Annotated in this window: 106 protein-coding genes, 1 tRNA gene and 1 other RNA gene (2 of these 108 cut by a window edge); 71 read left to right on the top strand and 37 right to left on the bottom strand. The window is 56.3% G+C overall.

All coding sequences use genetic code 11. From position 1 onward, the window contains the following. The 6 genes from SERS4_RS0121055 to SERS4_RS0121030 all read left to right on the top strand — a co-directional run. Positions 1–438 carry the 3' end of a DUF1996 domain-containing protein gene (locus SERS4_RS0121055; protein WP_017893926.1) on the top strand. 957 nt of this gene lie to the left of the window's left edge, so only the last 438 of its 1,395 coding nucleotides appear in the window; its start codon lies off the left edge, out of view; it ends in the stop codon at positions 436–438. 222 nt (positions 439–660) lie between these two features. Then, a complete protein-coding gene (gene fhuA, locus SERS4_RS0121050; protein ID WP_012146681.1) occupies positions 661–2,850 on the top strand; it encodes a ferrichrome porin FhuA in 2,190 nt (729 codons plus the stop codon). Between the two features lie 47 nt (positions 2,851–2,897). Then, positions 2,898–3,695: a Fe3+-hydroxamate ABC transporter ATP-binding protein FhuC gene (gene fhuC / locus SERS4_RS0121045; protein ID WP_017893924.1), complete on the top strand. Its 798-nt coding sequence runs from the start codon at positions 2,898–2,900 to the stop codon at positions 3,693–3,695. Then, the gene (gene fhuD, locus SERS4_RS0121040; RefSeq protein WP_017893923.1) at positions 3,695–4,603 is read left to right on the top strand and encodes a Fe(3+)-hydroxamate ABC transporter substrate-binding protein FhuD; all 909 of its coding nucleotides are present in this window, start codon (positions 3,695–3,697) and stop codon (positions 4,601–4,603) included. Before fhuC ends, fhuD begins: the two co-directional genes overlap by 1 nt. Further along, complete coding sequence (gene fhuB / locus SERS4_RS0121035; protein ID WP_012146678.1) at positions 4,600–6,588, top strand: Fe(3+)-hydroxamate ABC transporter permease FhuB; 1,989 nt, start codon at positions 4,600–4,602, stop codon at positions 6,586–6,588. Before fhuD ends, fhuB begins: the two co-directional genes overlap by 4 nt. A gap of 315 nt (positions 6,589–6,903) precedes the next feature. Next, a complete protein-coding gene (locus SERS4_RS0121030) occupies positions 6,904–7,056 on the top strand; it encodes a Hok/Gef family protein (protein WP_026142518.1) in 153 nt (50 codons plus the stop codon). A gap of 127 nt (positions 7,057–7,183) precedes the next feature. Here SERS4_RS0121030 and metK read toward each other — a convergent pair whose 3' ends face one another. Next, positions 7,184–8,338, bottom strand: a complete 1,155-nt coding sequence (gene metK / locus SERS4_RS0121025; protein WP_017893922.1) for a methionine adenosyltransferase — start codon at positions 8,336–8,338, stop codon at positions 7,184–7,186. A 758-nt stretch (positions 8,339–9,096) separates the two neighbouring features. Here metK and SERS4_RS27470 point away from each other — a divergent pair. The 4 genes from SERS4_RS27470 to rluF all read left to right on the top strand — a co-directional run bounded on the left by SERS4_RS27470 (position 9,097) and on the right by rluF (position 13,814). Next, positions 9,097–9,240 (top strand): virulence promoting factor, encoded by a 144-nt coding sequence (locus SERS4_RS27470; protein ID WP_112347340.1) that lies wholly within the window; start codon positions 9,097–9,099, stop codon positions 9,238–9,240. After that, positions 9,233–11,209 (top strand): biosynthetic arginine decarboxylase, encoded by a 1,977-nt coding sequence (speA, locus tag SERS4_RS0121015; RefSeq protein WP_012146675.1) that lies wholly within the window; start codon positions 9,233–9,235, stop codon positions 11,207–11,209. Before SERS4_RS27470 ends, speA begins: the two co-directional genes overlap by 8 nt. 770 nt (positions 11,210–11,979) lie before the next feature. After that, a complete protein-coding gene (gene speB / locus SERS4_RS0121005) occupies positions 11,980–12,900 on the top strand; it encodes an agmatinase (RefSeq protein ID WP_017893918.1) in 921 nt (306 codons plus the stop codon). A 53-nt stretch (positions 12,901–12,953) separates the two neighbouring features. Then, positions 12,954–13,814 (top strand): 23S rRNA pseudouridine(2604) synthase RluF, encoded by an 861-nt coding sequence (rluF, locus tag SERS4_RS0121000; protein WP_017893917.1) that lies wholly within the window; start codon positions 12,954–12,956, stop codon positions 13,812–13,814. 50 nt (positions 13,815–13,864) lie between these two features. On the opposite strand, the gene SERS4_RS0120995 is transcribed toward rluF, so the two are convergent. Continuing rightward, positions 13,865–15,112, bottom strand: coding sequence for an MFS transporter (locus SERS4_RS0120995; protein WP_017893916.1), 1,248 nt, complete (start codon positions 15,110–15,112; stop codon positions 13,865–13,867). A gap of 394 nt (positions 15,113–15,506) precedes the next feature. On the opposite strand from SERS4_RS0120995, the gene SERS4_RS0120990 reads away from it, so the two are divergent. The 14 genes from SERS4_RS0120990 (at position 15,507) to SERS4_RS0120925 (ending at position 28,473) form a co-directional block, all read left to right on the top strand. Continuing rightward, positions 15,507–15,824, top strand: a complete 318-nt coding sequence (locus SERS4_RS0120990; protein WP_012146671.1) for a non-heme iron oxygenase ferredoxin subunit — start codon at positions 15,507–15,509, stop codon at positions 15,822–15,824. A gap of 2 nt (positions 15,825–15,826) precedes the next feature. Beyond that, positions 15,827–16,135: a recombinase-like helix-turn-helix domain-containing protein gene (locus SERS4_RS0120985; protein ID WP_012146670.1), complete on the top strand. Its 309-nt coding sequence runs from the start codon at positions 15,827–15,829 to the stop codon at positions 16,133–16,135. 20 nt (positions 16,136–16,155) lie between these two features. After that, entirely contained in the window at positions 16,156–17,199 is a 1,044-nt protein-coding gene (locus tag SERS4_RS0120980; RefSeq protein WP_012146669.1) for an aromatic ring-hydroxylating dioxygenase subunit alpha, read from the top strand. Next, positions 17,196–17,951, top strand: coding sequence for an SDR family oxidoreductase (locus SERS4_RS0120975; RefSeq protein ID WP_017893914.1), 756 nt, complete (start codon positions 17,196–17,198; stop codon positions 17,949–17,951). Before SERS4_RS0120980 ends, SERS4_RS0120975 begins: the two co-directional genes overlap by 4 nt. 28 nt (positions 17,952–17,979) lie before the next feature. Beyond that, positions 17,980–18,774, top strand: coding sequence for an IclR family transcriptional regulator (locus SERS4_RS0120970; RefSeq protein ID WP_012146667.1), 795 nt, complete (start codon positions 17,980–17,982; stop codon positions 18,772–18,774). Between the two features lie 110 nt (positions 18,775–18,884). Continuing rightward, entirely contained in the window at positions 18,885–19,826 is a 942-nt protein-coding gene (locus SERS4_RS0120965) for a VOC family protein (RefSeq protein ID WP_026142517.1), read from the top strand. Beyond that, complete coding sequence (locus tag SERS4_RS0120960) at positions 19,823–21,034, top strand: NAD(P)/FAD-dependent oxidoreductase (protein ID WP_017893912.1); 1,212 nt, start codon at positions 19,823–19,825, stop codon at positions 21,032–21,034. Before SERS4_RS0120965 ends, SERS4_RS0120960 begins: the two co-directional genes overlap by 4 nt. A 24-nt stretch (positions 21,035–21,058) precedes the next feature. Beyond that, positions 21,059–22,321 carry an MFS transporter gene (locus SERS4_RS0120955; RefSeq protein WP_017893911.1) on the top strand — a complete coding sequence of 421 codons (1,263 nt, stop codon included), beginning with the start codon at positions 21,059–21,061 and terminating at the stop codon, positions 22,319–22,321. Between the two features lie 31 nt (positions 22,322–22,352). Next, the gene (locus SERS4_RS0120950) at positions 22,353–22,877 is read left to right on the top strand and encodes a cupin domain-containing protein (RefSeq protein ID WP_017893910.1); all 525 of its coding nucleotides are present in this window, start codon (positions 22,353–22,355) and stop codon (positions 22,875–22,877) included. Further along, positions 22,877–23,695 carry an alpha/beta fold hydrolase gene (locus SERS4_RS0120945; protein ID WP_017893909.1) on the top strand — a complete coding sequence of 273 codons (819 nt, stop codon included), beginning with the start codon at positions 22,877–22,879 and terminating at the stop codon, positions 23,693–23,695. The genes SERS4_RS0120950 and SERS4_RS0120945 overlap by 1 nt, the downstream gene beginning before the upstream one ends. Next, positions 23,692–24,486, top strand: a complete 795-nt coding sequence (locus tag SERS4_RS0120940; RefSeq protein ID WP_017893908.1) for an SDR family oxidoreductase — start codon at positions 23,692–23,694, stop codon at positions 24,484–24,486. Before SERS4_RS0120945 ends, SERS4_RS0120940 begins: the two co-directional genes overlap by 4 nt. 17 nt (positions 24,487–24,503) lie before the next feature. Further along, a complete protein-coding gene (locus tag SERS4_RS0120935) occupies positions 24,504–25,298 on the top strand; it encodes an aspartate dehydrogenase (RefSeq protein WP_017893907.1) in 795 nt (264 codons plus the stop codon). 15 nt (positions 25,299–25,313) lie between these two features. Then, positions 25,314–26,783 (top strand): aldehyde dehydrogenase, encoded by a 1,470-nt coding sequence (locus SERS4_RS0120930; RefSeq protein WP_017893906.1) that lies wholly within the window; start codon positions 25,314–25,316, stop codon positions 26,781–26,783. Positions 26,784–26,832: 49 nt separating this feature from the next. Next, positions 26,833–28,473 carry a thiamine pyrophosphate-binding protein gene (locus tag SERS4_RS0120925; protein ID WP_017893905.1) on the top strand — a complete coding sequence of 547 codons (1,641 nt, stop codon included), beginning with the start codon at positions 26,833–26,835 and terminating at the stop codon, positions 28,471–28,473. A gap of 681 nt (positions 28,474–29,154) precedes the next feature. On the opposite strand, the gene SERS4_RS0120915 is transcribed toward SERS4_RS0120925, so the two are convergent. Beyond that, complete coding sequence (locus SERS4_RS0120915; protein ID WP_017893903.1) at positions 29,155–29,907, bottom strand: M48 family metallopeptidase; 753 nt, start codon at positions 29,905–29,907, stop codon at positions 29,155–29,157. Positions 29,908–30,145: 238 nt separating this feature from the next. Here SERS4_RS0120915 and tkt point away from each other — a divergent pair, with 238 nt between their 5' ends. Next, a complete protein-coding gene (gene tkt, locus SERS4_RS0120910) occupies positions 30,146–32,140 on the top strand; it encodes a transketolase (protein ID WP_017893902.1) in 1,995 nt (664 codons plus the stop codon). 53 nt (positions 32,141–32,193) lie between these two features. On the opposite strand, the gene brnQ is transcribed toward tkt, so the two are convergent. Both brnQ and SERS4_RS0120900 read right to left on the bottom strand, forming a co-directional pair. Next, entirely contained in the window at positions 32,194–33,513 is a 1,320-nt protein-coding gene (brnQ, locus tag SERS4_RS0120905; RefSeq protein ID WP_017893901.1) for a branched-chain amino acid transport system II carrier protein, read from the bottom strand. 149 nt (positions 33,514–33,662) lie between these two features. Continuing rightward, positions 33,663–33,920 carry a 2OG-Fe dioxygenase family protein gene (locus SERS4_RS0120900; protein WP_017893900.1) on the bottom strand — a complete coding sequence of 86 codons (258 nt, stop codon included), beginning with the start codon at positions 33,918–33,920 and terminating at the stop codon, positions 33,663–33,665. 292 nt (positions 33,921–34,212) lie between these two features. Here SERS4_RS0120900 and SERS4_RS0120895 point away from each other — a divergent pair, with 292 nt between their 5' ends. The 7 genes from SERS4_RS0120895 to fbaA all read left to right on the top strand — a co-directional run bounded on the left by SERS4_RS0120895 (position 34,213) and on the right by fbaA (position 43,117). Then, on the top strand, positions 34,213–35,130 hold the full coding sequence (locus tag SERS4_RS0120895; protein ID WP_017893899.1) for a DMT family transporter: 918 nt from the start codon (positions 34,213–34,215) through the stop codon (positions 35,128–35,130). Between the two features lie 169 nt (positions 35,131–35,299). Then, positions 35,300–36,388: an ABC transporter substrate-binding protein gene (locus SERS4_RS0120890; protein ID WP_017893898.1), complete on the top strand. Its 1,089-nt coding sequence runs from the start codon at positions 35,300–35,302 to the stop codon at positions 36,386–36,388. 78 nt (positions 36,389–36,466) lie between these two features. Then, on the top strand, positions 36,467–38,236 hold the full coding sequence (locus tag SERS4_RS0120885; protein ID WP_017893897.1) for an iron ABC transporter permease: 1,770 nt from the start codon (positions 36,467–36,469) through the stop codon (positions 38,234–38,236). Continuing rightward, the gene (locus SERS4_RS0120880; protein ID WP_017893896.1) at positions 38,229–39,299 is read left to right on the top strand and encodes an ABC transporter ATP-binding protein; all 1,071 of its coding nucleotides are present in this window, start codon (positions 38,229–38,231) and stop codon (positions 39,297–39,299) included. The genes SERS4_RS0120885 and SERS4_RS0120880 overlap by 8 nt, the downstream gene beginning before the upstream one ends. Positions 39,300–39,667: 368 nt before the next feature. After that, entirely contained in the window at positions 39,668–40,684 is a 1,017-nt protein-coding gene (gene epd, locus SERS4_RS0120875; RefSeq protein WP_017893895.1) for an erythrose-4-phosphate dehydrogenase, read from the top strand. A 77-nt stretch (positions 40,685–40,761) separates the two neighbouring features. Continuing rightward, a complete protein-coding gene (gene pgk, locus SERS4_RS0120870; protein ID WP_017893894.1) occupies positions 40,762–41,922 on the top strand; it encodes a phosphoglycerate kinase in 1,161 nt (386 codons plus the stop codon). 115 nt (positions 41,923–42,037) lie between these two features. Next, positions 42,038–43,117 carry a class II fructose-bisphosphate aldolase gene (gene fbaA / locus SERS4_RS0120865; protein ID WP_017893893.1) on the top strand — a complete coding sequence of 360 codons (1,080 nt, stop codon included), beginning with the start codon at positions 42,038–42,040 and terminating at the stop codon, positions 43,115–43,117. 56 nt (positions 43,118–43,173) lie between these two features. Here fbaA and SERS4_RS0120860 read toward each other — a convergent pair whose 3' ends face one another. Continuing rightward, a complete protein-coding gene (locus SERS4_RS0120860) occupies positions 43,174–43,842 on the bottom strand; it encodes a DUF1345 domain-containing protein (protein WP_012146645.1) in 669 nt (222 codons plus the stop codon). Positions 43,843–44,035: 193 nt separating this feature from the next. Here SERS4_RS0120860 and mscS point away from each other — a divergent pair, with 193 nt between their 5' ends. Beyond that, entirely contained in the window at positions 44,036–44,902 is an 867-nt protein-coding gene (gene mscS / locus SERS4_RS0120855; protein ID WP_017893892.1) for a small-conductance mechanosensitive channel MscS, read from the top strand. A gap of 32 nt (positions 44,903–44,934) precedes the next feature. On the opposite strand, the gene SERS4_RS0120850 is transcribed toward mscS, so the two are convergent. From SERS4_RS0120850 to SERS4_RS0120790, 13 genes are all read right to left on the bottom strand, one after another. Continuing rightward, a complete protein-coding gene (locus SERS4_RS0120850) occupies positions 44,935–46,272 on the bottom strand; it encodes an MFS transporter (RefSeq protein WP_017893891.1) in 1,338 nt (445 codons plus the stop codon). 227 nt (positions 46,273–46,499) lie between these two features. Beyond that, on the bottom strand, positions 46,500–47,198 hold the full coding sequence (locus SERS4_RS0120845; protein WP_017893890.1) for an RluA family pseudouridine synthase: 699 nt from the start codon (positions 47,196–47,198) through the stop codon (positions 46,500–46,502). Between the two features lie 194 nt (positions 47,199–47,392). Beyond that, on the bottom strand, positions 47,393–48,094 hold the full coding sequence (gene araD / locus SERS4_RS0120840) for an L-ribulose-5-phosphate 4-epimerase (protein WP_017893889.1): 702 nt from the start codon (positions 48,092–48,094) through the stop codon (positions 47,393–47,395). Further along, a complete protein-coding gene (locus tag SERS4_RS0120835) occupies positions 48,088–48,948 on the bottom strand; it encodes an L-ribulose-5-phosphate 3-epimerase (RefSeq protein WP_017893888.1) in 861 nt (286 codons plus the stop codon). The genes araD and SERS4_RS0120835 overlap by 7 nt, the downstream gene beginning before the upstream one ends. 1 nt (position 48,949) lies before the next feature. Next, the gene (ulaD, locus tag SERS4_RS0120830; protein ID WP_012146639.1) at positions 48,950–49,606 is read right to left on the bottom strand and encodes a 3-keto-L-gulonate-6-phosphate decarboxylase UlaD; all 657 of its coding nucleotides are present in this window, start codon (positions 49,604–49,606) and stop codon (positions 48,950–48,952) included. Next, positions 49,603–51,084 (bottom strand): FGGY-family carbohydrate kinase, encoded by a 1,482-nt coding sequence (locus SERS4_RS0120825; protein ID WP_017893887.1) that lies wholly within the window; start codon positions 51,082–51,084, stop codon positions 49,603–49,605. The genes ulaD and SERS4_RS0120825 overlap by 4 nt, the downstream gene beginning before the upstream one ends. Continuing rightward, the gene (locus SERS4_RS0120820; protein ID WP_012146637.1) at positions 51,084–52,379 is read right to left on the bottom strand and encodes an MFS transporter; all 1,296 of its coding nucleotides are present in this window, start codon (positions 52,377–52,379) and stop codon (positions 51,084–51,086) included. The genes SERS4_RS0120825 and SERS4_RS0120820 overlap by 1 nt, the downstream gene beginning before the upstream one ends. A 108-nt stretch (positions 52,380–52,487) precedes the next feature. Continuing rightward, complete coding sequence (locus SERS4_RS0120815; RefSeq protein ID WP_017893886.1) at positions 52,488–52,958, bottom strand: YhcH/YjgK/YiaL family protein; 471 nt, start codon at positions 52,956–52,958, stop codon at positions 52,488–52,490. Positions 52,959–52,971: 13 nt separating this feature from the next. After that, a complete protein-coding gene (gene yiaK / locus SERS4_RS0120810; protein WP_012146635.1) occupies positions 52,972–53,970 on the bottom strand; it encodes a 3-dehydro-L-gulonate 2-dehydrogenase in 999 nt (332 codons plus the stop codon). A gap of 256 nt (positions 53,971–54,226) precedes the next feature. Then, positions 54,227–55,087 (bottom strand): SMP-30/gluconolactonase/LRE family protein, encoded by an 861-nt coding sequence (locus tag SERS4_RS0120805; protein WP_017893884.1) that lies wholly within the window; start codon positions 55,085–55,087, stop codon positions 54,227–54,229. 11 nt (positions 55,088–55,098) lie between these two features. After that, a complete protein-coding gene (locus tag SERS4_RS0120800) occupies positions 55,099–56,199 on the bottom strand; it encodes a substrate-binding domain-containing protein (RefSeq protein ID WP_017893883.1) in 1,101 nt (366 codons plus the stop codon). Positions 56,200–56,214: 15 nt separating this feature from the next. Then, complete coding sequence (locus SERS4_RS0120795) at positions 56,215–57,297, bottom strand: ABC transporter permease (RefSeq protein ID WP_017893882.1); 1,083 nt, start codon at positions 57,295–57,297, stop codon at positions 56,215–56,217. Next, positions 57,290–58,843 carry a sugar ABC transporter ATP-binding protein gene (locus SERS4_RS0120790; RefSeq protein ID WP_017893881.1) on the bottom strand — a complete coding sequence of 518 codons (1,554 nt, stop codon included), beginning with the start codon at positions 58,841–58,843 and terminating at the stop codon, positions 57,290–57,292. The genes SERS4_RS0120795 and SERS4_RS0120790 overlap by 8 nt, the downstream gene beginning before the upstream one ends. A 362-nt stretch (positions 58,844–59,205) precedes the next feature. Here SERS4_RS0120790 and SERS4_RS0120785 point away from each other — a divergent pair, with 362 nt between their 5' ends. The 3 genes from SERS4_RS0120785 (at position 59,206) to SERS4_RS0120775 (ending at position 61,608) form a co-directional block, all read left to right on the top strand. Further along, positions 59,206–60,024 (top strand): IclR family transcriptional regulator, encoded by an 819-nt coding sequence (locus SERS4_RS0120785; protein WP_012146630.1) that lies wholly within the window; start codon positions 59,206–59,208, stop codon positions 60,022–60,024. Between the two features lie 123 nt (positions 60,025–60,147). Next, positions 60,148–60,765 (top strand): arginine exporter ArgO, encoded by a 618-nt coding sequence (argO, locus tag SERS4_RS0120780; RefSeq protein WP_012146629.1) that lies wholly within the window; start codon positions 60,148–60,150, stop codon positions 60,763–60,765. Positions 60,766–60,876: 111 nt separating this feature from the next. Next, positions 60,877–61,608 carry an oxidative stress defense protein gene (locus tag SERS4_RS0120775; protein ID WP_012146628.1) on the top strand — a complete coding sequence of 244 codons (732 nt, stop codon included), beginning with the start codon at positions 60,877–60,879 and terminating at the stop codon, positions 61,606–61,608. A gap of 372 nt (positions 61,609–61,980) precedes the next feature. Here SERS4_RS0120775 and SERS4_RS0120770 read toward each other — a convergent pair whose 3' ends face one another. Further along, positions 61,981–62,874: a LysR family transcriptional regulator ArgP gene (locus SERS4_RS0120770; RefSeq protein ID WP_012146627.1), complete on the bottom strand. Its 894-nt coding sequence runs from the start codon at positions 62,872–62,874 to the stop codon at positions 61,981–61,983. Positions 62,875–63,077: 203 nt separating this feature from the next. On the opposite strand from SERS4_RS0120770, the gene rpiA reads away from it, so the two are divergent. Then, positions 63,078–63,734: a ribose-5-phosphate isomerase RpiA gene (rpiA, locus tag SERS4_RS0120765; RefSeq protein WP_017893879.1), complete on the top strand. Its 657-nt coding sequence runs from the start codon at positions 63,078–63,080 to the stop codon at positions 63,732–63,734. Positions 63,735–64,035: 301 nt separating this feature from the next. Next, positions 64,036–65,274, top strand: coding sequence for a phosphoglycerate dehydrogenase (serA, locus tag SERS4_RS0120760; protein ID WP_012146625.1), 1,239 nt, complete (start codon positions 64,036–64,038; stop codon positions 65,272–65,274). A 43-nt stretch (positions 65,275–65,317) separates the two neighbouring features. Here serA and SERS4_RS0120755 read toward each other — a convergent pair whose 3' ends face one another. From SERS4_RS0120755 to zapA, 3 genes are all read right to left on the bottom strand, one after another. Beyond that, entirely contained in the window at positions 65,318–65,926 is a 609-nt protein-coding gene (locus SERS4_RS0120755) for a 5-formyltetrahydrofolate cyclo-ligase (RefSeq protein WP_017893878.1), read from the bottom strand. 28 nt (positions 65,927–65,954) lie between these two features. Then, positions 65,955–66,137, bottom strand: a non-coding RNA gene (ssrS, locus tag SERS4_RS26575) — 6S RNA. Between the two features lie 41 nt (positions 66,138–66,178). Beyond that, positions 66,179–66,508, bottom strand: coding sequence for a cell division protein ZapA (gene zapA, locus SERS4_RS0120750; RefSeq protein ID WP_012146623.1), 330 nt, complete (start codon positions 66,506–66,508; stop codon positions 66,179–66,181). A 321-nt stretch (positions 66,509–66,829) separates the two neighbouring features. Between zapA and SERS4_RS0120745 the strand changes: the two genes are divergently transcribed. From SERS4_RS0120745 to SERS4_RS0120705, 9 genes are all read left to right on the top strand, one after another. Further along, entirely contained in the window at positions 66,830–67,408 is a 579-nt protein-coding gene (locus SERS4_RS0120745; protein WP_012146622.1) for a YecA family protein, read from the top strand. Between the two features lie 60 nt (positions 67,409–67,468). Next, positions 67,469–68,782 (top strand): Xaa-Pro aminopeptidase, encoded by a 1,314-nt coding sequence (gene pepP, locus SERS4_RS0120740; RefSeq protein ID WP_017893876.1) that lies wholly within the window; start codon positions 67,469–67,471, stop codon positions 68,780–68,782. 4 nt (positions 68,783–68,786) lie between these two features. Further along, positions 68,787–69,965: a 2-octaprenyl-6-methoxyphenyl hydroxylase gene (ubiH, locus tag SERS4_RS0120735; protein WP_017893875.1), complete on the top strand. Its 1,179-nt coding sequence runs from the start codon at positions 68,787–68,789 to the stop codon at positions 69,963–69,965. A gap of 83 nt (positions 69,966–70,048) precedes the next feature. Further along, the gene (ubiI, locus tag SERS4_RS0120730) at positions 70,049–71,251 is read left to right on the top strand and encodes an FAD-dependent 2-octaprenylphenol hydroxylase (RefSeq protein ID WP_017893874.1); all 1,203 of its coding nucleotides are present in this window, start codon (positions 70,049–70,051) and stop codon (positions 71,249–71,251) included. A 545-nt stretch (positions 71,252–71,796) separates the two neighbouring features. Further along, positions 71,797–72,894: a glycine cleavage system aminomethyltransferase GcvT gene (gene gcvT / locus SERS4_RS0120725; protein WP_012146618.1), complete on the top strand. Its 1,098-nt coding sequence runs from the start codon at positions 71,797–71,799 to the stop codon at positions 72,892–72,894. A gap of 45 nt (positions 72,895–72,939) precedes the next feature. Next, the gene (gene gcvH, locus SERS4_RS0120720) at positions 72,940–73,326 is read left to right on the top strand and encodes a glycine cleavage system protein GcvH (protein ID WP_017893873.1); all 387 of its coding nucleotides are present in this window, start codon (positions 72,940–72,942) and stop codon (positions 73,324–73,326) included. A gap of 92 nt (positions 73,327–73,418) precedes the next feature. After that, complete coding sequence (gene gcvP / locus SERS4_RS0120715; RefSeq protein ID WP_017893872.1) at positions 73,419–76,298, top strand: aminomethyl-transferring glycine dehydrogenase; 2,880 nt, start codon at positions 73,419–73,421, stop codon at positions 76,296–76,298. Positions 76,299–76,548: 250 nt separating this feature from the next. Continuing rightward, positions 76,549–79,821 carry an autotransporter domain-containing protein gene (locus tag SERS4_RS0120710; RefSeq protein ID WP_017893871.1) on the top strand — a complete coding sequence of 1,091 codons (3,273 nt, stop codon included), beginning with the start codon at positions 76,549–76,551 and terminating at the stop codon, positions 79,819–79,821. A gap of 118 nt (positions 79,822–79,939) precedes the next feature. Beyond that, positions 79,940–80,905 (top strand): zinc-binding alcohol dehydrogenase family protein, encoded by a 966-nt coding sequence (locus tag SERS4_RS0120705; RefSeq protein ID WP_017893870.1) that lies wholly within the window; start codon positions 79,940–79,942, stop codon positions 80,903–80,905. 99 nt (positions 80,906–81,004) lie between these two features. Here SERS4_RS0120705 and SERS4_RS0120700 read toward each other — a convergent pair whose 3' ends face one another. Both SERS4_RS0120700 and SERS4_RS0120695 read right to left on the bottom strand, forming a co-directional pair. Next, on the bottom strand, positions 81,005–82,411 hold the full coding sequence (locus SERS4_RS0120700; RefSeq protein WP_017893869.1) for a HAMP domain-containing sensor histidine kinase: 1,407 nt from the start codon (positions 82,409–82,411) through the stop codon (positions 81,005–81,007). Next, on the bottom strand, positions 82,408–83,076 hold the full coding sequence (locus tag SERS4_RS0120695; protein ID WP_017893868.1) for a response regulator: 669 nt from the start codon (positions 83,074–83,076) through the stop codon (positions 82,408–82,410). The genes SERS4_RS0120700 and SERS4_RS0120695 overlap by 4 nt, the downstream gene beginning before the upstream one ends. Before the next feature lie 187 nt (positions 83,077–83,263). Between SERS4_RS0120695 and SERS4_RS0120690 the strand changes: the two genes are divergently transcribed. The 4 genes from SERS4_RS0120690 to SERS4_RS0120675 all read left to right on the top strand — a co-directional run bounded on the left by SERS4_RS0120690 (position 83,264) and on the right by SERS4_RS0120675 (position 85,077). Then, complete coding sequence (locus tag SERS4_RS0120690; RefSeq protein WP_017893867.1) at positions 83,264–83,482, top strand: hypothetical protein; 219 nt, start codon at positions 83,264–83,266, stop codon at positions 83,480–83,482. Positions 83,483–83,630: 148 nt separating this feature from the next. After that, positions 83,631–84,377 carry an SDR family oxidoreductase gene (locus SERS4_RS0120685; RefSeq protein WP_017893866.1) on the top strand — a complete coding sequence of 249 codons (747 nt, stop codon included), beginning with the start codon at positions 83,631–83,633 and terminating at the stop codon, positions 84,375–84,377. Between the two features lie 96 nt (positions 84,378–84,473). Further along, positions 84,474–84,782 (top strand): BrnT family toxin, encoded by a 309-nt coding sequence (locus SERS4_RS0120680; RefSeq protein ID WP_017893865.1) that lies wholly within the window; start codon positions 84,474–84,476, stop codon positions 84,780–84,782. Further along, entirely contained in the window at positions 84,760–85,077 is a 318-nt protein-coding gene (locus SERS4_RS0120675) for a BrnA antitoxin family protein (protein ID WP_017893864.1), read from the top strand. Before SERS4_RS0120680 ends, SERS4_RS0120675 begins: the two co-directional genes overlap by 23 nt. Positions 85,078–85,167: 90 nt before the next feature. Here the strand turns inward: SERS4_RS0120675 and SERS4_RS0120670 are convergent, their stop codons facing one another. Then, the gene (locus SERS4_RS0120670) at positions 85,168–85,845 is read right to left on the bottom strand and encodes a GntR family transcriptional regulator (protein WP_026142516.1); all 678 of its coding nucleotides are present in this window, start codon (positions 85,843–85,845) and stop codon (positions 85,168–85,170) included. Positions 85,846–85,974: 129 nt separating this feature from the next. Between SERS4_RS0120670 and SERS4_RS0120665 the strand changes: the two genes are divergently transcribed. The 4 genes from SERS4_RS0120665 to SERS4_RS0120650 are packed head-to-tail and all read left to right on the top strand — an operon-like array spanning position 85,975 to position 90,064. Continuing rightward, the gene (locus SERS4_RS0120665; RefSeq protein ID WP_012146607.1) at positions 85,975–86,688 is read left to right on the top strand and encodes a DUF2848 domain-containing protein; all 714 of its coding nucleotides are present in this window, start codon (positions 85,975–85,977) and stop codon (positions 86,686–86,688) included. After that, a complete protein-coding gene (locus SERS4_RS0120660; RefSeq protein ID WP_017893862.1) occupies positions 86,688–88,037 on the top strand; it encodes an amidase in 1,350 nt (449 codons plus the stop codon). Before SERS4_RS0120665 ends, SERS4_RS0120660 begins: the two co-directional genes overlap by 1 nt. Before the next feature lie 51 nt (positions 88,038–88,088). Then, a complete protein-coding gene (locus SERS4_RS0120655) occupies positions 88,089–88,742 on the top strand; it encodes a DUF4286 family protein (protein ID WP_017893861.1) in 654 nt (217 codons plus the stop codon). Beyond that, the gene (locus tag SERS4_RS0120650; protein ID WP_017893860.1) at positions 88,739–90,064 is read left to right on the top strand and encodes an MFS transporter; all 1,326 of its coding nucleotides are present in this window, start codon (positions 88,739–88,741) and stop codon (positions 90,062–90,064) included. Before SERS4_RS0120655 ends, SERS4_RS0120650 begins: the two co-directional genes overlap by 4 nt. Before the next feature lie 50 nt (positions 90,065–90,114). Here the strand turns inward: SERS4_RS0120650 and SERS4_RS0120645 are convergent, their stop codons facing one another. Beyond that, entirely contained in the window at positions 90,115–90,723 is a 609-nt protein-coding gene (locus SERS4_RS0120645; protein ID WP_012146603.1) for an HD family hydrolase, read from the bottom strand. A gap of 183 nt (positions 90,724–90,906) precedes the next feature. On the opposite strand from SERS4_RS0120645, the gene SERS4_RS0120640 reads away from it, so the two are divergent. Next, on the top strand, positions 90,907–91,581 hold the full coding sequence (locus SERS4_RS0120640) for a hemolysin III family protein (RefSeq protein ID WP_017893859.1): 675 nt from the start codon (positions 90,907–90,909) through the stop codon (positions 91,579–91,581). Between the two features lie 90 nt (positions 91,582–91,671). Here the strand turns inward: SERS4_RS0120640 and ygfZ are convergent, their stop codons facing one another. Then, on the bottom strand, positions 91,672–92,664 hold the full coding sequence (gene ygfZ / locus SERS4_RS0120635; protein ID WP_017893858.1) for a tRNA-modifying protein YgfZ: 993 nt from the start codon (positions 92,662–92,664) through the stop codon (positions 91,672–91,674). Between the two features lie 323 nt (positions 92,665–92,987). Here ygfZ and sdhE point away from each other — a divergent pair, with 323 nt between their 5' ends. The 5 genes from sdhE (at position 92,988) to creD (ending at position 97,214) form a co-directional block, all read left to right on the top strand. Then, positions 92,988–93,254, top strand: coding sequence for an FAD assembly factor SdhE (gene sdhE, locus SERS4_RS0120630; protein ID WP_012146600.1), 267 nt, complete (start codon positions 92,988–92,990; stop codon positions 93,252–93,254). Then, complete coding sequence (locus tag SERS4_RS0120625) at positions 93,235–93,657, top strand: protein YgfX (protein ID WP_012146599.1); 423 nt, start codon at positions 93,235–93,237, stop codon at positions 93,655–93,657. Before sdhE ends, SERS4_RS0120625 begins: the two co-directional genes overlap by 20 nt. Next, positions 93,657–94,352: a two-component system response regulator CreB gene (gene creB, locus SERS4_RS0120620; RefSeq protein ID WP_012146598.1), complete on the top strand. Its 696-nt coding sequence runs from the start codon at positions 93,657–93,659 to the stop codon at positions 94,350–94,352. Before SERS4_RS0120625 ends, creB begins: the two co-directional genes overlap by 1 nt. Then, positions 94,349–95,767, top strand: coding sequence for a two-component system sensor histidine kinase CreC (gene creC, locus SERS4_RS0120615; RefSeq protein ID WP_017893857.1), 1,419 nt, complete (start codon positions 94,349–94,351; stop codon positions 95,765–95,767). The genes creB and creC overlap by 4 nt, the downstream gene beginning before the upstream one ends. 82 nt (positions 95,768–95,849) lie before the next feature. Then, positions 95,850–97,214: a cell envelope integrity protein CreD gene (creD, locus tag SERS4_RS0120610; protein ID WP_017893856.1), complete on the top strand. Its 1,365-nt coding sequence runs from the start codon at positions 95,850–95,852 to the stop codon at positions 97,212–97,214. A 36-nt stretch (positions 97,215–97,250) separates the two neighbouring features. Here creD and fldB read toward each other — a convergent pair whose 3' ends face one another. Then, complete coding sequence (gene fldB, locus SERS4_RS0120605; protein ID WP_017893855.1) at positions 97,251–97,769, bottom strand: flavodoxin FldB; 519 nt, start codon at positions 97,767–97,769, stop codon at positions 97,251–97,253. Between the two features lie 107 nt (positions 97,770–97,876). Here fldB and xerD point away from each other — a divergent pair, with 107 nt between their 5' ends. The 6 genes from xerD to SERS4_RS0120575 all read left to right on the top strand — a co-directional run bounded on the left by xerD (position 97,877) and on the right by SERS4_RS0120575 (position 104,294). Further along, entirely contained in the window at positions 97,877–98,776 is a 900-nt protein-coding gene (gene xerD, locus SERS4_RS0120600; RefSeq protein WP_012146594.1) for a site-specific tyrosine recombinase XerD, read from the top strand. Between the two features lie 27 nt (positions 98,777–98,803). Beyond that, positions 98,804–99,520, top strand: coding sequence for a bifunctional protein-disulfide isomerase/oxidoreductase DsbC (gene dsbC / locus SERS4_RS0120595; RefSeq protein WP_012146593.1), 717 nt, complete (start codon positions 98,804–98,806; stop codon positions 99,518–99,520). A gap of 6 nt (positions 99,521–99,526) precedes the next feature. Then, positions 99,527–101,260, top strand: a complete 1,734-nt coding sequence (gene recJ, locus SERS4_RS0120590) for a single-stranded-DNA-specific exonuclease RecJ (protein ID WP_017893854.1) — start codon at positions 99,527–99,529, stop codon at positions 101,258–101,260. A gap of 166 nt (positions 101,261–101,426) precedes the next feature. Then, positions 101,427–102,525 (top strand): peptide chain release factor 2 gene (gene prfB / locus SERS4_RS0120585; protein ID WP_112363199.1). Its coding sequence is split into 2 segments (ribosomal slippage): positions 101,427–101,501 and positions 101,503–102,525, totalling 1,098 coding nucleotides; the frame shifts between segments, so codons are not numbered across the junction. Positions 102,526–102,534: 9 nt separating this feature from the next. Beyond that, positions 102,535–104,052, top strand: coding sequence for a lysine--tRNA ligase (gene lysS, locus SERS4_RS0120580; RefSeq protein WP_012146591.1), 1,518 nt, complete (start codon positions 102,535–102,537; stop codon positions 104,050–104,052). 168 nt (positions 104,053–104,220) lie between these two features. After that, positions 104,221–104,294 (top strand) — tRNA-Gly (locus SERS4_RS0120575). Between the two features lie 65 nt (positions 104,295–104,359). Here SERS4_RS0120575 and SERS4_RS0120570 read toward each other — a convergent pair. The 3 genes from SERS4_RS0120570 to SERS4_RS0120560 all read right to left on the bottom strand — a co-directional run bounded on the left by SERS4_RS0120570 (position 104,360) and on the right by SERS4_RS0120560 (position 107,247). Beyond that, a complete protein-coding gene (locus SERS4_RS0120570) occupies positions 104,360–105,625 on the bottom strand; it encodes a cysteine desulfurase-like protein (protein WP_017893851.1) in 1,266 nt (421 codons plus the stop codon). After that, positions 105,622–106,236 (bottom strand): 2OG-Fe dioxygenase family protein, encoded by a 615-nt coding sequence (locus SERS4_RS0120565; RefSeq protein ID WP_223272826.1) that lies wholly within the window; start codon positions 106,234–106,236, stop codon positions 105,622–105,624. Before SERS4_RS0120565 ends, SERS4_RS0120570 begins: the two co-directional genes overlap by 4 nt. 177 nt (positions 106,237–106,413) lie before the next feature. Then, entirely contained in the window at positions 106,414–107,247 is an 834-nt protein-coding gene (locus tag SERS4_RS0120560; protein WP_017893849.1) for an oxidoreductase, read from the bottom strand. Between the two features lie 161 nt (positions 107,248–107,408). Here SERS4_RS0120560 and SERS4_RS0120555 point away from each other — a divergent pair, with 161 nt between their 5' ends. Next, positions 107,409–108,350 (top strand): AraC family transcriptional regulator, encoded by a 942-nt coding sequence (locus SERS4_RS0120555; RefSeq protein WP_017893848.1) that lies wholly within the window; start codon positions 107,409–107,411, stop codon positions 108,348–108,350. A 97-nt stretch (positions 108,351–108,447) separates the two neighbouring features. On the opposite strand, the gene SERS4_RS0120550 is transcribed toward SERS4_RS0120555, so the two are convergent. Continuing rightward, positions 108,448–108,885 carry a helix-turn-helix domain-containing protein gene (locus SERS4_RS0120550; protein ID WP_017893847.1) on the bottom strand — a complete coding sequence of 146 codons (438 nt, stop codon included), beginning with the start codon at positions 108,883–108,885 and terminating at the stop codon, positions 108,448–108,450. A gap of 87 nt (positions 108,886–108,972) precedes the next feature. Here SERS4_RS0120550 and SERS4_RS0120545 point away from each other — a divergent pair, with 87 nt between their 5' ends. Together SERS4_RS0120545 and SERS4_RS0120540 are read left to right on the top strand one after the other, a co-directional pair. Next, on the top strand, positions 108,973–109,914 hold the full coding sequence (locus SERS4_RS0120545) for an aromatic alcohol reductase (protein ID WP_017893846.1): 942 nt from the start codon (positions 108,973–108,975) through the stop codon (positions 109,912–109,914). 254 nt (positions 109,915–110,168) lie between these two features. Beyond that, complete coding sequence (locus tag SERS4_RS0120540) at positions 110,169–111,509, top strand: anaerobic C4-dicarboxylate transporter (protein ID WP_017893845.1); 1,341 nt, start codon at positions 110,169–110,171, stop codon at positions 111,507–111,509. 164 nt (positions 111,510–111,673) lie between these two features. Here the strand turns inward: SERS4_RS0120540 and cspA are convergent, their stop codons facing one another. From cspA to SERS4_RS0120520, 4 genes are all read right to left on the bottom strand, one after another. Beyond that, positions 111,674–111,886 carry an RNA chaperone/antiterminator CspA gene (gene cspA / locus SERS4_RS0120535; protein WP_012146565.1) on the bottom strand — a complete coding sequence of 71 codons (213 nt, stop codon included), beginning with the start codon at positions 111,884–111,886 and terminating at the stop codon, positions 111,674–111,676. A 1,161-nt stretch (positions 111,887–113,047) separates the two neighbouring features. Next, positions 113,048–113,353, bottom strand: a complete 306-nt coding sequence (gene cbpM / locus SERS4_RS0120530; RefSeq protein WP_012146564.1) for a chaperone modulator CbpM — start codon at positions 113,351–113,353, stop codon at positions 113,048–113,050. Further along, on the bottom strand, positions 113,346–114,275 hold the full coding sequence (cbpA, locus tag SERS4_RS0120525; RefSeq protein ID WP_012146563.1) for a curved DNA-binding protein: 930 nt from the start codon (positions 114,273–114,275) through the stop codon (positions 113,346–113,348). The genes cbpM and cbpA overlap by 8 nt, the downstream gene beginning before the upstream one ends. Before the next feature lie 155 nt (positions 114,276–114,430). Beyond that, positions 114,431–115,000 carry an HdeD family acid-resistance protein gene (locus SERS4_RS0120520; protein ID WP_017893844.1) on the bottom strand — a complete coding sequence of 190 codons (570 nt, stop codon included), beginning with the start codon at positions 114,998–115,000 and terminating at the stop codon, positions 114,431–114,433. 212 nt (positions 115,001–115,212) lie between these two features. On the opposite strand from SERS4_RS0120520, the gene SERS4_RS0120515 reads away from it, so the two are divergent. After that, positions 115,213–115,343 carry the 5' portion of an ABC transporter ATP-binding protein/permease gene (locus tag SERS4_RS0120515; protein ID WP_026142513.1) on the top strand. It continues 1,636 nt past the right edge of the window, so only the first 131 of its 1,767 coding nucleotides appear in the window; it begins with the start codon at positions 115,213–115,215; its stop codon lies beyond the right edge, outside the window.

Genomic DNA, 115,343 nt, shown 5'->3' with positions numbered 1-115,343 from the left:
GTGCGGGGAGACAGCAAAAAACCTGGCCTCAGGAAAATTGCCTATCTCAAATTTGCGGTACCTGAGTGGCCGGCAGACAAAGATATTGATACCGATAAAGATCTGGTTTATCGCCTGCGTACGGTTGCAGGTAACGTGACGGATGCTACTGCCGGCATGATCTATTTTTATCAATGCAACAATGACTGGCAGCCGGAAAACCTGAGCTGGGGCGCCCGCCCGGCATGTTCTACCGACACCAAAACGGCGCTGTATCTGGACCACAATCGCGAATACCGTTATAGCAACGTGGATGCGTGGTTGCGGCAGGCAGTGAAAAATCAGCAAACCGAGATCACTATTGCGGTGGAAGGTAATGACAGCGGTCGTCTGTTCAGTATTGATTCAGCCGAGAGCAAAACACCGCCGTTGTTGATGTTAACGGGATATAGGAAATAAGCGCATTGTGTTGTCCGGCCCGCACTATTGTGTTGCGGGCTTTTTGTTCTTATCCGCTCAGTCTATTCCCACTCTGTTAATCCGTGTATCAACCCCGTCCCCTCTGGCTTCTGCTGCTGAAATGAGCTTGCAGTTTAATTTGGCTTCTGCATAAAATGCGGCGCTTATAATAATTATTATCGTTTACATTCGTCATCAAATAATTTACCAGAGAAACCATCTATGTCGACCAAGCGTCTTTCATCTTCCGGGGCCAAGCAGGGCCGCACTCATGTCAGTGGGTTAGCGATAACTATCGCTGCCGCACTTGGCACGCTGGCAATGCCGGCATTTTCCGCCGACACCAAGGAAGAGACCCTTACCGTGGTGGGCAGCAGCCAACCGCAGCAGGAAAGCGCCTGGGGGCCGGTCGGCACCTATGTGGCCAAGCACAGCGCCACCGGTACCAAAACCGATACGCCGATCGAAAAGACCCCGCAGTCGATTTCCGTGGTAACGCGTGAAGAGATGGATATGCGCCAGCCGGAGACGGTGAAAGGTGCGCTGGCTTATTCGCCGGGGGTGATGGTGGGCAACCGTGGTGCTTCCACCGCCTACGATGCCGTGAACATTCGCGGATTCAGTTCGGTAGGTACCAATATGTACCTCGACGGCCTGAAACTGCAGGACGACAACTACTCCATTTACCAGATCGATCCTTACTTCCTTGAGCGTGCCGAAGTGCTGCGTGGTCCTTCTTCGGTACTCTATGGCAAGAGCAATCCGGGTGGAGTCGTCGCTCTGGTCAGCAAACGCCCGACCACCGAAAGCCTGCGTGAAGTTCAGTTCAAGATGGGTACCGATAACCTGTTCCAGACCGGTTTCGATTTTGGCGGCGCAGTGGATGATGATGGTGTTTACTCTTACCGTTTGACAGGTCTGGCGCGTGATGAAGATCAGCAGCAGGTGGGCGAAAAGAGTAAGCGCTATGCTATCGCGCCTTCTTTCAGTTGGCGGCCGGATGATCGTACTTCTTTGACTTTCCTCAGCAGTTTCCAGGATGATCCTGACCTGGGCTTCTATGGTTGGCTGCCGAAAGAGGGCACGGTGCAAAATGGCATCAACGGCAAGTTGCCAACCAGTTTCAACGACGGTGAGCCGGGTTATAACAACATCTCGCGCAAGCAACAGATGGTCGGTTATGCCTTCGAGCACGGTTTTGACGACGTGTGGACAGTGCGCCAAAACCTGCGTTACTCAAAAATGGATCTTGATTACCGTTCCATTTATGGTCAGGGCATCAGCCCGACTAACCCGGCAGAGCTGACGCGTGGCGTGATGAACTCGAAAGAGCATTTGTCGAGCTTTGCGGTGGACACCCAGGCCCAGGCAAAATTTGCCACCGGCGTGGTTGATCATACCTTGCTGATGGGGGTGGACTACATGCGCATGCGTAACGACGTCGTCTATCAGTACGGTACCGCTTCCCCGCTGAATGTCGTGGCTCCACAGTACGGCAACCAAAATTACACCATTACCGGTGGTGCAAGTCAGGTCAATCGTCAGGAGCAAACCGGGCTTTACGTACAGGATCAGGCCGAGTGGAATCAATGGGTGCTGACCATGGGGGGGCGCTATGACTGGAGCGATACCAACAGCACCAACCGTTTGAATCAGAACTCGGTATCCAAGCAAAAAGACAACGAATTCACCGGCCGGGCTGGCTTGAATTATGTCTTTGAAAACGGTATTGCGCCTTATGTCAGCTACAGTGAATCCTTTGAGCCGACTTCCGGCACGGACTTCAGTGGTAACACCTTCGCCGCCTCCAAGGGCAAGCAGTATGAAGCCGGTGTGAAGTTTGCGCCGAAAGATCGTCCTATTACTGCCAGCATGGCGATCTATCAGCTGACCAAGACCAACAACAAGGTGGCTGACCCTAATCCAGATCATCCATTCGCCAGCGTGCAGGGCGGTGAGATCCGTTCCCGCGGGGTCGAACTGGAAGCTAAAGCCGCGCTGTCGGCCAACCTTAATCTGCTGGGTTCTTATACCTACACGGATGCCGAGTATTCCAAAGACACTACGCTGCAGGGCAATACCCCTGCCGCGATCCCAAAACATATGGCTTCACTGTGGGCGGATTACACCTTCCATGAAACCGCCATCAGTGGCCTGACCCTGGGGTCTGGTGTTCGCTATGTCGGCTCCAGCTATGGTGATGAAGCCAATACCTTTAAAGTGAAAGACTACACGGTGGTTGATGCTGCGATAAAATACGATCTGGCGCGTTTCAATCTGCCGGGTTCCTCGATTGGCATCAATGTGAATAACCTGTTTGATAAAGAATACGTCTCTAGCTGCTTTGCCACCTACGGCTGCTATTGGGGCGCAGAACGCCAGGTGGTCGCCACCGCAACCTTCCGCTTCTAACCGGATCACCGGGGCGGCATCATGTCGCCCCGGAAAAAGTAGGACCTATGCAGGATAAACACCCCAATCACGACGCCACTTTTACGTTAGACAGCGCCAGCTTTGCCGTTCCCGACCGCGTGCTGTTGCAGCCTTTATCGCTGACCTTTCCCGTGGGAAAAGTCTGTGGGCTGATCGGCCATAACGGCTCCGGTAAATCCACGCTGCTAAAAATCCTTGGTCGCCATCAAAGCCCCACCACCGGCAACGCGCTGCTTAACCAGCAGCTACTGGGCCAGTGGGACAGCAAGGCCTTTGCGCGTCAGGTTGCCTATCTGCCCCAGCAACTGCCCGCTGCAGAAGGCATGACGGTGCGTGAACTGGTGGCGATTGGCCGCTATCCGTGGCATGGCGCGCTGGGCCGTTTTGGCGCTAACGATCGTCAGCAGGTGGAGGAGGCGATTGCGCTGGTGGGTTTGAAGCCATTTGCCAACCGCCTGGTGGACAGCCTGTCCGGCGGGGAGCGTCAACGCGCCTGGCTGGCGATGATGGTGGCGCAAGACAGCCGCTGTCTGCTGCTGGATGAACCTACCTCGGCCCTGGATATCGCTCATCAGGTTGAGGTGCTGGCGCTGATCCAGCAACTGAGCCGGCAACGTGGCCTGACGGTGATTGCGGTACTGCACGATATCAATATGGCGGCGCGCTACTGCGACCATCTGGTGGCCTTGCGCGGCGGTGAGATGATTGCCCAGGGTAGCCCGCTAGATCTGATGCAGGGCGAGGTGCTGGAACAAATTTACGGTATTCCTATGGGAACGCTGCCACATCCAAGCGGCGGTGCGCCGGTGAGTTTTGTCTACTGATGCCTGATTCCTCCGATTTTCACCATGACGCCGTTCGCCGACGCCTGTTGACGGCAATGGCGCTGTCGCCCTTGTTGTTTTCTTTGCCGGCACAAGCCGCAGCCACGCCGCCTGACCTTACGCGTATTGTGGCGCTGGAATGGCTGCCGATTGAGCTGCTGTTGGCGCTGGGGGTTACCCCGCTGGCGGTCGCTGATATCCATAACTACAACCTGTGGGTGGAAGAGCCAAAGTTGCCCGCCTCGGTGATTGATGTCGGCCAGCGCACCGAACCTAACCTCGAGCTGTTACAGCAGCTTCAGCCATCGCTGATGTTGCTGTCGAAAGGCTATGGCCCCACGCCGCAAAAGCTGGAGCCTATCGCGCCCTCAATGAGCTTTAGCTTCAACGACGGCAGCGGCAAGCCGCTGACGGTGGCCAGGCAGTCACTGCAGGCTTTGGCGCAGCGGTTGGGGCTGGAAACCCGGGCGGTGCAGCATTTGGCTCAGTTTGACCGCTTTCTTCAGGATGCGCGTCAGCGTCTGCATTCATACACCACACAGCCATTGCTGATGTTTTCACTGATCGACACTCGCCATGCGCTGGTCATTGGCCAGAAAAGCCTGTTCCAGGAAGTGATGGATCAGCTTGGAATAATCAATGCCTGGGAAGGGGAAACCAACTTTTGGGGCACGGCAGTGGTGGGGATTGAACGTCTGGCGGTGGTGAAAAGTGCGCGGGCGATTTATCTCGACCACGGTAATCAGGAAATGTTGAAGAAAGTCAGTTCCACCCCGCTGTGGCAGGCATTACCGTTCGTGCGGCAGAATCAATTGCGCCAGGTGCCGGCGGTGTGGTTCTACGGGGCAACGCTGTCGGCGATGCGCTTCTGCCATCTGCTGGAGCAGGCGCAGGAGAGTTATTCATGAGCGCGCGCATCCGGGCATTCCCGCTGACGCTGGTACTGCTGTTGTTGGCTGCGGCGGGCGGCCTGACTCTCTACAACCTGTTGCAACAACTGCCCTGGGCATTATGGGGGCAGGCGCTGATGGCACCGAACATCGACGATGTGCAGCAAATGCTGTTCCACTATAGCCTGTTGCCGCGGCTGTCGGTCTCTCTGTTGGCCGGTGCCGGGCTGGGATTGGTCGGCGTGCTGTTCCAGCAGGTTTTGCGCAATCCGCTGGCGGAGCCGGCAACGCTTGGCGTTTCCGCCGGGGCCCAGCTTGGGTTGACTGTCGCTACGCTGTGGATGTTGCCCGGCGGCGAGTTGACTCGCCAGTTGGCCGCCATGGCGGGGGCGGTCGTGGTCGGTGGGCTGGTGTTCGGCGTGGCCTGGGGCAAACGCATGTCGCCGGTGACGCTGATCCTGGCCGGGCTGGTGCTGGGCTTGTACTGCGGTGCAGTCAACAGCCTGCTGGCGTTGTTCAATTATGATCAGCTGCAGGGGGTGTTCCTGTGGAGTACCGGAGCGCTGAATCAGCAAGACTGGAGCAACGTACAGTTTATTCTGCCGCGCCTGCTGGTGGCCGGGCTGTTGGCGGTGCTGCTGCTGCGCCCACTGACGCTGCTGGGCCTGGACGATGGCGTGGCACGCAATCTTGGGCTCGGGCTGTCGATGGCGCGTTTCTGCGCGCTGGCAGTGGCAATTATCTTCAGCGCCATGTTGGTGAATGCCGTTGGGGTGATTGGTTTTATCGGCCTGTTTGCTCCGCTGATGGCGAAAATGCTGGGGGCGCGTCGGTTGGCGCACCGCATGATGTTGGCACCGCTGCTGGGTGCTCTGCTGTTGTGGTTAACCGATCAGGTGATGATCTGGCTGACGCAGGTATGGCGAGAAGTGCCGACCGGTGCGGCTACCGCGCTGTTTGGTGCACCACTGTTGTTATGGTTGCTACCGCGCCTGCGCAGTGCTTCGACACCGCCGCCGATGAATCTGGGCGATAAGGTACCGGCCGAACGTGGCCACTTGGTGGTGTGGGTTACGCTGGCAGGGGCGGTGCTGTTGGCCGGTATTGCCGTTGCGCTGATGTTTGGCCAAAACGCTGCCGGCTGGCACTGGAGCCAGGGTGCCCAGCTGGAGTCATTGCTGCCGTGGCGCTGGCCTCGGGTGTTGTCGGCACTGGCCGCGGGCATGATGTTGGCGGTGGCGGGGACCCTAATCCAAAAACTGACCGGTAACCCAATGGCCAGCCCGGAAGTCCTGGGTATCAGCTCGGGAGCCGCCTTTGGCGTGGTGATGATGCTGCTGATAGTACCGGGTGATGCCTTTGTCTGGTTGTTGCCGGCAGGCAGCCTGGGGGCCGCGGGAACTCTGCTGGTGATCATGATTGCCGCCGGGCGCGGAGGCTTCTCCACCGAGCGTATGCTGCTGGCCGGTATCGCGCTCAGTACGGCGTTTACCACCACCATTTTCCTGTTGCTGGCCAGTGGCGATCCACGCACCGGTGGGCTGCTGACCTGGATTTCCGGCTCCACCTATTCGGTGACGCCGGAGCAGGCGGTGCGTACGGCGGTCATTGCACTTGCGTTGATTGCGTTGGCGCCGCTGTGTCGTCGTTGGCTCAGCATCCTGCCGCTCGGCAGTGCCACTGCCCGTTCGGTGGGCATTGCCCTGACGCCGGTGCGCTTGAGCATTCTGCTGCTGGCCGCCACGCTGACTGCCATGGCAACGCTGACCGTAGGGCCATTGAGCTTTATCGGCCTGATGGCGCCGCATATGGCGCGGATGTTGGGTTTCCGCCGTGCGTTACCGCAGATGGTGATTGCCGGGCTGTTGGGTGGGCTGCTGATGGTGTTTGCCGACTGGTGCGGACGCATGGTGATGTTCCCGTACCAAATTCCCGCCGGGCTGCTGGCGACCTTTATCGGCGCGCCGTATTTCGTTTACCTGTTGCGCAAGCAAACCTCGTAAACGACCCGGCGACTCCGGTTTTTGCTCTCAAAGGCTCAGCATTGCTGGGCCTTGTTTTTTTGTATTTTCAGGCTGTTGCAGAGCTTTGCGCAACGCTGCGCAGAAATGGAATTTAGTGCGGAAAGGGACGCCGAAACCAAGGTATGGGTGAATATACTGCGTGCGGGTGCTCTGGATCTTTCGTCCTGAGCATACGCAAGGGATAGAAAGAGAAAAGCCCCGTGTCGATATACATCAACCCGAGGCCAACTCTAACGCCAGAGAACGTTAGGTTAGCTTCTTACCTGCCGAGAGGCAAGGAAAAGGAGGTCAAAAATTCAGCAGGGACGGATAGTTCCAAGGCTGATGGTTATCTGCATGACGCTGATTGCGCTTATGTGGATCACCCGCGGTTCGCTGTGCGAATTGCGCATCAAGCTGGGCGACACGGAAGTTGCAGCCATTCTGGCTTACGAATCCAAAGGGTAAGGCAACCCAACGGCGGGGGCATTGCTCCCGCCTGTTGGTTGTTTGTGCGTTGATCCATGAGCACCCATCCGATAAAAACAAAAACGGCGAGCACCAGGCTCGCCGTCTTCACTTCCGATACCCGGGCTTATTTCAGGCCGGCGGCATCGCGCAGCAGGGCTGCCTTGTCGGTGGCTTCCCAAGGGAAGTGCTCACGGCCGAAGTGGCCATAGGCAGCAGTTTCGCGGTAGATCGGCTGCAGCAGATCCATCATCTGGATCAGGCCGTATGGGCGCAGATCGAAGAACTCGCGCACCAACAGAGTCAGCTGCTCGGTAGGGATCTTCTCGGTACCGAAGGTTTCCACCATGATTGAAGTTGGTTCTGCTACGCCGATAGCGTAGGAAACCTGGATCTCACAGCGGTCAGCCAGGCCGGCAGCAACGATGTTTTTCGCTACGTAGCGCGCTGCGTAGGCTGCTGAACGGTCAACCTTGGATGGATCCTTACCGGAGAATGCACCGCCGCCGTGACGAGCCATGCCGCCGTAGGTATCAACGATGATTTTACGTCCGGTCAGACCGCAGTCGCCCATTGGGCCACCGATAACGAAACGGCCGGTTGGGTTGATGTGGTATTTGGTGCCGGTGCTCAACCATTCGGTAGGCAGAACCGGTTTGATGATTTCTTCCATCACCGCTTCTTGCAGGTCTTTGAGAGAAATATCTTCGGAATGTTGAGTGGACAGCACGACCGCGTCGATACCAACGATTTTACCGTCGTCGTACTGGAAGGTGACCTGGCTTTTTGCATCCGGACGCAACCATGGCAGAGTGCCGTTCTTGCGCACTTCGGCCTGGCGCTGCACCAGACGGTGTGCGTAGGTCACCGGTGCAGGCATCAGCACTTCGGTTTCGTTGGTGGCATAGCCAAACATCAGGCCCTGATCGCCGGCACCCTGTTCCAGCGGATCGGTACGGTCAACACCCTGATTGATATCCGGGGATTGCTTACCGATGGCGCTCAGTACGGCACAAGAGTTGGCGTCGAAACCCATATCTGAATGAACATAACCGATTTCACGCACGGTTTTACGGGTGATCTCTTCGATATCTACCCAGGCGCTGGTGGTGATTTCACCGCCGACCAGCACCATGCCGGTTTTCACGTAGGTTTCGCAGGCTACGCGTGCCTTAGGATCCTGTTCCAGGATGGCGTCGAGAACGGCATCGGAGATCTGGTCGGCGATTTTGTCAGGATGTCCTTCAGAGACGGATTCAGACGTGAAAAGGTGTTTAGCCATTGTGTTCGTTACCTTGCATAAGACGGGTTAGAAATTACTGCACAGCGCTGGAGATCCGGCATCAAAGCGAAGGGTCTTCCGCTGATGGCGCGAGATGCATCCTGCAACGCCCCTCAGGCAAAGCCGTTAAGCAGTTTCTTCGTTAATCAGTATAGATGGATTAACATCTGGACGTCTATTTTAGGTCAGGCCTTGGCCGGATTGCCAGTATTTTTTTGCCATTTCGCTCTTTTGCGCAAAGCCGGCGACGCCATTTTCATCGCTTGAAACAGTTTCCGGCAAATTTTCATTTTGCATTTTCCCCGTGTTATCGGTATAAACTGCGCGCGCGGCTCATTTGATGCACAGCGTGGGGCAAGAAGTTGTAAATTTCTGTGACGCTCCCGTTAGTCGCCTGATGGTCAGCCGCAGACGCCGCTTTTGGCGTCGCCGCTTCATAGAACGGTCACGTTCTTACACTATTAATAGAGGCTCGGTCGTTCATTGTGGGCGGCGTGCGTGGAGGTGGTTGGATTAATGATCCGTTGTCTACCGGTTGTTGGTTCTCAGCAACAGTGCCGTTCTGGCGCACATTCTTTTGCTATCTCCCGTCTTGTCTCTACACCACCTTTCAGGTGTGATAAACACCTGGGCGCTACTCAGGATTCTCGGGCCGGTTAACGGTCGTCTGAAGAACTGAACAAGGGTAGCCTGCAGCCTTCCTGTGGGATGTTTCTTGACCCGATTCACGAGGTTTGAACAGGGTGTCTTACAATTATATGAGTAATAAACCGATCGCTGACCGCGAACGGCAGTTTTATTCGCTGCCGCAAGGGCGGTTTGTTGGGTTGTTCTCGCGGGTTGTAGCTGCGATAGTGGCTGACTGTATCGTCAGTACGGGATGTGAGGCGAGTAATGTCTGATGATCTATTGATTCACCGTCCGTCAGCAACGGGCGAATCTATATCTTTGCGCTCCATGCAGGAGGTTGCTATGAATGACCGTGATGCCAGCAAGATGCTGCGCACTTATAACGTCGCCTACTGGGGCAACAACTATTATGACGTCAATGAACTGGGCCACATCAGCGTGTGCCCGGATCCCGACGTCCCGCAGGCACGTGTCGACCTGGCCGATTTGGTAAAACAACGCCAAAAAGATGGCCTGCGTTTACCGGCGCTGTTCTGTTTCCCGCAGATCCTGCAGCATCGCCTGCGTTCGATCAATGCCGCGTTCAAACGCGCGCGTGAATCGTTCGGCTATGAAGGCGGTTATTTCCTGGTTTACCCGATCAAAGTGAATCAGCACCGTCGCGTGATTGAGTCCCTGGTCAACTCCGGCGAACCGCTGGGGCTGGAAGCCGGCTCCAAAGCCGAGCTGATGGCCGTGCTGGCGCATGCCGGCATGACCCGTTCGGTGATCGTCTGTAATGGTTATAAAGACCGTGAATACATCCGTCTGGCGCTGATCGGCGAAAAACTGGGGCACAAGGTGTACCTGGTGATCGAGAAGATGTCCGAGATCAACATGGTGCTGGAAGAAGCTGAACGTCTGAACGTGGTACCGCGTCTGGGTGTGCGTGCGCGTCTGGCTTCACAAGGTTCGGGTAAATGGCAGTCGAGCGGTGGCGAAAAATCCAAGTTCGGTCTGGCAGCCATTCAGGTGCTGAAGCTGGTGGAAACCCTGCGCGAAGCGGGTCGTCTCGACAGCCTGCAACTGCTGCATTTCCACCTGGGATCGCAACTGGCCAACATTCGCGATATCGCTACCGGCGTGCGCGAGTCTGCACGTTTCTACGTTGAACTGCACAAGCTGGGCGTTAACATCCAGTGCTTCGACGTGGGCGGCGGTCTGGGCGTGGATTATGAAGGCACCCGTTCGCAGTCCGACTGCTCGGTGAACTATGGCCTGAACGAATACGCCAACAACGTAATCTGGGGTATCGGCGACGCCTGTAATGAACACGGTTTACCGCACCCGACGGTGATCACCGAATCCGGCCGTGCGGTCACCGCGCACCATACGGTGCTGGTATCTAACGTGATCGGCGTTGAACGCAACGAATTCAGCGAGCCATTGCCGCCGGCAGAAGACGCGCCGCGCGCGTTGGAAAGCATGTGGGAAACCTGGCAGGAATTGAACGAGCCGGAAAACCGTCGCTCGCTGCGCGAATGGCTGCACGACAGCCAGATGGACCTGCATGATGTTCACACTCAGTACGCTCACGGCATGCTGGATCTGACCAAGCGTGCCTGGGCCGAGCAGCTGTACCTGAACATCTGCAACAAAATCCAGCAGCAGTTGGATCCAAGCAACCGCGCTCACCGTCCTATTATCGACGAACTGCAAGAGCGTATGGCGGACAAGTTCTACGTCAACTTCTCGCTGTTCCAGTCAATGCCGGACGCCTGGGGTATCGATCAACTGTTCCCGGTGCTGCCGCTGGAAGGGTTGGACAAGCCGCCGGAAGGCCGCGCGGTGCTGCTGGACATCACCTGTGACTCTGACGGCACTATCGATCACTACATCGACGGTGACGGCGTGGCGACCACCATGCCAATGCCGCCGTACGATCCGGAAAACCCGCCGGCGCTGGGCTTCTTTATGGTCGGTGCCTATCAGGAAATTCTGGGCAACATGCACAACCTGTTCGGTGATACCGCCTCGGTTGACGTGTTTGTCTTCCCTGACGGCACGGTAGAAAGCGAAGTATCCGATGAAGGCGATACCGTTGCCGACATGCTGGAGTACGTGCAGCTCGATCCTACCGCGCTGCTGGCCAAATTCCGCGATCAGGTGAAAGAAACCGATCTGGACAGCGAACTGCAGGCGCAGTTCCTGGAAGAGTTTGAGGCCGGTTTATACGGTTATACTTATTTAGAAGATGAATAAGTAGAGCCGAACTGAAAGGCCGGGCATCTCAAGGATGCTTGGCCTTTTTTAATTTTTTTCTTCTATTATTTTCAGTTTTATGAGTTTTTATAATCACCATTAACCTGGTTTATGGTGAAGCCTCCGATCTATAATTATTTTTAATGCTTATTCTGACTCAACAAATTGGTAAAAATAATTCATTGATATCATTGAGATAGGGATATAGATAAGTACTATTTCTATGGAGATTTCATTCAGTGCATCAAATTTAGAGCACAGATAACCCAATGGAATACTTGATAAGAAAGCGATAACTTCTAGCGTTATATAAAGTTTTTTATTTTTAATGCTTCGTTTGTAGCTCATTGGCATGATGTTAAACATGGCTTTGATTAATTCCGTTTCATATATCAGTTTGATTTTTTATTTATTAATGGGATGAATGTTCTATTTTGTATTATTAATAAAGTTGGTCGATGTAATGAACTTAAATGATTTATCCTCCAGGTAAAGGGATCAAAATCACAAAGCTCGAAGTGTCGGCGAGCGGCGACGGTCACATGCCTGAAGGATGCAGGGTCTATACTGGGTGACGACGAGCTGCCGGGATGATGATGCGCGCTCTTGAAGCGCGAACCAAATACGGCGATAATCTGCCGTATCAGCAGTACTAAACAGATTTCGAATGGATCCCTTTCTCGTCGGGCTAACGACGCGGGAGGGATTTTTTTTTGCCAGCGCCTGTGTGATTTTTCAACAGGTGAAACGTTGAAATATGAGGGTTTACTATGAGTACCTTAGGCCATAAGTCCGATAATTCTTTAGTGTCCAACGCCTTTGGTTTCCTGCGCTTTCCGCTGAACTTTATGCCTTACGACAGCGATGCAGAGTGGGTCATCACCGGCATTCCATTTGACATGGCAACCTCCGGCCGCGCCGGTGGCCGTCATGGCCCTGCGGCGATCCGTCAGGTTTCCACCAACCTGGCCTGGGAAGGCAACCGTTGGCCGTGGAACTTTGACCTGCGCGATCGTCTGAACGTCGTCGATTGTGGCGACATCGTGTTCAACTTTGGTGATGCTCAGAGCATGAGCGACAACCTGCAGGCGCACGCGGAAAAACTGCTGGCGGCCGGTAAACGCATGCTCTCATTCGGTGGCGACCACTTCGTCACGTTGCCACTGCTGCGCGCGCACGCCAAACATTTCGGCAAACTGGCGCTGGTGCACTTCGATGCTCATACCGACACCTACGCCAACGGCAGCCAATACGACCACGGCACCATGTTCTTCCATGCGCCGAACGAAGGCCTGATCGATCCAACACACTCGGTGCAGATCGGCATTCGTACCGAATACGATCACGACAACGGCTTTACCGTATTGGATGCCGCGCAGGTTAACGATCGCAGTGCGGACGACCTGTTGGCCCAGATTAAACAGATCGTCGGCGATATGCCGGTATACCTGACCTTCGATATCGACTGTCTGGATCCGGCGTTCGCACCGGGCACCGGCACGCCGGTGATCGGCGGCCTGACCTCCGATCGCGCGTTGAAACTGGTTCGCGGCATGCAGTCACTGAACATCGTGGGTATGGACGTAGTGGAAGTGGCACCGGCCTACGATCAGTCCGAGATCACCGCGCTGGCCGCGGCGACCCTGGGCCTGGAAATGCTGTATCTGCAGGCTGCCAAAAAGCAATCTTAAACAGTAACAGCTAAAACTCTGGCCTTTCAGAGGCCAGAGTCCATGGAGAAAGCATGCTGACCAAACCTTCCACACGTCTCAACAAATATATAAGCGAGAGCGGTATTTGCTCGCGCCGCGATGCCGATCGTTATATCGAACAAGGCAATGTTTTTATCAATGGCAAGCGCGTGACGCTTGGCGATCAGGTGTTCCCAGGCGACGTCGTCAAGGTCAACGGTCAGCTGATTGAACCGCGTAATGAAGACAATCTGATCTTTATCGCGCTGAACAAGCCAGTCGGTATTGTCAGCACCACGGAAGAAGGCGAGAAAGACAATATTGTCGATTTCGTCAATCACAGCACCCGTATCTTCCCGATCGGGCGATTGGATAAAGATTCACAGGGCCTGATCTTCCTCACCAACCACGGCGATCTGGTGAACAAGATCCTGCGGGCGGGCAACGACCACGAGAAAGAGTATCTGGTCACGGTCAACAAACCGGTAACCGATGACTTCATTCGTGGCCTGGGAGCCGGCGTGCCGATGCTGGGTACGGTGACCAAAAAGTGCAAGGTGAAGAAAGAAGCGCCATTTGTGTTTCGCATCGTGCTTGTGCAGGGGCTGAACCGCCAGATCCGCCGCATGTGTGAGCATTTCGGCTATGAGGTGACCAAGCTGGAGCGTACCCGCATTATGAATGTGGGCATGGCCGGGTTGCCTCCGGGTGAATGGCGCGACTTAACTGACGATGAGCTGGTCGAGCTGTTCAAATCGATCGAAGGCTCTTCCTCGGAAGCCAAGCCGGCGAAGAAAGCCAAACCGGCGGTGAAAAAGCCCGCCAGTGCGCCGAAAAGCGCCGAAAAGCCAGCCGGAGGTGCCCCTGCGCGTAAGCGCTTCGCTCAGCCTGGCCGTAAAAAGAAAGGGCGTTAAGCCGCAGTAACATGAATATGAGTCGGGGCGCGTTATCTGCCCCGACCCTTTTACGCCCGCCTTGCCTCACGCGTCATCAGCATCCGGCTGAACAGCACGCCGCCCGCCAACAGTGTTACTACCTGCGACACAATCAGCACCGCAAACCCCGAAGACACCTTGCCCTGGCTGGCCATCACCATGCCCATAATCATTGGTACAAACGCTGAGAACATATTGCCGATGCCGTTAATCAGCCCATAGGCGCTGCCGACGGCCTGCGGCTGCGCATAATGCTGCAACAGCGTCGGGATCGCGGCTCCCTGAGCACCCCAACAGGCATTGGCCGCCAGCAGGAAGAAGGCTATCCAGCCGAGCTGTTCGCTATGCATCACGCCATAGATGCACAGTGCCGTCGCCGCACCGCCAAAGGCGAAAATCAGCGGTGCCTGATAAGGGCGGATGCGATCAAGCAGTACGCCGCCGAGATATTTAGAGGCAATGCTGACGATAAACGGCAAGGAGGCCATCCAGCCCATCTGTTTGATGGAAAAGCCTTTCTCGTCGGTCAGGTAGGCCGGGAGCCAGGAGCTGGATCCCCACAGATAGCTGAGGGTGGCGATCTCGATAAGCATGATCCAGCCGAGCATCGGGGTGCGCCAGGCGAGGGTAAAAGTATCCCAGACGCGTTGCAGGATCGGTCTTGGGTCAACGGCGCGCGGCGGCAATGCGGCGGGATGGATAAACAGCCGTACCAACGCCAGCCCCAGCAACAGGTTGATCAGCGCCAGCAGATAGAAAGAAACCGCCCAGCCGAAGTGCGCCATCAGGAAGCTCACCAGTGGAAAGCCAATCACCAGCCCCAGCGAGACGCCCAGAGTGCTGACCGCATTGGGCTTGCCGCGCTCATCGGCAGCGAAGTGATCGCCGATATACATGGTTTTCAGCGAGAACAACGGGCCCTCACTGACACCCAACAATGCGCGCACCGCAAATAACAGCAGCAGCGACCCTGCCAGCGGCGAGGCGGCGGTGAGCAACGCCCATAGCACAATGCTCAGCGTCAGCGCACGGCGATAACCCATCAGGGTTTCCAGAAACGGCGTCAGCAGCATGGCGGAAAGCCCGTAACCGAGCAAAAACACCGTCATCAGCATGCCCTGATGCGCACGGTTTCCCCCGAGCTGAAAGTGCTGCAGAAAGTCGGGGTTAACCAGCATCACGGCGATATTCACCCGATCGGCATAGGCGATGACGATCAAAAACAGCAGGGCCACGACCCCGAACCAGCGTTGACGTTGTTGCACAATGCGCTCCATCTGCGCTCCTTTGGCGGGTGGTTAAAGAATTCAGGCAGCAGAGAACTAACCCGCTGATTTCACAGTGCTGAAAAGCAGGGTTGAGTCATCTAAATGTAAATTTATTGTTACTTAAAAGGATGATTAGTCAGTGAGAGAGAACTTTTACTCTCATTGCCTCAGCCAGATCAACCTGTTTTTTGCCATGAATTTGTGATGAAAAGCACAGTGTTCATCAGTTTTTCATATCGGTGCATTTTTTCGTGATCCTCTCCGCATTTGTCATGTTTAAACAACTTTCCATTAACAATTGCCGCTTTGCTCTCTTGACGAAAGTTTCACCAGACTTATAGTGAGCGTATTAAATAAGAAACTGAGTTTCATATATGAAACAATCAGATAGAGGACAGAAGCAATGAGCTGGAAGAAAGTGTGTGAAGTGTCTCAGGTGAAAGAAGATTTTCCTTTCTCCGCCAACGTGGAAGGGAAAGAAGTCGGGGTGTATCTGATCGACGGCAACTATTACGCGCTGGAAGACGTTTGCCCACATGCCTATGCCTTGCTCAGCCAGGGGTTTGTTGATGACGGTAAGGTCGAGTGTCCGTTGCACGAAGCATTGTTCGACGTGCGTACCGGCCAGTGTCTGCGTGAGCCAGGCGGCCGCGATCTGCAAACCTATGCCACCCGGGTGATCGACAATCAAATCCAAATCACCTTTATTGCGGAGGAGTAATCATGCAGCACATCACCGATTTCAATCCCTGGCTGCCGGACACCCAACAGGTGATCCCGGCGCGCGAAGGCGGCAACGGTCAAATTCACCAACCAGGCCAATTCCAAAACGTCATCTGGCAGAACCGTGCCCGGGTGCCGGACGGTTTTGAAACTGCGCTGGTGACGGCGTTGGAAGAGATCTTCGATCAGGGTGCGGAAGAGTTGGAGCAGATCGTCAGTGCGCTTAATCAGCGTCGCCTGTTTGATCGCAACGGCCAACCGTGGAATGAGACGGCGTTCCGCGAATTCCTGCACGTTAACGGTTTCTGATCCACACCCGGGAGAAGACAATGACAGCAAACACAACATCCTCCGCACAAGCCTTGCAGGACTATCTCGATCAGGGGCTGCGCGGCATGTGGTATCCGGTGCTGGCCAGTTGGGAAATTGGCAATAACCCGGTCGGCATTACGCGTCTGGAGCAGCAAATCGTGGTGTGGCGTGACGGTGAAGGCGCGATCCACGCGCTGGAAGATCGCTGTCCGCATCGCGGAGCGCGGCTTTCCATGGGCTGGAACCTGGGCGATCGCATCGCCTGCTGGTATCACGGCGTGGAAGTCGGCGGTGACGGTACGGTTAAAGACGTGCCGGCGGTCGATCGTTGCCCGCTGGTGGGACAAAAATGCCTGCGTTCTTATCCGGCGAAAGAGGCCTACGGCGCGGTGTTCCTCTATTTCGGCGTGACCGCAGATGAAGAACCGGCCGAACTGACCTTCCCGCCGGAGCTGGCGGACGAAGCGGCCTACAGCAACTTCCTGTGCACCGCCAGTTGGGACTGTAATTACCAGTACGCATTGGAAAACGTGATGGATCCGATGCACGGCACCTACCTGCATTCCTCGTCGCACTCAATGGCGGAAGGGGATCGCAAGGCGGATATGGCGCTGGAGCCGACCGACAGCGGTTTCATCTTTAAGAAGAATGGCCAGATCGGCGTGAACTTTGACTGGGTAGAGTTTGGCAGCAGCGGAGCTTACTGGATGCGCCTGTCGATCCCGTACAAAAAACGCTTTGGACCGGGCGGCCACTTCTGGATCATCGGCATGGTGGTACCGGAAGACAAGGATCACTGCCGGGTGTTCTTCTGGCGGATCCGCAAGGTGAAAGACTGGCAGCGTGACATGTGGCGCTTTATGTACCGCAACCGCCTGGAATCCTTGCACTGGGACGTCCTGGAGCAGGATCGCATCGTGCTGGAAAACATGGCACCGAACGCGCGTGGCCGTGAATATCTGTATCAGCATGACGTCGGGCTATCTCGCCTGCGCCGCATGATGCAAAAAGAAGCGCAGAAACAGCTGGCGCGGCTCAGTGAACTGGAGGCGGCGCAGTGAACGGCCTGCTGACGGGGAAACGTATTGTGGTGACTGGCGCGGCACGCGGGCTGGGGCGTAGTTTCGCCGCCGCTATTGCCGCCGCCGGTGCCAAGGTGGTGATGTGCGATATTCTGGCGGATGAATTGGCAGACGCTGCCGTCAGCCTGCGTGAGCAAGGGGCACAGGTCGAAAGCCAGGTTATCGATCTGGCCGATCCTGCCTCGATCAGCGCCGCGTTTAACTTCATCGCCGAAGGCGGAGCGATCGACGGGTTGGTGAACAATGCGGCCCTGGCCACCGGCGTCGGTGGCAAAACCATGATGGAATACGACATCGATCTGTGGGATCGGGTGATGCAGGTTAACGTACGCGGCACCTGGCTGGTGAGCCAGGCGGCGGTGCCGCTGCTGGCTCAAACCCCGCATGCCAAGATTGTTAACGTGGCTTCGGATACCGCGCTGTGGGGCGCACCGCGCTTAATGGCCTATGTGGCCAGCAAAGGGGCGATTATCTCGATGACCCGCTCGATGGCGCGTGAGCTGGGCCCGCAGGGCATTTGCGTCAATGCCATCGCACCGGGCCTGACGCGGGTGGAGGCCACGGAATACGTGCCTGCCGAGCGTCACCAATTGTACGAGCAGGGCCGGGCCTTGGCCGGGGCGCAGCATCCTGACGACGTCAACGGCACGGTGCTCTATCTGCTGTCACCGTTGGCAAACTTCGTGACCGGTCAGCTGTTGCCGGTTAACGGCGGATTCGTCTTTAACTAATCAATATTCAATTAGCCAGGAGCAACACATGGCAGACGACCAAGGGTGTAAATATCTGATCCCAGGACTGGATCGCGGATTGCAACTGTTGCTGGCGTTTGGCGAGCAACATAAGGAAATGACCTTTGCCCAATTGCATCGCCTGGTCGATATGCCAAAAGCTACCGCCTATCGCGTGGTGCAAACGCTGGAGCATCTGGGCTTTCTGGAGCGCAATCCACGCACCAACACTTTCTCGCTGGGCATCAAGGTACTGCGCCTGGGCTTTGAATATATTGCCTCACTGGATGTGGCGCAGGCCGGTCAGCCGGTAATAGAACAACTGCGCGATCGCAGCCAGTGCAGTAGTCATCTGGCGATCCGTGATGGACGCGATGTGATCTACATCGCCCGCGTCAGCGCCGCCGGTTCGCAAATCAACCAGGTCAGTGTCGGCACCCGCTTGCCGGTACACCAAACTTCGCTTGGCCGAATGTTGCTGACCAGCGCCACTCGCGAAGAGTTCGAACTGCTGTATCCGCAGGAACAGCTGCCGGGCAGCGGACCGGGCACCCCGGCGGATCGCGAAACGCTGTGGCAAATGGTGCAGCAGGACAAGGCGCGCGGCTATGTGATCGGCGAGTCGTTTTTCCGCCACGGTATTTCCTCTATCGTCTACCCGATCTTCAATCGCGAGCAGCGGGTTGAGGCCGTGATCAGCATTATGGTGCCGTCCGATGAGATCCCAAAAGCGGATCGCGAGCGGTTACGCATGGAGGTGCGGGACGCCGCAGTGAAAATCTCCGGCTTCCTGGGCGCACCGCCACAGGCTAACGCCGGTTAACTGACGACACCGACTCTTTTACTCAGGCAGGGATAAGGCCCATGGCAAACAGGGGCCTGGGTTCGATCATGCCTGAAAACAGCATTCAACGAGAACGTGAGGCACACTTAATGAGCGTAATCGGAATCGAAAAACTGGAATTTGGCGTCGAAGATCTGCCAACCTGCGAAAAGTTCATGCAGGACTTTGGCCTGTTGGCGGCTCAACAGCACTGGGGCGAAACCCAGCGCGAATTCACTACCCTGAGCGGGGCGCGCGTGGTGCTGCATCCGCTGCTGAGCGAAGCTTTACCCGTGGCATTTGAGGGCGGTTCGACCCTGCGCCGCATGACTTGGGGCGTTGGCAGCCCGGCCGAATTGGCGGCGTTGCAGCCATTGCTGGCGCAGATGCCGGGTTTCCGCCTGGTCGGGGAAGAACTTGAGTGCCTTGATCCGAACGGTATGACGGTGCGCTTTTGCGTGAGCCGGCAGCGGGAAGTTGATTTGCCGGTATCGCCGATCAACCAGTGGGGCGACGTGCGCCGCATCGATCAGCCCAGCCCGGTGTATGCCCAGGCGCAGCCGATCAATATCGGCCACGTGGTGTTTTTCGTCGAGGATCTGGCGGCGACCGAGCGCTTCTACTGTGAAGTGCTGGGGTTCCAGGTGTCGGATCGTTATATCGACCGCGCAGTATTCCTGCGAACTCAGGCGCGCGGCGGCCATCACAACCTGTTCCTGCTGAAATTGCCTAATCGTCCACGCGGCCTGAATCACGTGGCCTTCACCGTACGCGACATCCACGAGGTGATCGGCGGCGGCATTGCCATGAATAAAGAGAACTGGAGCACCTTTATCGGCCCCGGCCGTCACCCGATCTCCTCGGCCTATTTCTGGTACGTCAACAGCCCGACCGGCGGGGCGTTTGAGTACTACACCAACGACGATTATCTGACCGAAAACTGGCAGCCACGCGAGCTGGAGCACTCACTGGTGTCGTTCACCGAGTGGGCAGTGGAAGGCGGTATCGACCACGATACACGTCGCCAGCATAAAAAGCCGGAGGCGTTATGAGCCAGCCAGAATCGGCGGGCATCCTGATCATTGGCGGCGGGCAGGCCGGGGGTTGGGCCGCGAAAACGCTGCGTGACCGCGGCTACACCGGCAAGCTGACGGTGGTCAGTGACGAACCCTATGACTTTTATGAACGTCCACCGCTTTCCAAGGCGGCGTTGCTGGACGGCAATGCGCCGCTCAGCCGGCTGTTCAGTGAGCAGGTGGTGGCCGGGTTAAACATCAACTGGTGTCGCCCGTTGCGTGCCGAAGCCATTGATGCACAGCAACAAATTGTCACTCTCAGCGACGGCCGACGGCTGCAGTTTGATCAACTGCTGATCGCTACCGGTGGGCGACCGCGTCTGCCGGACGCCCGTTGGGCCAGTCATCCGCGCGTTATGACGCTGCGCTCCTGGGACGATGCGAGCCGCCTGCGCCAGGCGCTGCAGGGTTGCCGCCGGCTTGCCATCGTCGGCGGCGGTTGGATTGGCCTGGAGATCGCCGCTTCGGCACGGCGTCTCGGGGCTGAGGTAACGGTGTTTGAGCGTCAACCGGCTTTATGTATGCGCAGCGTGGGTGCGGACGTCTCCCAGGCGTTGCTCGAACTGCATCAGCAGCAGGGCGTAACGGTGCATTGCGGCTGCGGTGACATTCAACTCGAAGATCGTGGCGGCAGCGCCTGGATCGGCAGTGACAGCAGCGATCCTCAGGAGTTTGATCTGGTAGTGGTGGGGATCGGCGTGGAGTTGAATCTGGAACTGGCGCATAGCGCCGGGCTGAAGGTTGACGCCGGCATCGTGGTTGACGGCCAGGGACGCACCAGTCACCCGGCGATCTTCGCCGCCGGAGACGTAGCCCGCCACCCGACGCTGGGTCTGTGCCTGCAATCCTGGGCCTATGCGCAGAATCAGGCGATCAGCACCGCCTGCGCGATGCTGGATGCCTTTGCCTCACCTTACGATGACGTGGCCTGGCTTTGGTCGGATCAATACGACGCCAATATCCAGATCCTCGGTATCCCGACCGGCGGCGTGCATCACGTAGTGCGACGCACGCCGCAGTCACAGGTGTTCTTCACGCTGAATGCCGACCGGCAGTTGGTGCAGATGGTGGCGTTTAACGATGCACGCACCATCAAGCTGGGCAAACGCTGGCTGGCCAGTGGGCGAGTGTTGGAGCCACAGCAGTTGGCGGACGCGGAGTTTTCTTTGATGGCGTTGAAATAACGCCCGTAACCTCGGGAGCGTTTCATGACTACGCAAGATATTGACGCCCGCGCTGGACGGGTGGGGGAAGCCGTTGCCGAAAATCCGCAGCAGCGGGTGCGCTGGTCGGTGCCAATTGCGCTGTTTGCCTGCGTGCTGTTGGCATTTTTCGACAAGATCAGCATCGCGGCACTGTTTTCCGATAGCGAATTCCAGCAGGCGCTGGGCATCAGTTTTGACCCGGCGCGACTGGGCTTGCTGATGAGCGCATTTTTGTTCTCGTACGGTATTTCTTCGATGCTGCTCAGCGGCATTGGCGACCGGCTGAACCCGGTAAAAGTGTTGATCGGCATGATGGTAGTGTGGGGCGTATTGATGGTGCTGATGGGCCTGGCCCGTTCGTATCACACCATGATGACGCTGCGCATTTTGCTCGGCATTGCCGAAGGCCCACTGTTACCGATGGCCTACGCCATTATCCGCCAGGCCTTCCCGCAGCGGCTGCAGGCGCGTGCCACCATGCTGTGGCTACTCGGCACCCCGCTGGGGGCGGCGCTCGGCTTCCCGGTCACGCTGTATATCCTCAACACTTTTGACTGGCAGACCACCTTCTTCTTTATGGCGTTCCTGACGCTGCCGGTAATGCTGTTGGTGCTGTTCGGTATGCGTCATCTGAATGTGTCACGCCCGGCCGCCGCTACCGTTTCAAAACCGGCCATCGCCGAACGCAAACAGCATCGCCTTGAGCTGCTGCGCAACCCGCATTTCTGGATGATTTGCCTGTTTAACATCGCCTTCCTGACCTACCTGTGGGGCATGAACGGCTGGCTGCCCAGCTACCTGATCAAGGGCAAAGGTATTCACCTGGAACACGCCGGGTACCTGTCATCGCTGCCGTTTATCGCCATGCTGCTGGGTGAAGTGCTCGGGGCCTGGCTGTCGGACAAACTGGATCGTCGTGCGCTGGCCTGCTTTATCTCGCTGTGCGGTGCCGGGCTGGGGTTGGCCGCGGTGCTGCATATGCAGGGGACCTACAGCGTGATTGCCGCCATGGCCTTCAGCACCTTTATGTGGGGGGCCGGTGCGCCGAACATCTTTGCCCTGCTGGCGAAAGCCACCAGTAGCAAGGTTAGCGCCACCGCCGGCGGTATTTTTAACGGATTGGGTAATTTTGCCGGTGCGCTGGCGCCGGTGCTTATGGGGGCGCTGATCGCCGCCACCGGCAACATGGATAACGGCTTGCTGTTCCTGGTGGTAATGGCCTTTATCGGCTGCATCATTCTGCTGCCGTTGCTGAAGAAATATTGATATCCCATTGATTGAAAAGAGGAGTACCAACATGTCACAGGTTGAGAAACAAGCCGGCGTCAAGCCGCAGGATCAGTCGATAGAAAATTGGGTGGAATCCCGTATCGCCCGTTTTGAAGGCCGTAAGTATGACTGGAATGCGTTGAAGTTCCAGGCTGACTACGACCCGAAATACCGCCGTGCGCAGATGCGCTACATCGGTACCGGTGCCACCGGGGTGGTTAACGACACCAATACCATTCCGGCGGGCAACTTTACCTTCTCCACCATGGTGCTGCCGTCGAAATGCGAAGGCCCGCTGCATCTGCACGACGATGTGGAAGAGGTGTTCTTTATGCTGAAGGGCAGTATCACGCTGATGATCCAGGACGGCACGGAGTACTACGAAACCAAGCTAAAAGAGCGCGATTTGATCTCGGTGCCGGCCGGTGTTTATCGTGGTTTGTTCAACCACGGCGAGGAAGAGGCGCTGATGTGCGTGATGCTCGGCACGGCCAAACCGGAAACGCCGACCTACCCGGCAGATCACCCCTTGTCCAAAGTGAAGCGTAACTGATGAACGGCCTGGTTCAACGTCAGCAGGCGCGCTGCGGGAGTTACACCCTGAGCTGGCGTGAAGCGGGGCACGGCCGCCCGGTGGTGTTGCTGCACGGCATCAGCTCCGGTTCTGCCTCGTGGATCAAGCAGTTTAACGATCGCGGCCTGGCCGATGGTCACCGCCTGCTGGCCTGGGATGCCCCGGGCTACGGCGGCAGCCTGCCGCTGACGGTGAACCAGCCGGATGCTACCGCTTACGCCGCCGCGCTGGCGGCGCTGGTGGCCGAATTGCAATTGGATCAGCCGCTGATCGTCGGCCATTCGCTCGGGGCGTTGATCGGCAGCGCCTATGCTGCCGCTCATCCCGACGGCCTATGCGGACTGATATTGGCCGATCCGGCTCAGGGTTATGCCACTGCGCCGGAAGAAAAACGCCAACAGGTTTACGGCCAGCGCAAACAGATGATTGAAAAGCTGGGGCCGCAGGGCTACGGCGAACAACGGGCGGCTGCGCTGCTGCGTGATGGCGCGGATCCACAGGATATCGCTTGGGTGCGCAACGGCATGCAACAGCTGGATCCGGAAGGTTTTCTCAGCGCCGCCTGGATGCTGGCCAACGACGATATCGGCCGCCATCTGGCGCGTTATCGTGGCCCGCTACAGGTGTGGTGTGGCGACTGCGACCGGATCACACCACCGGAAGCGGCGGTAATACTGGCGCAGCAGCAAGACGCGCCTCTGCGGTTGATTGAGGGCGCAGGGCACGCCAGCTATCTCGATGCACCGGAGCAATTTAACCGTTATCTGCAGGACTTTACGGGAGCAATCCAACCATGAATTTTCAGCTTGAGCAACGGGTCGCAGTGGTCACCGGCGGTTCGTCGGGCATCGGTTTTGAGACCCTGCGCCTGCTGTTGGCGGAAGGGGCGAAGGTGGCCTTTTGCGGCCGCAACCCGGACAAACTGGCCGGGGCCGAAGCCAGCCTGCGTAATGAGTTTCCACAGGCTGAGATCCTGGCGCTGTGCTGCGACGTCTTGGACGAGGCGCAGGTGACGCAGTTTGCCGCTCAGGTGACGGCGCACTTCGGCGGGGTGGATCTGTTGATCAACAACGCCGGCCAGGGATTCGTCGCGCATTTTGACCAGACGCCACGTAGCGCCTGGCTGCATGAGGCGGAGCTAAAACTGTTCGGCGTGATTAACCCGGTGCAGGCGTTTTTGCCGGCGCTGGAGCGTTCGGATATCGCTTCAATTACCTGCGTGAACTCACTGCTGGCTTTGCAGCCGGAAGAACACATGATCGCCACTTCGGCGGCGCGTGCCGCACTGCTCAACATGACGCTGACGCTGTCGAAAGAGCTGGTGGACAAGGGCATTCGCGTCAACTCGATCCTGCTGGGCATGGTGGAATCCGGCCAATGGCGACGCCGCTTCGACGAGCGCAGCGATAAGGATCAAAGCTGGGAGCAGTGGACGGCGGCGATTGCCGAACGTCGCGGCATCCCGATGAAACGCCTCGGCAAACCGCAGGAGCCGGCGCAGGCGCTGTTGTTCCTGGCTTCGCCTTTGGCGTCTTTCACTACCGGTGCGGCGTTTGACGTCTCCGGTGGCTTTAACCGCCATCTTTAACCGCAGGGGCTGAAAAGATGAAGAAGATCATGATGATTGGCTACGGCGCAATGGCCAGAGAAGTGCTTTCCCGCTTGCCGGACGGGGTGAGCGTGGGCTGGATCCTGGCGCGTGCGGCTCATCATGCGGCAATCGACAGTGCCTTCGGTGGCCAGGTGCAGGCGTTAACCCACCCGGATCAGTGTACTGAACAGCCGGATCTGGTGCTGGAATGTGCCAGCCAGCAGGCGGTGGCGGAATTTGGTGAAGCGGTGGTGACGCGCGGCTGGCCGTTGGCGGTGATTTCCACCGGGGCTCTGGCGGATACGGCGCTGCAGCAGCGGTTGCAGCAGGCCTGTCGGCAGCACCAGGGCCAGTTGATCGTCCTGTCCGGAGCGGTGGCGGGGATGGATGGGCTGGCGTCGGCGCGTGAAGGCGGGCTGGACAGCGTCACCTATCAGGCCTGTAAAAGCCCGGCGAGCTGGCGCGGCAGCATGGCGGAGCAATTGATTGATCTTGATGCCGTGAGCGAGGCGCAGGTGTTTTTTGAAGGTTCAGCGCGTGAGGCGGCGCGGCTGTTCCCGGCCAATGCCAACGTGGCCGCGACCATTGCGCTTAACGGATTGGGGATGGACGCCACCCGGGTGCGGCTACTGGTCGATCCCGCCACCCGACGCAATACCCACCGGCTACAGGTGTGCGGCAATTTCGGTGAGTTTCAGATTGAGCTGAGCGGCAACCCGCTGGCGAGCAATCCCAAAACATCAACCCTGGCGGCGCTGAGCGCGGTACAAGCCTGCCGCCGTCTGGTTGACGGTGGCTTTATTGCCTGAACGGCAGGAGCGAGCATGGAAAAGTTAAAGATTTTTGTAGCTGGGCGCTGGTGTGAAGGGCGTGGCGACGAGATGACCTCGGTGTTTCCGGCCGATGGCAGCGTCAATGCGCAGCTGCGTGCCGCCAGCGTTGAAGACGTCAATGATGCGGTAGCCGCGGCGGAACGCGCCTGGCGTGCGCCCGAGTGGCGTGGGCTGGTGCCGCATCAGCGCGCCAATATTCTGTACCGCGTCAGTAATCTGATTATGGCGCAGCAGGAAGAGTTGGCGCAGTTGCAGACCCGCGACAACGGTAAACCGCTGGCGGAAACCCGTGGGCTGGTGGCCAGTGCGGCGGCAACGGCTCGCTACTTTGCTGCCGCCTGCGAGGTGCTGGAGGGCGAACTGCCGACCCAGCGCAGCGCCGAGGTGATGACGCTGAGCCAGTATCAACCGCTGGGGGTGATCGCGGCGATTACGCCGTGGAACTCGCCGATTGCCAGTGAAATGCAAAAGGTGGCCCCGGCACTGGCGGCGGGCAACGCGGTGATCCTTAAACCGGCCGAAGCCACGCCGCTGATGGCGCTAAAACTGGCGGAGCTGTTTGAACAGGCAGGGCTGCCTGCCGGGCTGCTCAGCGTGCTGCCGGGCAAAGGTTCGGTGATTGGCGAAGCGCTGGCCCGCCACCCGTTAGTGAAAAAGATTTCCTTTACCGGTGGCACCAATACCGGTCGCCATTTGGCGCATATCGCCGCCGAGAAACTGATCCCCACCTCGCTGGAACTGGGCGGTAAGTCGCCGACCATCGTGCTGGAAGATGCGGATTTAGAACAGGCGGCGCGCGGCATCTGCTATGGCATTTTCAGCTCCGCCGGTCAGGCCTGCATCGCCGGTTCGCGGCTGTTTGTGCACCGTTCTTTGTACCAGCCACTGCTGGCGCGCCTGAGTGAGCTGGCGGCCGGGTTGCGGGTGGGCAATCCACTGACGCCGGGTGTGCATCTCGGCCCGCTGATTAACCAAAAGCATCGCCAAAGCGTGGCGGATTACGTAGCGCTGGCGCAGCAGGAAGGCGGGCGGATAGTGATTGGCGGTGAAGCCCCGGCCGATCCGCAACTGGCCGTCGGCAGCTATTACCTGCCGACGATCATCGAAGGGCTGAGTAATAGCGCCCGCGCCTGTCAGGAAGAGATTTTTGGCCCGGTGCTGGTGGTGTTGCCGTTTGACGACGAGCAGCAGTTGATTGAACAGGCCAATGATTCGGTCTACGGGCTGGCAGCGGGTATCTGGAGCCGTGATTTCCCTCGGGCTATGGCGCTGGCGGAGCAATTGGAAACCGGCACGGTATGGATCAATACCTACAAAACATTCTCCATTTCTACGCCTTTTGGCGGTTTTAAAGAGAGCGGTCTGGGCCGCGAAAAGGGCCTGCACGGCATCAAAGCCTATATGCAGCAAAAAAGCCTGTACCTGGCGCTTAGCCATCAGGTGAATCGCTGGAGCGATTAGTTTTGAGCGACGGTGCGTACCCTACAACGAACATATAAGAAGGCTGATGATGAGCGAGAAAATAACGGTTGGCGAGGCGATAGCCCGGACTCTGGAACAGTACGAGGTGTCGGCGATGTACGGCATCATTTCGATTCATAATCTGCCGATTGCCGATGCGGTGGGGCAGCGCGGCAACATTCGCTTTGTGCCGGCACGCGGTGAGGCGGGGGCCGTGACCATGGCCGATGCCCACGGCCGTTTCTCCGGTCTGGGCGTGGCCTTGACCAGTACCGGTGCCGGTGCCGGCAATGCGGTCGGTGCGATGATCGAGGCGATGAACGCTAATACGCCGTTGCTGCACATTACCGGTCAGGTGGAAAAAGCCTGGCTGGATGCCGACGCCGGGTTCATTCATGAAACCCGCGATCAATTGGGTTTCCTGCGCGCCTGCTCCAAACGCGCGTATCGGGTTAACTCTGCGGAACAGGCGGTGGCAGTGATCCAACGGGCCATTCTCGACGCGCAGACGGTGCCTTGCGGCCCGGTGGCGGTAGAGATCCCAATCGATATTCAAAGCAGCCTGGTTTCCAGCGCGGTGCTGAGCCAGCCGGTGATGCCTGCGCCACTGCCGCCAGCCAGTGACGACGCGGTTGAACGGTTGTATCAGCGGCTGAAACAGGCCAAACGCCCGCTGTTATGGCTGGGCGGCGGTGCGCTGGCCTGCGCTGAGGCGGTGCGTAAACTGGCGGATGCCGGTGTGGCAGTGATCTCCAGCACCCACGGGCGCGGCATTCTGCCGGATAGCCACCCGCGCAGCCTGCGTGCGTTCCATAATTCGCCGAGCATTGAGGCGATCCTGACGCAGTGCGATCTGACGCTGGTGGCCGGTTCACGCCTGCGCAGCAATGAAACCCGTACCTGGACGCTGCCGCTGCCGCGCCCATTGGTGCAGATTGATATTGATCCGGCGGCGGCCAATCGCAACTATCTGGCCGACGAACAAATCAACGGCGACTGTGGTGCCTTGCTTAAAGCACTGGCTGCCCGAGTTAGCCCAGGTGAAAAGGTCAATGCCGAGTGGGATAGCGAAATCGCCCACGCGGTGCAGCAGGCGGAAAGCGCGCTGCGCCAACAGTCGGGGGAATATGCCAAATTAAACGACGCCATTGCCGCCGCGCTGCCGCAGGATGGGCTGCTGGTGCGTGATATTACCGTCTCCGGCAGCGTTTGGGGCAGCCGTTTGTTCCGCGCGATTTCGCCGCTGTGTAACATTCACTCGCTGGCCGGGGCGATTGGCATGGGCTTGCCGATGGCGATTGGTACCGCGATCGCTAACCCGCAGCGCAAGGTGGTCGGGCTGGTGGGCGACGGCGGGTTGGCGTTAGGCCTGGGCGAGCTGGCGACCATGGCACAGGAGCAGGCCAATATCACTTTGCTGATTATGAACGACGGTGGCTACGGCGTGATGCGCGGCATTCAGGATAAATACTTTGCCGGTCGTCAGTACTATAACGAACTGCACACACCGGCCTTTACGTTGGTGGCCGAAGCTATGGGGCTGAAAGCCTGGAAGGTCGACAGCGCGGCGCAGTTCAGCGGCGTCTTGGCAGAGGCGATTAACTATCCGGGGCCGTCGGTGGTGGAAGTGGACATGAACAGCATTGGGCCGTTGACCTTCGCTGGACCACCGCAGAAAACCCTGTACTGAGTTGTGACAGATTGAACGACACCTTGATCAGTAAGGTGTCGTTCAAATGAAGTTAATTTTTATTAAATATTCCCAGGGCGTCGACTATCAGTGAAATGGATACTCGTAGCCCAATAATAGCAAGAACCAGCGTGACCAAGTCCATATAGCTGGTCGCCGGTTGTAATATTTTCAATGACGACTTAATGCCAATAAAGTAACAGCCTGGCATCCAGATAATGGAAATTAACGAGTATCTTGCTTTATTCATAAGTTGACGCCTTAATCTCCGTCATTACTGAGTGAAAGCGATTTTTTTGTATGTATAAAATGCGACAGATGACGGCCAGGCTGCTTACTATCCACGACCACCGGCGATTTGATCGAGTAAAGATGAGTCAATAGTTTTCATAAATAACTCCATTCCATAGTGTTGTTTTATGTCCATGAGGAAACTTAGTATTATATTGTTTCCAGACAACGTTCAATGCCACGTAGGTGAATTTTCGTTAAAGATCACAAAAAATAAATGGTTATCATGTGTTGTTGTAAGTTGTTTTGTTTATTTGATTCTATAAGTGGGGTTGAGTGGCTTTTTTAAAATGGATTTAATAGGAGTGCGCTTTTTATTTTTTTGAAAACGGCACCTTAATCAGTGGGAAACCCACTTTTGGGTGCCGTTGCTCTGTAGGATAATGAAGGTTACTTGCCTGCTGCGATGCGGTCGCGAATGTGCTGCGCGCGCGCTTCCGAGGCCGGGTGGTCGTCGAACATGCTGCTTTGACGGCCGGCTTCCATTTTCGCCAGTTTTTCAAAGCTGGTGACCAGACCGTTCGGATCGATACCGCGTTGTTTCAGCAGGTCGAACGAGTAGTCATCCGCTTCGCTTTCCTGTTTCTGCGAGAACTGGGCATTCACCAGTTTCTCGCCCATGTCCGCCAGTTGTGACTGTGACAACGAGCCGATGATGCCGCCGGTTGAGGCCGCTGCGGTACGCAACGCCACGGTGCCGTAAGCCACCTGCATCGCCTTGCGAGTATGGCCCAGCGCCACGTGGCCCATTTCATGGCCCAGTACGCCTTCCACTTCATTATCGGTCATCATGTCCATCAAGCCGCTGTAAACGCGGATACAGCCGTTGGCCATCGCCCAAGCATTCACGTCTTTAGTGACGTAAACCTTGTAGTTGGCCGGTGTGCCGTTGATATTATCACCCAGCGCCGCGGCGATTTTGTTCAGACGCTTGGCATAGGTACTGTCAGCCGGCGCGATTTGTGCCTTGCTGTCCATCTCCGCGCAGGATTTATCACTCAGGGTTTTTACGTCGTTATTGCTCAACGTCGCCGCCTGAAACGCCTGTGCGCCAGACTGCATCAGGGTATCGGTATTCAGGTTTTGACAGCCGCTTGCCAAAGTGGCAATGCTTAATGCAATCAAAGAGGTACGGATCTTCATAAAGCCATCTTCCTGTGAAAGTAACAAGGGGGGAGTGCCATTTTAGTTTAGGGAAATCTTGCCGTCTGAGACTAGTGTACGCTGACAATCAGGAAAATAGTGTTATTCCGAAAAACCGACCAATTGTGCTAATAAGTTGTGAACTCGCTCTCATTTGGCATTAGGGATTGCCGTTTTAATGCTGAGTCTGAGAAAATAGAAAACTTGACTGATTTTTTAATCCGACCTGGAGTAAAACATGTCCTCTCGTAAAGAGCTTGCCAACGCCATCCGCGCACTCAGCATGGACGCCGTACAAAAAGCAAATTCCGGCCACCCGGGTGCACCTATGGGCATGGCGGACATCGCCGAAGTCCTGTGGCGTGACTACCTGAACCACAACCCGACCAACCCGCACTGGGCTGACCGTGACCGCTTCGTCCTCTCCAACGGCCATGGCTCCATGCTGATTTACAGCCTGTTGCACCTCACCGGCTACGACCTGCCGATGAGCGAGCTGGAAAACTTCCGCCAGCTGCACTCCAAAACCCCGGGCCACCCGGAATACGGCTACACCCCGGGCGTGGAAACCACCACCGGCCCACTGGGTCAGGGCATCGCCAACGCCGTCGGCTTCGCCATTGCCGAACGCACCCTGGGCGCGCAGTTCAACCGCCCGGGTCATGACATCGTCGACCACCACACCTACGCCTTTATGGGCGACGGCTGCATGATGGAAGGCATCTCCCACGAAGTCTGTTCGCTGGCCGGTACCCTCAAGCTTGGCAAACTGACCGCGTTCTACGATGACAACGGCATCTCCATCGACGGTCACGTCGAAGGCTGGTTCACCGACAACACCGCCGAGCGCTTTGAAGCCTACGGCTGGCACGTGGTGCGTCACGTTGACGGCCACAACCCGGACGCCATCAGGGCCGCCATTGAAGAAGCCCGCAAGGTCACCGACAAGCCGTCGCTGCTGATGTGCAAAACCGTGATTGGTTTCGGCTCCCCGAACAAGGCCGGCACCCACGACGTGCACGGCGCTGCGCTGGGCGCCGCCGAAGTGGCCGCCACCCGCGAAGCACTGGGCTGGAAATACGCCGCCTTCGAAATCCCGCAGGACATCTATGCCCAGTGGGATGCCAAGGAAGCCGGCAAGGCCAAAGAAGCGGCCTGGAACGACAAGTTCGCCGCTTACGCTAAAGCCTTCCCTGAACTGGCTGCCGAGTTCAAACGCCGTGTGAACGGTGAACTGCCGGCCAACTGGAAAGCCGAAGCCAAAGCCTTCGTGGAAAAACTGCAGGCCAACCCGGCCAATATCGCCAGCCGCAAGGCCTCGCAGAACGCACTGGAAACCTTCGGCAAGGTGCTGCCGGAATTCCTCGGCGGCTCCGCTGACCTGGCACCAAGCAACCTGACCATGTGGTCCGGCTCCAAACCGCTCAACGAAGACCTGGCGGGTAACTACATCCACTACGGCGTGCGCGAGTTCGGCATGACCGCCATCACCAACGGCATCGCGCTGCACGGCGGCTTCCTGCCGTACTCGGCGACCTTCCTGATGTTCGTGGAATACGCCCGTAATGCGGTGCGTATGGCGGCGCTGATGAAAATCCGCAACGTGTTCGTCTACACCCATGACTCCATCGGTCTGGGCGAAGACGGCCCGACGCACCAGCCGGTTGAGCAGATGGCCAGCCTGCGCGTGACCCCGAACATGAGCACCTGGCGTCCGTGTGACCAGGTAGAGTCGGCGGTCGCCTGGCAGTACGGCATCGAGCGCAACGACGGCCCGACCACGCTGATTTTCTCACGTCAGAACCTGACCCAGCAGCCGCGTAGCGCAGAGCAACTGGCCAACGTTTACCGTGGCGGTTATGTGCTGAAGGACTGCGCCGGGACACCGGACGTCATTCTGATTGCCACCGGTTCGGAAGTGGGTATCACCGTGGAAGCGGCAGACCAGCTGACTGCGGCGGGCCGCAAGGTGCGCGTGGTCTCCATGCCGTCTACCGATGCGTTCGACAAGCAGGATGCGGCCTACCGTGAATCCGTGCTGCCGGCGGCGGTGAGCGCACGCGTGGCAGTGGAAGCGGGTATCGCGGACTACTGGTACAAGTATGTGGGCCTGAACGGCGCCATCGTGGGCATGACCAGCTTCGGTGAGTCAGCCCCGGCAGAGCAGCTGTTCAAAGAGTTTGGTTTCACCGTGGACAACGTGGTGGCCAAGGCGCAGGCACTGCTGAAATAAGCGGTCCTTCGCAAGCTGATAAAAAAACCGGTCATTGACCGGTTTTTTTTATTTTAGGCCATCGTCCCGGCGCGGCGCGGTGCGCGCAACCGATCGTAAACCGCCGCCAGCGACAGCACTAACAGCGTCGGCTGCAACCAGACCAATCCCTGATCCGCCAACGGCAGTTGATCGAACCAGTCCGGCAGCAGGCCGCTGAAGCTGGAGGCCTTTATTCCGTCGGCGAGGCCAAGCAGCAGACTGGTGGCGATCACCGGTGCGAACACGCGGTTGGCGCTGCGCCAACGGCTCTGGCTAAAGCTGAGCAATACCAGGGCGATGCACGGAGGATAGATGGCCGTCAGCACCGGAATCGATACGCGGATCAGATTGGCCAGCCCGAGATTGGACACCAGCATGGCGAACGCAGCGAGGAGGACCACCAGTGAACGGTAAGACAGCGGCAGATAGCGGGAGAAGAAATCGGCGCAGGCGCAGGTCATGCCCACCGCAGTCACCAGACAGGCGATGAGCATCAGGATGGCCATAAAGACGCTGCCCAAATCGCCGAAGGTGTGCTGTACATAGGCATGCAGGATTGCCGCGCCGTCTTGCCCGTCGGCAACCAGGCCACCGCTGCCGGCACCCAGCTTGAACATGCAGATATAAACCAGTGTCAGGCCGATGCCGGCAATCAGGCTGGCCCACAGAGTGTAGCGCATCAATAACCCCCGATCGTTGACGCCGCGCGACCGTGCGGCGGTAACGATAATCGAGCCGAACATCAGCGCCGACAGCGTGTCCATCGTCAGATATCCCTGCACAAAACCGGTGGAAAACGCCGCGTCCTGATAGCTGCCGCTGGCGAGGATGGGCGCGCCGGCGGGCCAAATCAACGCGGCGACGCCCAGTGCGGCCAGTGCGAGGATCTTCAGCGGTGCCAGAATATGGCCGACGTTATCCAGCAGCCGCCCGGGGTACAGCGAGATAATCATTGCCAGCGTGAAGAACAGCAGGCTGTAGATAAACTGCTGCAGGGCGCCGTCGCCGGTAAAGGGCGCGATGCCCAAAGCGAAAGAAACGTTGGCGGTGCGCGGTGTGGCGAACAGCGGGCCGAGCGCCAGATAGCAGAGGGTAGCCAGCAGCAGGCCGGCCCTGCGGCCGATTGGTGCGGTCAACAGGCTGATGCTGCCGCCGACACGCGCCAGCGCAATCACCGCGATCACCGGCAGGACGACGGCGGTGACGATAAAGCCTGCGGCGGCCAGCCACAGATGTTCACCGGACTGCAGGCCCACCATTGGCGGGAAAATGATATTGCCGGCGCCGACAAACAGGGCGAAGGTCATAAAGCCGAGGGCGATGATGTCTTTGGGAGATAAGCGTGTTGTCATAACGGTATTGCTTTGCCTGTGTACGATAAAAACAACCTGGCGCCGATAAACTCAAGGGCAGGCGCGATGGGCAAACGGGCACCCATAAAAATTTCGGCATGCAGGATATGATATTTTGCCGAGAAAAGCCTGAGTTACGCTGCGATGAATCAGTTCAAAGCTGGAAATAAACCGGTTGCCGGGCAGCAGGGAATAAACGGCAACCGGTTGAAAACGGTACAGACAAATTTATTGATGTCCTGATTCAGCCTGGCGCGCGGGGCTACGCTGACGCCATCGATAATGTAGGCCTTAAAGCGCATTATCGCCTGGAATACGGTGTTTAACTGCAGGTCGTCGTTGATGCCGCGGAAGTGGCGAATTTGCCCCGAATCATGGCGGATAAAGTCTTCCTCGACCGACAGCACAAAAGGCTGGAATTCCAGTCTCTCTATTTATACGCCGGCTTTAATGCCTTCTCGTTATATTCCACGGAGATGATTTCGCCGATGCGTATATCCAGCCTTAAGTATGAAGGGTATAAATAAAAATGAATTATAAGACAGGTTAATTATATGGCTTTCGATTTAATTATTAGCGTATCGGGTATGTTTTGTTTTTATCGAGGTCAATATTCGTGAGGTAAAATCTATTAAGCTAATGTTAAATTAGTTAGTATGCTTTGTAGTGAACCACCAACAGCATTATTTAGGTATTTTTATGGTAATTACCGGCAAGGAAAGCTTCTATCGGCGCAAATCCATTATTGCGCCGTTTTTCCTGATACTGATCTGGTCGACCGGGTTTATAGCCGCTCGCGCGGTGGCGGATCATGCCGATCCCAATCTTTTTCTGACCTTTCGTTTCCTGATCGCCGCCGCAGTTTTTGCCCTGCTGGCCGCCAACTGCGCCTGGCCTAAAGGGCGACAGTTCATCATGCACCTGCTTACCGGCATGCTGATGAACGGCGTTTATCTCGCCGCCAGTTGGTGGGCGGTGGCGAACGGCCTGGCAGCCGGCGTAATGTCATTGATCGGCGGCCTGCAGCCGCTGTTCACGGCGCTGATTTTTGCTTTGGTGCTGCGCAAGCCGATAGGTCTGCGTTCCTGGACGGGGCTGGCGATCGGTTTTATCGGCGTGGCGTTGGTGCTGTCACCGCGACTGACCGGCATCGACGTCGGTAACATGGCGCTGCTGCCCATCCTGCTGGGTTTTGGCAGCATCGTTGCGCTGACGATTGGCATCATGGTGCAGAAGTCTTCGCTGGCGGCGGCGGATCTCCGGGCCGCGGGGGCTATCCAGCATCTTGGCGCGGCATTGGTCACCGGCGTTTTGGCGGCGGTGATGGGATCAGGAGAATGGGATAATTCGCCAACGCTGTGGTTCTCGCTGCTGTGGTCGGCCGGGATATTGTCGCTGGGCGGTACCGCGTTGTTTATCTGGATGGTGCGGCATGGCGATCTGACGCGCATTACCGCGCTGATGCTGCTGGTGCCGCCGGCTGCCGCGTTGCAGGCTTATTTCCTGTTTGGCGAAGCGCTGTCGTTGGTGCAACTGGCGGGGTTTTGCCTGACATTGCTCGGCGTGGCGATCGTACAGAAGATCCGCCTGCTGCGGCGTTCCAAACTGATGCAATAACACCGGTTATTTCGTCCTTGGTTTAAAAACGGGGGTGACCATGGATTTTTTTGACTGAAAAACGTCCAACCTCACAAAACCAAAAGATAAAAAATCAACGGCGTTGCTTAAGAACACTTATTAACTATATGTTAATTTTTAGTTTCTTAAATGTAACCAGGAGTTGATTATGTTGACAAGAATCGGCGCGTCGGTAGTGGCGATCGCTGTACTGGGTGCAGTGCCTGCTTACGCTGAATTCCCGGCAGGCTATCCAGCCGACTATCAAAAAATTGTGGATGGCGCGAAGAAAGAGGGCAAGGTGGTGGTGTACTCCACCACGGATACCAAGGCCGCCGGGCCGCTGATCCAGGGGTTCGAAGCGTTGTATCCTGGCGTTAAGGTCGAATACAACGACATGAACAGCACCGAGCTGTACAACCGCTATATCAGCGAACAGGCGGCGGGGGGCACCAGCGGTGACGTGGTTTGGAGCTCGTCGATGGATACCGCGCTGAAACTGGCGACCGACTATGCACAGGAATACGCTTCGCCGGAACAGGGCCAACTGCCCAAGTGGGCGGTCTGGAAAGATAAAGCCTACGGTACCACCTACGAACCGGTGGTCTTCATCTATAACAAACGGTTGATCCCGCAGGGCGATGTACCGGATTCTCACGCCGCGCTGGCCAAGCTGATTGCCAGTCAGACCGACAAGTTCAAAAAGAAAGTCACCACCTATGACATTGAAAAGTCAGGGTTGGGCTTCATGCTGTCGGTGCAGGACTTCAAGGCCGACCCGAACTATTTCGCCACCCTGGCTGACGTCGCCAAAGGGGGGCTGGCGGTGCAATCTTCTACCGGCACCATGATGGAAAGGGTGTCATCCGGTGAAAACCTGATTGGTTTCAACATCCTGGGTTCCTACGCCGAAGCACGAGCCAAAACCGACCCTTCCCTCGGCATCTCTTATCCGAAGGATTACACCCTGGTGCTGTCGCGCGTGTCCTTTATCAGCAAAGAGGCTGCCAACGGCAATGCGGCAAAACTGTGGCTTAACTACGTGCTGTCGGAAAAGGGCCAGAGCATTCTCGCCAACCAGGCCGATATTCCGTCTATTCGTAACGACATTGAAGGCAAAAACGACATCGACGGCATGACCAAAATGCTCGGCAAAGCGCTCAAACCGATCCCGGTGGATGAAAGCCTGCTGGAGTACCTGCAGCCGGCCAAACGCCTGGATTACATCAAACAGTGGCGTACCGCCGCCGCGAAATAACACAGGATCCGGACGCGCGTCTGCCATTGTGGCGCGCGCCCTTTGGTCGTCGTCGTTTACAACCATCGGGATATATTTATGGAAGCATGGCGCAGAAAGTGGCAAAGCCTGCCGCGCGGCTTGGTGGTATTGATAACCGCACTGGTTATCTACGTGCCGCTGTCGTTTATCGTGATTCAAAGTTTCCTCTCCGCTCCCTTTTTCTCCCCCTCCAAGGTGTTCAGCCTGGAGGCGTTCCAGTTTATTTTTACCGATCCGGACTTCTACAAGGCGCTGAAAAGCGGGTTTATTCTGGCTTTCGGGCTGGTGGTGATCGCCATTCCGCTGGGGGGCATTCTGGCCTTTTTGATGGTCAGAACCGACTTGCCCGGTCGGCGCTTTATTGAACCGCTGATCCTGGTGCCGATCTTTGTCTCGCCGATGGTCTTGGGTTTTGGCTACGTGGTGGCCGCCGGGCCGGTGGGCTTCTTCTCGCTGTGGGCGGAGTCGCTGCTGGGGTTCGTACCCTGGAATATCTATTCGATGGCCAGCATCGTGGTGATTGCCGGGCTGACGCACGTGCCACACGCCTATCTTTATATTTCCTCGGCCTTGCGCAGCGTCGGTTCCGACGTGGAAGAGGCCGCACGAACGGCGGGGGCCTCGCCTTTGCAGGTGATGACTGCCGTTAGCTTGCCGATGGTGCGACCGTCCATTTTGTACGCTGGAGTGCTGCTGTTTTTCCTTGGGCTGGAAGTGTTCGGCCTGATGCTGGTGCTGGGCGATCCGGAAGGCAACCTGGTGCTGGCGACTTACCTGTATCAACTGACCAATAAGCTGGGCACGCCGTCTTACCATCTGATGGCGGCGGTGGCGGTGGTGCTGATCTGCATCACCATTCCGTTGGTGATGTTGCAGCGCCGACTGATGCGCACCGCTAACCGCTTCGTTACCGTCAAGGGCAAGGCGTCGCAGGCGCGGGCGTTGCCGCTGGGGAAATGGCGTTGGGTCGCCGGTGCGGTGGTGGTGTTCTGGCTGACGGTGACCATCGGCGTACCGCTGGTGGGGGTGGTGTTGCGCGCCTTTATCTCCAACTGGGGCGTGGGCGTTTCAATCTGGGACGAACTGTCGCTCAACACTTTCCGCACCATCTGGCAGCAACCCAACCTGCTGCGGGCGATCGTCAACTCGATGGCGATTGGGGTATTCGGCGGTGCGCTGGCGGTGGTTTGTTACCTGTTTATCGGCATCGCCATGCACCGCAAACCCGACGGGGCTACCCGTTTCCTCGATTACAGCGTGCTGGTACCGCGTGCGGTGCCGGGCCTGCTGGCGGGGCTGGCGTTCCTGTGGGTGTTCCTGTTCCTGCCGATGTGGCTGGACAAGTCATTGAAAGAGGGCTGGCTGTCGGCGCTGCCGGTGGCCGAGTGGCTGCGGGAGAACCTGATCGTCTGGCTGCGCTCCTTGCGCAGCACCATCTTTAGCGTTTGGCTGGCGTACACCGTGGTGTGGATGGCCTATGGCCTGCGGCTGATCTCTTCGACGCTGCTGCAGGTCGGCCCAGAGCTGGAGGAGGCGGCGCGCAGTGCCGGCGCGACCCGGGGGCAGATCACCCGTCACGTCACCATTCCGCTGTCGCGCTACGGCCTGATTGGTTCGTGGCTGCTGATGTTCCTGATTTTCGAACGTGAGTATTCCACCGGGGTGTATCTGTTGTCTCCGGGTACCGAAACCATAGGTTCGATGCTGGTTTCTCTATGGGCGGCGGGCGCCATCGATATCGTTGCGGCACTCTCGTTCATTAACATCCTGCTGGTGGTGTTGGGGCTGGGTATTGCCCTGCGCTTTGGAGTGAAATTACATGATTGAACTTTCGGTAGAAAACCTGCATTTAACCTACGGCGACAACCCGGTGTTGAAGGGCGTCTCGATGGATTTAAAGCGTGGCGAGGTGGTTTCGCTGTTGGGGCCGTCGGGCAGCGGTAAAACCACGCTGCTACGGGCGGTTGCCGGGCTGGAGAAACCGACCCAGGGCCGCATTATCATTGGCAGCAATACCGTGTACAACGGCAGCGCGCGCAGCGAAATTCCGGCGGAGGAGCGCAACCTGGGGTTGGTGTTTCAGTCCTATGCCCTGTGGCCGCATAAAACGGTATTTGAAAACGTCGCCTACCCGCTGAAATTACGCAAAATCGCTTCGGCGGAGATCAAGCAGCGGGTGCAGGGCGTGCTCGACCAGCTTGGTCTGGGGCATTTGGGCCAGCGTCATCCGCATCAGTTGTCCGGTGGTCAGCAACAGCGGGTGGCGATTGGACGGGCGCTGGTGTACAACCCGCCGGTTATCCTGCTCGATGAACCGTTATCTAACCTCGACGCCAAGCTGCGCGAAGAGGCGCGGGTGTTCCTGCGTGAGCTGATCATCAAACTGGGGCTTTCGGCGCTGATGGTGACTCACGATCAGAACGAGGCAATGGCCATCTCCGATCGCATCCTGTTGCTCAACAACGGAAAAATCGAGCAGCAGGGTACGCCGCAGGAAATGTACGGTTCGCCGTCGACCCTGTTTACCGCCGAGTTTATGGGCAGCAATAACCGCCTGCACGGCAAGGTTACCGAGGTGAGTGAAGGGAAAGCGCGCATTGAAGGCAAAGACTGGGCGCTGTGGGGCATGGCGGGGGCAGGGGTAAAAGCCGGCGAAGAGGCCACGGCGGTGATCCGCGTGGAGCGCGTGCGGCTGGGAGATGATCCGCAGGGCAATCAGCTTGAGCTGCCGTTGCTGACCAGCATGTACCTCGGCGACCGTTGGGAATACCTGTTCCGCACCGTTGCCGAGGATTTCGTGGTGCGCGCTTATGGCACCGAAGTACGAGGCCAGACACTGTGCCGGCTCTCCCTGCCGCCCGAGCACCTGTGGATTTTTCCTAAAGTTTAAGGCGGAAAACGTCGTTTTTGTTAAAAAATCTGGCGCAAGGCCAAGGATTGGCCAGGAAAAAGTGTGCGCTAGATCATCTTATTCCCGCAAAGTGTCGTTCGGTTGTCAGGCAGACTGTTGCACCTGTTCCTTTTGGTAAAACTTTGGTTTATGCTCGGCTGAAGCGTTTCAGTTGTGGCTGTTTTCAACTGAAATGCCGGAGTGACGCCGGTGAAACCACTGCCGGGTCGAAGGAATAATGCAATGCGACGATTCACAGCGGGTGGTGCGCTAACGTACTCTATGCGGGTTATCCAGATAACCCAGTCAGCGCCCTCTCGACAACGGTGAGTACGCCCGGTGAGGGAAGGCCCTTTTTCAGGAGCAGCATGACAATCCGCATAGCGATAAACGGCTTTGGCCGCATTGGCCGCAGCGTTTTACGCGCACTGTATGAATCGGGACGAAGAGCGGAGATTTCCGTGGTGGCGATCAACGAATTGGCAAACGCCGAGGGGATGGCCCACCTGCTGAAATACGACTCCAGCCATGGCCGCTTTGCCTGGGATGTTCGCCAGGAATGCGACATGCTGACCGTCGGGGACGATACCATTCGCTTGCTGCATCAGCCGGCGGTGGAACAGCTTCCCTGGGGAGAGTTGGGTGTCGACGTGGTACTGGACTGCAGCGGTGTGTACGGCAGCCGGGCAGATGGCGAAGCCCATCTGGCGGCGGGGGCGAAAAAAGTGTTGTTCGCCCACCCAGGCGGTAACGATCTGGACGCCACCATCGTGTTCGGCGTCAACCATCAGACGCTGCTGGCAGAACACCGCATTGTTTCCAATGCGTCATGCACCACCAACTGCATTATTCCGGTGATCAAGCTGCTGGACGATGCCTACAGCATCGAATCGGGCACCCTGACCACCATTCACTCTTCGATGAACGATCAGCCGGTGATAGATGCCTATCATCAGGATTTGCGGCGTACCCGTGCGGCGAGCCAGTCGATTATTCCGGTCGACACCAAGCTGGCCGCGGGCATCACCCGTATTTTTCCGCAGTTTTGCGATCGTTTCGAAGCGATTTCGGTGCGCGTGCCGACCATCAACGTGACGGCCATCGATCTCAGCGTCAGCGTCAGTTCGGCGGTGAAGGTGGCAGAGGTCAACCAGCTGCTGCAAATGGCCGCACGGGGATCATTTCGTGGTATAGTTGACTATACGGAACTACCATTAGTCTCGATCGATTTTAACCATGACCCGCATAGCGCTATCGTCGACGGTACGCAGACCCGGGTCAGCGGTCAGCACCTGATCAAGACCTTGGTCTGGTGTGATAATGAATGGGGCTTTGCCAACCGGATGTTGGATACAACACGGGCAATGGCCGCAAGCGGTTTCTAGTACGGCGGCATCGGCACGACCGATGCGCCGCTCAGGCAACTTTATAGTTTCTAGAGAATCAACCAAGAGGGTTCACCATGTCTGTAATTAACATGTCCGATCTGGATCTGGCCGGTAAACGCGTTCTGATCCGCTCCGATCTGAACGTTCCAGTGAAAGACGGTAAAGTGACTTCCGATGCACGTATCCGTGCCTCCCTGCCGACTATTGAAGCTGCGCTGAAACAAGGCGCCCGCGTGATGGTAACTTCCCACCTGGGTCGTCCTACCGAAGGCGAGTACAACGAAGAATTCTCCCTGCTGCCTGTGGTCAACTATCTGAAAGAACACCTGAAAAATCCGGTTCGTCTGGCTAAAGACTACCTGGAAGGTGTTGACGTTGCAGCAGGTGAACTGGTAGTGCTGGAAAACGTCCGTTTCAACAAGGGCGAGAAAAAAGACGACGAAACCCTGTCCAAAAAATATGCGGCGCTGTGCGACGTGTATGTGATGGACGCCTTCGGTACGGCACACCGTGCGCAGGCTTCCACCCACGGCGTGGGCAAGTTTGCACCTGTCGCCTGTGCTGGCCCGTTGCTGTCTGCAGAACTGGAAGCCCTGGGCAAAGCGCTGAAAAGCCCGGCTCGCCCGATGGTTGCCGTGGTTGGCGGTTCTAAGGTTTCGACTAAATTCGATGTGCTGAACTCGCTGGTGAAAATCGCCGATACGGTGATCGTGGGCGGCGGTATCGCCAACACCTTCGTGGCTATCGATAACAACGTCGGTAAATCTCTGTACGAACCTGACTTCGTCGATGCAGCGAGAAAACTGCGTGACGAGTTTAAAATTCCGGTTCCTACCGATTCTCGCGTAGGTACGGAGTTCTCTGAAACTGCACCTGCCACCTTGAAAAAAGTCAGTGAAGTCAACGATGATGAAGAGATCATGGACTTCGGTGACGAAACCGCGCTGGCTATGGCCAAGTTGCTCAAAGAAGCCAAAACCATTCTGTGGAATGGTCCGGTTGGCGTATTCGAGTTCCCTAACTTCCGTAAGGGTACCGAAATTGTCGCGCGCGCTATCGCAGACAGCGAGGCATTCTCTATCGCTGGTGGTGGTGATACGCTGGCGGCTATCGATCTGTTCGGTATCGAGGATAAGATTTCCTACATCTCTACCGGCGGCGGCGCCTTCCTGGAATTCGTGGAAGGCAAAGCGTTACCGGCAGTTGTGATGCTGGAAGAGCGCGCTAAGCAGTAATTCAGACAACGGGAGGCGAAAGTCGCCCGTTTATTTTATACCGCGCGGCATAGGCGGCGCGGCATGAAAAATCGATTTACATCCATCTACGGCCGACGAAACAGGACAAAGTAACATGTCTAAAATTTTTGATTTCGTAAAACCGGGTGTCATCACTGGTGATGACGTTCAGAAAGTATTCGCAGTAGCTAAAGAGAACAACTTTGCTCTGCCAGCAGTTAACTGTGTAGGTACCGACTCTATCAACGCCGTGCTGGAAACAGCCGCGAAGGTACGCGCTCCGGTTATCGTTCAGTTCTCCAACGGCGGTGCCGCGTTTATCGCCGGCAAAGGCGTGAAGACTGACGTTCCACAGGGTGCAGCAATTCTGGGCGCGATTTCTGGTGCACACCACGTTCATCAGATGGCTGAGCATTACGGCGTGCCGGTTATTCTGCACACCGACCACTGCGCGAAGAAACTGCTGCCATGGCTGGACGGCCTGTTGGACGCTGGCGAGAAGCATTTCGCCGCTACCGGCAAACCATTGTTCTCTTCCCACATGATCGACCTGTCTGAAGAGTCCCTGGAAGAAAACATCGAAATTTGCAGCAAATACCTGACTCGCATGGCGAAAATCGGTATGACCCTGGAAATTGAACTGGGCTGCACCGGCGGTGAAGAAGATGGCGTGGACAACAGCCATATGGACGCATCCTCCCTGTACACTCAGCCAGAAGACGTGGCTTACGCATACGAAAAACTCAATGCGATCAGCCCGCGCTTCACTATCGCGGCGTCCTTCGGTAACGTGCACGGCGTTTATAAGCCAGGCAACGTGAAACTGACCCCGACCATTCTGCGTGATTCTCAGGACTATGTTTCCAAGAAATATAACCTGCCGCACAACAGCCTGAACTTCGTGTTCCACGGCGGTTCCGGTTCTACCGATGCAGAGATCAAAGAGTCCGTAGGTTACGGCGTGATCAAAATGAACATCGATACCGATACCCAATGGGCAACCTGGGACGGCATCCTGCAGTACTACAAAAAGAACGAAGGCTATCTGCAAGGCCAACTGGGTAACCCAGAAGGTGCTGACAAGCCGAACAAGAAATACTACGACCCACGCGTATGGCTGCGTTCAGCCCAGACTTCGATGATTACTCGTCTGGAACAGGCTTTCAAAGATCTGAACGCAGTAGACGTTCTGTAATCTCGGTTAGCTGTTAGCTCTACATGAAGGCTCCCCTCGGGGAGCCTTTTCTATTTCTAGCTCAGCAGGCTGGCGCCGACGTTGATCGACAACCCGAGGATGATCAGGTTGAAGACAAAGGAAATCACCGATTGCAGCAGGGCGATTTTGCGTACCTCGGCCGCGCCGACCGCCACGTCGGCGGTTTGCGACGCCACGGCAATGGTGAAAGAGAAATAGGCGAAGTCCCAATAGGTCGGTTCTTTGAGGTCACCGGGAAACAACAGTGGCAGAGGATCTTGCTGCGCGCCCTGACGATAAAATTGATGGGCATAGTGCATGGTGAACGCGGTGGGCAGCAGCAGCCAGGACACCACCAGCGTGGCGCCGGTCAGCGCCAGATGCAGTGTTTTCAGCGAGTCGCTGACCTGCCTGGTGGTACTGAGCTCAAACAGAATCGACAGAATGCTCACCATGCAGCCAATGCTGACCAGCGCCAGCACTTTACTGGCGCTTTCATCCTGCGTGCGCGCGAGTTGGCGGATATGCTTCGGCGTGCTGACCAGCATCAACCGCCACAGAAACAGCAGGTAGCACCAGGCCAGCAGGTTCCAGCCGAGCATCAGGCGTTGCAATTGACCGAGCCTGTCCGGCAGCAGCAGGTAGCACAGGATGCCCGCAGCGACGGAAAGCAGCAGCCTGGGGCGGACCCGCCAATAGTGTTGAATCGACGATGGCATCTGCATGACGAGCGAAGTTCCTTATCGTTAAAAAGGCGATAGCGCTATGTTCAGCATAGAGGAAGTTCGGCGATTTTTACCGCTTACGGTTGGCATGCTGCGGAAATGTTAGTTAACCTAGGGCGGTGGTTTCCGACTGACGCCAGATGTCAGTTTTTTTGCGAGTTTATCCCCTTAGGGAAAAGTTAGGACGACACGAATGAAAGATCTGAATGTAGTAGACGGCATTAATGGTGCCGGTAACTGGCTGGTGCAGAACCAGGATTTATTGATTCAGTATGCGGTGAACATCGTCGCGGCGATTGTTATTTTCATCATTGGTTCGATCATTGCCCGGGTAGTCAGCAATGCGGTAAACCGAGTGATGAAGCTGCGCGGCATCGATGCCACGGTAGCCGATTTCCTGTCGGCCATGGCGCGTTACGGCATTTTGGCCTTCACCTTTATTGCAGTGCTGGGGCGCGTAGGCGTACAGACTACCTCGGTGATCGCCGTGCTGGGTGCCGCCGGTTTGGCCGTCGGCCTGGCGCTGCAGGGCTCGCTGTCCAACTTCGCCGCAGGCGTATTGCTGGTAGCCTTCCGTCCACTGCGTGCCGGTGAGTATGTCGATCTGGGCGGCGTAGCTGGTACCGTCGACCAGGTGCAGATTTTCTCCACCACGTTGCGCACCGCAGACAACAAAACCATCGTGGTACCGAACGGTAAAATCATCGCCGGCAACATCATCAACTATTCCCGCGAGCCGAACCGCCGTGTGGATATCGTGGTTGGCGTGGCTTATAACGCCGACATCGATGTGGTGAAAAAGGTACTGGGCGATGTGATCGCCGCTGACAAGCGCATCATGCACGCCAAAGGCGTGACCGTGCGTCTGAACGAGATGGCACCTTCTTCACTGAACTTCGTGACCCGCTCCTGGACCACCAATGCCGAGTATTGGAACGTGTACTTCGATCTGATGGAGAACTTCAAGCGCGCGCTGGATGCCAACAACATCGGTATTCCGTTCCCGCAGATGGACGTTCATCTGTATCGCAACGATGCGACCACCGCGAAAGCGGAATAACGGAAAGGGGCCTTGGCCCCTTTTTTATTTGTTCAGTTGGGCAACGCAGGGTTATGCGCAGATGCCCGGCGACTCAAACTGAGCCGGTAGAGCAGGAAGATGGCGGCAGAACCCACCAACACCGGTAGCGCCAGCCAGATAAAGAACGTCTCCGGGGAACCGGCAGCGGCAATCATCCAGGCACCGAGCATGGAGCCGAAGCGGCCACTCGCCATCGCCCAGCTTACCCCGGTGACGCGAGCCGCAGTGGGGTAGATAGTGGCAGAGACCAGATTCAAGCCGTTCTGTGCGCCCGCCACGCCGAAGCCGACAAGGAACACGGTGGCGGCCAGCGTGTAGACATCCCCCATCAGATAACCGGTAGCGCCGACCACCAGCGCGGCACCCAGGTAGGACAGGGCCAGCACCGGGTAAGGCCCAACGCGGTCCATCAGCAGCGCCATCAAGATAGCCCCGAGAGTCCCGCCCAGTGGCACCATCGCGCCAATGCGTGATGCGTGAACGATATCGTAACCGGCGTCCTTGAGAATGCTCGGCAGCCAACTGGTGAGCTGGTAAAACACGAACAGCGAGCAGAAGAACGCGGCCCACAGCAGCAGGGTCCGCACTGCGCGGCCTTCGGTGAACAGATGGGTCATCGGCGACCGCGCCTGCGTTGGGCGCTCGTCATCGAGGATCGCTACGCCAGCCCAGCTTTTGCCAGTGATACGCTCAACCACCTGGCGCAGGCCCGCGGCATGTTTCGGGCTGGAGGCCATAAAGCGTACTGACTCGGGCATCTGCCAGGCCAGCAACGGCAGCAGCAATAACGGCGCTATGCCACCCAACATCAGCACGCCACGCCAGCCGAACACCGGAATAATCTGCCCGGCCAGCAGGCCGCCCAGGGCCAGACCGGCGGTGAAACCGCTCCAACTCAGGGTGACCATGATCATCCGCCGACGTGCCGGGGAGTACTCTGAACTGAGGGTGATGCAGGTGGGCATCGCGCCACCCAAACCAATGCCGGTAATTAACCGCAGCAGGGTCAGCGACTCAATGGAATGGGTATAGGCCGAGGCCAAAGTCCCCCCGCCAAAAATCAGTATCGAAACCAGCAGCACCCGTTTGCGGCCAATGGCATCGGCGACCGGACCGAAGATCAGACTGCCGAGCAGCAGACCGAACAACCCGGCACCAAAGGCGGGGGATAACTGCGCAGGCAACAGATCCCACTCTTCGCGCAGGGCGGGGGCGATATAGCCAATGATGGCGGTATCAAAACCGTCCAGCAGGACGATCAGAAAACACAGGCTGAGGATCAGGATCTGGTAAGGCGAGACCTTGGCGTTGTCGATAATCTCACTGATACGAGCGGTGTTTTGGCTCATGGTAGTTCCACTAAATTGGGCTGGTGTGGAGCTGGCTGGAGGGCAGAATAGGCGTCAGGTTCCGGCTGAAACGGGCCTGAGCCAAAGCCGCTTTGGCTGGCATGGCGTAGAAACCCGAGTATACACCAGAGCCAAGGGCTTGCAGCGATGTTACGGGGGAAGCCGATGATCTTTTGCGGGTTTCACGCAGGGGAAGCAGAGGGCGCTAATAATAGATACTTTCGCTTTCAGAACGGGCTGGCGTGATGGGCTTTGATTGGCTCTTCGGTCATGGGATGAACAAAATGCAGCTCACTGGCGTGCAGCATCAGCCGCGGGGTCCGTTCGGTGCCGGGCAGTAGGAGACCGCCATACAGGTCACAGCCCAAAATAGGGTGGCCCAATTGCTGACAGTGGATGCGCAGTTGATGAGTACGCCCGGTTTCCGGGGTTAGCTGCACCCGCGTCAATGGCAGTGACGTTCCGTCTGCCAACTCATGATAAAAGCGCTCAATGACCTGATAGCCGGAGCGAGCGGGCTTGCCGTGGATGGCGCAAATCGACATCAGCGGGAACAACGCCGGATCTTTGGCAATCGCTGCGTCTATCACCCCTTCGTTATCGGCCAGATGCCCGCACAGCAGTGCGCTGTACACTTTGGTCACGGTACGCTGGCTGAACTGCTGGCAGAGGGCGGCATTGATAGCCTTATTGCGGGCAATCACCATCAGCCCGGAAGTACCGAAATCCAGGCGGTGGATCAACGTGCAGCCGGGGAATTGCTGTACCAGCCGATGATGCACTGAATCGAGATTTTGCGGATTTTTCCCCGACAGGCTGAGCAGCCCGGTGGGCTTATTGATCAGCACCAGACTTTCGTCCTGATAGAGGATCTCGATCTGCTCATGGCACGGCGGGGCAATAAAGGTATCGATAATCTTGGACATCAGGCAACCCGGAGGGAGAGTGGGTGCGGATGATAACGAATTTTAAACCGGCTGACGAATTACGATCGCCTGGCAACAGGGCGGGGAAAAACCGAGAAGGCTGATTTCCATGCCAGCTAACTTTGTCTTCACCAGATGCCTCAAAGCATCCGGTGAAAACTTTTGATACTGGAACTGAGGCCCGCCAAGCCAATTTATTGCCCGTAATACGCATTCTTGCCGTGTTTGCGCAGGTAGTGTTTATCCAGCAGTGCGGGCTGCATGCTGCTGATGCCCGGCGTCAGTTGGCGCGAGAAAATCCCCATATAGGCAATTTCTTCCAGCACCACCGCGTTGTGTACCGCGCTGTGCGCGTCCTTGCCCCAGGCAAAGGGACCGTGTGAGTTGACCAGCACCGCCGGAATGGCGTTCGGGCTGATACCGCGTCGTTGGAAGGTGTCGATAATCACCTTGCCGGTCTCCAGTTCGTAATCCTGCGCAATTTCGTCCTCGGTCATCAGCCGGGTGCAGGGAATGGCACCGTAGAAATAGTCGGCGTGGGTAGTGCCCCAGGCGGGGATGTCCAGCCCGGCCTGCGCCCAGATGGTGGCGTGGCGCGAATGGGTGTGTACGATGCCGCCGATATCGGCAAATTCACGGTACAGCGCCAGATGGGTGGCGGTGTCCGAGGAGGGCTTTTTGCTGCCCTCGACGGTTTGGCCACTGGCGAGGCTGACCACCACCATGTCCTCGGCCACCATGTGTTCATATTCCACGCCGGAAGGCTTGATCACCACCAGCCCGCGTTCGCGATCCACCGCGCTGACGTTGCCCCAGGTGAAAGTCACCAGGTTATGGCGCGGCAGGTCGAGGTTGGCTTCCAGTACCTGTTGTTTCAGCTGCGACAGCGTTAGCATGTCATACCCCCTTGTTGCATTTTTTGTTCGATCCAGCGGCGTGCCTGTACGATTTCTGCCACTGGCTCTTCGGCTTTCTCGGTCCACATCTCGATCAGGAAAGCGCCGCGATAGTTAAGCTGTTTCAGCGTGCGGAATAGCGCGACGAAGTCGACGCAGCCTTCGCCAAAGGGCACGTCGCGGAACTGCCCTGGCGAGCTTTCGGTGACCGGATAGGTGTCTTTCAGATGGATGGCGGCGATGCGGTCAATGCCCAGCGCCAGTTCCTGCGCCACGTCATTGCCCCAGGCGCTGAGATTACCGACGTCCGGATAGACCGTGAACCACGGCGATGCCAGGCAGGTATCCCAGACCTTCCACTTGCTGATTGAGTTCATAAAAGCGGTGTCCATGATTTCCACCGCCAGCATCACCTGGGCGGCGGCGGCGCGTTCGACCGCCCATTGCATGCCCTCGGTGAAGCGGGCGAGGGTGCTTTCGTCCTGCTGTTCGTAATAGACGTCATAACCGGCGAGCTGGATGGTACGGATACCTACGTCCTTCGCCAGTTGGATCGCCTGTTCCATCACCTCGAAGGCGCGTTGGCGCAGCGCATCGTCATGGCTGCCGAACGGAAAGCGGCGGTGGCCGGACAGACACATTGATGGGATGCTGATGCCGGTTTCCAGCATGGCGCTGACTAGCGACAGCCGCTGTTCTTTGCTCCAGCTCAGGCGTGCCAGCCGTTCGTCACTTTCATCCACCGACATTTCGACAAAATCAAAACCGCAGGCCTTGGCCAGCGCCAGACGCTCGGGCCAGGTCAGGTGTTTCGGCAGGGCTTTTTCATAAATTCCCAATGGGTGCTGGCGCATATCAACTTCTCCAGATGTCATCAATGGCGGTGCGGAACTGACCGGCGGCGGTCAGCGGATCGGCAGCTTCTGCCAACGCCCGGCCGACGATAAAAGCGGTAACGGCGATGTCCTTAAACAGCGGTAAATCGGTCGGGGTGATGCCGCCAGTGACCGACAGCTCAATGCCCAGATCCGACAACGCTTTCATCAGATCCAAATCCTGCCGGCCCCAGGTTTGTCCGCTGGCCTGGGCGTCGCGGCCACGGTGGTAGATCGCCTGGCGGATGCCAAGCTCGCGCCACTGCCGGGCATCGTCCAGCGTCCAGCGGCCGAACAGCTCAATCTGGATCTCGCCCTGGTGCTGTTGCGCCACCTCCAGCGCGCTGGCCATGGTGGCTAACGGCGCGGCGCAGATCACCGTCATCCAGTTGGCACCGTGGCTGAAGGCCTGCTGTGCCAGCGTGCCACCGGCATCGGCCACTTTCAGGTCGGCCACCAGCGTATGTTGTGGGCAGCGTTCACGCAGCGCGCTCACCGCCTGGATACCGGCGCTGATGCATAAAATGGTGCCGGCCTCGATAATGTCGACGTGCGGCTGCAGGCGTTCTGCCGTTTGCAGGGCGGCGTCCAGCCGGGTGTGATCGAGCGCCAGTTGCAGACGCGGTTTGTTGCTCATAGGGCCTCCTTCTGGATGGATTGCAGCGTGGCTACCAGCGCTTGATAACATTGATATTTTTTACCGTAAGCCTCTGCTGCTGCTGCGTCCGGCAGCACCCGTTCGATGCGCGGTGCCAGCGCTCGCTGGGCGGCAGTGAAATCGCTGAATACGCCGCTGCCGACCATTGCCGCCATGGCTGCACCCAGGCAGCCGGTTTCTTCCACCTGCGGCAGTTCCACCGGTAGGTCGCTGACGTCGGCGAACATTTGCATCCAGGGGGCGGATTTGGCAGGACCGCCGGTGACGCGCAGCGCAGTAGCCGCAGGGAAGCGTTGCCGCATGCGGTTGAGGTGGGTCATATGGCAGAACACCACGCCTTCATAAATCGCCTGTACCAAGTGCTCGCGCTGGTGGAAGGCCTGCATGCCGTGAAAGCTGGCGCTCAGGCCCAACCCGGCGTTGGAGCCGTACAGGAAGGGAACAAACAGCAGGCTGCTGTCGGCCTTCGGCAGCGTTGCCACCCAGTCGTTGAGCTGGGCGTAGTCCTGCAGCCCCCATTGTCGGCAGAACCACTCCAGGTTGGCGGCAGAGGTTGGGCTGGCTTCGTGCACAATGTATTTGCCGGCTTCGGCGTGGCGACCATAAACAAACGGGTGGTCGAAACCGTCGGTGATTTTGTCGGTAATGCCGCTGGTAACCGACCAGGTGCCCATCACTGCGTTGAGCCGCGTTTCGTCGTGTAACCCGGCGCACAGCGCGGTGGACACCACATCGAACAGCCCGCCGACCACTGGCGTACCTGCCAATAGCCCGGTTGCCTTTGCAGCGGCGGCGTTGATCCGTCCGGCGATTTCGGCCGAACCGACAATCGGCGGCAGGGTGGGCATGATGTCGCCAATGCCCAGCAGCTGTGCCAGCGCCGGGTCATAGCGACCCTCGGCCATTTGGTAAAGATTGGATTCGGAGATATTGGTTTCTTCACAGGCCAACTCGCCGGTCAGGCAGTAGCGCAGATAATCGTGGGCCATCAGTACGCTGCCGATCTGGCGATAACGTTCCGGCTGATGCTGCCGAACCCAGCGCAGCAGCGACACCGGGTGACCGGTCCACAGCGTTTGCCGGGTCTGCGAATACAGCGTCTGCGGCACGCCCTGTTTTTGCCATTCCTGCACCAGCGCCAGTGCGCGCTGGTCAGAAGACAGCATGGCATTACCCAGTGGCTGCCCTTGCTGGTCCAGCAGAAACGCCCCTTTGCCCTGCGCCGAGATGCCGACGGCCTGAATATCACCGACAGCAATCTTGTTGCGGGCCAGCAACTCGCGGATCACCTCGGCAGCGGTGTGCCATAGCGCAGGCATATCCCGCTCCGCCCAACCCGGTTGGGGCGAGACAATGTCCAGGTTGCGGCGAGCGATGCCCAGTTCAGTTCCCTGACGGTCATACAGCCCGGCTTTGATAAAGGTGCCGCCGCAGTCCAACCCCAACCAATAGTCCATTATTCGGCCCTCGCGCTTTGGTCGCATTTGTTCGGCAGCATCAGCGCCAGCACCGAGGCAATGGCCAGTGATACCGCCAGGCTGTAAACGCCGACGTCCTTGCTGAACAGGCTGATCAATACGCCGACCATATAAGGGCCGCAGAAACCGCCCAGGTTGCCCAGTGCGTTGATCACGCCGCGTGCCCCACCGGCCACTTCGGCATTGAACAGTTTGGGAGGAATGGTCCAGAACACCCCGGCGGCGGCCTGGATGAATACCCCGCAGCCGACCAGCGCGGCGTAGGACCACCAGATGTGATCTTTCAACAGTACCGACAGCGCCATGCAGATGGCGAAGCAGGCCAGCGGCAGCGCGACGAAGATTTTGCGTTTTCCGGTACGATCGGAGAGTGAGGAAATCACCAGCATGCCGAAGATGGCACCGATGTAGGGCAGAATAGCCAGTATGCCGACCTGTTCCATGTTGCCGTTGGTCAGCCCCTTGAGGATGGTCGGCAGCCACAGGGTGTAGCCGTAAATCCCGGTCTGGTAGAAGAAGTTCACCAGGATCAGCTGCCACATGATCTTGTCGCCCAACACCCGGCGCAGCGAGGCGTTGCGCACCGTTTTGCCTTTGATCAGCAGTTGTTCGTCATGCAGCGTTTTGATCAGGTAGTCTTTTTCCGCTGCTGAAATCCACTTGGCCTCCTGCGGACGGTTGCTGATGGTGAAGTACCACAGCACCATCACCACCAGCGACAGCGCGCCTTCCACCAGAAACAGCATACGCCAGTCCCAGACGGTGATGATCCAGCCGGACAGTGGGGCGGTGAGAATACCGGCTATCGGCACGAACATAATGACGATGGCGTTGGCACGGCCGCGTTCCTTGTCCGGGAACCAGTTGCTGATCATGGTCAGCACCACCGGCAGCATGCCGCCCTCGGAGACGCCCAGGGCAAAGCGCAGGAACAACAGTTGATACTGGTTACTGACCAGCCCGGTCAGCACCGAAATAATCGCCCAGGCCAGCAGCGACCAACCGATGAATTTCTTGCCGTTGCCGTACACCGCCAACTTGCCGCCGGGTACCTGCAGGAACAGATAACCGATAAAGAAGATGCCGCCGGCCAAACCGGCCATCGAGGCGGTAATACCCAGCTCGGCATCCATACCACCGGGCATGGCGAAGGCGATATTCACCCGGTCCATATAGGAAATGATGCAGGTAATCAGGATCGGCGGCACGATCCGCAGCCAGCGTAATTTGGGGATCGCCTGGTTTTGAGTGACAGAAACAGAGGCAATATTCATATATACACCTGTAGGGTCAGATTTTATTGTTTTGGTGGTTTAAGGCGCAGGGGCGCCCACACCCGCCCGTAGGCCGATGATTTTTATCTTTGATTCCTTTGCTGTCGGTCAGGCGCTAAATAATGCCAGCGGTATTTTCACCACTACTTTGCGAATATCGCAGGGTTGTTGATGAATACAGGCCGGGCGATGAACATCCTGCGGGAAAAATACCGCAAAGTTACCGGGCTGCATGGTTAACCAGGATTCATCCGCGACGTCCTGATAAAAAATAATGTCGCGCTGCGCCAGTAATTCCTGATGGATCGGGTTATCGCCACGATCCGCCGCCACGCCGATCAATTCGCTGCCGCTGACCAGAAACTGCACATCAACATTTTGACGGTGCACTTCGGGCCGCAGATCGCTCGGTTGCTGGGTGTGCAGATCCAGCACCTGTACTACATAGCCGGTAGCGGGATCCTGATAACGTCCGGCGGGCAGGGCGCTGAAATCCGTGCCTTGCAAATAGGCGATGGCGTGAGCCACCGGTGCCGGGTAGTGCTCCGGTGAGGTATTGGCGATATGGCCAAAGATCATGGTGTTTCTCCTGTTACAGCGCCTGAATGCGCGCCCAGATGCGCTCATCCACCGGAATGCCGTCACGCATGTTTTCTGCATGAATGCGTGGGAATTTATGGCCCGGCAGGCGGATAGCCACCTCCGGGTTATCGCGTTCGGCGCTGGTGATGTAGTCCATGATGCGCTGCAGTTTTGCATCGCGAGTGGCACCGTCGATCAAGCGTTCGATCTCAATGGCGATAAACACCTGCGACACGCCGTACTCGTCACTGTTGTCCTCGGTGACTTCCGCGACTGAAGATCCGCCGGAAAGCAGGGTGGCAATCATATCCAGCACTACCGACAGCGCCGATCCTTTCCAGTAGCCCATCGGAAGAATGCGACGGTTCTCTTCAATGGTGGCCGGATCGCGCGTCAATTGCCCGTCGTTGTCAAAGCCGCCGTCCACTGGCAGGGTTTTGCCCGCCAGCCGGTTCAGCTCCAACGCGCCATAGGAGAACATCGACATCGACATATCCACCATGGTGATTGGGTTACCCGGCACCGCGACGATCAATGGATTGGTGCCGATGCGGCACTCTTTGGCTCCCCAGGGCGGCATCACTGCTGCTGAGTTGGTCCAGCAAATGCCGATATAGCCTTTCTCTGCCGCTTGCCAGCCGTAGCCGCCGCCGCGCATCCAGTGGTTGGCATTACGCAGGGCCACCAGCCCGATACCGTGGCCGTCGGCTAACTGCATGGCGCGATCCATCATCTTGCGGGCGGTGAGGTTACCTATGCCCTGATGGGCGTCCCATTGCTCAATTGCACCCAGCGACAGCAGCTTACTGGGCTCGGCGTCCGGCACAATATCGCCAGCGTCCAACTGCTGAATAAAACGTGGGAAACGGTTAACGCCGTGGGAGTAAACGCCGCTGGCGGAGGTATCGGCGAACATACCGGCACAGTCATCGGCGGTGCCTTCCGCCACGCCCCGCGCCAATAGCACGCGTTTGAATTGCTGCTTTAGATCGGTGTAACTCACTCTCATCCTGATTCTCCGCTACGGCGTGTTTGTTTGTTTTGTGCTCTTTGTATTTCAGTATACGGAATTGCATTTCAAATAAATGCTATACCTGCGGTTAAACGAAGTCAAAGCGACGGAAGAGAAAGTTATTTATATAAAACAGTGTGTTAAATTAATCTGATGAATTTGTGATCGACAACACGTTTTGGGGCATTGACGTGCTTCAGACGTGGCAAAGCAGAGCGGAACAGGCCCGCTCTGCCAACATCATTTTTCCCCGTTATCCGCGAGTATTCAGCACCATGCGGTATAACGAGGTGGTGGCGGTAATGTACAACTCATTGCCGTCCGGCCCGCCGAAGGTGCAGTTAGAGACGCGTTCCGGTACCTCAATCTTACCGAGCTGTTTTCCCTGGCTGTTGAAGATCAGTACCCCATCGGCACAGCTGCAAAACAGGTTACCGATCTCATCAACACAAAAGCCGTCTGGGAAGTCGGGCGCCACGCTGACGAAACGCCGACCGGCGTCCAGTTCACGCCCATTGACCTGATAGACCCGCAGTTCACTGCGGCCGAGGGTCGGGAAATCAACGATCGACATGTCCGCCACATATAACAGTGACTCATCCGGTGAGAACGCCAGGCCGTTTGGCCGCTGCAGGTCACTGGCGGCAATGTTCAGCGAGCCGTCGCGCGGATCAAAACAGTAGAGGTAGCAGCCGATGATCTGGCTTTCCGATTTGTAACCCTCTTCATCCCCGGTGATGCCATAGGGCGGGTCGGTAAACCAAAGGGTGCCATCGGAGCGAACCACCAGGTCATTAGGGGAGTTGAAGCGCTTGCCGTCTACTCGATCGACCAGCATTTGCATCTCACCGTTGCTTTCGGTGCGGCTGATGCCGCGCCGCCCGTGTTCGCAGCTGATCACCCGGCCTTCGGCATCGCGCGCATTGCCGTTGGCATAGTGCGACGGGGAGCGCCACAGGCTGAGTTCTCCCTGTCGCGACCAGTGGAACATGCGGTTGCCTTTCACGTCGCTGAACACCACCGCATCCTGCAGCGGCAGCCACACCGGCCCCTCGGCCCAAATGGCCGGTGAGCACAGGCGTTCAAGCGGGTGACCTGTCATCAGTGGGTTCATGCTGCCTCCGCTTACTTCACGCCCCAAATGGCTTTGTAGTGGCCCTGATAATCATTTTGCGGGTCATACCGATTGCTGCTGCCACCGTCGGCAGTGATATTGTCGCGGGTCACCAGGTGCGCCGGGGTGACGTAGCCGGAAGGCGGCTGTTTGGCGAAGGCGCGGTTAAACTCATCCAGCAGTTGCCAGCCGTGCAGTTTAAGCGGTTCCGGTACCGTAGCCGATTGGCTGCCCCCAGAGCGGATACGTTGGTAGGCGGAAATAGAGCCGTCGCCGGCCGAGATGCTGTAGGGCGCATTGTTGCCGCCTTTGCCCGCGGTTTTCAGCGCCGGGGCCATAAAATCAAAATACAGATCGTTAATGGCCAGCGCGTACTGGAACTGGTCGCCGTATTTTTGCAGCAGGCTGAAAGTCATGGCCGGCATGCGGTTGGCGGTATCCGCCAGCGGGGTGTCGATAAACTCGACCACCTTACAGCCGCTGCATTTGCCAATTTCCTCTTTCATTACGTTGGCCTTGTCCAGCGCGATTTGGTACAGCGAATCGGTAAAGATCAACACGCTGGCCTTGCCGCCGGACTGCACCACCGCATACTGGGCGGCGATGCGTGCCACTTCATTGGAGTCGGAGGTGACATTGTAAAACACGTTGTATTTGGCGATTGGCCCCGGCTCAGGCACTGCATGCCAGGCGGTCAGCACAATGCCTTGCTGGATGGCTTTTTTCAGCGGGATCTTGGCCACGTTCGGGTTCCAGCCGCCGATCACGATACCGTCCGGCTTCTGGGCAATCGCCTGGTTCAGTGACGCCAGCTGATCTTTCACCGAGCCGCCGCCATCCAGGGTTTCCAATTTCCAGCCGGCCGCTTTCGCCGCTTCACTCAGCCCTTCCTGCACGCCCTGCACGCCGCCGTTTTTCATGTCCGAAGCGATAAAGATGATTTTCTTGTTGGCCTGTAACTTTGGCCCGCTGGTGGGGCCATCCCACTGGGTCACGCTGGCGGTGGCCTTGGTGACCGCCGCCGTGGCCTGGTCGAGATAGGCATCGGCCCAGGCGGATGAGGTGGCGCTGGCCAGCAGCAGGGTGGTGGGCAATATCCAAAGATGTTTCATTCGGTGAACTCCTGGTTAAGGATTGATCGCTTTATGGTTATTTTTATCAGCCGAAGTGGCTGGGCTGCGTTGAACCGCTTTTTGATTGAGTAGCCGACGGCGTTGGGCGTAGCCTGCCAGCGTGATTGACAGCAACAGCGTCGCACCGTTAAACAGCGGTTCGACCCAGAACTCACCGCCAAACTGCTGGATACCGGCGATGCCGATAGCCAGAATGGCGATGCCGACTACGGTGCCCCAGACGTTAACCCGACCGGGACGAATGGTGGTACTGCCGAGGAAGGCACCCACCAGCGCGGGCAATAGATAGTCCATGCCGACGCTGGCCTGGCCAACACCCTGCTCGGCGGCGATCAGCACCCCGCTAAAGCCGGTCAGCACGCTGGAGGCGATAAAGGCACCGATGGTAAAGCGATTGACCGAAATGCCGTTCAGCCGCGCCGCCGCCGGGTTACCGCCAACGGCATACATGCAACGGCCCAGTGGAGTGTGTTCGGTGATCAACCACAGCACCACCGCGACGATCAACACGTAGAACGCCACGATCGGGATCCCGCCGATCTCGGTGTGGTGCAGGGCGATAAAGGCGTCCGGCAGATCGCCGACGATCTGTCGTCCGCCGGAGTGCCACAGCGCAATGGCATACAGAACGGTGCCTGATCCGAGGGTGGCGACGAAACTGTCGATATCCGCCAGCGCCACCAAAATACCGTTCAACAGGCCGTACAGCGCGGAGAGTGCCAGCACCGTTAGCACCGCCATCTGCCACGAAAAGCCGTATTCCACCTGTAAGGTAATGGCCAGGATATGCCACAGCACGATGCCGAAGCCGACGTTAAGGTCAATTTTGCCGACGATCATCGGGATGGTCGCCGCCAGCGCCAACAGGGCGATTTTTGCTTTGCTGGAGAGGATCGCCTGCAGCGTCAGCATTGAGGCGAACGTGGGGGAGATCAGTGAAAACAGGATCACCAGCGCAATGCACAGCAACAGCAGGCCGTAGCGGGTAAGAACCTGCATCAGCCACGGGCCGGCGCCGTCCTGCGACAGGCTGACTCTTTGTTCTAGTGCCGTTGATTTAACAGATGTTTTAGACATGACCCACCTCAGATTCTAACCTTGTCTCGAGAGTTTCCCCGGCGCTGGCGGAGGCCAGTTCCAATAAATTGGCGAATGACACCTGCTGATTTTTCAGCTCGCCGACCACTTTTCCCCGGTTAAATACCAGTGCGCGGTTGCAGATATGGGCGATCTCCTCAAAGTCGTTGGAGATAACCAATACCGCCACGCCTTCCTCCAGGGATTTATTTAACAGATGGTAGATTTCCGCCCGTGCGCCGACGTCGACGCCGGCGGTGGGATCTTCCAGGATCAGCAGTGGGGCGGCCAGATGCATCCAGCGTGCCATGACCACCTTTTGCTGGTTGCCGCCGGACAGGGCGCTGATATCGATATTGACGTCCTTGGGCCGCACGTCGAACAACTGAACTTTCCACCAACTGGCCCCGATCTCGGCCCGGCGGCTATAGCGTGACAGCAGTTTGTGGCCGCTGGCCACAGGGTTGATAAACAGGTTTTCACGCACGCTCATCGACATCACCAGGCTTTCGCCGGTGCGATCCCCTGCGACCAATGAGACGCCGCAGGCCATGGCTTGCTGTGGGCTGCTGGCGGTGTAGCCTTGCTCGCGAAAGCGGATTTCGCCTTCATCAGCGTGACGCAGGCCAAACAGCAACCGGCCAATTTCTTCCTGACCGGCGCCGCGCAGACCGGCCAGCGCCAGCATTTCCCCAGGCTGCAGATTGAAGCTGACCGGGCCGATATCACCGACCACCACGTTATTGAGTTGCAGCACGGGCGGCTGATTTTCAGGCAGAGGTTCACGCTGATCGTCAGCCATTGCTTCGCCGACGATCATCTGCACCAGATCGCGCAGTGAATAATCGGCGGTATTGCCACCGGCCACATAACGGCCGTCGCGCATAACGCACACCCGGTCGGCAATTTCGATTACTTCATCCAGCCGATGGGTGACGTAAATCATGCCGACTTTTTTGGCACGTAGCCGGTTAATCACCGCGAACAGGTGGCGCACATCGTTGGCGGGCAGCGAGGCGGTGGGTTCATCCAGCACCAGCAGTTCGGCATTGACCGCGACCGCCCGGGCTATCGCCAACAGCGATTTTTCGGTACGCGACAGTTCGAAGACTCTGGCGTCGGGATCCAACTCTATGCCGACATCCTGCAGTGCCTGAACGGCACGGCGGCGAATGGCACGCCAGTCGATCAGGCCGAAACGACGTGGGAAACCCATCACCAGCGCCATGTTTTCCGCTACCGTCATCCATTCGATCAGCCCGAGATCCTGATGAATAAAGGCAATAGGCTGGCGGCTGTCACTTTTTATCGCCGCGGCGGAGGCTATGCTGGCCCCTTGAAACTGAATATCGCCAGCGTCGCGTGGGTAAACCCCCGCCAGTACTTTGATCAGCGTCGATTTGCCCGCGCCATTTTCGCCCAGCAAGGCCAGGACTTCGCCCGGCATCACCTGCAGGCTGACGTCATTCACCGCGACGTTACCGCCAAAGCGTTTGACGATATGGCTGAGGGTGAGAATGGGTTGTTCCGCATTTTCTGGTGTCATGTGATGCGCCCCTGGTCCCTGCATCCGCGATCGGCGTGATGCTTGTTGGTGGTTATATCGCCTTTAAATTTCAATATGCGAAATTCAATTTCAAAAATAATATGCCGATTGCCGATCTAAAGCAAAGCAGGAGAGGTTTTAATTTTCTTTTTAAAACAATTATTTATTTATGTCTTTGCGGAATTGTGACGCACAACTCACTTCGGAAGTTAGCGGAATGTTGCGAGTTTTTAACCCGCTGACGACAATGAAACGGCGTTCCGTCTTCACCTGATGCGGGCCTTGGGGTAACATTCCCGGCAAAGGATCCGTTTGCCACGCCGTGGCGTTGGCTGGCGGCCCGACACTGGAGAAATTGCGCTATGAGCCTGAAAGCTGTCGACGAGAAAGATGACAAGAAAGACAAACCCCTGGGCAGCCAAAGCCTGTTCCGTGGTTTGCAACTGATTGAGATCCTGAGCAACTTCCCTAACGGCTGCCCACTGGCGCACCTGTCTGAGTTGGCCGGTATGAACAAGAGTACCGTCCATCGCCTGCTGCAGGGGCTACATACCAGCGGCTATGTCACTCAGGCGCCGTCGCCCGGTAGCTACCGTCTGACCACCAAGTTTATTTCTGTCGGTCAGAAGGCGCTTTCTTCGCTGAATATTATCCATGTCGCTGCGCCGCATCTGGAACAGCTCAATCTGGAAGTGGGGGAGACGGTTAACTTCTCCAGCCGCGAAGACGACCATGTCATTTTGATCTACAAGCTGGAGCCAACCACCGGCATGATGCGCACTCGCGCCTATATCGGCCAGCATATGCCGCTGTATTGCTCGGCGATGGGCAAAATTTTTATGGCCTACGGCAACAGCGATTATCCCGATCGTTACTGGCAAACCCATCAGCATGAAATTCAGACATTGACGCGCAATACCATCACCGAGTTGCCGAAGATGTATGAGGAACTGGCCGATATTCGCAAGCAGGGCATGGCGATGGATCGCGAAGAGAATGAGCTGGGGGTGTCCTGCGTGGCGGCACCGGTATTTGATATTCAACAGCGGGTGCCTTATGCGGTGTCGGTCTCTTTGCCGACCGCCAAACTGCAACAGATTGGTGTCAAAGCCCTGATTAAGCCGGTGCTGGCGACCGCACAGCGTATTTCTCAGGAGCTGGGATTTGTTATTCCCGCCTGATTATTAGCATTGCTGATAGTTGATTAGAAATATCAATTTCACCTAATAATTTTTTCCTCCTATGATGCGCGTATTGACCGATACGCGCCGCTGAACGGCGCTCTTTTCTCTGTGAGGAATACCATGCTAGCTGTCTTTTTGCAGGGCTTTGCCCTGAGCGCCGCGATGATCCTGCCGCTTGGCCCACAAAACGTTTTTGTTATGAATCAGGGCATTCGTCGCCAGTATCATCTGATGGTCGCGTCGTTGTGTGCGCTGAGCGACATCGTGCTGATCTGCGGCGGGATTTTCGGTGGCAGCGCCTTACTGAGCCGCTCGCCGCTACTGCTGGCGCTGGTGACCTGGGGTGGGGTAGCTTTTCTGCTGTGGTACGGCTGGGGGGCCTTTCGTACCGCATTTAGCCGGCAACTGGCGCTGGCGACGGCCGAAGAGCTGAAGCAAAGCCGCTGGCGGCTGGTGGTTACCATGCTGGCGGTGACCTGGCTGAACCCGCATGTCTATCTCGACACCTTTGTGGTGCTGGGAAGTTTGGGGGGGCAACTGACGCCGGATGTACGTTCCTGGTTTGCGCTGGGGGCGGTGAGCGCTTCCGTCGTGTGGTTCTTCGCCCTGGCACTGTTGGCCTCCTGGCTGGCGCCGTGGCTGAAAACCCAAATGGCGCAGCGCATCATTAATACATTGGTCGGGGTGGTGATGTGGGGCATCGCCTTGCAGTTGGCCTGGCAAGGGGCAAGTTTATAAGAATTTGTCACTAATCCGAATTCAAAAACCCGTGCGATATGCTAGCTTTGATGCCAAGGAACTGGCCTTTCAGGCCGGTAATCAGTTAGAGCCTGTCATCAAGGAGACACCGTGAAGCTTAAAGCATTGGCTATGGCCGCAATGATTGGATTAGGGACGTTACCTCTGGCGCTGCAGGCGGCAGAAGTGCCGGAAGGGCCGCACGTAGTGACCTCGGGTACCTCCAGCGTTGACGCGACGCCAGACATCGCCACCCTGGCGATCGAGGTCAGCGTTTCATCCAAAGACGCCGCCCAGGCGAAGAAGCAGGTTGATGAGCGCGTAGCGCAATATTTTGATTTCCTGCAGAAAAACAATATTGAGAAGAAAGACATCAGCGCCGCCAACCTGCGCACCCAGCCGGAATATGATTACCTGAAAACCGGTGAGTCGGTGCTGAAAGGCTACCGTGCCGTTCGTCAGGTACAGGTGACGTTGCGCCAGTTGGACAAGTTGAACGAGCTGCTGGACGGGGCGTTGAAATCCGGTCTCAATGAGATCCGTTCCGTTGAGCTGGGCGTGGCAAAACCGGATGTCTACCGTGAGCAGGCGCGTCAGAAGGCTATCGAGAACGCGACTCAGCAGGCGGCTTCATTGGCGAAAGGCTTTAACGCCAAGCTGGGGCCGGTATACAGCATTCGTTACCATGTCGCCAACTACCAGCCGATGCCGGTAGCGCGCATGTATAAATCGGCGGGTGCGGCAGCGGAAAGCGACGCGGCACAAACCTACGAACAGCAAAGCATTCACTTTGACGATCAGGTGGATGTGGTGTTTGAGTTGCAGCGCAACGCGGCACAATAATATACCCGTCATACTTGAAGCTGCATCTGTGTTGGCTGCAGGCAGTCACCCCAGTCACTTACTTGAGTAAGCTCCTGGGGACTCCTGCCCTGGCCGCCTTGATGCAGCTCCAATTATTTAGGGTATAACACTGGTTTTGCAGACTACTTACAAAGCTCGTTATTAGGGAGAGCGTGCCGAAGGGGTCGTAACGGCCTTGGCCGTCGACCAATTTGCCGGGAGCAAATTGGAACGACTTCCAGTCGGCCCGAAGGGTGGGATACAGGGATGTATCCCATAATAGCCCCTCGGTGCGCTAGGCCCGTGTATCTCGGGCTTAAAAACAACTTTGTCAGTAACCTCAAAAGGTTCGCCGCGGCGAACCTTTTCTATTTAATCCTGGCGCAGAACCTGGCGGCCGTGCTCCAGCAGGGCATCGGTCACTTTACGCATCATGCGGCTCTCCGGCGCGAAGCGGTGCCAGAACAGCATGCGGCGCTGGAACAGGCCCGGCGTCAGATCGATCAGTTCACCCGAAGCCAACTCTTTCTCAATCTGCAGATGCGGGATCATACAGCAGGTGGTGCCCTGGCGTGCCAACTGCACGAAGGCTTCCGACGAGTTCACAATATGGCAGGGCACGCTCCCCGGCGACAGATCAAAGTTCTGCTGCAGGAAAGCCTGGTGCATGTCGTCGAGATGATCGAACGCCACCGCCGGCGCTTTGAGTAGCGCGGAGCGCGTAACCCCGTTCGGGAAGTAACGCTCGGCAAAACCCTTCGAGGCGACAAACAAATAGTCCAGCGCGCCCAGTTGATCCACCAGGCAGCTTGGCAGCGGCTGTGGCTGGATACTCACTGCACCCACCACTTCACCCCGGCGCAGACGTTCCTGAGTGCGGGTTTCGTCTTCGACCTGCAGGTTCAGGCGGATAGGCGAATCTGTCAGCACCGGTTTCAATGCCGGTAGCAGCCAGGTCGCCAGGCTGTCGGCGTTAACCGCCAGCGACAGCAGCAGCGGCGTATCAATGCCGGTATCGTTGCCCAGCCACTCTTCTTCCAGTAATTCCACCTGGTGCAACAGCGCCAGCAGTTTTTGGCCCTGCTCGGTCGGGCGTGGCGGCACGGTACGCACCAACAGCGGTTGGCCAAACAGGTTTTCCAACTGCTTGATGCGCTGGGATACTGCCGATTGTGTGATGCAAAGTTTTTGCGCGGCGCGCTCAAAGCCACGCTCACGGATCACCGCGTCCAGCGCTTGCAGCGTTCGATAGTCTGGGCGTTTCATCGGAAAGATATCCCTTAAAGTAAATTGATACAGGCACTATGCCACATCTCTGGTGTATTACAGGTGGAAAATCACCGGGCTATCTTGCCGCACCGCGCCTAAAAATGCGGCCTGGCGTGAAGAAGTGTGATCCTGCCTAAGTGAAAAATAGCGATTTACCCTATAATACGCACACGTTTTCGTACAGAGGCAATGGACATATTATGACGCAGGATGAACTGAAAAAAGCGGTTGGCTGGGCAGCACTGGATTACGTTACCCCGGGCACCATCGTTGGGGTCGGCACTGGCTCGACCGCCGCCCACTTTATTGACGCGCTCGGCTCGATCAAGCACCAGATCGAAGGGGCGGTGTCCAGCTCTGACGCCTCTACCGCCAAGCTGAAAAGCCTCGGTATCCACGTTTTCGACAGCAATGAAGTGGATTCACTGGATATTTATGTCGACGGCGCGGATGAAATCAACCGCCATATGCAGATGATCAAAGGCGGCGGCGCTGCGCTGACGCGTGAAAAAATCATTGCCGCTATCGCGCGCAAATTTATCTGTATTGTCGATTCCAGCAAACAGGTCGATGTGTTGGGTAAATTCCCTCTGCCGGTAGAAGTGATCCCGATGGCACGTTCTTACGTAGCGCGTGAGCTGGTCAAGCTGGGCGGGCTGCCGGAGTATCGTCAGAATGTCCTGACCGATAACGGCAACGTGATCCTCGATGTGCATAACCTGAGCATCATGGACGCCATTGCGCTGGAAAACAAAATCAACGGCATCGCCGGTGTGGTGACCGTGGGTCTGTTCGCCAACCGGGGTGCCGATGTGGCGCTGGTAGGTACGCCTGACGGCGTGAAGGTTGTCGAGTAATGTAGTGCCGCTACAGGTATGCGGTCTTGGATCCCACCAGGCCGCATAATTCACTGGTTAAAATATCTTTTATTAAAAGCGTCAAATTTGGTGACATATGTCACATTGCGAGCGATAGCTCCACGAAGCTTCTGCCTATTTCTTTCCCTATGGCATTTTCTGCCAGAAACCACCAACAACGCTGAGCCTTGTACTGACGGGCGGGCAATCGTTTGTATTGCCGCCCGCGATATTTTTGTTATGTTGGATGCGTGCTGTTTCACAACAGCCGCTTCTGAAGTCTGAACATAGGGTCGGGTAAATGGCAAAAGTATCATTGGAGAAAGACAGGATTAAATTCCTGTTGGTGGAAGGGGTTCATCAGAGCACGGTAGATAATCTGCTGGCAGCCGGATATACCAACATTGAATATCACAAAGGTGCGTTAGACACCGAATCGCTTAAGGCATCGATTCGCGATGCTCACTTCGTCGGTATCCGATCGCGCACAAATCTGACCGAAGAAGTTTTCGCTGCCGCAGAGAAGCTGGTGGCGGTTGGCTGTTTCTGTATCGGCACTAACCAGGTTGATCTGAAGGCGGCGACCAAACGCGGCGTCCCGGTGTTTAACGCACCTTTCTCTAATACCCGATCCGTGGCTGAAATGGTGCTGGGCGAACTGCTGCTGATGTTGCGCGGCATTCCGTCCGCCAACGCCAAAGCGCACCGTGGCGAATGGCAGAAGCTGGCCGTCGGCTCGTTTGAAGCGCGCGGCAAGAAGCTGGGGATTATTGGCTACGGCCATATCGGCACCCAACTGGGTATCCTGGCCGAAGGCCTGGGCATGAAAGTGTTCTTCTACGATATCGAGAACAAGCTGCCGTTGGGTAATGCCCAGCAGGTGCGCCACCTGTCCGATCTGCTCAATATGAGCGACGTAGTGACGCTGCACGTGCCGGAAACCCTGTCGACCAAGAATATGATGGGCGCAGAAGAGCTGGCGTTGATGAAGCCTGGCTCGATTCTGATCAACGCCTCGCGCGGTACCGTGGTGGATATCCCAGAATTGTGCAAAGTCCTGGCCAGCAAGCATTTGGCCGGTGCGGCGATCGACGTCTTCCCGGAAGAACCTGCGACCAACAGTGAGCCGTTCATCTCACCGTTGTGCGAGTTTGACAACGTGATCCTGACTCCGCACATTGGCGGTTCTACGCAGGAAGCGCAGGAGAACATCGGTGACGAAGTGGCCGGTAAGCTGGCAAAATACTCCGACAACGGTTCGACCCTGTCGGCGGTTAACTTCCCGGAAGTATCACTGCCGGCGCATGGCCCTAATGCCAGCCGTCTGCTGCACATCCATGAAAACCGTCCTGGTGTACTGACGCAGATTAACCAGATCTTCGCTGAAGAAGGGGTGAACATCGCCGCGCAGTACCTGCAAACCGGTCCGGAAATCGGCTACGTGGTTATCGATATCGAAGCGGAAACCGAACGTGCTGATGCTGCACTGCAACGCATGAAGGCTATTGACGGCACTATCCGTGCTCGCCTGCTGCTCTGATTGAATACGCGGTGACAAAAAGGCCGGATTTTTCCGGCCTTTTCTATTTGGCTATCTGCCATGTCCAATTTTGAGATGGGGTAATGATTTCCGGCAGCGGGATATCCCAATGCTCCACCGGCAACTGTTCCACCTGCTGGCAGTCATGCGCCAACCCGATCGGGTAAGGGCCGAGATGTTGCCAGTTTTGCAGAGTGCGATCGTAAAAACCGCCGCCCATCCCCAAACGCTGGCCCGAGCTGTCAAACGCCACCAATGGCGTCAGCACCACGTCGAGTGATCCGACCGGCAAGACGTTGCGCACATCGAGCTGTGGCTCAAGGATATTGAAACGGTTGTGAACCAGCGGCGTTTCCGGGGTGTAACGCAGGAACAGCAGGTTGCCGGGGCTAAACGGGTGCAACACCGGCAGGTAGACTTGCTTGGCCTGTTGCCATAACCGTTCAATCAGCGGACGGGTATCCAACTCACCGTCAAACGACAAAAATACTGCAATGCTGTGCGCCGCCTGGATGCGCGGATGTACAGCGATACGTTCGGCAGTTTGCAGGGCAAAGTTATTTTGTTGTTCAGAGGTTAGGGCGCGTCGACGCTGACGGATTTGGTTACGGATGTTTTGCCGCTGCTGGGCATACTGGGCTTGAAAAGACATAGTCAGCACACTTACCGCTGAGGAAGGGGGAATCTCCGAGATGCCGTCGCAGGCTGTAACCCTTGAACCCATGGTTCAAGGTGAACGTGCTGTCGCAATCTTAAGGCTTCTCGGCGGGCCGAGCATGCACACCGATCGCGGATCATCACATTCTGTTGGTACTAAATATCGGCTCAGGGGACTGGCCCGCTGGCGAACATCTCAGAGAAATTTTTTACTCATTGCCGAAACCTTGGATTTCAGCAACTTAAGTTATTCGAATTGTGCATCCTGACGTTCAGAGATGCGACCCTGTTCAAGCAAAGCCTGTTCAATGGTCTGTTGTAGCATGCGAATGCGTTGTTCCATATTGGACGCATAATCACGGGTTTTCAACCGTTCTTGAGCAAGTTCGTGACAAACATTCAATGCCGCGATGAAAACGAGCTGCTCAGTATTTGTGACTCTAGTGCGAACTTTAAGATCTTGCAACCGTTCGTTAAGATCGACCGCTGCCATGTTCAACGCATCTTGTTGTTCTGGCGGGCAATTGACTCTTAAAGAGCGACCAAAAATTTGAATATCTACTGGTTGTGCAGACATGCCACCTTCCTGCCTAAATTTCGCGCCAGCCTCAACCTGCCCTTACCGGGCCGTCCAAAGCGGGCGCCACTATATATACCTCGGTACCAAGATACAACCCCTTTTTCAGTACCTGGTTGTAATCTACTGCGACAGACATTACCAGTCAAAAAAGGGTTTCAAAATGCGTATTTAGCTTCATTTTGTTCCCTGCCGGCAGTGTGTGAGATCTGGCACATCACGATTATAACTAGCCACTGAGGTGTCGTGCTTATCTGGTACAGCGACGGACCTTGGTGGTAGCATAACACGAACTTATCCTGCCAACGATGACGAATACGCATGTCTATACAGAATACATTTCCAAGTTACCAATCTTTGACCCTTGCCCTCAACCAGCAAGCGGTGGCGTTGACCGCTGCAGAAATGCACGGCCTGATCAGTGGCCTGTTGTGCGGTGGCAGCCGCGACGCCGGCTGGCAATCGCTGGTCTATGATCTGACTAACGAAGGCGTGGCCTTCCCGCAGGCGCTAAGCTTGCCACTTCAGCAACTTCATGAAATTACGCGTGAAACGCTGGAAGACGACGATTTCATGTTCCAACTGATGATGCCGGAAGGCGAGACGGTCAGCGTGTTTGATCGCGCCGACGCGCTGAGCGGTTGGGTGAACCATTTCCTGCTCGGGCTCGGCATGATGCAGCCGAAACTGGCTCAGGTGAAAGACGAGGTGGGTGAGGCGATCGACGATCTGCGCAATATCGCCCAACTCGGTTATGAAGAAGACGAAGACCAGGAAGAGCTTGAGCACTCTCTGGAGGAAGTGGTGGAGTATGTGCGGATGGCGGCCATTTTGTGCCACACCGAATTTACCCGCCGCAAGCCGACGGCACCGGAAAATGCCAAACCGACCTTGCACTAAATACCCGATTTCACGTCCTTAAGGCCGTGAGCACAGGCAGATTGATTTCAGGAGAAGGTGATGACTCAGCAGGAATTCAACAGCCGCCGTCAGGCGCTGTTGGCTAAAATGGCTCCGGCCAGCGCGGCGATTATTTTCTCTGCGCCGGAAGCGACGCGCAGTGCCGATACTGAATATCCTTACCGTCAGAACAGCGATTTCTGGTACCTGACCGGTTTTAACGAGCCGGAAGCGGTGCTGATTCTGGTGAAAAGTGACGAGACGCATAACCACAGCGTGCTGTTCAACCGGGTGCGCGATCTGGCGGCGGAAACCTGGTTTGGCCGCCGTCTGGGCCAGGATGCCGCTCCGGCGAAGCTGAGTGTGGACCGCGCTCTGCCGTTCAATGAAATCAACGATCAATTGCCTCTGTTGCTCAATGGCCTGGACGTGGTTTACCACGCACAGGGCCAGTACGCCTATGCCGATAAAATAGTGTTCGACGCGCTGGACAAGCTGCGCAAAGGCTTCCGTCAGAACCTTCAGGCACCGGCGACTCTGACCGACTGGCGTCCGTGGCTGCATGAAATGCGCCTGTTCAAGTCGTCCGAAGAGATGGTTATCATGCGCCGCGCAGGTGAAATTAGTGCGCTGGCCCATACCCGTGCGATGGAGAAATGCCGTCCCGGGATGTTCGAATATCAGCTCGAGGCGGAAATTCACCATGAGTTTACCCGCCTGGGTGCCCGCTCCCCGTCCTACAACACCATCGTCGGTGGTGGAGACAACGCCTGCATCCTGCATTACACCGAGAACGAAAGCGAATTGCGCGATGGCGATCTGGTGTTGATCGACGCCGGCTGTGAGTTTAAAGGCTATGCCGGTGACATCACCCGTACCTTCCCGGTCAACGGCAAATTCAGCCGACCGCAGCGCGCGGTGTATGACATCGTGCTGGCGTCACTGACGCGGGCGCTGGAGATGTTCAAGCCGGGCATCAGCATTCGTGTGGTGAATGATGAGGTGGTGCGCATTATGATTACCGGGATGGTAGAGCTGGGGATCCTGAAAGGCGAAGTAGAGCAGTTGATTGCCGAGCAGGCCCACCGTCCGTTCTATATGCATGGCCTTGGCCACTGGTTGGGGCTGGATGTACATGATGTCGGCCATTACGGCACGCCGGATCGCGACCGTACGCTGGAGCCGGGTATGGTGCTGACGGTTGAGCCGGGGCTGTATATTGCGCCGGATGCCGACGTGCCGGAAGAATATCGCGGCATGGGCATTCGTATTGAAGACGACATCCTGATCACCGCGACCGGTATTGAGAACCTGACTGCCGGCGTAGTGAAAGACGCTGACGCCATCGAAGCACTGATGGCGGCGGCAAGGTAATAGCATGAGTGTAATCATCGTTGGCGGCGGTATGGCGGGCGCGACTTTGGCGTTGGCCATTTCATCGCTTACTCAGGGACGATTGGCGGTTGATCTGGTCGAAGCGACCCGACCGGACGACCGCAGCCATCCGGGATTTGACGCCCGCGCCATTGCCCTGGCGCAGGGCACCTGTCAGCAGTTGACGCGCATCGGCGTTTGGCCGGCGCTGCGTGATTGTGCGACGGCCATCACCCAGGTGCACGTTAGCGATCGCGGCCACGCCGGGTTCGTTAATTTGCACGCGCAGGATTATCAGGTTGACGCGTTGGGGCAGGTGATTGAGCTGCACGACGCAGGGCAACGGCTGTTTGCTCTGCTGGCCAAGGCCCCCGGCGTTACGCTGCACTGTCCGGCCCGGGTGGTCGATGTAGTGCGCACCGCGGAGCAGGCCGAAGTGCTGCTGGATAACGGTCAGCGCATCAGCGGGAAACTGCTGGTGGCGGCAGACGGCTCGCGTTCGGCGCTGGCACAGGCCTGTAATGTGCAGTGGCAGCAAAGCGACTATCCGCAGTTTGCTACCATCGCCAATGTCACCACCGCCGAGCATCCGCAGGGGCGCGCTTTTGAACGCTTCACCCGGTACGGGCCGCTGGCATTATTGCCGATGTCTCAGGGACGCAGCTCACTGGTGTGGTGCCATGCGCGTGAAGATCGCGAGCAGGTTGACAGCTGGGACGACGAACGTTTTATCAGTGAGTTGCAGCAGGCATTTGGCTGGCGTCTGGGGCGCATCCTTCGCGCCGGGAAACGTCACAGCTATCCGCTCAGCCTATTGACCGCCAATCAGCATGTCAGCCATCGCCTGGCACTGGTGGGCAATGCCGCGCAAACGCTGCACCCGATCGCCGGGCAGGGGTTCAATCTCGGCCTGCGTGACGTGATGTCGCTGGCGGAAACCCTGGCCGAGGCGCAGCAGGCCGGAGAAGATCCCGGTGGCTATGCGCTGTTGGGGCGTTACCAACAACGGCGGCAGCAAGATCAGCAGGCAACCATCGGCGTGACCGACGGCCTGATCCGGCTGTTCGCCAATCGCTATGGCCCCCTGGTGGTCGGTCGCAATCTGGGCCTGATGGCGATGGCCCGGTTACCGGCGGTGCGAGACGCCTTTGCCAAGCGCACTTTGGGCTGGGTCGATCGTTAAGCGGTGTATGAGCAGGGGCGTAGCGTGCTGCGCCCAAAACGCTGGGCAATGGCACAGCGAGTCATTTAAGGAAATTAAGCAGCATGCAATCATTTGACGTGGTTATCGCCGGTGGCGGTATGGTGGGGCTGGCTCTGGCCTGTGGTTTGCAGGGCAGCGGTCTGCGCGTTGCGGTGCTGGAACATCAGCAACCGGATATGACGCCGCCGCAACCACAGCCGGAACTGCGCGTTTCCGCTATCAATGCCGCCAGCGAGCGCCTGCTGCAGCATATTGGCGTGTGGGACGAGATCCTCAACCTGCGCGCCAGCGCCTATAACGCGATGGAAGTTTGGGATCGCGATAGCTTCGGTAAAATAGCCTTTCGTGGTGACGAGTGCGGCTTCAGTCATCTCGGGCATATCATCGAGAACTCGGTGATCCAGCAGGCATTGTGGAAACGGGCGGAAAGCCTGAGTGACGTCACGCTGATGACTCCGGCGGCGCTCAAGCAGGTGGCCTGGGGCGAAAACGACGCTTTTATCACCCTGGAAGATGGCCGCATGCTGACTACCCGGTTGGTCATTGGTGCCGACGGTGCCCATTCCTGGCTGCGTCAGCATGCCGATATCCCGCTAACCTTCTGGGATTATCGCCACCATGCGCTGGTGGCCACTATCCGCACTGAAGAACCGCATTTGGCGACGGCGCGGCAGGTGTTCCACGGCGATGGCATTCTGGCGTTTCTGCCGTTCAGCGATCCGCATTTAAGCTCGATCGTCTGGTCGGTGGCGCCGGAGGAGGCAGAACGGCTGAAGCAACTGGAGCCGGAGCAGTTTAACCGTGAGCTGGCGATGGCTTTTGACCTGCGCCTCGGTGCCTGCACGGTGGAAAGTGAACGTCAGACCTTCCCACTGACCGGGCGTTACGCCCGCAGCTTTGCCGCGCACCGGCTGGCGCTGGTAGGTGATGCAGCGCATACCGTGCATCCGCTGGCGGGGCAAGGGGTTAACCTGGGCTTTATGGACGCCGCCGAGTTGATTGCCGAACTGCGCCGTCTGCAACGTCAGGGCAAGGATATTGGCCAACACCTGTATCTGCGTCGTTACGAGCGCCGCCGCAAACACGGCGCGGCGGTCATGCTGGCCAGCATGCAGGGGTTCCGAGAACTGTTTGACGGCAACCATCCGGCGAAGAAGCTGCTGCGTGATGTCGGGCTGCGACTGGCCGACAGCCTGCCGGGCGTGAAGCCCAGGTTGGTGCGTCAGGCGATGGGCCTCAATGATCTGCCAGAATGGCTGGCCTGACCGCTGTCTGAGGGAGGTCGCCAGACCTCTCTGCCTTATTTTCCTCGCATTATCATCGCTCCCGAAGGCGCAGCCCTGCGCCTTATACCCATAGATTTTTCTTATATAACACTTCATTTGAAATAATCTAATTCCAGGCCGGTTTTGCCATTAGTTTTTCTAATTCCATGTTCGGTTATCAAAAGTCGAAATTCCGTATGCGGCCGTGGGTTTGTTATATAACTTCGGATTTTTGGTGCTTTAATTGTTGGTTTTGTGCCTTAAAGCGCATTTTTCCAGTCAAAAACTCTGCACACTAGCCCGGCATTTTACTGGCCCTGAACGACGCCAAGCCTATTTTATCTTATGGTTAATGGGGTCATTCGGTGATAACGTCAGGACAAAGGTATCGTTTGCGTCGCGGCGGTTAGCCGCAGTTTTTGCACGTTTCGGCGCAGCGTTTCTGTTGGGCAGTCAGTGCGCCACGCAATCCGGCCGCGAGCCATTATCTGATGTATTGCGTAGCAGCACCCTATCTTCAGCTTCTGAGTGAAATGAGGGAAAAGATGGCAAAGCAAACCCCACTGTACGACCAGCACGTGGCGTGCGGTGCGCGCATGGTAGATTTTCATGGCTGGATGATGCCGCTGCATTACGGCTCCCAGATCGATGAGCACCACGCCGTGCGTCAGGATGCCGGTATGTTCGACGTCTCCCACATGACCATTGTGGATCTGCGCGGTGCCCGCACCCGCGAGTTCCTGCGTTACCTGCTGGCGAATGACGTCGCCAAGCTCACTCAACCTGGCAAAGCGTTATACACCGGTATGCTGAATGCGTCCGGCGGTGTGATTGACGACCTGATTGTTTACTTCCTTACTGAAGACTATTTCCGCCTGGTGGTGAATTCCGCCACACGCGAAAAAGACCTGGCCTGGATCGAAGAGCACGCAGCCCCTTACGGCGTAGCCCTGACGGTGCGTGACGATCTGGCGCTGGTTGCGGTGCAGGGCCCACAGGCCAAAGAACGTGCCGCCACCTTATTTACTCCGGAACAAAAAAGCGCGGTTGAAGGCATGAAGCCATTCTTCGGCGTACAGGCCGGGGATCTGTTTATTGCCACCACCGGTTATACCGGCGAAGCGGGCTATGAAATCGCCCTGCCGAAAGAGCAGGTGGTCGATTTCTGGCAAAAACTGCTGGCAGCAGGTGTGAAGCCTGCCGGCCTGGGCGCACGCGACACGCTGCGTCTGGAGGCCGGCATGAACCTGTACGGGCAAGAAATGGATGAAGGCGTTTCGCCGCTGGCCGCCAACATGGGCTGGACTATTGCCTGGCTGCCGGAAGACCGTCAGTTTATTGGCCGTGAAGCGCTGGAAAAACAGCGTGAAATGGGTACCGAGCAACTGGTCGGCTTGATCATGACGGAAAAAGGCGTATTACGTAATGAGCTGCCGGTGCGATTCACCGATGAAGCAGGTCAGACGCATGAAGGGATTATCACCAGCGGTTCATTCTCACCGACCCTGGGCTTCAGTATTGCCCTGGCCCGCGTGCCCGCCGGTATCGGCGAGCAGGCGATCGTGCAGATCCGCAACCGTGAAATGCCGGTCAAGGTCACCAAACCTGGATTCGTGCGTGCCGGTAAGCCACTGACTAATTAATTTTTTGTTTATTGATTCTTTATTTCTTCGAAGGAGTAGCTGGCGATGAGCAATGTGCCAACAGAATTGAAGTATGCATCTTCCCATGAGTGGGTTCGTTCAGAAGGTAACGGCGTTTACACCGTGGGCATCACCGAACACGCGCAGGAACTGCTGGGCGATATGGTATTTGTCGATCTGCCGGAAGTAGGCCGCACCGTTGCCGCCGGTGAAGACTGCGCCGTGGCGGAGTCCGTCAAGGCGGCCTCTGACATTTACGCGCCAATCAGCGGCGAAATCGTTGCGGTAAACGGCGAACTGGAAGGCTCTCCGGAGCTGGTCAACAGCGGGCCATACGCTGAAGGCTTCCTGTTCCAGATTAAAGCCTCAGACGAAGGCGAACTGGCGAAGCTGCTGGACGCCACGGCTTATCAGGCTTCTATCGACGAGTAACCGTTGCAACGCCCCAGGCCTATTGGTCGGGGCGTTTTAGTTACAGAACAGGCTATGTCCCGTACCCCGTAAGCATTCAGGAATTTGTAGCAATGACTCAGACACTCAGCCAACTTGAACACAGCGAAGCGTTCATCGAACGTCATATCGGCTCTTCTGCGCAGCAACAGCAGCAGTTGCTGGAAGCGGTGGGCGCACGTTCGCTCAACGCGCTGATCCAACAGATTGTGCCGGCAGATATTCAACTGCCTGCGCCGCCGCCGGTGGGTGATGCGGCCACTGAACATCAGGCGCTGGCCGAACTGAAGGCGATTGCCTCGCAGAATCAGCGCTACAAATCCTATATCGGTATGGGCTACAGCGCAGTGCTGACGCCGCCGGTGATCCTGCGTAACATGCTGGAAAACCCGGGCTGGTATACCGCTTATACCCCTTATCAGCCGGAAGTGTCGCAGGGCCGTCTTGAGGCGCTGTTGAACTTCCAGACCGTAACTCTTGATCTGACCGGTCTGGATCTGGCATCCGCTTCATTGCTGGACGAAGCAACCGCGGCAGCCGAAGCGATGGCGTTGGCCAAACGCGCCAGCAAGCTGAAAGACGCCAACCGCTTCTTCGTGGCTGACGACGTACATCCGCAGACGCTGGACGTAGTACGTACCCGCGCCGCCACCTTCGGTTTTGAAGTGATTGTAGATAAAGCCGAGAAGGTGCTGGAACTGCAGGGCGTGTTTGGCGTGCTGCTGCAACAGGTTGGCACGACCGGTGAATTGCACGATTACAGCGCACTGCTGGCGGAACTGAAAAACCGCAAAATCGGCACCAGCGTGGCTGCCGACATTATGGCGCTGGTGCTGTTGACCGCACCGGGCAAACAGGGCGCCGACGTGGTGTTCGGCTCCGCGCAGCGCTTTGGCGTGCCGATGGGCTACGGTGGCCCACATGCCGCCTTCTTCGCCTGCCGTGACGAATTCAAACGTTCGATGCCGGGCCGCATCATCGGTGTTTCCCGCGATGCCGCTGGTAACACCGCGCTGCGCATGGCGATGCAAACCCGTGAACAACATATCCGTCGTGAAAAAGCCAACTCGAATATCTGTACCTCGCAGGTGCTGCTGGCCAACATTGCCAGCCTGTATGCGGTGTACCATGGCCCACAGGGCCTGCAGCGCATTGCCGGGCGCATCCATCGCCTGACCGACATTCTGGCTGCCGGGTTGCAACAGGCCGGTCTGCAATTGCGCCATAAAACCTGGTTCGACACCCTGACGGTGGAAGTGAAAGACAAGGCCGCGGTGCTGGAACGCGCATTGAGCTTTGGTATCAACCTGCGTACCGACATTCACGGTGCGGTGGGTATCACGCTGGACGAAGCCACCTCACGTGAAGACGTGCAGACTTTGTTCGCCCTGCTGGCGGGCGACAATCACGGTCTGGACATCGACGCGCTGGACGCGGCGGTAAGCAAAAATAGCCAGTCGATCCCGGCGGGCATGCTGCGTCAGGATCCGATCCTGACTCACCCGGTATTCAACAGTTACCACAGCGAAACCGAGATGATGCGTTATATGCACCGTCTGGAACGCAAGGATCTGGCGCTTAACCAGGCGATGATCCCGCTCGGCTCTTGCACCATGAAGCTGAACGCCGCGGCGGAAATGATCCCGATTACCTGGCCTGAATTCTCCGAGCTGCACCCGTTCTGCCCGCCGGAGCAGGCTGCAGGCTATCAGCAGATGATCGGCCAGTTGTCACAGTGGCTGGTGCAATTGACCGGTTACGACGCGGTTTGCATGCAGCCGAACTCCGGCGCGCAGGGCGAATACGCCGGGCTGCTGGCGATCCGCCATTACCATGAAAGCCGTAACGAATCCGGCCGTCATATCTGCCTGATCCCAAGTTCCGCACACGGTACTAACCCGGCTTCTGCCCAAATGGCAGGAATGAGCGTGGTGGTGGTGGCCTGCGACAAGAACGGCAACATCGATCTGCACGATCTGCGCGTCAAGGCGGAGCAAGCGGGTGAAGAGCTGTCTTGTATTATGGTAACTTACCCGTCGACCCACGGCGTGTATGAAGAAACTATCCGTGAAGTGTGCCAAATCGTTCATCAGTTCGGCGGCCAGGTGTACCTCGACGGCGCCAACATGAATGCTCAGGTGGGCATCACTACGCCAGGTTATATCGGTGCGGATGTCTCACACCTTAACCTGCATAAAACCTTCTGTATCCCGCACGGCGGCGGCGGTCCAGGCATGGGGCCAATCGGCGTTAAAGCGCATTTGGCACCCTTCGTTCCAGGCCACAGCGTAGTGCAGATCGACGGTGTGCTCACTCAGCAGGGTGCGGTTTCCGCTGCGCCGTTCGGCAGCGCTTCTATTCTGCCAATCAGCTGGATGTATATCCGCATGATGGGCGCGGAAGGGCTGAAACAGGCGAGCCAGGTGGCAATTCTTAATGCCAACTACATTGCGACCCGCCTGAAGGACGCTTACCCGGTGCTGTATACCGGTCGCGATCACCGCGTGGCGCATGAATGTATTCTCGACATTCGTCCGCTGAAAGAAGAGACCGGCATCAGCGAAATGGATATTGCCAAACGTCTGATTGACTACGGTTTCCATGCGCCGACCATGTCGTTCCCGGTAGCGGGCACGCTGATGGTTGAACCAACCGAATCGGAAAGCAAAGTGGAGCTGGATCGCTTTATCGACGCGATGCTGGCTATCCGCAGCGAGATCGACCGGGTGGCAAAAGGTGAATGGCCGTTGGAAGACAACCCGCTGGTGAACGCGCCGCACATTCAGGCGGAGCTGGTCAGCGATTGGCAGCATGCCTATAGTCGTGAGCTGGCTGTATTCCCTATCGCCGGAGTGCGTGAGAACAAATACTGGCCGAGCGTGAAGCGTTTGGATGATGTGTACGGCGACCGCAATTTGTTCTGTTCCTGCGTGCCGATGAGCGAATACGAATAAGCTCCTCTGTCAATGGGCTATCAAGAGGCAGCGCATCATGCGCTGCTTTTTTTTGCGCGAAACACCTAAGAGTATTCTTGTTTATATCTTTGATTAATTGCTGTTTTTTTTATTTTTTATGCTATTTCCCGTCGTTTTTATTCAATCCGGGTTAAGACTCGGATCGGTTTACTTTCCGTTTAAACCCTGGTGATTAAATTGAACTCAGCAAAATATTTTGCAGGGAAGATAGACTCACAAGGAGTGCTCTATGAAAAGGTTGGCTATCGCAATCATTGCGGCTTTACCCTTCTGTGCCGCGCAGGCGGTTGAGAGTTATGAAGTCCGCAATCACAGCGGACAAACGGTATTTAAACTGAATTTTTACGCTCCCACCGACGGCAGCTATTTTACGGATGAGGATGGACCTCAGCGCTCATCCTGGACACTGGATGCCGGACAAAAGGCCCAGGTGATCAGTGCGGCGCAGCGCTGGGCCGATATCATTAAACCCAAGCCCGGCGAATTGCCCGGGGTGATCAATATCGGTACTTTTGATGAACAGAATGCCGGAGCATTGAGCCCTAATGTCAGCGAAGTCCCATTTAGCCTGACCCAACTTCAGGCGGTATTACAAGGCCAGGATGCAGGTGAGTTGGACAGTGGCGCCCACGCCTTCGTTAGCATCGGTAAATTGAACTTTACCCCGACCCAAGCCTCGCCAGCGCAGATCCCAACCGATCACCGTACCGATCTGGAAGTCACTATATTTCATGAGATTGCCCATGCGCTGGGAATAAGTAATGAGGCTGAGGTAGTCGATGGCGTGACGCAATTTAGCCCGACGCAGGGCAGCTGGACATCACACCTGTTTGACGACAACGGTAATCCTGCTCAGCCGGATCAGGCCATTTTATGCAAAGGTTGTGAGGGACCGGACGATCCTTCAGGTTTTGACGTGCGCAAAGACCAGGGCTATTTTGCCGGCAGTCACGTCAAAGAGGTGCTGGCCGGCGCTATGCCGGGAGTTCCTGTGCGAATCCTCTTTGAGGATGGCAGTCTGGATGAGGATTACATGTCCCACAGTGAGTTGGATCGCAGCCTGATGAGCCATCAAGATTACCGCAACTACACCACCATGATGGAAGCCGAGCTGGCTATGCTGCAGGACATGGGGTACGACATCGATCGTCGTAATTTCTTTGGTCGTTCTGTGTACGGCAGTGGCCTGGATGTGGTTAACCAGCAGGGGTATTTCGCGCGCAATGCCGCAGGCACTGCGTATCTTGACGGCCAGGCCAATACCGCCGCCCGCGGTCTCGGGTTGCACATATACGGCAGTAATAACCGGATAGAGCAACATGGTGACTTACTGGCCGATGGCGTTGCCGCCGCCGGTATTCGGATTGACGGTGCGGGCAATACGCTGACCATCGCACCGGGTACCCGGGTGCAGGCCAACGGTGATTACGGCACTGGCTTATTGGTGGCCTACGGCGATAACCACAGGATTATCCAGCGCGGCAGCCTGGAGGCGACCGGTAAAGAGGGCATCGCTGCCCGGTTGGATTTTGGCAACAACCTGCTGGGCAATGAGAGTGAATACCGGGGTTCGTATATTTGGCTGGTGGGCGGCACCGATCAGTCCGAAGACATGGCAGGACCATTGGTGTCCAACTTCGATATCACCGGCTCGTTAAAGGGGGCCAAAGCGGCTATTTACCAGTCGGTGAATGCGCTGGCCGGCGCAATCAACGTGATGCGCGGCGCCGATATTCAGGGTGATATTATTTCTGATTATGCGCAATGGGACGAAAATAATCAGGCGCGGCTCACCCGCTTAACCTTCGGTCTGCAACCGGATGCGTTGGGGCAGGTGACCGCTGCGGCGGATAGTGGCTTTGATTTCACCTATAACGGCAATATTCGCGGCAAGGATAATCTGGCGCTGGTGGCGGAAGGGGGCAAAACCACCCTGAACGGCGAGCATCAGGTGTATAGCGTGGACATTGAGCCGGGGGCCCAGTTGGCAGGCAATAGCCGTTATGCGCTATCGGATGCCGGGTTGTTCACCAATAACGGCTTGCTGACTACCGGTTCGCCTTTTGGCCAGGTTGCTATCATTGGTGATTACCAGCAGGGGCCACAGGGGCGTTTGCAACTGATGTTCGACAGCCTGGGGCACGGAGATCAGGTGTCAATCAGTGGCACATCCAGTCTGGGCGGTGCCCTGACGCTGATGCCGGTAAAAGGCTGGTATGCCTCAGACTGGCAGTTGAACAGCGCTTCGCTGCTGCAACTGGGACAGGTCAGCGGCGAGTTCGATCAAGTCAGCGTACAGACGCAATCACCGACGCTGAGCTTCAGTACAGCGCCGTTGGCGGGCGGAGAATATCAAATCAGTGCGACCCGTGGTGCATCGGCCTACAGCCAGTATGCGCAGAGCGCAAATGAGCGAAATGTCGGGCTGGCGTTGGCCCGTGCGGCGGTGACGGCGGGTAATGATATGCGGCCGTTACTGACCGCGCTGGATTTCTCCACTCCTGATGGCAAGCAGGTGAGCGGCGCTTTGGCACAGTTGGAGCCGTCGGCCTATAACAGCCTGATCCAGGCCTCCTTTGATCGTGAGCGTCAGTTAACCCGTGCGTTGACGGCACCGGAACGCAATCTGACGTTGGCTCCAATGGGCGACGAGCAGGATTGGATCAGTTTTGCCCTGCCTTACGGCGGTGGCACCTGGCAGCGTAATGCGGGCAATATCACCGGTTACAACGCCTCGCGTTATGGCGTGCTGTTCGGCGCGGAGAAACGCAACGTCCTGGTGCCGGGGCTGACAACCGGCTTCCACGTGGCGGTCGGCGGGCAAACGGTCAATGCCAAAAGCGCCGATCGGGCGCGGGCACACAGCACGTCATTTGATGTCGGTCTGCAGTTCAGCTTCGCGCAGGATCCCATGGCCGGGGCGTTTGCCTATGGCCTGGGGCGTGTGGGGGCTGAGGATAATCATATGAAGCGTCAGTTTGATGTCGCCGGTGTGAGCGGCACCAGCAAGAGCGACTGGACGACCTGGAACGGTTCATTAACCCTGGGCGGCGGCTATCATTTTGCGTTAACCGATTCGTTCAGCTTCGGCCCGGTAGCCGCGCTGGATTATACCGCCAGCAGGCATCGTACAATTAAAGAGTCCGGGTCTGGTACCTTGCCGATGCAGATTAAAGGCCATTATGCCGATTCACTGCAAAGCACGCTGGGCGTGGAAGCGTTGTACCAGGGGCCACAGGCTTTGTCCGCCACCCTGCGCCTTGGTTGGCAACATGAGCTGCTGAGCAACAGTGTCACTCAGCGTGCCCAATTCGTCGGTTATGACGCCTCCGCTTTTGATAGCAAAAGCACGTTGGCCGGTCGTGATGGATTGGCGGCGCAGGCGGGTGTGCAATATCAGTTGAACAAAGATGTTTCCGTCGGGGCCGGCCTTTCCAGCGAACTGTTCCGTCAGGGTAGCAATTCGTTAGAGGGCAATCTGTCCGTGACCTGGCGGTTCTGATTTTAGTCAATATCAATAACACGTTCGGCAAAGCGTACTATCAGTGGGGCACTGCATTATGCAGTGTCCTTTTCTATTGTCGCCGCAGGGTACCCGAACGATATATGGAGCAATAATAATGAGAGCTGCAATTGTCAACGTGTTAGGTCAGGCGCCGGTGGCGGGTCATGTGGATGAACCGGTAGCCAGGGAAGGGGAGACGCTGATCGAGGTGAGCGTAGCCGGTATCAAACAACTGGATCGCGCCATGGTGGCGGGAACCCATTACTCCAGCCCGAAGGCGTTGCCGGTCGTGCCCGGAACCGATGGTGTTGGTTATACACCGGACGGCCAGCGGGTTTATTTCGCCTCTTTCCGACAGCCGCACGGTGCTCTGGCTGAGCGTACCGTCGCTTCCTGGACCGTGCCGGTACCGGCTGGTGTGGATGATGCTACCGCCGCCGCCTTGATCAACCCGGCATTCGCTGCCTGGCTGCCGCTGCACTGGCGTGCCGAGCTTCAGGCGGGTGAAACGGTACTGATTATTGGCGCGACCGGCACCTCGGGCAAGCTGGCGGTGGCGGCGGCTCGTCAGGCGGGCGCAGGGCGCATTGTTGCAGCAGGCCGTCGGCAGAGCGTGCTGGATGCGTTGGATGCCGATGCAACGGTGGATCTCAGTCTGGAAGGGGATGCGCTAACCCAGGCTTTCGCTGCTGCCGCAGGGCCGAACGGATATCAGGTGATAGTCGATTACATCTGGGGTACGGCGACCGAGGCGCTGCTGGCCACGCTGAACAACCACGACCTGTCTTCCTACGCCGGTGGGCGCGGTATTCGCTTGGTCAATGTTGGGTCGATGGCCGGGCCAGACATTCGCTTGCCGGCGGCAGTATTGCGCAGTAACCAACTGCAGATTATGGGTAGCGGCACCGGCAATTTCCCCCCGGCGGCTGAGATGCAGAGATATGCCAGTGAGATCCTGGCGTTGGCGGCCACCGGGCAGATTTCGGTCGAGACTCAGGAGCATGGCTTATCCGAGATCGCTGAAGTGTGGGATCTGAACAAGAAAAGCGACGTCCGCTCGGTGATCCGCATTGCCGGATAGCTATTTTTATATTTATGGGCAAATAACAGTTTGCCCATTTGTTTGCCACAGCAAATCAAGCGGATGCCGTTGCAGTAAAATTGGCTGGGCGATGTTGGCTTAACTCTCCGATGACGCCAGATAGTTCTCCGGTAGATCAATAACAAACCCGATGCCGCGTTCATCAAGCCCTTCGGCCACCCGCAGTTGCGCACCGATTTTATCTGCCAGATTTTTGGCAATCGCCAGCCCCAGACCGCTGCCGACCTGCAGAGTACCTGGCACGCGATAAAAACGTTCGAATAACCGTTTGTGGTATTCAGGGTTAATACCGGGGCCATTGTCTCGCACAGTAATATAGCAACCCAGTGGCGATAGCGAACGGATGTTGACTTCGATTCGGCCACCGTCAGGCGCGTATTTGATGGCATTTTCCAACAGGTTGGTAAAAATGGTAATCAGCGAGTGACGATCGGTATCAATTATCACATTTTCACTGCCATCCAGCGAGAGTTCGACGTTCTTCTCCAGCGCATAGGGCACGTGCTGGGCAATGCATTTGCCGATTTCCGCGTGGATATTCACCGTTTCAATCTTCAGTGGGAAGTCTTCCGACTCCAGTTTGGCCAGATCAATTAGCTGGCGCGAAAGCGATGCGGCGCGATCCAACCCTTGTTGCATGTCTTCAATGATTTCCTGACGTTCGGTTTTATCCGCCACCTGGGTCAGCAGATGCAGCTGTGCCAGCACGGCGGCGATCGGGGTGCGCAGTTCATGAGCCGCGTCGGCCATAAAGCGCTTTTCACGTTGATTGGCTGCATCGATACGCGACATCAGCTTATTGATTTCCAAAACGATTGGCCGGATTTCTTGATATTGTTCGGCCGCATTGATCGGCGACAGAGTACCGGGCTTGCGGTCAGAGATCATTCTGGCAATTTGCCGCAGTGGCCGCAGGCTGAGATAGGCGGTGAACAGCAAAGTGACAATGATGGCTGCCAGAGTGACCAACAGCGGGATCGCGGTACTTTCCGCCGGATTGCCGAAAATAGTGGTGCGGTTGTCAAAGGATTCGCCGACGATCACTCTAAATTGCTGTTTATCGCTCCAACTGCCGGCAATATGCCACTTCACATTGGCGTAGCTGATGGTGCCGGACAGCACCGACGGCGGCAGGAACAACGGTTTTTCCTGTGACGGTGAGGCGTAAAGCATCTGGTTGTTGCTATCGTAAACCACAAATAGCGGGCGATAGTCTATTTCATCCTGCATGCCGTTTTTGATCGAGTCGATATACATGACTTCGATATCTTTAATCACCTCAAGATAACTGCGGTTGGTAACATCTGTCTTATCAAGAATATTGGCGATACCCCGGGCGACAATGCGTTGCTGATTATCTAAATACTTTTCCGCATCGGGATAATATGAATATTTTACCCAACCAATCAATGCGCCCCAGAGCAATAATATAGCTAAAACCTGGAAAATAATGGTGCGAATAAAAAAGGATTTAAAACTTATCATCCCAGAGTCTCTTTTTTTAATAAATAACCGATGCCACGCACGGTGATAATTTTTTCCTTGCCAATCTTGCGCCGCAAGTTATGCATATGCACCTCCAGAGAATTACTTTCCACGCTGTCGCCATGGCCGAACAGACTCTGCTCCAGTGCGGTTTTACGCACCACGGTGCCGGCGCAGCGCATCAGTTCATGCAGCAGCCGATACTCCTTTTTCGATAACAGCAGCAGTTCGTCATCCAGCGTCACCTGGTGATTGATTGGGTCCAGATACAGATTGCCCAGGCTCCAGGTTTGGGAGGCAAACCCGGCCATGCGGCGGTTCACCGCCTTCACGCGGGATATCAACTCAGGCAAGGCGAAAGGTTTGGCCAGAAAGTCGTCCGCGCCGGAGTCCAGGCTATTGACCAGGCTTTCGATACGGTCGCGTGCGGTCAAAATAATGATCGGGATATTTTGTCCGGCGGCCCGCCACTCGACCAGTTTTTTTAATCCATCCCCGTCTGGCAGGGTCAGGTCTAACAGCATTAAATCGAAACTGCCCTGTGAGAGCCTGGTTTGAGCATCATGCACCAGCCGCACCCAGCATAGCTCAAAACCCGCCAGCTCTAGTGCCCGGCACAGGGCCTTGCCCAATTGCAGATCGTCTTCCACTAACAATATGTTCACGGGGTATCCGGTTTATGTCACGGCGCTGGCGGCTATATAACTACAACCCTCATGGGAAGACAACGGCGTCATCCTTTTTGCACTATCGTTCTTAAGCAAACCTTAATCTGGGATTAATTTGGCGTTAAGGGAGCGTCGATATATTTCGAGTACGCTGATTCCTGCACAAATCATCAGGGTAGGAAAAATGCGTGTCGACAACTTTTCAATGGCGGTTACCTGTACAGGCGCAATTTTATTGTTGGTGTTGGTCATACTGCCTTCCGACGTTGGCGCGCAAGGGGAAAATCATCCCGTCCAGATTTCCTTCCCCTTACCGCATATTCAGCATGCGCAGTCCCTGATTTTTTATAAAAGCTTAAAGCCACGGATTAAAAAACAGCTGCGTCGTTTGGTGCAGTTATAAGGTTTATTTTAATAAGGGTAACAAGTGGAAAAATACCCTTGGATATTCTGCAGCATGGATATCTATACTCTGTTGAAGAAGGTGGCTGAGGTAGCTTTGCTGAGCGCCAGTTACCGGTTATGACTTCCCAATCAAAGAAAGGAACAACATGACTAAAGTTGCACTGGTCACCGGCGCCAGTCGGGGTATTGGCCGCGCTACGGCGCTACTGCTGGCACGTCAGGGTTACGCGGTAGGCGTTAACTATCTGCAGAATGAAGCTGCAGCGCAACAGGTGGTCGCGGAGATAGAATCACTGGGCGGCCGGGCGCTGGCGCTGCGGGCCGATATTGGCGATGAAAGCCAGGTAGTGGCGATGTTTAGCCAACTGGATGCCACCCTCGGGCCTATTGAGGCACTGGTCAACAATGCCGGTATTCTGTTTCAGCAGTCGAGCATTGAGCAACTGACCGCCGAGCGCATCAACAAGGTGCTGAGCACTAACGTCACCGGTTATTTTCTCTGTTGCCGCGAGACGGTGAAGCGCATGGCGCATCGTCATGGCGGCCAGGGCGGGGCGATCGTCAATGTCTCTTCCGCTGCAGCACGCTTAGGCGCACCGGGCGAATACATCGACTATGCCGCCTCTAAAGGGGCGGTGGACACGCTAACTACCGGACTGGCGTTGGAGGTGGCGGCGCAGGGTATTCGCGTCAACGCGGTGCGGCCGGGGCTTATTTATACCGAAATGCATGCCAGCGGCGGCGAGCCTGGGCGCGTTGATCGGGTAAAAAGCAGCCTGCCGATGCAACGCGGCGGTACCCCGGAAGAGGTGGCAGAAATCATCGCCTGGCTGCTGTCCGATGCCGCTTCTTACGTCACCGGCAGCTTTATCGAGGCCGCCGGCGGCCGCTGATGGCTCATTAGCCACAGTTCCGCGAGTATCCTTTTGACTTCAGGTATTATTGGGTGTAATTTTTGTTCAAATAACAACCAATTTGTAGTTACAAAAATGTATGTTTCTTTTGAATGGAATCAAAGAAAAAGCCAAAGTAATCTGGCGAAACATCACATAAGCTTTGAGCTGGCGCAGCATGTTTTTTCGGACCCAAACCAGCTAGCCGTGATTGAGCGCATTGATGGTGGCGAAGAGCGCTGGCAAACCATTGGCATGGTCGGTGGTTGCCTGATATTGCTGGTGGCGCATACCACGCGAGAGGTTGATGTGGACGGTGACAGTATAGAGATTATCCGTATCATTTCAGCCCGCAAAGCGGATGTTAAAGAAAGGGGAAAATATGAAGCGAAAAAATTTGGTTAGGAATGTGCCACATAGCGTGCTTCCTCCCCTGACGGAGGTGCAAAAAGCGCAAATAGCTTCATTGAGTGCTATGCCAGACGTCGACATTGACTACAGTGATGCGCCCACACTTAGCGATGAGAAGTGGGGGACTGCGTTACAAGGAAGGTTCTACAAACCGATGAAGGTATCAAAAACCGTCAGGATCGATGCTGATATTCTGGAGTGGCTTCAGAGGCCGGGTAAAGGTTACCAGAAACGTTTGAACGCGGTCTTGCGTGCCGCCATGCTGAAAGGCCAAGAGCTAGAAAAGTAAAATTATTCACCTGCTGGTGTTTATCCTGCCGTTTAAAGCCCGGTAGCTTTAGACTCACCGGGTTTTTGCTTTGGCGTTATCTCTACCCAATCAGCCCTCATGCAGCAGCGCGCTGCGGAAAGACAGAATGTGCGCCTCTGCTGCATTGGCGGCTGCGTCGTCATCCTGTGCGGCCAGTGCAGCGATAATGGCTCGATGTTCTTCGATCACCTCTCGCATATGACCTTCGCGTGACAGCGTACTGGCCCAAAAGCGTTGCGCCCTGGCATGCAGCACGCTCAGGATGTCCGCCAGCATGTTATTCCCGGCGATCTGCGCCAGCTGCTGGTGGAACTGGTGGTCCAGTGTCATCATCTGCACCCGGTCACGGCGCTGGCTGGCGGCTTCAATTTGTTGATTGAGGGCCGTCAGTGCGGCGACTTGTGGTTCGGTAATTCGCTTGCTTGCCAGCCGCATACACAGCATTTCATTAGCCAGTCGGACTTCAATCAGTTCCAGTGCGTCATCCATCGACAGCGGCGAAACCATCACTCCTTTACGCGGGATCACCTGTAGCAACCCTTCATTGGCCAGCCGGTGGATCGCCTGATTGATTGGCGTTCTGCCCATATCCAGCTCACTCATTACCTGCGCGGTATTGAGATATTCACCAGGCTTATAACTCAACGTCACCAATGCCTGCTTAAAGCGCCGATAGGCCAGTTCATTCAGTGACATTCCGGCTTCCTCTGCCGTCGGGAGTTCCTGGCTCTCTGCGTCAAGGCTCATCACGTTCTGCTCCTGCAAGAAGAAAGTTTTTAGACATAGTACACAAAAACATGGCATGGAAATCGCTTATTTGGTAGCTAAAGATATAGTAAAATTTCACAGTATTTTAACTAAAGGGACACAAACGCCATGAGACTGACCTTCACTTTACCTGAATCCAGCGGGGCCGGGGTGCTGGATGTTGAGATTGATCATCTGGTGATCGCCGGCTGGACCGGCCGCGATCGCGAGGCCATTCTGCACCATATTAGGGAGTTGGCCGAACTGGGCGTGCCCCAACCCAGTGCAGTCCCGCTATTTTATCGGGTGGCGGCTAATCAGCTCAGTCAGAGCGATTGCATTGAAGTGATCGGCAATGCCAGCTCCGGCGAAGCGGAGCCTTTGATCTTCACTCATCAGGGTGAACTGTTTGTTTCGCTGGCCTCAGATCATACCGATCGCCAACTGGAGGCGCACAGCGTCGCGCTGTCCAAACAAATCTGCGTCAAACCGGTAGCCCGCGCCGCCTGGCCACTACGGGAAGTGATTGCTCACTGGGATTCATTGATCCTGCGATCCTGGATCAAAGAAAACGGTGAGTTCCGGCTTTATCAGCAGGGTTACCTTGCCAGTCTGCGTACTCCCGGCGATCTGCTGGATCGCTATTTGAGTGGTCAGCAGGTGCCGGAGGGCGGGCTGACGGTCCCGCAGCCGCGAGATGGCCTGGCGATGGCCTGTGGCACGGTCGCGGCGATTGGCGGTATCCGTCCGGCGGTCGAGTTTCGTATGGAACTGGTGGACGAAGTGCTGGGACGCACCATCAGCCACGGTTATCGCAGCATAGAACTGCCGGTGGTGGCGTGATGAAAAAACTGACTTTAGCGCAGGCCGCCGCCGGATTGGCCAGTGGCGAATTCACTGCTGTGCAACTGACCGCCACCGCTCTGGCGCAAATCGCCGACCCGCAGGGGGAGGGTGGGCGCACTTTTACTCATGTTTATAGCGACTGGGCACAGCAGCAGGCATTGGCTGCCGATCGACGGCGTGCGGCGGGTAAGCCCCTGTCGGCGTTGGACGGTGTGCCGGTATCGGTCAAAGACCTGTTTGATGTCGCCGGGGAGACCACCGCTGCCGGTTCGCGGGTGTTGGCCGATGCGCCGGTAGCCAACAACCACGCTGCAGTGGTGGCGCAGTTGTTGCAGGCTGGCGCGGTAGTGATCGGCAAAACCAACATGACCGAGTTTGCCTATTCGGGGCTTGGCATTAATCCCCACTACGGCACGCCCGCCAATCCCTGGGATCGCCCTGCTGGCCGTATTCCCGGTGGTTCGTCTTCCGGTGCGGCGGTTGCGGTGGCTGACGGCATGTGCTTTGGCGCGATAGGCAGCGATACCGGCGGTTCGGTACGTATTCCGGCGGCCTTCTGCGGCCTGACCGGTTATAAACCTACCGCCCGGCGCATCAGCAGTCGTGGTCTGCTGCCCTTGTCACCCTCACTGGATTCAATTGGCGTGATTGCCCATGACGTTGTCGGTTGCATCGCGCTGGATACGGTGATTACCCAGCAGCCGCTGCACCCGCAGCAGAAAACGCTGAGTCAGGCGCGCTTTGCCGTGCCACAAACGTTGGTGCTGGATGGCCTGGATGAGGAAGTCACCGCCGCCTTTCATCTCAGCGTAGAGCGGTTGGTGCAGGCGGGGGCGCAGATTGAATTTATTCCCTGTCATGAGTTCGCCGAGCTGGCAGCGATCAACGCCGCCGGCGGTTTCACCGCGCTGGAGTCCTGGCGCTGGCACCAGCCGCTGATTGCCGAACATGCCGAAGACTATGACCCACGGGTGCTGTCACGTATTCGTCGCGGCCGGTTGCTCGATGAGCAGGATCTGCAGCAATTGCGGATGCAGCGTGCCGATTGGCAACGGCGAGTGACCGCGGAAGTGGAAAAATTTGACGCGTTGTTGATGCCAACCCTGCCCTTTATTGCGCCGACCATTGCCGAACTGCAGGAGGATGAAGACGCCTATTTCCGTATCAACGGTGCCGCGTTGCGTAACCCTTCGGTGATCAACTTCCTCGATGGTTGCGCGTTGTCACTGCCCTGTCAACGAGGTGATGCAGCGCCGGTTGGCCTGATGGTGGCTGGGCTACCGCTGCATGACGAGGCGCTGCTGGGCTGGGCGCTGGCGATCGAACGCTGCCTCGCCGAGGCGTGATTTTCCGGTGGGGACGACCCCGCCTTACTTTGAACTAACAGGAGAGTACCCATGACCGGTTCCCCAAACGGAATGCTGTTTGTCGCAACAGATGTCGCCGCGCAGGACGAGGCGGATTTCAATAAGTGGTACGACCGCGAGCACGTGGAAGAGCGAGTGCGGGTGCCCGGTTTCTTGTCGGGTACGCGCTATCAGGCACTACAGGGCGGGCGCAAATACCTCGGACTGTATAAAACCGAAACTCTGGCCAGCTTTACCTCTGCGGCCTACCGCGCCGCGTTTACCGAGCAGACCCCCTGGTCGGTCGCCAGTCTCGATAAAATGCGCGATCCGATGCGTCGTGTCTGCGCGGTGGAGGCGGTGACCGGGCAGGGTTGCGGCAGCCATCTGGTTATCCTTCCCCTCGAACCGGCGCGGCCGCAAGTGCTGAAGGCCTGCATCAAGCATTTGGGGAGCCTCCTGGCCGAACTGCCCGGTTTTGTGCGCAGTAGCCTGCTGTCGCCGGACGCTGAACTAAGTTCCCCGTTGCCGAAAGAGTCGCGGGAGAACCGCCAGTTACTGCCGATGATGCTGATCGAAAGCAGCAGCGCCGAAGCCGGACAGCGGCTGAGTGAGTTGGCCTGTAGCCAACTGAAAATCCCCGCCGCCGATGCCATGCATTATGCCCTTGGCTGGCAACTGACCACACAGGAGCTTTCATCATGAGCACTTCAACCACACAGCCGTCAATCGCGGAAGCGTCCACTGCCGAGGCTACCGCCCATCCGCCAAACACCGGCAAGCTGGCGGCGGCCAGTTCGATTGGCACCGCGCTGGAATGGTATGACTTCACCGTCTACAACATCATGGCGGCGCTGATTTTCAACCACGTATTTTTCCCCTCTTTCGATCCGCTGGTGGGCACCATTTTGGCGTTTTCCACTTACGCGGTGGGTTATGTTTCGCGGCCGATTGGCGGTATCGTCTTTGGTCATCTGGGTGACGTGCTGGGACGGCGTTTTGTATTGGTGACCACGCTGGTGATCATGGGTGTGACAACCGCGCTGATGGGGTTGCTACCCGGTTATGCCAGTTGGGGAATTTGGAGCCCGCTGCTGTTGGTGACGCTGCGCTTTATTCAGGGAATTGCGCTGGGGGGCGAATGGGCGGGGGCGGTATTGCTGTCGATGGAGCACGGCAAGCCTCATCAGCGAGGACGCAACGCCTCCTTTGCTCAGGTTGGCCCTTCCTGCGGAACGCTGATCGGCACCGGGCTTATCACGCTGGTGACGGTGGCGATGACGGCGGAGGATTTCCAGCAGTGGGGCTGGCGTATTCCCTTCCTGCTTAGCCTGGTACTGGTGGTGTTTGGCCTGTGGCTACGCCGTGGCGTGGGGGAAACGCCTGCGTTTCTGAAACTGGAGGCATCGAAGGACGTTACCCATTCACCAATCCGCGAAGTTTTCACCCAGCATCGGCGTCCGCTGTTGATCGCCGGGGGTTCGCGTATTGGTTCCGACGTGCTGTATGCGCTGGTGGTGGTTTTTACCCTGACCTACGTCACTACGGTACTGAACCTGCCGCGCCCGGTGGCGTTGGCTGCCACCATGTTGGGGGCGATCGGTAACGCGATTACCGTGCCGATGTTCGGCGCACTGTCCGATCGTTTTGGCCGTCGGCCGGTGTATATCGGTGGGGCTTTGGCGGCGATGGTTTGGGCATTTGTGTTCTTTATGCTACTCGACAGCAGCCAGCCGGTGCTGATCTGCCTGGCGGTGGTGGTCGGTCTGTTGATCCATGCGGCAATGTATGGCCCGCAGGCGGCCTTTATCACCGAGCAATTCCCAACCCGGGTGCGTTATGCGGGGTCGTCGTTGGCTTATACGTTGGCAGGTATTATTGGCGGTGGCTTTGCGCCGCTGATCATCGCCTCATTGTTCAAGTCTTACGACAGCACGCTGGCTATTTCGGCCTATGTGGTGCTGGCACTGCTAATCACACTGTGGGCAGTGATTGCCGCGAAGGAAACGGCACACAAGCCGTTATGAAAGGCGTGCCGGGTGAAGGGATCACCCGGCCTGTCACAATAGCAACGCTGTTACTTCAGCCAGCCTTTGCGTTGTGCGTCCTGCAGGTGTTGCAGCAGGTACTTCCACAACTCCGGGTGAACATCGGCGATGGTAGTGTTACGCGCCAATACCTGCTCCAGGCTGATACCGTTCTCTACCCAGCTTTGGCCCTGGTTGTGCAGGTTCATCAGCATCGGCATGGTGCGATCCAGCACCAGCGCAAAGCGCGCGTCGGCGCTCTCGCCATCTTCATATTCCTGCCATAAAGCGGTGAAATACTCGCGCTGAGTGTCCGGCAGCATACCGAACAACCGGCGTGCCGCCGCCACTTCCACATCATGGATCGCTGCGCGGGCCGCCAGATCGTAGACCAGCACGTCACCGGCATCGATCTCAACGATGTCATGCAGCAGCGCCATCTGGATCACGCGTTGGATATCTACGCCTTCACTGGCGTAAGGGGCCAGGCTCATGGCAGCAATAGCAAAGTGCCAGCTATGTTCGGCGGAGTTTTCCTGGCGTTGGGTGCCCAGCACTTTGGTGCGGCGTTGCACGCTTTTCAACTTGTCGATTTCCATCAGGAACTGGATGACCTGGGTCATGGAGCCGAAATCTAACGCGGGTACAGCGGATGACATGGTGTAAACCTCATGGTAGATGGGTTGAAGCCGAACGATTGTAGACCAGCGGGCGAGGGATTTCGATGGTTACACGCGCACACAGTTTTATTTTAGCGTACACGTGTACACTGAAATTATTCTCAGTTAAGCTGCCTTGCGGTAATTTCGAACAATGTTGGCTGTTTTGAGGGGTTGTGTGCAATGGGAAAAACGGGCGTAGTGAAAGCCGGTACTGAAAAAATGGCCGCCACGGCCTATCCGTGGGCGGAAGAAATCGCTAACAGCATCAGTCACGGTATAGGGTTGGTTTTTGGTATTGTCGGCCTGGTACTGTTGTTGGTTCAGGCGGTAGACACCGGCGCTGACGTGACGGCCATCGCCAGCTACAGTCTTTATGGCGGCAGCATGATCCTGCTGTTCCTGGCCTCCACGCTGTACCATGCCATTCCCCACCAGAAAGCCAAGCACTGGCTGAAAAAATTTGACCACTGCGCCATTTATCTTTTGATTGCCGGTACCTACACGCCGTTTCTGTTGGTGGGGCTGGATTCACCGCTCGCCAAGGGGTTGATGGCGGTAATTTGGGGTTTGGCGCTGCTGGGCGTGTTGTTCAAACTGGCGTTCGCACACCGGTTTGAAGCGCTCTCGCTGGTGACCTATCTGACCATGGGTTGGCTGTCGCTGATCGTGATTTATCAGTTGGCAACTCGTTTGGCGCTGGGCGGTGTGACGCTGCTGGCGGTCGGTGGCGTGGTTTATACCCTGGGCGTGATCTTCTATGCATCGAAGCGTTTCCGCTTCGGCCACGCCATTTGGCATGGTTTCGTGCTCGGTGGCAGCCTGTGCCACTTTATGGCGATTTATCTGTACGTCTGATACCCGCTGATATCTTTCGCACTGCAGCGTTGTTGGCTGCAGTGCGAAATCTATTGCAGACAGACCAGGAAGCTCTGACTGCTCCCTTCTTTATTTCTCTTCCGCCAGTGAGTATGGCAGTGGCTTGATGGCCAGTTGACTGGTGGCATCGTCGCGAACCCGCAGCTTGCTGTCGGCGTCCAGATCGTTATTCAGCACCACTTGTACCCACAGCGTGCCGTCGGCCAACCTGGCGGCGCTCAGCACCGTACCGGTACGGCGCCAGTTTTCACCCAACTGCAATTCCACGTCTTCAGCGGCCTGCGGCACTCGCCCAGCCTTGCCTTCCAGCCAGTACAATGCCCGTTTGTTGGCCCCGCGGAACTTGGCGCGCGCCACCATTTCCTGACCGGTGTAGCAGCCCTTGCTGAAGCTGATGCCATCCAGCGCCTGCAGGTTGGTGGCCTGTGGGATCAACTGCCCGCTGTTGGCGGCGTCAATCACCGGGTAGCCGGCTTCGATATCCAGCGTCAGCCACTGCTGACTGTCGTTCAATTCGGCCTGCTCGTGCAGTTTGTCGACCAACTGTTCGGCAACGGCGGCGGTGGTGACCAACAGAAAACGTTCTGCCGGGAGTGAGAAGTGCAACAGGGTAGTTTCACCGTCCTGCACGACCTGATGTTCGGCATCCGGCAGGCTGTTGAAAACGCCCGCCAGCGCCGCGCGTGCCTGAAAACCGGCTACGCCCAGTAACACCGCTTCGTTGTCGGCGGCAATGGTGAGTTTGGAAAATACCGCGTACTTTTTGATTTCAGCCAGTTGGCTGTCCAGCACGCTGCGGCGTTCCAGATAGGCAAAGCCTTCACCGCGATGGAATAAACGCAGGTTGCTCCACATTTTGCCTTTGGCATCACAGTGGCCGCACAACACGTGGCTATCGGCCGGCAGCGCTTCGATATCGGCGGTTACCTGGCCCTGAAGGTATTTCACCCGGTCCGGCCCGTTCAATGTCACCAGCGCCCAATCTTCCAGTGAGATCAGGGTCAGGGGCAGATGGGAGGAAGCGGAAGGCTGACGGGGTGGAAATGGAATTTTATACGCCATAGTAAGATCCTGCTTAACGTTTAGCTTACCTGAAGGTGTGTTGGCCCCATGGTAAAAGAGGTGGCGGCCTTTGCAAACTGTTATTCACGCTTGCCTCGCAGACAGCGCTTTTTTTGACATTTAGCGCTTTATTACGCTTTACACCGAGAACGTCCTTCCCGGCGAGTATGTCAAATTGTTACTCTATAGGCTTGCGGCCAAGGGTAACCCTTGCAGACAGATCTTTGGCTGATGGAATTATATCGCGCCGGTGTTGCCATACAGTGTGTCAGTTGAACCCTGCGATGGTGTTGCCACGCTGAAAAGAGGTTAGTCATAACAACATGGATATTAATAACAAAGCACGTATCCACTGGGCTTGTCGCCGCGGTATGCGTGAGCTGGACATCTCCATCATGCCCTTCTTCGAGTATGAATATGACCTGTTGAACGATACAGACAAAGCGCTGTTTATCCGTCTGCTGGAGTCTGACGATCCCGATCTCTTCAATTGGCTGATGAATCATGGCGCTCCGCAGGACAGTGAACTGCAGAGAATGGTGACACTGATCCAGACGCGAAATAAAGACCGTGGCCCAGTGGCGATGTGACGTCCGTATTTCCTGGCGCACCCAGTTATTTTCGCTCCTGACACATGGCGTACTGATCCTGCTGATCCTGATTTCGCCCTGGCCGGAAGGCTATGGCCCGATCTGGCTGGTGCTACTGACGCTGGTGGTGTTTGAGTGCATTCGCAGCCAAAAGCGTATTGCGTCGCGGCAGGGTGAGCTGCGCCTGCTGGAGAACCAACGCCTGGGTTGGCATGGGCAGGAGTGGCAACTGCTAAAGCAGCCCTGGATGCCACGTTACGGCATTCTGTTGACCTTACAGCCGGTGGGAGGCAAAAAGCGCCGTCGGCTGTGGCTGGCTTCCGACTCCATGGCTAAAGCCGACTGGCGGCAGTTGCGCCAACGGTTGCTGTATCCGCCCGCCAGTGATGACGAGGAGCCCTGATGAAGCCGACGCTCTGGCTGGTGGAAGATGAACCCAGCATTGCCGATACGCTGATTTATACCCTGGAGAGCGAAGGCTTTCAGGTGCGCTGGTTCGAACGCGGTGAACCGGCATTACAGGCGTTGGCGCAAGGGGCACCTGCGCTGGCGATCCTCGATGTTGGTCTGCCGGACATCAATGGTTTTGAACTCTGCCGCCGGTTGTTATCGCAGTCGGCGGATTTGCCTATTTTATTTCTCACCGCCCGCAGCGATGAGCTTGATCGCCTGATAGGGTTGGAAATCGGTGCCGATGATTACGTCGCCAAACCCTTTTCCCCGCGAGAAGTCAGCGCCCGGGTGCGCACTATTCTGCGCCGTTTGCAAAAACAGCAGCGTCTGCAGCAGCCGGCTCTGTATCAATTCGGTCCTTTCAGCCTGGATGAACAGGCCGCGGCCATCCATTACCATCAGCAGCCGCTGCTGCTGACCCGTTACGAATTTTTGCTGTTGAAAACGCTGTTGCTGGCGCCCGGCCGGGTATTTTCACGCCAGCAACTGATGGAAAGCGTCTGGGCGCTGGCCGAAGAAAGCCTGGATCGCACCGTCGACACCCATATCAAAACGCTGCGTGCCAAGCTGCGCGCCATCGATCCCGCTGAACCGCCGATCCACACCCATCGCGGCCTCGGCTACAGCGTGAGCCGCCAGCCATGAGAATAGGCCTGCGCCTGCTGTTGGGGTACTTCCTGATTGTGGCGGTGGCGGGCTATTTCGTACTGAGCATTTTCGTGCAGGAAGTGAAACCCGGCGTGCGGCGCGCTACCGAAGGCACACTGGTGGACACTGCCAACCTGCTGGCGCAGATTGCACGTCTGGACATGCAGCGCGCCGACGTAGCGCACGGGCAACTGGCACAGGCGTTCTCTCAACTCAATCAACGCCCCATTGGCGCCAATATTGCCGGCATCCGCAAGGATCGCAGCGAATATCACGTTTATCTTACCGATCAAAACGGCAAGGTCATTTTTGATTCCAGCGGCAAGGCGCTCGGCCAGGACTACTCACGCTGGAATGACGTTTATCTGACGCTGCTTGGCCAGTACGGCGCACGCAGCACGCGCAGCGATCCGCAGGATGAAAACAGCTCGGTGATGTATGTTGCCGCGCCGGTCATGGAGCAGGGGAAAATTATCGGTGTGCTTAGCGTCGGTAAACCGAACAGCACCATGGTACCGGTGATCAAGCGCAGCGAACGCCGTATTCTGTGGGCCGGTGCGCTGCTGTTGGGCATTGCCTTGCTGATTGGCCTGGGCTTTGTCTGGTGGATCAACCGCTCGATTGGGCGGCTGGTGTACTACGCCGACGGCGTGGCGCAGGGAAAAAGTGTGCCGTTGCCGAAGATGGGCGGCCATGAATTGACCCAGTTGGCGCAGGCGCTGGACAGCATGCGGGTGAAGCTGGAGGGCAAGGCCTACATCGAACAGTATGTACATACCTTGACCCACGAACTGAAAAGCCCGCTGGCGGCGATCCGTGGCGCAGCAGAGCTGTTGCAGGAACAACCGCCGGCAGCCACCGCCCAGCGTTTTCTGACCAATATCGAACAGCAGAGTGCGCGCATTCAGCAACTGGTGGATAAATTGCTGGTGCAGGCGCGGCTGGAGAGCCGGCCGGTCCTGGATCTTGTGCCACTGGCCATGGCGACGCTGGTGCGTCAGGCTGTGGCAGGCAAAGAGGCGCAGGCAGCGCGGCGTAGCGTTTTGCTACAGGTTGAAGGGGTGGAAGATATTACCCTGAGCGGCGATGGACTGCTGATTAGCCAGGCGCTGACCAACCTGCTGGACAACGCACTGGACTTCACCCCGGTTGGCGGCACCATCAAGGTGCGCGGCGAGCGCCATGAGGGCCACTACCAGGTCACCGTTAGTGACGACGGCAGCGGCATTCCGGATTATGCACTGGATAAAGTGTTCGAGCGTTTTTATTCTCTGGCCCGCTCGGATAAGCCGAAAAGCAGCGGTCTGGGGCTGAATTTTGTGCAGGAAGTGGCGCGCTTGCACCGTGGCAGTATCCAGTTGAGCAACCACCAGCCGCACGGCGTGACCGCTATTTTCACCTTATCGCTCTGACTTCACCGTCCCTTCACATAACCACATTCTGCTTTCACCCGAGGGCATTATCGTGACTCCATTACCTACATGGAGCGCGGCGATGATGAAATCGATACTGTTTTGGAAAATAACCACTCTGCTGGGACTAATGATTTTAATGATTATCCCGGTAACGATGTTAATGAATGTGATTGATGAGCGCAGCGGCTACCGCCAGAGCGTGGTTGGGCAGGTCAGTGAAAGCACCAGCCGGGCGCAGCGCATTTTGGGGCCGCTGATCGTCATCCCTTACAGCGAGCGGGAAGAGAAGACGGATGACAAGGGGCAGAAGGTGGTGCAGATAGTTCGGCATCATCGCTATCTGCTGCCCGAGACGTTGCAGGTCAGCGGCAAGCCGAACGTGGAGGTGCGCAAGCTGGGCATTTACCAGACTCAGGTCTATCAGGGACCGTTGCAGTTTAAGGTGAAGTTTGGCCAGCCGGATGTGACAGACCTGCAGCGCAGCAATGTCGTGATAGGCCAGCCGTTCCTGCTGGTTTCGCTGAGCGATTCACGCGGCATCAAGAGCATCTCGCCGCTTAGCAGCGCAGAGTCTCAAACGGTGTTTGAACCAGGTACCCAGGTAAACGTGTTACCTCAGGGTATTCATGCACCGCTGACGCTGCCCGCATTGCAAAAAGCGGGGCTGGATGCCGAGTTCACCCTGACGCTGGCCGGCACCAGCAGCCTGTCACTGGTACCGCTCGGGCGTAGCAGCGAATTGACGTTGCAGAGTAATTGGCCACACCCGAATTTCCTCGGTAACTTCTTGCCGGACGAACGCAAGGTGACGGAAAAAGGCTTCAGTGCCCGCTGGCGCAGCACCTGGTTTGCCAACAACATCAACAGCGCTTTCCATTACGACGACGAAATTCTTGGCGAAGACAAGTTGCCAACCTTCAGCACCAGCCTGATTGAACCGGTCGATCACTATCAACTGACCGAACGCGCGGTGAAGTATGCGGTGCTGTTTATCGGCCTGACATTTATGGCGTTCTTCCTGTTCGAAACCCTGACCGGCCTGCGGGTACACCCGATTCAGTACCTGCTGGTCGGCACGGCACTGGTGCTGTTCTACCTGATCCTGCTGGCATTCTCCGAGCATTTTGGCTTCGCCATCGCTTATCTGCTGGCCAGCATCGCCTGCAGTGGGTTGATCGCTTTTTACCTCAGTGCGGTACTGCGTGGCAGGCTGCGGGGGGCGCTGTTCGCCGCCAGTCTGTTGATGTTGTATGGAGTGCTGTATCTGTTGCTGCAGTCGGAAGATAACGCGTTGGTGCTGGGGGCAGGGCTGTTGTTCGCTATTTTGGCGGGAATTATGCTGCTGACGCGTAAATTGGACTGGTATCAGGTGGCCGATCCGGCGCGCTTGAACGGAGAAACGCCAACCGGCGCGGAGGAGAGCCGCTTCCGGTTGTGGAAATAAGCATCGGACTGGGCGCGGCTACCGCGCCCACGGGCATTACAGCAGGGGTTCCATCTCCAGCAGGATCTGTTCGCACCACTGTTGCAGACGTTCTTCGCTCATGTCGTATTGGTTCACATCATCGAGCGCCAGGCCAACAAAGTGTTTGCCGTCGGCGCTTAGCGGTTTCGGGCTGGTGAATTCGAAGCCGTCGATCGGCCAGAAGCCAATAAACTGTACGCCCAGTGGGGCAATGTGATCGTGCAACATGCCGAGCGCATCGAGGAACCATTCGCCGTAGCCGAGTTGATCGCCCATGCCATACATGGCGACAATTTTCCCCTGGAGATCCAGCGTGGTCAGCTGTGGCCAAATCGCTTCCCAGTCTTCCTGAAGCTCACCGAAATCCCAGGTTGGCATGCCGAGGATCAGGATGGAGTACTCTTCCATCAGCTTGGGGGAAACGTCTTTCAGGTTGTGCAGGTCGACCAGGTCTTCACCTAAAATCTCACGGATTTTTTCTGCCGCCATCTCGGTGTAGCAGGTGCTGGAGCCGTAAAACAGACCAATCTTCATGTGTAAACCGTTTATATTGCCGTAGGTAGAATTGCAGCGAGTATACCCGATTTGTCCCGGCTTAAGGCATAATGCCTGTGGCATAAACGTAACAAAGAGAGGACCGCGTGCAACAGCAAGAGAGTGCGTTGATTGAGCAATTCCTGGATGCGCTGTGGCTCGAACGTAATCTGGCAGAAAATACGCTGGCCTCTTACCGATTGGATTTGCAGGCGCTGGGTGCCTGGCTGAATCAGCAAAATACCTCGCTGTTACAGGCACAGGCGCTGGATTTACAGGCGTTTCTCGCCGATCGAGTGGAGGGAGGATATAAAGCGACCAGCTCCGCCCGTTTGCTGAGCGCCATGCGCCGTCTGTTCCAATACCTGTATCGCGAAAATATGCGTAGCGACGATCCCACGGCACTGCTGGCTTCGCCGAAGCTGCCGCAGCGCCTGCCGAAAGACCTGAGCGAAGCGCAGGTCGATGCGCTGCTGAAGGCGCCCTGTGTCGATCAGCCGCTGGAGCTGCGTGACAAGGCGATGCTGGAAGTGCTGTACGCTACCGGGCTGCGCGTTTCCGAACTGGTCGGGCTGACCATCAGCGATGTCAGCCTGCGCCAGGGCGTGGTACGGGTGATAGGTAAAGGCAACAAGGAACGACTGGTGCCGCTGGGTGAAGAAGCGGTGTACTGGATAGAAAACTATCTGGAGCACGGCCGCCCGTGGATGGTCAACGGCCAGGCGCTGGACGTCTTGTTCCCCAGCAACCGCAGCCAGCAAATGACCCGACAGACATTCTGGCATCGCATCAAACACTATGCGATCCTAGCGGGTATTGACAGCGAGAGGCTGTCGCCGCACGTGTTGCGCCACGCGTTTGCCACCCATTTGCTGAACCATGGGGCCGATCTCCGTGTCGTACAGATGTTATTGGGGCATAGCGACCTCTCGACCACACAAATTTACACGCATGTAGCGACCGAAAGACTTAAACAGCTACATCAACAGCACCACCCGCGTGCCTGACACGCCGGGTTCAAAAGGATTGGAAGAATGAAGAAAGGTTTAATGCTGCTCTCTATGCTGGTGGCTTCAGTGACCGGCGCGGCCCATGCCGACGACGCGGCAATTCAAAAAGCACTTGGCAGCCTGGGCATTCAGCAGGCGGACGTGCAGCCTTCACCGGTGAACGGTCTGAAAACCGTACTGACCGATAGCGGCGTGCTGTACGTGACCGAAGACGGCAAACACATTCTGCAAGGCCCGCTGTACGACGTGAGTGGCAAAGAGCCGGTTAACGTCACCAACCAACTGCTGACCGGTAAACTGGAAGCGCTGAAAGATCAGATGATCGTCTACAAAGCGCCAAAGCAGAAACACGTGATCACCGTGTTCACCGACATCACCTGTGGCTATTGCCACAAGCTGCACCAGCAGATGAAAGAATATAACGATCTGGGCATTACCGTCCGTTATCTGGCGTTCCCGCGTCAGGGGCTGAATTCCCAGGCCGAAAAAGACATGCAGTCAATCTGGTGTACCGCCGACAAGGCCAAGGCCTTCGATACCGCCATGAAAGGCGACGCGGTTTCTCCGGCGACCTGTAAAACCGACATCAGCAAACACTATGCGCTCGGCGTGCAGTTCGGTATTCAGGGCACCCCGGCGATCATTCTGGAAAACGGCATGATGATCCCAGGGTATCAGGGGCCAAAAGAGATGGCCGCCATGCTGGACGCGCATCAGACCGCAACCAAAACCGGTGGTTAATCGCCGGTGAGCATCAAAACACAACTACGCCGCCGTGCGGCGGCGGACGACAGCCATTTGCCGGCCAGCCTGCACCCGCTGTTGCGCCGTTTATATGCGCTGCGTGGCGTTCAGGCTGAGCAGGAATTGGAACGCAGCGTCAAAGGCATGCTGCCGTGGCAGCAGTTGGATGGCATTGACACCGCCGTTGGCATTTTGCAACAGGCGCTGGCGGCGAGTCGCCGCATCATGGTGGTGGGGGACTTCGACGCCGATGGCGCCACCAGTACCGCGTTGACGGTGCTGGCGCTGCGCAGCATGGGCGGCAGTGCGGTCGATTATCTGGTGCCGAATCGTTTTGAGGACGGTTACGGCCTGAGTCCCGAAGTGGTCGAACAGGCGGCAACGCGCGGTGCGGAATTGATCCTGACGGTGGATAACGGCATCTCTTCCCATGCGGGAGTGGACGTGGCCCACGCCAAAGGCATGCAGGTGCTGGTGACTGACCACCACCTGCCGGGGGAAACCCTGCCGGCGGCGGAAGCGATCGTCAACCCGAACCTGCGCGGCTGTGAGTTCCCTTCCAAATCCCTGGCCGGCGTCGGCGTCGCATTCTATCTGATGCTGGCGCTGCGTGCCCGGCTGCGTGACAGCGGCTGGTTTGAACAACGTGCGCTGGCGATGCCGAACCTGGCGGAACTGCTGGATCTGGTCGCGCTCGGTACGGTGGCGGACGTGGTGCCACTCGACGCCAACAACCGCATTCTGGTGTACCAGGGCCTGAACCGCATCCGCGCCGGTAAATGCCGGCCGGGTATCCGGGCGCTGCTGGAAGTGGCTAACCGTGATGCACGTCAGCTGGCAGCCAACGATCTCGGCTTTGCGCTGGGGCCACGGCTCAACGCCGCCGGACGGTTGGATGATATGTCGATCGGCGTGGCCTTGTTGTTGAGTGATGACATCGCGCAGGCGCGTATGTTGGCTAACGATCTTGATGCGCTCAATCTGACACGGCGCGAGATTGAACAGGGCATGCAGGTTGAAGCTCTGCAGCTGTGCGACGAACTCGAGCGCAGCAGCACCGCCTTGCCATACGGGCTGGCGATGTATCATCCGGAGTGGCATCAGGGCGTGGTGGGGATTCTGGCCTCACGCATCAAGGAGCGCTTCCATCGCCCGGTGATCGCGTTTGCACCGGCCGGTGAGGGCATTCTTAAAGGCTCGGGCCGTTCGATAGCCGGTCTGCACATGCGTGATGCGCTGGAGCGGTTGGATACGCTGAATCCGGGGTTGATGATGAAGTTCGGTGGTCATGCCATGGCGGCCGGGCTGTCGCTGGAAGAGAGCAAATTCGACGAGTTCCGCCAGCGCTTTGGCGATCTGGTGGTGGAATGGCTCGATCCGGCGATGCTGGAAGGGGTGATTTGGTCTGACGGCGAACTGGCGATGCAGGAACTTTCGCTCGAAACGGCGGAGCTGTTGCGCGAGGGCGGCCCCTGGGGCCAGGCGTTCCCGGAACCGACCTTCGATGGCACATTCCGCATCCTGCAGCAGCGGCTGGTGGGCGAGAAACACCTGAAACTGATGGTAGAACCGCTTGGCGGCGGCCCGCTGCTGGACGGTATCGCGTTCAATGTCGATACCACCCTGTGGCCCGACAGCAGCGTGCGCGAAGTGGAACTGGCCTACAAGCTCGACGTCAACGAGTTCCGTGGCAACCGCAACGTGCAGTTACTGATCCAACACCTCTGGCCGCGTTGATTTGTGGTTGCTTTATCCCGGGGTTTGCTCTGCCAAATCCCGGCAAGTTTTCTTCCCCCACAAAAACTAACCAACCGGCTATAAACTGACGTCTGGATCCGCTAGAATTACCGGTTCCAATGGCATTTCGCCATCGACGACATCAACGTAAAAGAACGCAAAAAACATGTTTGAAATTAACCCGGTAAAAAACCGAATTCAGGACCTGTCCGTGCGGACTGCCGTTCTTAGGGGGTATCTTTGACTATGATGCCAAGAAAGAACGCCTAGAAGAAGTTAACGCAGAGCTGGAACAACCTGACGTTTGGAACGAACCCGAGCGCGCACAGGCGCTGGGTAAAGAGCGCGCAGCGCTTGAAGCCATCGTTGAAACCATCGATCAGCTGGAGCAGGGCGGCGAAGACGTCTCTGGCCTGCTGGAATTGGCGATTGAAGCCGACGATGAAGAAACCTTTAACGAAGCCGTCGTTGAGCTTGATCAACTGTCTGCCAAGCTTGAGCAATTAGAATTCCGTCGTATGTTCTCTGGTGAATACGACAGTGCTGATTGTTACCTGGATATCCAGGCCGGTTCCGGCGGCACCGAAGCACAGGACTGGGCCAGCATGTTGCTGCGCATGTACCTGCGCTGGGCCGAGGCCAAAGGCTTCAAGACCGAAGTGATTGAAGAGTCCGACGGCGACGTGGCAGGGTTGAAGTCCGCCACCATCAAGATCATCGGTGACTATGCGTTCGGCTGGTTGCGTACTGAAACCGGCGTACATCGCCTGGTGCGCAAGAGCCCGTTCGACTCCGGCGGCCGTCGTCATACCTCGTTCAGTTCGGTGTTTATCTACCCGGAAGTGGACGACGATATCGATATCGACATCAACCCGGCGGATTTGCGTATAGACGTTTACCGCGCCTCGGGTGCGGGTGGTCAGCACGTGAACAAAACTGAGTCGGCGGTGCGTATTACCCACTTGCCGACCAATATCGTAGTGCAGTGTCAGAACGACCGTTCTCAGCATAAGAACAAGGATCAAGCGTTTAAACAGCTGCGGGCCAAGCTGTACGAGTTTGAGATGCAAAAGAAAAATGCTGATAAACAGATGATGGAAGACAACAAGTCCGATATCGGGTGGGGCAGTCAAATCCGCTCTTACGTGCTGGATGACGCCCGAATCAAGGATTTGCGCACTAATGTTGAAACGCGCAACACGCAGGCCGTATTAGATGGCGACCTGGATAAATTCATTGAGGCAAGTTTGAAAGCCGGGTTATAAGGAACAGAAATGTCTGAGCAACAACCACAAGGCGCCGAACAGGCGCTGGATCTCAATAACGAGTTGCAGTCACGCCGTGAAAAACTGGCTGCGCTGCGCGAGAACGGCATTGCGTTCCCGAATGATTTCCGTCGCGATACCACGTCCGACAAGCTGCACGCTGCGTACGGCGATAAAGACAACGAAGAGCTGGAAGCACTGGGTGTAGAAGTCACCGTTGCCGGCCGTATGATGACCCGCCGTATCATGGGCAAGGCATCCTTTGTCACGCTGCAAGACGTTGGTGGCCGCATCCAGCTGTACGTCGCCCGCGACGATCTGGCGGAAGGCGTTTACAACGAAGAATTCAAGAAGTGGGACCTGGGTGACATCCTTGGCGCACGCGGTAAGCTGTTCAAAACCAAGACCGGCGAGCTGTCTATCCACTGCACCGAACTGCGCCTGCTGACCAAGGCACTGCGTCCGCTGCCGGACAAGTTCCACGGCCTGGCCGATCAGGAAACCCGTTATCGTCAGCGTTACCTGGATCTGATTGCCAACGACGAGTCGCGCAAGACCTTCCAGGTGCGTTCTCAGATCATGGCGGCAATGCGTAACTTCATGGTGGAACGCGGCTTCATGGAAGTCGAAACTCCTATGATGCAGGTGATCCCGGGTGGCGCTTCTGCTCGTCCATTCGTGACTCACCACAATGCGCTGGACATCGATATGTACCTGCGTATTGCCCCAGAGCTGTACCTGAAGCGTCTGGTAGTAGGTGGCTTCGAGCGCGTGTTCGAAATCAACCGTAACTTCCGTAACGAAGGCGTCTCTCCGCGTCATAACCCAGAGTTCACCATGATGGAACTCTATATGGCTTACGCGGATTACAAAGATCTGATCGAACTGACCGAGTCGCTGTTCCGCACCCTGACCCAGAACGTGCTGGGTAATACTCAGGTGCAGTACGGTGATGAAGTGTTCGACTTCGGCAAGCCGTTCGTGAAGCTGACCATGACCGAGGCGATCAAAAAATACCGTCCGGAAACCGATCTGGCTGACCTGGCTGATATGGGTAAAGCGGTGGCTATCGCTGAATCCATCGGCATCAAGGTTGAGAAGAGCTGGGGTCTGGGCCGCGTAGTGACCGAGATCTTCGAAGAAGTGGCGGAAAGCCATCTGATTCAGCCGACTTTCATCACTGAATACCCGGCCGAAGTTTCGCCGCTGGCACGCCGTAACGACGTTAATCCGGAAATCACTGACCGCTTTGAGTTCTTCATCGGCGGCCGTGAAATCGGCAACGGCTTCTCCGAGCTGAATGACGCAGAAGACCAGGCGCAGCGTTTTGCTGACCAGGCTAATGCGAAAGACGCAGGTGATGACGAAGCCATGTTCTACGACGAAGACTATGTCACCGCGCTGGAGCACGGCCTGCCACCAACCGCAGGTCTGGGCATCGGTATCGACCGTATGGTGATGCTGTTCACTAACAGCCACACCATTCGCGACGTGATTCTGTTCCCGGCAATGCGCCCACAGAAATAACTTCGCAGTGATGAATATCAACCGGCGCAGGTCTCTGTGCCGGTTTTTTTTCGTCTGATGAGTGAGGATAGGGCCTATTATCGCTAACTGCTTAAAACACCAGCAGTTACGCGTTATCTCCGCTTGCCCGGCAGGGATAACCGGTTATAATGGCAGCCGCACACCGATGCGGGTGTAGTTCAATGGTAGAACGGCAGCTTCCCAAGCTGCATACGAGGGTTCGATTCCCTTCACCCGCTCCATTTCCGCTATCGTTTGCTTCACATTCCCTGCTGATTACCGACATCCCTGTCCCATTGCTGACGCCTTAAATTTGCCCTATTGCCGCTTGTCTTCCCGCGACTGTCAGTTCGCTGGCAAGTATCTCAAACAAAGTATCGATTTCTTGCAGAGTATTGTAATGCATCATCCCAATGCGCAGCACGCCGCCGCTGTCCTGCAGGTTCAACCGTCGAATTAACCCCAGCGCATAGAAGTGTCCGCTGCCGACGCAGATATTGTGCCGGCCAAGTCGACGGGCGATCTCCTCAGGCGCATGGCTGCTGAAGGTCAGGGCAAAGGTCGGGGTACGACGGTGAATGTCAGCCTGCGGGGTACCATAGAGCTGCACGCCGTCGAAGTTCCGCAGGCCTTGCAGGAAGTGCCTGCACAGATTCTCTTCATGGTGGTGATAGTCGGCAAAACTTTCCTGTAAACGCTGCCTTAAAGGAGCGCCTGCTGTACCCCATTGCGCCAGGTAGTCAATCGCCGCCGTTACACCGGCCAACCCTTCGAAACTTTGGGTGCCGGTCTCAAAACGGCCTGGGCCAGTGTCGGTGGCCGGTTCGACTTTATAGGGCTGCAGCCGTTGCAGCCATTGCGGCGCGATATAGGCCATGCCGATATGCGGGCCAAAGAATTTATAGGCAGAGCACACCAGAAAGTCGCAGCCCAGCGCCTGCACATCGATCAGGTTATGCGGAGCATAATGCACTGCGTCGACATAAACCTGCGCGCCGACCCGGTGGGCGGCTTCGGTGATGGCTTTAATATCGACGATGCTGCCCGTAACATTAGACGCATAGCTGACGGCGACCAGGCGAGTTTTGGCGGTAATCTTTTCGCACAGCCGGGCGGTATCCAAAGAACAATCCGCTTGTTGCAGGGGGATTTGATGCACGGTGACTTGCTTGTCATTTGCCGCCTGCTGCCAGCTGGAGACATTGGCGTAGTGATCAAGCTCGGTAACGATGATTTCGTCCCCGGCTTGCCAACTACGGCTAATGATGCGGCTGAGGTGGAACGTCAGCGAGGTCATGTTCATGCCAAAAACGATATTATCGGGCGAGGGTGCATTCAAGAAGGCGCGCACCGATTCCCTTGCATGATCCATCACCTCGGTTGTTTTATGGCTGGAAAAATAATGTCCGCCCAGATTGGCGTTATATTTCCCCAGGTAGTGGGTCATTTTCTCCAGCACCCCTTGCGAAACCTGAGAACCGCCAGGCCCATCGAAAAAGATAACGGGTTTGTCATCATAGCGTTGGGTCAGCGCACTAAACTGAGCCCGGGCGAGTTCGGGAGTAAACGTCATGCTTTTTCCCCTCGTGCGGTCAGGACAAACAGGTCAAGATGCCCTTCTTGTTCCGGGACAATGGCGCTGATCGGCGTGGCGTTATGCCATAGCTTACTGTCCGCCAACAAAACGGCTTCGCCATCCGCCAACACTTTTTTAAAGAACGGGGGCTGGTGATTATCGGCGTATAGCATGATCTCGCCGCCGACAATATTTTGCCGATGAATACCAATCATCGCTATATGGTCAAAACCATCCTGATGGATCCCTTCCGGCGCCACCTGCGTTTCATTATCAATAGCGACCACGCGCATCTGATGAATCTCTATTTCCGTTCCTTCAGGTAAATCATTGCTTTCAGCAAACAGATTGCACATTTCTTCCATAGCGGCGCTTTGCAGTACGGCATCGTCAATCGGCTCGAAACGGCGCACTACGTTGCCCTGAAAGTGGTTGATTTCGTCAGACTGAACGAAATTGCGCGGACCAATTTCTACCACATGACCATTGAGATGTTTGACGACCGAATAGCGGCGCAAGCGGTACTTGCCGTCGGCGTGTTGTGTATGCGGCAAGCCAGAAAACGACGGCATTAATTGTTGGGTGGCCTGGTGGCTAAGTGCAGTCATACTTATTACGTTTTCGTGTTTATGTAACATAATCACCTCAAATATGAATCAAGACTGACTTTGTAGGGAGGTATTTCGATTGAATTGTAGTCGACACTATTGCCAACGCAATTTTTAGCCAGCGCCGACTACCTTCAAGCGATATGTTGCTGTAAACAAGAATGAACGCAGACAGTATTAGCTGTCGGTTGAGCGGCTAAGGGTTTCCCAGGCATCGATATCGGTATTCATTTGGTGCAGTTTTTCTCTGACATACATGACGGCGTCGCTGCCCAGCAGCAGTGATGCAGGGGGGGCAGGGCTGTTGATGAGTTGCAGGATGGCTTTGGCGGCCTTAACCGGATCGCCGGGTTGATGGCCGCTGCGTTTTTCGCGTGTTTCACGGATCGGTCCAAAACTCTGATCGTAATCATTGATGCTGCGTGGTGAACGCACCATCGAGCGCCCGGCCCAGTCGGTTCGAAAAGAGCCGGGCTGAATGGCGGTGACCGCAATATTAAAGGGCTTTAGTTCTTTGGTCAGCGTTTCTGAAATTCCCTGCAAGGCAAATTTGCTGCCGCAATAGTAGCTGATCCCCGGCAGGGTAATGAAGCCGCCCATGGAGGTCACATTGAGAATATGGCCGGCCCGGCGCGCCCGAAAATAAGGCAGGAAGGCTTTAATTACGGCCACTGCACCAAACACGTTGACCTCAAATTGGTGGAGAGCTTCACTCAGCGGCGATTCTTCCATAATCCCTTCGTGGCCATAACCGGCATTATTGACCAGAACGTCGACCGCCCCCAGTTCCTGCTCTACGGCATCGACCAGTGGGGCAATCGCAGCGAAATGAGTGACATCGAGAATGCGGCCAAAGCAGCGGCCCGGTTCCAGGGTTTCGAATTCATCTTTGGCCTGCTGGTTGCGCAGTGTTCCGACCACGCGGTGACCCGCTTTAAGCGCTTCTTCTGCCAGTGCGCGACCGAAACCGCTGCTGACACCGGTGATGAAAAATAATTTTGAATGGTTCATGGCACTCTCCTCAGTAATGTGGAGAAGCAGAATAGGGGAGGCAGGATAAAATCCGTAGCCCGGATCCTCTCTGATGTTTGCCTATTCCTCTGAGTTGTCTGGACGAGGATGACGCTGAGTGTCACACTTCGCACACTTTCAGCCTCTTTTTGCAGGTGCTTATGGCCATTCCCCCTCCGACGATTAGCGGCCAGATGGCTGAGCTTTTGGACCGACTAACGCCGCGTGAAGGCTACAACCTAACGGCCCTGGCGGACGTGCGCTTTTTACGATCCAACCGTCCGCTGATGCGCACGCCGGTTTTATATGAACCGGGGATCGTCATTGTGGTGCAGGGGCGAAAACGCGGGTTTTTGGGGAACGATGTCTATTTGTATGATGCGCAGCATTATCTGATGGTCTCGGTTCCGGTGCCTTTTACCATGGAAACGGATGCCAGTGCTTCCGAGCCGATGCTGGCGATTTACATGCGGTTGGATTTCAGTTTGGCCGCTCAGTTGATGCTGCAACTCGACGATCGCGCTCCGGCGCTCAGCGAGCCTCCACGAAGTATGGTCTCGAGTCCGCTGGATGACACAATAAGCCGTTCGGTTTTACGTTTTCTACAGATCATGGCTTCACCGCTGGATGCCGAGATATTGGGGCCGGCGATGATGCGGGAAATTTATTACCGCGTAATGACCGGGGCACAGGGGCAGATGTTGCGAAATGCGCTGACCACCCAGGGGCAGTTTGGCAAAGTGGCGAAAGCGCTGCGAAAATTGCACGCCGAATATGACTCGCATCTGGATGTGAATGCGCTGGCGAAAGAGGCGGGTATGAGCCTGCCAACATTCCATAGTCATTTCAAAACCGTGACCAACACTTCACCGATGCAATATTTGAAGTCTACGCGACTGCATCAGGCCAGATTACTGATGCTGCGAAATAATCTCTCCGCTTCAGCCGCCTGCGTGCGGGTGGGGTATGAAAGCGTTTCTCAGTTTAGTCGTGAGTTTAAACGTCTGTTCGGACTAACGCCGCTTAATGAAGTTGAGCGTATGAGGCACAACTTTTCGTTGCCTGCGCCAGTGACCCCTTCTGATTTTATTTCTTCTCATTGACCGGGAGGCTGCGCTTCACGAAATGGCGACCAGAGTACCGATGATGGCGATCAGCAGGATCCAAAACCAGTTGGAAGTTTTTAGGTGTAAGTCCTAATTATATCGCTGTATTTTCACCTTGAACATCCATAGCTCCCGCCATAAATTTGCTACGGGAATCCCGGATCTCCGCCATGTTTGACAGGATCCATTCCCACATTGGCAGCATATTAATCAGCACGCCTTCGCCAATTGGGGTTAATTGATATTCAACGTGAGGATGCGGGTATTTTTGTTGGTAGTCGTGACGAGTAATCAATCCGTCACGCTCCAAATGGCGCAGTGTTCTTGTCAGCATGCGTTGTGTTACACCGGATAGCGCCCGGCCCAGTTCCGCATGACGTAAAGGCCCATGGGTGCCCAGCGTATAGATGATACTCAGAGACCAACGGTTGCCGGTATGCGCCAGTACTTCACGTTTTAAGCCATCATCTTCATCGCTGAGCGCACTGCATATCGCGGCAAATTTTGTTTTTTGTTCGTCGTTGAGTTTCATTTCATCCTCACAGTATCAACGGTGTGCCTGATTGCTCCCTTGCTATCAGGCTGACAGGATATGGCGACCAATACAGCAGGAGAGAGTATGAGCATCTCAAATAGTCGTCAAATATCTAATATTCTGATTCTGGGAGCCGGCGAACTTGGCATGGCCATGTTGAACGGATTTGTGAGGGAGAAGGAACGGCGGCCTGATGTCAAACTGACGGTACTGCTGCGCCCTTTATCACTGGGCAATACCTCGCAGGAAAACCTGTTGCGTCAAAGGCAGCTCGAAGCATGGGGGATTGATATCGTTACCGCCGATTTTAGCCTGCAATCGGAAAAAGAACTGGCAACGGTTTTTGCCAAGTATGACGCCGTCATAAACTGTAGTGGATTTGTCGGCGGTAAAGGAACACAGCTTAAAATTACTCGTGCGGTTCTGTTAGCCGGGGTGGCCCGTTATTTCCCCTGGCAGTTTGGCGTCGATTACGATCGTATCGGCATGGGAAGCGGTCAACCGGTATGGGATGAACAGCTTGCCGTGCGGAGTCTGCTACGTGCGCAGCAGAGGACAAATTGGGTCATCGTATCGACCGGAATGTTCACCAGCTATCTTTTCGACCCCGGCTTTGGGGTGGTTGAGCGGGAGCTCCACAGGGTTAATGCACCGGGTAGTGCTGACTATTCGATCACCCTGACCACGCCCGAAGATATTGGTCAGTTGACGGCGAAGATTTTCTTTCAGCGGCCACGGATCGACAATGACATTATTTATATTGCAGGGGACAGCATGACTTACCGTCAGTTGGCTGAACTGCTTGGTGAGCATGACCGATGTGCTTATACGCTGGTGGTCGAGGATCATCAGGCTTTGCAGGATGCTGTGACTGCGTCACCTGAAAGTCTCACCGCAGCCTACCGACTGGCGTTTGCTCGTGCAGATGGTGTTTCCTGGGATAAAGCGAAAACCTACAATGTTCGGCAAGGTATTGAGGTGACGGATGTTCGGGGATGGTTGAAACAACATTGCCCCGACGTTTAATTAATCACTGCCGGCATTGTCGGCAGTCTTAAGGAAAATTTATAGCTATATTTATTTACCGAAATTGATGATGATTAATTTCTATTTATTTACAAAACGAAAACAACAATAACCTTATTTAAACAAGCTAAGTTTAACTTGTTTTATCTGGTGTTTTTTTAACTAAAAAAACCATCTGTTTGTGATCGCTACCCCTCAATGAAAATGAAAAGAAGTTAATTATTAACCTTCTTAACAATAATAATGAGGTTAGCATGTTATTTACCATTCAACTTATTGTCATACTGATCTGTCTATTTTATGGAGCCAGAAAAGGTGGGATTGCACTGGGGTTGCTCGGCGGTATTGGATTAATCATCCTGGTTTTCGTTTTTCATTTACCGCCCGGAAAACCGCCGGTGGATGTCATGCTGGTTATCATCGCCGTGGTGGCCGCATCGGCGACGCTGCAGGCATCCGGCGGGCTTGACGTGATGCTGCAGATTGCCGAGCGTATGCTGCGCCGCAATCCTAAATATGTCTCCATCGTCGCTCCCTTTGTGACCTGCATCCTGACCATTCTTTGCGGTACCGGGCATGTGGTATACACCATTTTGCCGATTATTTATGATGTGGCAATCAAGAATAACATTCGCCCGGAAAGACCGATGGCGGCCAGTTCTATCGGGGCGCAGATGGGCATTATAGCCAGTCCGGTATCCGTCGCTGTGGTGTCGCTGGTTGCTATGCTGGGTAATTTTACCTTCAATGGCAAGCACCTCGAGTTTCTCGATCTGCTGGCCATTACTATTCCTTCGACCTTGTGCGGCATTCTGGCTATTGGTATCTTCAGTTGGTTCCGGGGTAAGGATCTGGATAAGGACGAAAAGTTCCAAAGCTTCATTTCAGACCCGGAAAACTATAAATACGTTTATGGCGACACGGCAACGTTACTGGATAAGAAATTGCCCACCAGCAACTGGGTGGCTATGTGGATTTTTCTGGCTACCATAGCTATTGTTGCGCTATTGGGCGCTTTTTCTGAACTACGGCCATTAATTAATGGAAAACCACTTTCCATGGTATTGGTCATCCAGATGTTTATGCTGTGTGCAGGTGCAGTAATTATTATCGCGACCAAAACGAATCCGGCCAATATCTCAAAAAACGAGGTTTTCCGTTCAGGCATGATTGCCATAGTGGCGGTTTACGGTATTGCCTGGATGGCCGAAACCATGTTTGGTGCGCATTTGGAAGAGATAAAGTCCGTACTGGGAACCCTGGTTAAAGAGTATCCCTGGGCTTACGCTATCATTTTGCTGCTGGTTTCCAAGTTTGTTAACTCCCAGGCGGCTGCACTTGCAGCCATCATCCCTGTCGCATTGGCTATCGGTGTTGATCCGGCCTATATCGTAGCTTCTGCTCCCGCCTGCTATGGCTACTATATTTTACCCACCTACCCAAGCGATCTGGCGGCTATTCAGTTCGATCGCTCCGGGACAACCAACATCGGACGGTTCGTCATCAACCACAGTTTCATCATGGTGGGTTTGATCGGGGTTTCCGTCTCCTGCGTGATGGGTTGGGTGCTGGCCGCGGCCTACGGTTTCTTGTAACGAGGGGGCGCAGCGCTGGATAATGCTGTGTGTTGATGAATCACTATTTTTCTTAGATTTGAAATGCAAAAAACCCGCTCAAAGCGGGTTTTTTATCACTAATGCTTAACTGCTCAGGCTGGTGCCTTCATCGCTATCGTAAGTCTTAGTGAGATTATCGGCGATTAAAGCGCGATAACATTAACAGCAGATGGGCCTTTAGCGCCGTTCTCAATCGAGAACTCTACTTTCTGACCTTCATCCAGGGTTTTAAAATCGCTGCTCTGGATGGCGGAGAAATGTACGAAGACATCTTTGCTGCCATCTTGTGGAGTGATAAAGCCGAAGCCTTTGTCAGCGTTAAACCATTTTACTAAACCAGTCATTTTGTTAGACATAGATATATCCTTTTCATTTTTTGAGCCACTCAACGTGGCGAACATGGCCTGTTTTGCAGATTTTTACTTATGGGGCACTTAGGAGGAGGCTCATGAAGAAGGGTATCTAGAGATAACGCTTGAACTGAGAACTGCTTTACTAAAACTGCTTTCATAAGGTCTGTGTTCCAAACCGATGCCGCCATAGTAGGCTTGGTTTGATTTATTAAGCAAGGATTAATTTCCTTAATGTCATTGGCAGGCCAATATTTCCTCGGTGCCACATGAGGGATAATGACAGGACTCAGGCTGTGTGGCAGGCATCTTTTATCGTCATGTGGCTGATGCATAAAAGATAAAAGCCCTGACAATGGTTGCCAGGGCTTTTAAGGTACTATCGACTTCAAATTTAACATTAATGAACTTACTGATTTCTTACTGCTAAGGTACTACCATTAAATGTACATGTTTATCACAGATAATATTGGGCGAACTAAAACCTCCCCTATATTTACCAGTTTACGTTTATCATCAATCCTAATAGATATTCAAAGATTGATGGCTTAACCAGGTACATCTCCCCTCGCGATATAGACTCTTTGATGCGTGGCCTCACTTCTATTGCGATCTGTTGCACTAAACTGAAGAATCGCAAACAAAAAACAATTAGAACATGGCCTTACATCATCGCGTGTTGGTACACACCCTGCGATTGTAGGTACTGACTACATGGCCTGAAAGCGTCATCAATAGAGAATGTTGCTTATCTCGATACTGATGCCCATACAAAAAATACTTCGTGGCCTTTATCGCAAAAATAACTGTAATAACTAAACTTCAATACTTTTACCTTTATCAACAAGCTATTATTACGCTGTTGATGATTACTAATCTACTGGTTTTTTAAGGGGTGTCAATACTGTTTTTAATAACATGTTTTTAATGACATGTCTTTATTAACAGTGTTCATAATAATCATCGACTAAGCATCATGGAACGCTTATTTTTCAGCCTCAAATCTTGAGTTTTAGGAGGTTTATTATGCTTGAAATTCGTACAGTGGCGGTAGGGTAAAACTTATTTTTTTAATTAATTAATGAAAACAAAATTATAGTGGAACAGCAGAGAGTGGCAGTGTCTGACATAGCCCGCTGCAGAAGCAACGGGCTGGTTTTGATGCTATCAGGGCTTGGCGATAAAGCGGGCCAGCCGTTGATGCAATTGACTGTTCTCTTTACGTAAATGCTCAATTTCTTCCAGCAGCGTCAGCGTTACCGCAATTCCGGGCCAATCCAGAGCCAGCTCGCGATGCAACTGCTCAGCGCGATGGAAGGTGATTAATGCACGATCGTCAAAGATCCAGTCTTCAGTCTCGGGATCGCGCGGTTGAATCACACCCAGCCCGACAATTTCCGTCAGCTCATCCTGTGAAACGCCGGTATGCAGGCAAAACTCGGTAATGGTGAAAGTTACTGTTACGTTAGCCATTTTGCTTACTCCAGTCTTTGCGCGGATCGAAGCTCTGCTGGGCTTCTGCCAACTGTTGCCACAGCGCGGCGCTTTTTTCGTCCGGCTTCGGTGGCATCATGACCTTGATCACGGCATACAAATCCCCGGTTTCTTTTTTGCCGACCAGGCCTTTTCCCTTGATGCGCAAGCGCTGCCCGGTTTGGCTACCGGCAGGAATGGTCAACAGGATACTGTCTTTCAGTGTGGGTACCGGTACTTTGGCGCCGAGTGCGGCTTCCCACGGGGCGACTGGCAGCACGATCTCCAGATTGTGACCGACGATGTCGAACAATGGATGCGGAGCAATGCGGATGATCAGATAGAGATCGCCGCTGGCGCCACCGTCAGTTCCTGGTCCGCCCTGGCCCTTAAGACGAATGCGTTCGCCATCGCCAACGCCGGCGGGGATTTTCACATTAAGGGTTTTAGGAATTTCCTGCTCCACCATGCCGAAAGCGTTATATACCGGCAGGCTATAGCGAATGGTACGGGTTTGCTCGGCCTGGGTTTCTTCCAGGAAGATAGCCACTTCCATTTCAACATCCTGGCCACGCATGCCCTGACGTCGTTGACGATGTTGTTGGCCACGGGCATGTTCGCCGAACATGGAGGAGAAAATATCGGAAAAATCTTCGGCGTTATGAGCACTGCCATGCTGCGTCTGGCGGCCAAAATTGGGATCGTTGCGGTGCTCTCGCAGTTGATCATATTCGGCACGGCGTTCGTCGTCTTTCAGCACTTCATAGGCTTCGGCGACCAGTTTGAACTGTTCCTCGGCATTCGATTCTGTGCTGACGTCGGGGTGATATTTTCGTGCCAGTCGGCGATAGGCAGTTTTGATTGCCTTGAGATCGTCCGCCGGCTTAACCCCTAAAATGGCATAGTAGTCCTTGAATTCCATAGCGTTATCATCTCACTTCAATCTTTCGTCAGGGGGATAGTTGAACCTGTATTGGGTGAAACTTTACTCTTAGTCGGGCTGTTTGTCGTTGATGTCCCGATGTCATCAGGCGGTTTGGCAACCAAAAAGCGGAGCCGGGTGGCTCCGCTGCGGGATCATGTCCGTTTCAGTAGTCGGGCAACCTGGAACAGGCTGAAAGAGCTGAACAGCATTTCAATGCCGACAATGGTGGTCACCAACACCACCGACGTCACGGGATCGGCGCTCAGCAGCAGCCAGGCAATCGCCAAATCCAGAACGCCAATCACCAATTGCAACCAGCTTCCTTTAACTTCACGCAGCTTGTAACCGGCAATCAGACGAGCAATTCCACCCAGCGCAAACAAGGCGGCGAGATAAATTGCCATGGCGAAAATGCCCACCGCCGGGTTGGTGATAAAAACGTAGCCGATAATCAGGTAAGCCACCCCGAGCAGAATACCGCCGATCATCGGCCAGGTATTTTGCAACCGGTTGGCAACCATGGCGAAAATCAGACCAAATCCACTCAGCAACAAGAAAATCCCCACGACCATACTGATCGCCGCGCCGGAGGCGAAGGGGCTGAACAGGCAGAAAAGGCCGCCCAGTAACAGCAGTAGCGAGATGATTAACAGCGGGGTGCGTTGTTTCTTTAGGCTCTGTTCGTCGATGTTCAACGAATGAAGATGATTCATATTTAACATGATGTAACTCCCTTGTTTTGAATGTCCTGTACTGTTCACCACTGAGTATAGTGGAACACGCCGCCTTGAGGATGATGCATGGCTGCGGTGTTTTTCCTCCGGTACCAAAAAGAGCCTCGCAGGTGGATTACATAAGGTTTTTCATGGCATACGTGCCAGAATAGAGATAAAACCGATGCCGCTATGCTGACCGAGATAATAGATATCCGATGATGGCTCCTTCCCGCTTACTGAAATTTCTGCTGCCTTATCTTTGGCCTAAAGATAACCCTAAACTGCGTTATTACCTGGTTATTGCCTTTGCTTTCATGGTGATATCCAAGGTCAGTATCACGCTGGTGCC

This window comes from Serratia sp. S4 (genome assembly GCF_000347995.1).
Lineage (GTDB): Bacteria > Pseudomonadota > Gammaproteobacteria > Enterobacterales > Enterobacteriaceae > Serratia > Serratia quinivorans.
The sequence above is the reverse complement of the archived record's forward strand: the minus strand, read 5'-3'. Positions and strand labels throughout refer to the sequence as shown.

Bases quoted from the DNA above. Each gene is read 5' to 3' on its own strand.
- cbpM (WP_012146564.1), bottom strand. From the start codon at position 113,353: ATGGCTAACGTAACAGTAACTTTCACCATTACCGAGTTTTGCCTGCAT.
- SERS4_RS0120940 (WP_017893908.1), top strand. From the start codon at position 23,692: ATGAATTTTCAGCTTGAGCAACGGGTCGCAGTGGTCACCGGCGGTTCG.
- speB (WP_017893918.1), top strand. From the start codon at position 11,980: ATGAGTACCTTAGGCCATAAGTCCGATAATTCTTTAGTGTCCAACGCC.
- SERS4_RS0120915 (WP_017893903.1), bottom strand. From the start codon at position 29,907: ATGAAGATCCGTACCTCTTTGATTGCATTAAGCATTGCCACTTTGGCA.
- SERS4_RS0120895 (WP_017893899.1), top strand. From the start codon at position 34,213: ATGGTAATTACCGGCAAGGAAAGCTTCTATCGGCGCAAATCCATTATT.
- SERS4_RS0120995 (WP_017893916.1), bottom strand. From the start codon at position 15,112: ATGGAGCGCATTGTGCAACAACGTCAACGCTGGTTCGGGGTCGTGGCC.
- SERS4_RS0120745 (WP_012146622.1), top strand. From the start codon at position 66,830: ATGTCTATACAGAATACATTTCCAAGTTACCAATCTTTGACCCTTGCC.
- SERS4_RS0120690 (WP_017893867.1), top strand. From the start codon at position 83,264: ATGCGTGTCGACAACTTTTCAATGGCGGTTACCTGTACAGGCGCAATT.
- ubiH (WP_017893875.1), top strand. From the start codon at position 68,787: ATGAGTGTAATCATCGTTGGCGGCGGTATGGCGGGCGCGACTTTGGCG.
- SERS4_RS0120640 (WP_017893859.1), top strand. From the start codon at position 90,907: ATGGGAAAAACGGGCGTAGTGAAAGCCGGTACTGAAAAAATGGCCGCC.
- SERS4_RS0120820 (WP_012146637.1), bottom strand. From the start codon at position 52,379: ATGAATATTGCCTCTGTTTCTGTCACTCAAAACCAGGCGATCCCCAAA.
- cspA (WP_012146565.1), bottom strand. From the start codon at position 111,886: ATGTCTAACAAAATGACTGGTTTAGTAAAATGGTTTAACGCTGACAAA.
- SERS4_RS0120925 (WP_017893905.1), top strand. From the start codon at position 26,833: ATGAGCGAGAAAATAACGGTTGGCGAGGCGATAGCCCGGACTCTGGAA.
- creD (WP_017893856.1), top strand. From the start codon at position 95,850: ATGATGAAATCGATACTGTTTTGGAAAATAACCACTCTGCTGGGACTA.
- SERS4_RS0120660 (WP_017893862.1), top strand. From the start codon at position 86,688: ATGAAAAAACTGACTTTAGCGCAGGCCGCCGCCGGATTGGCCAGTGGC.
- fhuB (WP_012146678.1), top strand. From the start codon at position 4,600: ATGAGCGCGCGCATCCGGGCATTCCCGCTGACGCTGGTACTGCTGTTG.
- fhuA (WP_012146681.1), top strand. From the start codon at position 661: ATGTCGACCAAGCGTCTTTCATCTTCCGGGGCCAAGCAGGGCCGCACT.
- SERS4_RS0120565 (WP_223272826.1), bottom strand. From the start codon at position 106,236: ATGACTGCACTTAGCCACCAGGCCACCCAACAATTAATGCCGTCGTTT.
- SERS4_RS0120555 (WP_017893848.1), top strand. From the start codon at position 107,409: ATGGCCATTCCCCCTCCGACGATTAGCGGCCAGATGGCTGAGCTTTTG.
- SERS4_RS0120700 (WP_017893869.1), bottom strand. From the start codon at position 82,411: ATGATAAGTTTTAAATCCTTTTTTATTCGCACCATTATTTTCCAGGTT.
- SERS4_RS0120800 (WP_017893883.1), bottom strand. From the start codon at position 56,199: ATGAAACATCTTTGGATATTGCCCACCACCCTGCTGCTGGCCAGCGCC.
- gcvP (WP_017893872.1), top strand. From the start codon at position 73,419: ATGACTCAGACACTCAGCCAACTTGAACACAGCGAAGCGTTCATCGAA.
- SERS4_RS0120795 (WP_017893882.1), bottom strand. From the start codon at position 57,297: ATGTCTAAAACATCTGTTAAATCAACGGCACTAGAACAAAGAGTCAGC.
- creC (WP_017893857.1), top strand. From the start codon at position 94,349: ATGAGAATAGGCCTGCGCCTGCTGTTGGGGTACTTCCTGATTGTGGCG.
- SERS4_RS0120670 (WP_026142516.1), bottom strand. From the start codon at position 85,845: ATGAGCCTTGACGCAGAGAGCCAGGAACTCCCGACGGCAGAGGAAGCC.
- SERS4_RS0120990 (WP_012146671.1), top strand. From the start codon at position 15,507: ATGAGCTGGAAGAAAGTGTGTGAAGTGTCTCAGGTGAAAGAAGATTTT.
- SERS4_RS0120950 (WP_017893910.1), top strand. From the start codon at position 22,353: ATGTCACAGGTTGAGAAACAAGCCGGCGTCAAGCCGCAGGATCAGTCG.
- SERS4_RS0120545 (WP_017893846.1), top strand. From the start codon at position 108,973: ATGAGCATCTCAAATAGTCGTCAAATATCTAATATTCTGATTCTGGGA.
- SERS4_RS0120965 (WP_026142517.1), top strand. From the start codon at position 18,885: ATGAGCGTAATCGGAATCGAAAAACTGGAATTTGGCGTCGAAGATCTG.
- mscS (WP_017893892.1), top strand. From the start codon at position 44,036: ATGAAAGATCTGAATGTAGTAGACGGCATTAATGGTGCCGGTAACTGG.
- SERS4_RS0120885 (WP_017893897.1), top strand. From the start codon at position 36,467: ATGGAAGCATGGCGCAGAAAGTGGCAAAGCCTGCCGCGCGGCTTGGTG.
- SERS4_RS0120835 (WP_017893888.1), bottom strand. From the start codon at position 48,948: ATGCGCCAGCACCCATTGGGAATTTATGAAAAAGCCCTGCCGAAACAC.
- SERS4_RS0120665 (WP_012146607.1), top strand. From the start codon at position 85,975: ATGAGACTGACCTTCACTTTACCTGAATCCAGCGGGGCCGGGGTGCTG.
- SERS4_RS0120960 (WP_017893912.1), top strand. From the start codon at position 19,823: ATGAGCCAGCCAGAATCGGCGGGCATCCTGATCATTGGCGGCGGGCAG.
- SERS4_RS0120930 (WP_017893906.1), top strand. From the start codon at position 25,314: ATGGAAAAGTTAAAGATTTTTGTAGCTGGGCGCTGGTGTGAAGGGCGT.
- speA (WP_012146675.1), top strand. From the start codon at position 9,233: ATGTCTGATGATCTATTGATTCACCGTCCGTCAGCAACGGGCGAATCT.
- SERS4_RS0120570 (WP_017893851.1), bottom strand. From the start codon at position 105,625: ATGACGTTTACTCCCGAACTCGCCCGGGCTCAGTTTAGTGCGCTGACC.
- SERS4_RS0120770 (WP_012146627.1), bottom strand. From the start codon at position 62,874: ATGAAACGCCCAGACTATCGAACGCTGCAAGCGCTGGACGCGGTGATC.
- SERS4_RS0120685 (WP_017893866.1), top strand. From the start codon at position 83,631: ATGACTAAAGTTGCACTGGTCACCGGCGCCAGTCGGGGTATTGGCCGC.
- ygfZ (WP_017893858.1), bottom strand. From the start codon at position 92,664: ATGGCGTATAAAATTCCATTTCCACCCCGTCAGCCTTCCGCTTCCTCC.
- yiaK (WP_012146635.1), bottom strand. From the start codon at position 53,970: ATGAGAGTGAGTTACACCGATCTAAAGCAGCAATTCAAACGCGTGCTA.
- SERS4_RS0120755 (WP_017893878.1), bottom strand. From the start codon at position 65,926: ATGTCTTTTCAAGCCCAGTATGCCCAGCAGCGGCAAAACATCCGTAAC.
- SERS4_RS0120815 (WP_017893886.1), bottom strand. From the start codon at position 52,958: ATGATCTTTGGCCATATCGCCAATACCTCACCGGAGCACTACCCGGCA.
- SERS4_RS0120980 (WP_012146669.1), top strand. From the start codon at position 16,156: ATGACAGCAAACACAACATCCTCCGCACAAGCCTTGCAGGACTATCTC.
- SERS4_RS0120785 (WP_012146630.1), top strand. From the start codon at position 59,206: ATGAGCCTGAAAGCTGTCGACGAGAAAGATGACAAGAAAGACAAACCC.
- pgk (WP_017893894.1), top strand. From the start codon at position 40,762: ATGTCTGTAATTAACATGTCCGATCTGGATCTGGCCGGTAAACGCGTT.
- cbpA (WP_012146563.1), bottom strand. From the start codon at position 114,275: ATGGAATTCAAGGACTACTATGCCATTTTAGGGGTTAAGCCGGCGGAC.
- SERS4_RS0120790 (WP_017893881.1), bottom strand. From the start codon at position 58,843: ATGACACCAGAAAATGCGGAACAACCCATTCTCACCCTCAGCCATATC.
- SERS4_RS0120985 (WP_012146670.1), top strand. From the start codon at position 15,827: ATGCAGCACATCACCGATTTCAATCCCTGGCTGCCGGACACCCAACAG.
- zapA (WP_012146623.1), bottom strand. From the start codon at position 66,508: ATGTCTGCACAACCAGTAGATATTCAAATTTTTGGTCGCTCTTTAAGA.
- pepP (WP_017893876.1), top strand. From the start codon at position 67,469: ATGACTCAGCAGGAATTCAACAGCCGCCGTCAGGCGCTGTTGGCTAAA.
- epd (WP_017893895.1), top strand. From the start codon at position 39,668: ATGACAATCCGCATAGCGATAAACGGCTTTGGCCGCATTGGCCGCAGC.
- argO (WP_012146629.1), top strand. From the start codon at position 60,148: ATGCTAGCTGTCTTTTTGCAGGGCTTTGCCCTGAGCGCCGCGATGATC.
- SERS4_RS0120845 (WP_017893890.1), bottom strand. From the start codon at position 47,198: ATGTCCAAGATTATCGATACCTTTATTGCCCCGCCGTGCCATGAGCAG.
- SERS4_RS0120890 (WP_017893898.1), top strand. From the start codon at position 35,300: ATGTTGACAAGAATCGGCGCGTCGGTAGTGGCGATCGCTGTACTGGGT.
- SERS4_RS0120520 (WP_017893844.1), bottom strand. From the start codon at position 115,000: ATGTTAAATATGAATCATCTTCATTCGTTGAACATCGACGAACAGAGC.
- brnQ (WP_017893901.1), bottom strand. From the start codon at position 33,513: ATGACAACACGCTTATCTCCCAAAGACATCATCGCCCTCGGCTTTATG.
- SERS4_RS0120945 (WP_017893909.1), top strand. From the start codon at position 22,877: ATGAACGGCCTGGTTCAACGTCAGCAGGCGCGCTGCGGGAGTTACACC.
- SERS4_RS27470 (WP_112347340.1), top strand. From the start codon at position 9,097: ATGAGTAATAAACCGATCGCTGACCGCGAACGGCAGTTTTATTCGCTG.
- ulaD (WP_012146639.1), bottom strand. From the start codon at position 49,606: ATGAGCAACAAACCGCGTCTGCAACTGGCGCTCGATCACACCCGGCTG.
- sdhE (WP_012146600.1), top strand. From the start codon at position 92,988: ATGGATATTAATAACAAAGCACGTATCCACTGGGCTTGTCGCCGCGGT.
- SERS4_RS0120645 (WP_012146603.1), bottom strand. From the start codon at position 90,723: ATGTCATCCGCTGTACCCGCGTTAGATTTCGGCTCCATGACCCAGGTC.
- SERS4_RS0120540 (WP_017893845.1), top strand. From the start codon at position 110,169: ATGTTATTTACCATTCAACTTATTGTCATACTGATCTGTCTATTTTAT.
- SERS4_RS0120825 (WP_017893887.1), bottom strand. From the start codon at position 51,084: ATGGACTATTGGTTGGGGTTGGACTGCGGCGGCACCTTTATCAAAGCC.
- gcvT (WP_012146618.1), top strand. From the start codon at position 71,797: ATGGCAAAGCAAACCCCACTGTACGACCAGCACGTGGCGTGCGGTGCG.
- tkt (WP_017893902.1), top strand. From the start codon at position 30,146: ATGTCCTCTCGTAAAGAGCTTGCCAACGCCATCCGCGCACTCAGCATG.
- SERS4_RS0120655 (WP_017893861.1), top strand. From the start codon at position 88,089: ATGACCGGTTCCCCAAACGGAATGCTGTTTGTCGCAACAGATGTCGCC.
- fhuD (WP_017893923.1), top strand. From the start codon at position 3,695: ATGCCTGATTCCTCCGATTTTCACCATGACGCCGTTCGCCGACGCCTG.
- SERS4_RS0120675 (WP_017893864.1), top strand. From the start codon at position 84,760: ATGAAGCGAAAAAATTTGGTTAGGAATGTGCCACATAGCGTGCTTCCT.
- metK (WP_017893922.1), bottom strand. From the start codon at position 8,338: ATGGCTAAACACCTTTTCACGTCTGAATCCGTCTCTGAAGGACATCCT.
- SERS4_RS0120560 (WP_017893849.1), bottom strand. From the start codon at position 107,247: ATGAACCATTCAAAATTATTTTTCATCACCGGTGTCAGCAGCGGTTTC.
- rluF (WP_017893917.1), top strand. From the start codon at position 12,954: ATGCTGACCAAACCTTCCACACGTCTCAACAAATATATAAGCGAGAGC.
- SERS4_RS0120970 (WP_012146667.1), top strand. From the start codon at position 17,980: ATGGCAGACGACCAAGGGTGTAAATATCTGATCCCAGGACTGGATCGC.
- SERS4_RS0120705 (WP_017893870.1), top strand. From the start codon at position 79,940: ATGAGAGCTGCAATTGTCAACGTGTTAGGTCAGGCGCCGGTGGCGGGT.
- SERS4_RS0120955 (WP_017893911.1), top strand. From the start codon at position 21,059: ATGACTACGCAAGATATTGACGCCCGCGCTGGACGGGTGGGGGAAGCC.
- SERS4_RS0120550 (WP_017893847.1), bottom strand. From the start codon at position 108,885: ATGAAACTCAACGACGAACAAAAAACAAAATTTGCCGCGATATGCAGT.
- creB (WP_012146598.1), top strand. From the start codon at position 93,657: ATGAAGCCGACGCTCTGGCTGGTGGAAGATGAACCCAGCATTGCCGAT.
- gcvH (WP_017893873.1), top strand. From the start codon at position 72,940: ATGAGCAATGTGCCAACAGAATTGAAGTATGCATCTTCCCATGAGTGG.
- SERS4_RS0120850 (WP_017893891.1), bottom strand. From the start codon at position 46,272: ATGAGCCAAAACACCGCTCGTATCAGTGAGATTATCGACAACGCCAAG.
- dsbC (WP_012146593.1), top strand. From the start codon at position 98,804: ATGAAGAAAGGTTTAATGCTGCTCTCTATGCTGGTGGCTTCAGTGACC.
- SERS4_RS0120680 (WP_017893865.1), top strand. From the start codon at position 84,474: ATGTATGTTTCTTTTGAATGGAATCAAAGAAAAAGCCAAAGTAATCTG.
- araD (WP_017893889.1), bottom strand. From the start codon at position 48,094: ATGCTAACGCTGTCGCAGCTGAAACAACAGGTACTGGAAGCCAACCTC.
- fhuC (WP_017893924.1), top strand. From the start codon at position 2,898: ATGCAGGATAAACACCCCAATCACGACGCCACTTTTACGTTAGACAGC.
- SERS4_RS0120805 (WP_017893884.1), bottom strand. From the start codon at position 55,087: ATGAACCCACTGATGACAGGTCACCCGCTTGAACGCCTGTGCTCACCG.
- SERS4_RS0120710 (WP_017893871.1), top strand. From the start codon at position 76,549: ATGAAAAGGTTGGCTATCGCAATCATTGCGGCTTTACCCTTCTGTGCC.
- fbaA (WP_017893893.1), top strand. From the start codon at position 42,038: ATGTCTAAAATTTTTGATTTCGTAAAACCGGGTGTCATCACTGGTGAT.
- SERS4_RS0120880 (WP_017893896.1), top strand. From the start codon at position 38,229: ATGATTGAACTTTCGGTAGAAAACCTGCATTTAACCTACGGCGACAAC.
- serA (WP_012146625.1), top strand. From the start codon at position 64,036: ATGGCAAAAGTATCATTGGAGAAAGACAGGATTAAATTCCTGTTGGTG.
- ubiI (WP_017893874.1), top strand. From the start codon at position 70,049: ATGCAATCATTTGACGTGGTTATCGCCGGTGGCGGTATGGTGGGGCTG.
- SERS4_RS0120650 (WP_017893860.1), top strand. From the start codon at position 88,739: ATGAGCACTTCAACCACACAGCCGTCAATCGCGGAAGCGTCCACTGCC.
- lysS (WP_012146591.1), top strand. From the start codon at position 102,535: ATGTCTGAGCAACAACCACAAGGCGCCGAACAGGCGCTGGATCTCAAT.
- SERS4_RS0120935 (WP_017893907.1), top strand. From the start codon at position 24,504: ATGAAGAAGATCATGATGATTGGCTACGGCGCAATGGCCAGAGAAGTG.
- SERS4_RS0120860 (WP_012146645.1), bottom strand. From the start codon at position 43,842: ATGCAGATGCCATCGTCGATTCAACACTATTGGCGGGTCCGCCCCAGG.
- fldB (WP_017893855.1), bottom strand. From the start codon at position 97,769: ATGAAGATTGGTCTGTTTTACGGCTCCAGCACCTGCTACACCGAGATG.
- rpiA (WP_017893879.1), top strand. From the start codon at position 63,078: ATGACGCAGGATGAACTGAAAAAAGCGGTTGGCTGGGCAGCACTGGAT.